At 60.6% G+C, this 115343-nt stretch carries 84 protein-coding genes and 12 pseudogenes (1 of these 96 cut by a window edge); 46 read left to right on the plus strand and 50 right to left on the minus strand.

The genetic code is table 11. The features are described from left to right. Positions 1-71 precede the first annotated feature (71 nt). From HYG81_RS41885 to HYG81_RS41895, 3 genes and pseudogenes are all read left to right on the plus strand, one after another. Positions 72-459 (plus strand): annotated as a pseudogene (locus HYG81_RS41885) (DDE-type integrase/transposase/recombinase); the annotation flags it as partial. Between the two features lie 643 nt (positions 460-1102). Beyond that, complete coding sequence (locus HYG81_RS41890; RefSeq protein WP_226778088.1) at positions 1103-1945, plus strand: ParA family protein; 843 nt, start codon at positions 1103-1105, stop codon at positions 1943-1945. After that, positions 1942-2412, plus strand: a complete 471-nt coding sequence (locus HYG81_RS41895) for an MSCRAMM family adhesin SdrC (protein ID WP_226778090.1) — start codon at positions 1942-1944, stop codon at positions 2410-2412. Before HYG81_RS41890 ends, HYG81_RS41895 begins: the two co-directional genes overlap by 4 nt. Before the next feature lie 205 nt (positions 2413-2617). Here HYG81_RS41895 and HYG81_RS41900 read toward each other — a convergent pair whose 3' ends face one another. After that, complete coding sequence (locus tag HYG81_RS41900) at positions 2618-3262, minus strand: helix-turn-helix domain-containing protein (protein ID WP_226778091.1); 645 nt, start codon at positions 3260-3262, stop codon at positions 2618-2620. Between the two features lie 48 nt (positions 3263-3310). On the opposite strand from HYG81_RS41900, the gene HYG81_RS41905 reads away from it, so the two are divergent. The 5 genes and pseudogenes from HYG81_RS41905 (at position 3311) to HYG81_RS41925 (ending at position 8503) form a co-directional block, all read left to right on the plus strand. Next, positions 3311-4207, plus strand: coding sequence for a DUF8170 family protein (locus HYG81_RS41905; RefSeq protein ID WP_226778093.1), 897 nt, complete (start codon positions 3311-3313; stop codon positions 4205-4207). Positions 4208-4548: 341 nt separating this feature from the next. Then, positions 4549-5664: an MFS transporter gene (locus HYG81_RS41910; protein WP_226778095.1), complete on the plus strand. Its 1116-nt coding sequence runs from the start codon at positions 4549-4551 to the stop codon at positions 5662-5664. 41 nt (positions 5665-5705) lie between these two features. Further along, positions 5706-5798: pseudogene (locus HYG81_RS45925) on the plus strand (DUF7342 family protein); the annotation flags it as partial. A gap of 78 nt (positions 5799-5876) precedes the next feature. Then, complete coding sequence (locus tag HYG81_RS41915) at positions 5877-6221, plus strand: hypothetical protein (RefSeq protein WP_226778404.1); 345 nt, start codon at positions 5877-5879, stop codon at positions 6219-6221. A gap of 992 nt (positions 6222-7213) precedes the next feature. Then, on the plus strand, positions 7214-8503 hold the full coding sequence (locus tag HYG81_RS41925) for an MFS transporter (protein ID WP_226778097.1): 1290 nt from the start codon (positions 7214-7216) through the stop codon (positions 8501-8503). A gap of 179 nt (positions 8504-8682) precedes the next feature. Here HYG81_RS41925 and thrC read toward each other — a convergent pair whose 3' ends face one another. The 5 genes from thrC to HYG81_RS41950 form a co-directional block, all read right to left on the minus strand. Further along, complete coding sequence (thrC, locus tag HYG81_RS41930; protein ID WP_226778099.1) at positions 8683-9867, minus strand: threonine synthase; 1185 nt, start codon at positions 9865-9867, stop codon at positions 8683-8685. Between the two features lie 163 nt (positions 9868-10030). Then, positions 10031-11059 carry a mannonate dehydratase gene (locus tag HYG81_RS41935; RefSeq protein WP_226778100.1) on the minus strand — a complete coding sequence of 343 codons (1029 nt, stop codon included), beginning with the start codon at positions 11057-11059 and terminating at the stop codon, positions 10031-10033. Between the two features lie 251 nt (positions 11060-11310). Continuing rightward, entirely contained in the window at positions 11311-12132 is an 822-nt protein-coding gene (locus HYG81_RS41940) for a fumarylacetoacetate hydrolase family protein (protein ID WP_226778102.1), read from the minus strand. Beyond that, the gene (locus HYG81_RS41945) at positions 12129-12476 is read right to left on the minus strand and encodes a cupin domain-containing protein (protein WP_226778103.1); all 348 of its coding nucleotides are present in this window, start codon (positions 12474-12476) and stop codon (positions 12129-12131) included. The genes HYG81_RS41940 and HYG81_RS41945 overlap by 4 nt, the downstream gene beginning before the upstream one ends. After that, positions 12473-13258, minus strand: a complete 786-nt coding sequence (locus HYG81_RS41950) for an SDR family oxidoreductase (RefSeq protein WP_226778105.1) — start codon at positions 13256-13258, stop codon at positions 12473-12475. The genes HYG81_RS41945 and HYG81_RS41950 overlap by 4 nt, the downstream gene beginning before the upstream one ends. 455 nt (positions 13259-13713) lie before the next feature. Between HYG81_RS41950 and HYG81_RS41955 the strand changes: the two genes are divergently transcribed. The 6 genes from HYG81_RS41955 to HYG81_RS41980 all read left to right on the plus strand — a co-directional run bounded on the left by HYG81_RS41955 (position 13714) and on the right by HYG81_RS41980 (position 20738). Next, a complete protein-coding gene (locus HYG81_RS41955) occupies positions 13714-14511 on the plus strand; it encodes an IclR family transcriptional regulator (RefSeq protein WP_226778106.1) in 798 nt (265 codons plus the stop codon). A gap of 200 nt (positions 14512-14711) precedes the next feature. Beyond that, the gene (locus HYG81_RS41960; RefSeq protein WP_226778107.1) at positions 14712-15824 is read left to right on the plus strand and encodes a mandelate racemase/muconate lactonizing enzyme family protein; all 1113 of its coding nucleotides are present in this window, start codon (positions 14712-14714) and stop codon (positions 15822-15824) included. Between the two features lie 28 nt (positions 15825-15852). Next, on the plus strand, positions 15853-17073 hold the full coding sequence (locus HYG81_RS41965) for a mandelate racemase/muconate lactonizing enzyme family protein (protein ID WP_226778108.1): 1221 nt from the start codon (positions 15853-15855) through the stop codon (positions 17071-17073). Between the two features lie 346 nt (positions 17074-17419). Then, positions 17420-18457, plus strand: a complete 1038-nt coding sequence (locus HYG81_RS41970) for a TAXI family TRAP transporter solute-binding subunit (protein WP_226778109.1) — start codon at positions 17420-17422, stop codon at positions 18455-18457. A gap of 56 nt (positions 18458-18513) precedes the next feature. After that, positions 18514-20508 (plus strand): TRAP transporter permease, encoded by a 1995-nt coding sequence (locus HYG81_RS41975; protein ID WP_226778110.1) that lies wholly within the window; start codon positions 18514-18516, stop codon positions 20506-20508. Then, positions 20505-20738, plus strand: a complete 234-nt coding sequence (locus HYG81_RS41980) for a hypothetical protein (RefSeq protein WP_226778111.1) — start codon at positions 20505-20507, stop codon at positions 20736-20738. The genes HYG81_RS41975 and HYG81_RS41980 overlap by 4 nt, the downstream gene beginning before the upstream one ends. Positions 20739-20795: 57 nt before the next feature. Here the strand turns inward: HYG81_RS41980 and HYG81_RS41985 are convergent, their stop codons facing one another. The 3 genes and pseudogenes from HYG81_RS41985 to HYG81_RS41995 all read right to left on the minus strand — a co-directional run. Then, positions 20796-22274, minus strand: a complete 1479-nt coding sequence (locus HYG81_RS41985) for an acetyl-CoA hydrolase/transferase C-terminal domain-containing protein (protein ID WP_226778112.1) — start codon at positions 22272-22274, stop codon at positions 20796-20798. Between the two features lie 236 nt (positions 22275-22510). Next, positions 22511-22955, minus strand: a pseudogene (locus HYG81_RS41990) (integrase core domain-containing protein); the annotation flags it as partial. A 105-nt stretch (positions 22956-23060) separates the two neighbouring features. Beyond that, positions 23061-23226: pseudogene (locus HYG81_RS41995) on the minus strand (IS6 family transposase); the annotation flags it as partial. A gap of 161 nt (positions 23227-23387) precedes the next feature. On the opposite strand from HYG81_RS41995, the gene HYG81_RS42000 reads away from it, so the two are divergent. After that, the gene (locus HYG81_RS42000; RefSeq protein ID WP_226778396.1) at positions 23388-24635 is read left to right on the plus strand and encodes an endonuclease/exonuclease/phosphatase family protein; all 1248 of its coding nucleotides are present in this window, start codon (positions 23388-23390) and stop codon (positions 24633-24635) included. A 238-nt stretch (positions 24636-24873) separates the two neighbouring features. On the opposite strand, the pseudogene HYG81_RS42005 reads toward HYG81_RS42000, so the two are convergent. The 6 genes and pseudogenes from HYG81_RS42005 to HYG81_RS42030 all read right to left on the minus strand — a co-directional run. Then, positions 24874-25375, minus strand: a pseudogene (locus HYG81_RS42005) (DDE-type integrase/transposase/recombinase); the annotation flags it as partial. A 150-nt stretch (positions 25376-25525) separates the two neighbouring features. After that, the gene (locus HYG81_RS42010) at positions 25526-26311 is read right to left on the minus strand and encodes an inositol monophosphatase family protein (RefSeq protein ID WP_226778113.1); all 786 of its coding nucleotides are present in this window, start codon (positions 26309-26311) and stop codon (positions 25526-25528) included. Positions 26312-26374: 63 nt separating this feature from the next. Next, positions 26375-27556, minus strand: a complete 1182-nt coding sequence (locus tag HYG81_RS42015) for an ABC transporter ATP-binding protein (RefSeq protein ID WP_340674453.1) — start codon at positions 27554-27556, stop codon at positions 26375-26377. 11 nt (positions 27557-27567) lie between these two features. Continuing rightward, on the minus strand, positions 27568-28401 hold the full coding sequence (locus HYG81_RS42020) for a carbohydrate ABC transporter permease (protein ID WP_226778117.1): 834 nt from the start codon (positions 28399-28401) through the stop codon (positions 27568-27570). Continuing rightward, positions 28398-29327: a carbohydrate ABC transporter permease gene (locus HYG81_RS42025; RefSeq protein WP_226778118.1), complete on the minus strand. Its 930-nt coding sequence runs from the start codon at positions 29325-29327 to the stop codon at positions 28398-28400. The genes HYG81_RS42020 and HYG81_RS42025 overlap by 4 nt, the downstream gene beginning before the upstream one ends. Position 29328: 1 nt before the next feature. Further along, entirely contained in the window at positions 29329-30714 is a 1386-nt protein-coding gene (locus HYG81_RS42030) for an extracellular solute-binding protein (RefSeq protein ID WP_226778120.1), read from the minus strand. A gap of 167 nt (positions 30715-30881) precedes the next feature. On the opposite strand from HYG81_RS42030, the gene HYG81_RS42035 reads away from it, so the two are divergent. Beyond that, positions 30882-31847 (plus strand): D-2-hydroxyacid dehydrogenase, encoded by a 966-nt coding sequence (locus tag HYG81_RS42035; protein ID WP_226778121.1) that lies wholly within the window; start codon positions 30882-30884, stop codon positions 31845-31847. 188 nt (positions 31848-32035) lie between these two features. Then, the gene (locus HYG81_RS42040; protein ID WP_226778122.1) at positions 32036-32818 is read left to right on the plus strand and encodes an IclR family transcriptional regulator; all 783 of its coding nucleotides are present in this window, start codon (positions 32036-32038) and stop codon (positions 32816-32818) included. Positions 32819-33330: 512 nt separating this feature from the next. Here the strand turns inward: HYG81_RS42040 and HYG81_RS42045 are convergent. Continuing rightward, positions 33331-33486, minus strand: a pseudogene (locus HYG81_RS42045) (integrase core domain-containing protein); the annotation flags it as partial. Between the two features lie 429 nt (positions 33487-33915). After that, a complete protein-coding gene (locus HYG81_RS42050; protein WP_226778397.1) occupies positions 33916-34677 on the minus strand; it encodes an IclR family transcriptional regulator in 762 nt (253 codons plus the stop codon). Positions 34678-35086: 409 nt separating this feature from the next. Between HYG81_RS42050 and HYG81_RS42055 the strand changes: the two genes are divergently transcribed. The 9 genes from HYG81_RS42055 to HYG81_RS42095 all read left to right on the plus strand — a co-directional run bounded on the left by HYG81_RS42055 (position 35087) and on the right by HYG81_RS42095 (position 49204). Next, positions 35087-36106 carry a zinc-dependent alcohol dehydrogenase gene (locus HYG81_RS42055; protein WP_226778123.1) on the plus strand — a complete coding sequence of 340 codons (1020 nt, stop codon included), beginning with the start codon at positions 35087-35089 and terminating at the stop codon, positions 36104-36106. A 194-nt stretch (positions 36107-36300) separates the two neighbouring features. Beyond that, the gene (locus tag HYG81_RS42060; protein ID WP_226778124.1) at positions 36301-37461 is read left to right on the plus strand and encodes a HEAT repeat domain-containing protein; all 1161 of its coding nucleotides are present in this window, start codon (positions 36301-36303) and stop codon (positions 37459-37461) included. A gap of 172 nt (positions 37462-37633) precedes the next feature. Next, entirely contained in the window at positions 37634-39817 is a 2184-nt protein-coding gene (locus HYG81_RS42065; RefSeq protein ID WP_226778126.1) for an ABC transporter ATP-binding protein, read from the plus strand. A gap of 126 nt (positions 39818-39943) precedes the next feature. After that, complete coding sequence (locus HYG81_RS42070; RefSeq protein WP_226778127.1) at positions 39944-40165, plus strand: hypothetical protein; 222 nt, start codon at positions 39944-39946, stop codon at positions 40163-40165. Between the two features lie 275 nt (positions 40166-40440). Further along, positions 40441-41472 (plus strand): ABC transporter permease, encoded by a 1032-nt coding sequence (locus HYG81_RS42075; RefSeq protein WP_425607575.1) that lies wholly within the window; start codon positions 40441-40443, stop codon positions 41470-41472. Further along, positions 41459-42568 carry an ABC transporter permease gene (locus tag HYG81_RS42080; protein WP_226778128.1) on the plus strand — a complete coding sequence of 370 codons (1110 nt, stop codon included), beginning with the start codon at positions 41459-41461 and terminating at the stop codon, positions 42566-42568. The genes HYG81_RS42075 and HYG81_RS42080 overlap by 14 nt, the downstream gene beginning before the upstream one ends. A 219-nt stretch (positions 42569-42787) precedes the next feature. Beyond that, positions 42788-43048: a hypothetical protein gene (locus tag HYG81_RS42085; protein WP_226778129.1), complete on the plus strand. Its 261-nt coding sequence runs from the start codon at positions 42788-42790 to the stop codon at positions 43046-43048. Between the two features lie 357 nt (positions 43049-43405). Next, positions 43406-45172: an ABC transporter substrate-binding protein gene (locus tag HYG81_RS42090; RefSeq protein WP_226778130.1), complete on the plus strand. Its 1767-nt coding sequence runs from the start codon at positions 43406-43408 to the stop codon at positions 45170-45172. A 261-nt stretch (positions 45173-45433) separates the two neighbouring features. Further along, entirely contained in the window at positions 45434-49204 is a 3771-nt protein-coding gene (locus tag HYG81_RS42095; protein WP_226778131.1) for a heparinase II/III domain-containing protein, read from the plus strand. A gap of 33 nt (positions 49205-49237) precedes the next feature. Here the strand turns inward: HYG81_RS42095 and HYG81_RS42100 are convergent, their stop codons facing one another. Together HYG81_RS42100 and HYG81_RS42105 are read right to left on the minus strand one after the other, a co-directional pair. Further along, the gene (locus HYG81_RS42100; RefSeq protein WP_226778132.1) at positions 49238-50902 is read right to left on the minus strand and encodes a glycoside hydrolase family 3 protein; all 1665 of its coding nucleotides are present in this window, start codon (positions 50900-50902) and stop codon (positions 49238-49240) included. A gap of 260 nt (positions 50903-51162) precedes the next feature. Further along, positions 51163-52059 (minus strand): Gfo/Idh/MocA family protein, encoded by an 897-nt coding sequence (locus tag HYG81_RS42105; RefSeq protein ID WP_226778133.1) that lies wholly within the window; start codon positions 52057-52059, stop codon positions 51163-51165. 124 nt (positions 52060-52183) lie between these two features. Between HYG81_RS42105 and HYG81_RS42110 the strand changes: the two genes are divergently transcribed. After that, positions 52184-53047 carry an SDR family NAD(P)-dependent oxidoreductase gene (locus HYG81_RS42110; RefSeq protein WP_340674448.1) on the plus strand — a complete coding sequence of 288 codons (864 nt, stop codon included), beginning with the start codon at positions 52184-52186 and terminating at the stop codon, positions 53045-53047. Positions 53048-53078: 31 nt separating this feature from the next. Here HYG81_RS42110 and HYG81_RS42115 read toward each other — a convergent pair whose 3' ends face one another. After that, on the minus strand, positions 53079-54224 hold the full coding sequence (locus HYG81_RS42115) for a GNAT family N-acetyltransferase (protein ID WP_226778134.1): 1146 nt from the start codon (positions 54222-54224) through the stop codon (positions 53079-53081). Between the two features lie 246 nt (positions 54225-54470). Between HYG81_RS42115 and HYG81_RS42120 the strand changes: the two genes are divergently transcribed. From HYG81_RS42120 to HYG81_RS42130, 3 genes are all read left to right on the plus strand, one after another. After that, entirely contained in the window at positions 54471-56207 is a 1737-nt protein-coding gene (locus HYG81_RS42120) for a family 20 glycosylhydrolase (protein WP_226778135.1), read from the plus strand. Between the two features lie 641 nt (positions 56208-56848). After that, on the plus strand, positions 56849-58012 hold the full coding sequence (locus HYG81_RS42125; protein ID WP_226778136.1) for a glycoside hydrolase family protein: 1164 nt from the start codon (positions 56849-56851) through the stop codon (positions 58010-58012). Positions 58013-58136: 124 nt separating this feature from the next. Further along, positions 58137-58973 carry a PIG-L deacetylase family protein gene (locus tag HYG81_RS42130; protein ID WP_226778137.1) on the plus strand — a complete coding sequence of 279 codons (837 nt, stop codon included), beginning with the start codon at positions 58137-58139 and terminating at the stop codon, positions 58971-58973. An 82-nt stretch (positions 58974-59055) separates the two neighbouring features. On the opposite strand, the gene HYG81_RS42135 is transcribed toward HYG81_RS42130, so the two are convergent. From HYG81_RS42135 to HYG81_RS42190, 11 genes and pseudogenes are all read right to left on the minus strand, one after another. Further along, complete coding sequence (locus HYG81_RS42135; protein WP_226778138.1) at positions 59056-60534, minus strand: sulfatase family protein; 1479 nt, start codon at positions 60532-60534, stop codon at positions 59056-59058. Between the two features lie 126 nt (positions 60535-60660). Next, on the minus strand, positions 60661-61881 hold the full coding sequence (locus HYG81_RS42140) for an aminotransferase class V-fold PLP-dependent enzyme (RefSeq protein ID WP_226778139.1): 1221 nt from the start codon (positions 61879-61881) through the stop codon (positions 60661-60663). Next, entirely contained in the window at positions 61878-62612 is a 735-nt protein-coding gene (locus HYG81_RS42145; RefSeq protein WP_226778140.1) for a fumarylacetoacetate hydrolase family protein, read from the minus strand. The genes HYG81_RS42140 and HYG81_RS42145 overlap by 4 nt, the downstream gene beginning before the upstream one ends. A gap of 112 nt (positions 62613-62724) precedes the next feature. Beyond that, on the minus strand, positions 62725-64323 hold the full coding sequence (locus HYG81_RS42150) for an N-acyl-D-amino-acid deacylase family protein (RefSeq protein WP_226778141.1): 1599 nt from the start codon (positions 64321-64323) through the stop codon (positions 62725-62727). Positions 64324-64530: 207 nt separating this feature from the next. Continuing rightward, the gene (locus tag HYG81_RS42155) at positions 64531-65295 is read right to left on the minus strand and encodes a sugar phosphate isomerase/epimerase family protein (RefSeq protein ID WP_226778142.1); all 765 of its coding nucleotides are present in this window, start codon (positions 65293-65295) and stop codon (positions 64531-64533) included. A 285-nt stretch (positions 65296-65580) separates the two neighbouring features. Further along, a complete protein-coding gene (locus tag HYG81_RS42160; protein WP_226778400.1) occupies positions 65581-69306 on the minus strand; it encodes a PKD domain-containing protein in 3726 nt (1241 codons plus the stop codon). Between the two features lie 288 nt (positions 69307-69594). Next, a pseudogene (locus HYG81_RS45930) lies at positions 69595-69738 on the minus strand (twin-arginine translocation signal domain-containing protein); the annotation flags it as partial. 519 nt (positions 69739-70257) lie between these two features. Continuing rightward, positions 70258-72255 carry an alpha/beta hydrolase family protein gene (locus HYG81_RS42175; protein WP_226778143.1) on the minus strand — a complete coding sequence of 666 codons (1998 nt, stop codon included), beginning with the start codon at positions 72253-72255 and terminating at the stop codon, positions 70258-70260. 156 nt (positions 72256-72411) lie between these two features. Beyond that, positions 72412-73467 carry a Gfo/Idh/MocA family protein gene (locus tag HYG81_RS42180; protein WP_226778144.1) on the minus strand — a complete coding sequence of 352 codons (1056 nt, stop codon included), beginning with the start codon at positions 73465-73467 and terminating at the stop codon, positions 72412-72414. 106 nt (positions 73468-73573) lie between these two features. Next, positions 73574-74644, minus strand: coding sequence for a Gfo/Idh/MocA family protein (locus tag HYG81_RS42185; RefSeq protein WP_226778145.1), 1071 nt, complete (start codon positions 74642-74644; stop codon positions 73574-73576). Beyond that, entirely contained in the window at positions 74641-75627 is a 987-nt protein-coding gene (locus tag HYG81_RS42190) for an LLM class flavin-dependent oxidoreductase (RefSeq protein ID WP_226778146.1), read from the minus strand. Before HYG81_RS42190 ends, HYG81_RS42185 begins: the two co-directional genes overlap by 4 nt. A 707-nt stretch (positions 75628-76334) precedes the next feature. Here HYG81_RS42190 and HYG81_RS42195 point away from each other — a divergent pair. From HYG81_RS42195 to HYG81_RS42205, 3 genes and pseudogenes are all read left to right on the plus strand, one after another. Continuing rightward, positions 76335-77276 (plus strand): dihydrodipicolinate synthase family protein, encoded by a 942-nt coding sequence (locus HYG81_RS42195; protein WP_226778401.1) that lies wholly within the window; start codon positions 76335-76337, stop codon positions 77274-77276. A gap of 87 nt (positions 77277-77363) precedes the next feature. Further along, positions 77364-78021: pseudogene (locus HYG81_RS42200) on the plus strand (hypothetical protein); the annotation flags it as partial. Between the two features lie 904 nt (positions 78022-78925). Then, on the plus strand, positions 78926-79678 hold the full coding sequence (locus HYG81_RS42205) for an IclR family transcriptional regulator (RefSeq protein ID WP_226778147.1): 753 nt from the start codon (positions 78926-78928) through the stop codon (positions 79676-79678). Between the two features lie 27 nt (positions 79679-79705). On the opposite strand, the gene HYG81_RS42210 is transcribed toward HYG81_RS42205, so the two are convergent. From HYG81_RS42210 to HYG81_RS42220, 3 genes are all read right to left on the minus strand, one after another. Beyond that, positions 79706-80689 (minus strand): LLM class flavin-dependent oxidoreductase, encoded by a 984-nt coding sequence (locus HYG81_RS42210; RefSeq protein ID WP_226778148.1) that lies wholly within the window; start codon positions 80687-80689, stop codon positions 79706-79708. 115 nt (positions 80690-80804) lie between these two features. Further along, positions 80805-81593 (minus strand): enoyl-CoA hydratase/isomerase family protein, encoded by a 789-nt coding sequence (locus tag HYG81_RS42215; RefSeq protein ID WP_226778149.1) that lies wholly within the window; start codon positions 81591-81593, stop codon positions 80805-80807. A gap of 88 nt (positions 81594-81681) precedes the next feature. Beyond that, positions 81682-83238, minus strand: a complete 1557-nt coding sequence (locus tag HYG81_RS42220) for an acyl CoA:acetate/3-ketoacid CoA transferase (protein WP_226778150.1) — start codon at positions 83236-83238, stop codon at positions 81682-81684. 228 nt (positions 83239-83466) lie between these two features. On the opposite strand from HYG81_RS42220, the gene HYG81_RS42225 reads away from it, so the two are divergent. Further along, positions 83467-84591: an acyl-CoA dehydrogenase family protein gene (locus HYG81_RS42225; protein WP_226778151.1), complete on the plus strand. Its 1125-nt coding sequence runs from the start codon at positions 83467-83469 to the stop codon at positions 84589-84591. 1 nt (position 84592) lies between these two features. Here HYG81_RS42225 and HYG81_RS42230 read toward each other — a convergent pair whose 3' ends face one another. Then, complete coding sequence (locus HYG81_RS42230) at positions 84593-85456, minus strand: 3-hydroxyacyl-CoA dehydrogenase family protein (RefSeq protein WP_226778152.1); 864 nt, start codon at positions 85454-85456, stop codon at positions 84593-84595. Positions 85457-85587: 131 nt separating this feature from the next. On the opposite strand from HYG81_RS42230, the gene HYG81_RS42235 reads away from it, so the two are divergent. Genes HYG81_RS42235 through HYG81_RS42245 form a run of 3 tightly spaced genes read left to right on the plus strand, consistent with a single transcriptional unit; the run spans position 85588 to position 87576 of the window. After that, positions 85588-86757 (plus strand): thiolase C-terminal domain-containing protein, encoded by a 1170-nt coding sequence (locus HYG81_RS42235; protein WP_226778153.1) that lies wholly within the window; start codon positions 85588-85590, stop codon positions 86755-86757. After that, on the plus strand, positions 86757-87143 hold the full coding sequence (locus HYG81_RS42240; RefSeq protein WP_226778154.1) for a Zn-ribbon domain-containing OB-fold protein: 387 nt from the start codon (positions 86757-86759) through the stop codon (positions 87141-87143). Before HYG81_RS42235 ends, HYG81_RS42240 begins: the two co-directional genes overlap by 1 nt. Positions 87144-87153: 10 nt before the next feature. Further along, positions 87154-87576 carry an acyl-CoA thioesterase gene (locus tag HYG81_RS42245; protein WP_226778155.1) on the plus strand — a complete coding sequence of 141 codons (423 nt, stop codon included), beginning with the start codon at positions 87154-87156 and terminating at the stop codon, positions 87574-87576. A 103-nt stretch (positions 87577-87679) separates the two neighbouring features. Here HYG81_RS42245 and HYG81_RS42250 read toward each other — a convergent pair whose 3' ends face one another. After that, positions 87680-89317, minus strand: coding sequence for an acetate--CoA ligase (locus HYG81_RS42250; protein ID WP_226778156.1), 1638 nt, complete (start codon positions 89315-89317; stop codon positions 87680-87682). A gap of 342 nt (positions 89318-89659) precedes the next feature. Between HYG81_RS42250 and HYG81_RS42255 the strand changes: the two genes are divergently transcribed. Together HYG81_RS42255 and HYG81_RS42260 are read left to right on the plus strand one after the other, a co-directional pair. Beyond that, on the plus strand, positions 89660-91357 hold the full coding sequence (locus tag HYG81_RS42255; protein ID WP_226778157.1) for an acyl-CoA mutase large subunit family protein: 1698 nt from the start codon (positions 89660-89662) through the stop codon (positions 91355-91357). A gap of 281 nt (positions 91358-91638) precedes the next feature. Next, positions 91639-91860, plus strand: a pseudogene (locus tag HYG81_RS42260) (methylmalonyl-CoA mutase); the annotation flags it as partial. 677 nt (positions 91861-92537) lie between these two features. Here HYG81_RS42260 and HYG81_RS42270 read toward each other — a convergent pair. After that, the gene (locus HYG81_RS42270; protein WP_226778158.1) at positions 92538-93113 is read right to left on the minus strand and encodes a phosphatase PAP2 family protein; all 576 of its coding nucleotides are present in this window, start codon (positions 93111-93113) and stop codon (positions 92538-92540) included. Between the two features lie 499 nt (positions 93114-93612). Between HYG81_RS42270 and HYG81_RS42275 the strand changes: the two genes are divergently transcribed. Beyond that, complete coding sequence (locus HYG81_RS42275; RefSeq protein WP_226778159.1) at positions 93613-93759, plus strand: hypothetical protein; 147 nt, start codon at positions 93613-93615, stop codon at positions 93757-93759. A 2-nt stretch (positions 93760-93761) separates the two neighbouring features. Next, the gene (locus HYG81_RS42280) at positions 93762-95264 is read left to right on the plus strand and encodes a glycosyl hydrolase family 28-related protein (protein ID WP_226778160.1); all 1503 of its coding nucleotides are present in this window, start codon (positions 93762-93764) and stop codon (positions 95262-95264) included. Between the two features lie 419 nt (positions 95265-95683). Here HYG81_RS42280 and HYG81_RS42285 read toward each other — a convergent pair whose 3' ends face one another. The 5 genes and pseudogenes from HYG81_RS42285 to HYG81_RS42310 form a co-directional block, all read right to left on the minus strand. Further along, a complete protein-coding gene (locus tag HYG81_RS42285; protein WP_226778161.1) occupies positions 95684-95947 on the minus strand; it encodes a hypothetical protein in 264 nt (87 codons plus the stop codon). 1140 nt (positions 95948-97087) lie between these two features. Continuing rightward, positions 97088-97354: pseudogene (locus tag HYG81_RS42290) on the minus strand (DDE-type integrase/transposase/recombinase); the annotation flags it as partial. Positions 97355-97687: 333 nt separating this feature from the next. Further along, positions 97688-98290: pseudogene (locus HYG81_RS42300) on the minus strand (IS6 family transposase). 166 nt (positions 98291-98456) lie between these two features. Continuing rightward, positions 98457-99032, minus strand: a complete 576-nt coding sequence (locus tag HYG81_RS42305; protein WP_226778162.1) for a peroxiredoxin — start codon at positions 99030-99032, stop codon at positions 98457-98459. Between the two features lie 76 nt (positions 99033-99108). Next, entirely contained in the window at positions 99109-100461 is a 1353-nt protein-coding gene (locus tag HYG81_RS42310) for a CapA family protein (RefSeq protein ID WP_226778163.1), read from the minus strand. Positions 100462-100633: 172 nt separating this feature from the next. Here HYG81_RS42310 and HYG81_RS42315 point away from each other — a divergent pair. The 3 genes and pseudogenes from HYG81_RS42315 to HYG81_RS42325 all read left to right on the plus strand — a co-directional run bounded on the left by HYG81_RS42315 (position 100634) and on the right by HYG81_RS42325 (position 104701). Next, a pseudogene (locus HYG81_RS42315) lies at positions 100634-101997 on the plus strand (class II fumarate hydratase). Between the two features lie 83 nt (positions 101998-102080). Further along, entirely contained in the window at positions 102081-103433 is a 1353-nt protein-coding gene (locus HYG81_RS42320) for an MmgE/PrpD family protein (RefSeq protein WP_226778164.1), read from the plus strand. 125 nt (positions 103434-103558) lie between these two features. Then, positions 103559-104701 carry a carbon-nitrogen hydrolase family protein gene (locus HYG81_RS42325; protein ID WP_226778165.1) on the plus strand — a complete coding sequence of 381 codons (1143 nt, stop codon included), beginning with the start codon at positions 103559-103561 and terminating at the stop codon, positions 104699-104701. Between the two features lie 30 nt (positions 104702-104731). On the opposite strand, the gene HYG81_RS42330 is transcribed toward HYG81_RS42325, so the two are convergent. Continuing rightward, positions 104732-105379, minus strand: coding sequence for a cyclase family protein (locus HYG81_RS42330; RefSeq protein WP_226778166.1), 648 nt, complete (start codon positions 105377-105379; stop codon positions 104732-104734). 57 nt (positions 105380-105436) lie between these two features. Further along, positions 105437-106315, minus strand: coding sequence for an NAD(P)-dependent oxidoreductase (locus tag HYG81_RS42335; protein WP_226778167.1), 879 nt, complete (start codon positions 106313-106315; stop codon positions 105437-105439). 170 nt (positions 106316-106485) lie between these two features. Between HYG81_RS42335 and HYG81_RS42340 the strand changes: the two genes are divergently transcribed. Both HYG81_RS42340 and HYG81_RS42345 read left to right on the plus strand, forming a co-directional pair. Further along, positions 106486-107358, plus strand: coding sequence for an NAD(P)-dependent oxidoreductase (locus HYG81_RS42340; protein WP_226778168.1), 873 nt, complete (start codon positions 106486-106488; stop codon positions 107356-107358). A gap of 121 nt (positions 107359-107479) precedes the next feature. Next, on the plus strand, positions 107480-108364 hold the full coding sequence (locus HYG81_RS42345) for a dihydrodipicolinate synthase family protein (protein WP_226778169.1): 885 nt from the start codon (positions 107480-107482) through the stop codon (positions 108362-108364). 46 nt (positions 108365-108410) lie between these two features. Here HYG81_RS42345 and HYG81_RS42350 read toward each other — a convergent pair whose 3' ends face one another. The 6 genes from HYG81_RS42350 to HYG81_RS42375 form a co-directional block, all read right to left on the minus strand. Continuing rightward, positions 108411-109298: an alpha/beta fold hydrolase gene (locus HYG81_RS42350; protein ID WP_226778170.1), complete on the minus strand. Its 888-nt coding sequence runs from the start codon at positions 109296-109298 to the stop codon at positions 108411-108413. Continuing rightward, positions 109291-109677: a hypothetical protein gene (locus HYG81_RS42355; protein WP_226778171.1), complete on the minus strand. Its 387-nt coding sequence runs from the start codon at positions 109675-109677 to the stop codon at positions 109291-109293. Before HYG81_RS42355 ends, HYG81_RS42350 begins: the two co-directional genes overlap by 8 nt. A gap of 72 nt (positions 109678-109749) precedes the next feature. Further along, positions 109750-110358: a DJ-1/PfpI family protein gene (locus HYG81_RS42360; RefSeq protein WP_226778172.1), complete on the minus strand. Its 609-nt coding sequence runs from the start codon at positions 110356-110358 to the stop codon at positions 109750-109752. A gap of 70 nt (positions 110359-110428) precedes the next feature. Beyond that, positions 110429-112462, minus strand: a complete 2034-nt coding sequence (locus tag HYG81_RS42365) for a TRAP transporter permease (protein ID WP_226778402.1) — start codon at positions 112460-112462, stop codon at positions 110429-110431. 217 nt (positions 112463-112679) lie between these two features. Then, positions 112680-113735, minus strand: coding sequence for a TAXI family TRAP transporter solute-binding subunit (locus HYG81_RS42370; protein WP_340674449.1), 1056 nt, complete (start codon positions 113733-113735; stop codon positions 112680-112682). A 200-nt stretch (positions 113736-113935) separates the two neighbouring features. Next, on the minus strand, positions 113936-115343 hold the 3' portion of the coding sequence (locus HYG81_RS42375) for an acetyl-CoA hydrolase/transferase C-terminal domain-containing protein (protein WP_226778173.1). 38 nt of this gene lie beyond the right edge of the window; only the last 1408 of its 1446 coding nucleotides appear in the window; its start codon lies off the right edge, out of view; it ends in the stop codon at positions 113936-113938.

The raw sequence follows: 115343 nt of genomic DNA on the forward strand, positions 1-115343 counted from the left end.
ATAGAAGGCACGCATCAGATCAATCCTCCGAGATTGTGCAACCGTTGGAATCGATGATCTTTCTGAGGCCGGCGAAGCCGTCGCAGGTCACTATTGATGAGATTGCTGTCAAGACCAATGGTGACTGGTCTTGGGTGTATGCTGCAATCAACCTATACTCGCGGTTGATTCTTGCTGTCGCAGTCTTCGGACGAGGCACCGATCCAGCCGCTGCATTCCTGCATAAGTTGACCGAGAAACACGAGATCTCCGAGACGGTGTTTCTCGTCGATGGCTACAGCTATCTGACTGTCCTGTCCCGATTAGCGTTGAGTGGTCAGCTCCACTACGTTGATCGAAACCTGATCGAAAAGTAGTTTCATACCTTCAAGATGCGCGTTCTATAATTCGTGAGTGGGCAGTCGAGCGAGCGTCAGAGAATGATTTGAACAGTTTGTACACTACTACAACATACAATGACCGCACCAATCACTTAACGGACAGACGCCAGCGGAGGTGCTAAATTAGACAGTACCACTATCCTAGTTATCCTATTTCGGTATCCTAATCGGTTAGCCTAGTCAGGGAGGCATACCGAATTAACTGTAGCTACTCTATATCGCTTTCTCTTCGTCTCTCGCAGCTGTTTTTGGAACTCTCTATCGGCTATTCTACCGATACAAATTAGACGAGCGGGTTATGCTAGTTAGTTAGGCTATGTAGTTAGGCTAAATGGCTCTCTGAACCACGAGCAAATACACTGACTAGACACGTCGCATAACCTTCTCGAGCCGGATAACTGATATACTCTCTTGTGTAGTTTATCGGGTTAGGTTATCTCACAGGCCTAACTGATCCGTATATCTGGTTAGCATACATGGTTAGATCGTCTTACTACGGGCCCCTTCCCTTTCCATTATCCTTATTGAGAAGGCTGATCAATAAGGCTAGTTGGTTAGGCCATTTGAGTATGCTAATCCTTTCGCCGGAAAATTCGGCCGTGAGGGCCGGTAGGGGGCAGTAGGTGGAAGGATGACTAGTTAGGCCAATCAGTTAGACTAACCGATTAGCTCTTTGAGCATGTGTGGCGAAGTATTATATTCGGGAAGACTAACCAAATACTATGCTCACATATACGACCTACTCGGAGGCTGGCGGCGTCGGGAAGTCGACGATCGCAGCAGCGCTGCTCGAGGCGCATGCCGACCACGGGCTCAACGTGCTCGCGATCGATATGGACCAGCAGAACGGATCACTCACCTACCTCCTCGATGTCGACGCGCCTCGCGACGATAGTCAGGCGGACAACATCGTCCGGCACATGATCGACCGTCCGAAAGGCCCTCTCGAGGATCTCATCCACGAAACGGAGTACGGCTTCGATCTCCTCCCGAGCCACAACATGCTCGAGAACCTCGAAGACCTCCTCAAGCGCGCACAGCAGATGGCAGACGATCTCGGAGAAGGAGACGATTTCGATCCGTACGACCGGCTTCGACAGGTGCTCTTGGATTCCAGTATCCCGACGGAATACGACGTGATCGTCGTCGATCCGCCAGCGACTGCGGGCCCCCACCTCTACAACGCTGTCTCGGCCACACGAAGTCTGGTAATCCCCGTCGAACCGACCGGTAAGGGTATGCAAAGCGTTCTCGGCCTGGAAGAGCTCGTCGACGGCCTAGAGGATCGACTCGAAGCCGAAATCGGCGTCCTCTCGGCAGTCCCGAACGGCGTCGGTCGAACGACTGACCAGGAGCGTTACCTGACGGAGATTCGAGAGCGCGGCTATCCCGCACCCGTCGCGATCCGTGAGCGCTCGTCGCTCTTCGAAGGCTGCTGGGACCAACAGTGTGCACCGCGATACTACGTCGAGGAGCATCGCGACCGCCAGCGCGATCACGAGATGGAGACGCTCGAGAAGATCGATCGACTGGCGGCGGAGATCGAGGAGGTGAGCGAGCAATGAAGAAGGGATCCGGGAGCGACCCGTTCGCGGACGTTCAAGACGAGACAACGGACGCAGAAGCAAGCACCGAGGACGACTCTGATTCTGAACCGGACCGGTCCACGGTCGCGGACGCGGACGCTTCAACTCGAGCGGCGGCAACCAAAGACGGAGATCGAGACGACGGCAGTGAATCCGACTCGAGCGAGGCAGTCGTCAGGGAGCCTCCACAGAATGGTGCCGACGACGGTGGTGTTCCATGGGTCTACGTTCGGGATAACGTCAAACAGGACCGAGAGATGGTCCAGTTTTATCTCCGAGAGTACGTGGTCGAGGCAGAGGACGATTTCGTCGAGGAGGTCAGCGACGAACTCGGCACCGACGTTTCGAAGACCGACGTTCGGGAAGCTGCCTACGAGGCGGCAATGCACAACGTCGACGAAGTCGTTGAGCGACTCCAGGCCTGGGGCTTCGAATCAGTCGACTGATCGACGCACCTCGTTGCTGAGATTCGCGTCTTTGTATTCCATGTCGCCCTTTCGCCGAAATCTGCCGAAAGCATTCCAGTCCTAGGTCGTGGCTCTGTGGTACGTCGACGAGAACAAGTCGGATGATCGACATCTCTCTAAGAGACGTGAGCTGCAATCTCAGTGGTGAGCAGAGCGACGAAATGCGGGAGAGTACGGCGGACGCTCAAAATAGCTCGTCGAGCGTACGGTCGCCCGCTGCATCGTTCAGAGCGTGGGCATTTTCGGGGGCGGCGTCAGCGTAGAACGTTTGGTCGCGGAGTTCACTCAGTGTTGTTTCTCCGTCCGCGACGTCCGTTGGGGTCTCCGGTTCGTCGTAGTCGAGCGCATCACGAACACCGTCTGGGAGCGCTGGCCGAGGGGCGTTCTCGTGTCGTGTTACGGTCTCAGTCTTGTGTGTCGCGTCGTGGACAGCGCGCATAATGGGAAGGCCACGAAGATAATTGTACTCCTGCAGGAGGCTTACACCGAAGTCTGTAACTCCCCAGAAGTCTGCGGGAACGTCACGCGAATCCGCATTCGGCTCGTGGTGGTACTGTGCAATGATTTTGTGGTCCGCGAGATCGACAAGTTGGTCGCTGATCGCTGACCGACTCCGCGGGATGTAGTATGCGAGCTCGGTCGTTGAGGCGAGATGCGAGGGGTGTCCAAGGAGTACCTGGAGGATATTATGCCGGGTCTCTTGGGAGAGGTAGCGTTGCACCGTCCGCTGGGTCTCGTAGGGGGCCGCGTCGTCGACGTCGAAAACGCGCGTGATTGAGGGGTTGTCCCCGTTCGCGTTCGGGTCGGCGGTGGTGCCTGGCTGACTCATCGTACTTGACTGTACAGGAGCGACCGCGGTAAATGTTCTGGTCGAACCATGACGGTCTCACAGATAATAACCAACGTGGTCGGAACACTCATTATCCAACGCAATCAACTCGGAAGCAAATACATGGCTAAATCGGACCACTATAAACGCGTTCACGCCGCGCTCAATCGAGCACTCAACGGGATTACATTTCCTAGTGAAGATTATACGAGACTCCGTACGTGGGTCAACGAAGAATTGCCACAACTCCAGGCGGCAGGCTACACCTCATACATGGTTTTCGGGAGTTACCGCGGTACCTACCACGAGTCACTCCGAATCGTCCAATACGAACTCGCCAAACCTGCGACCGTTACTGCTGTCGTCCTTGGTGATACACCCGAACTCGGTCTCACACTCGGGAACGGACGGACAGATCCCTTCGAATTCACGTTGAAATTTCACTTACTCACTGAATTTGCCGACCAGAACGTCGGAATCTACGAGAAGGATTCCGGTGGCGAAGCGGTTGAACTCGCACTACTCAATCAGGAACCGTGCTTCTCAAAGACGACAGTCCTCCCACGCGACTACTACGGAATTGGCACGACACCTCTCGAGTCGGAAGCAGACGTCAAGGAGACCGCACGACATATCGCATTCGCAGACGATTTAGATGCAGACGCGAAGAAAGCCGAGTTGCGTGGTCTGTTGCAGACCGCTCGGGACAATGGGGTTGCTGTCACAGAGCACCAACTGACGGAGTTTCTCGATGACGAACTCGCAAAACGGGGCAGGGACGACCCGACGTACAGTTGGGTACATCTCGCCCTGTTCCGGCACTTCGAGGAAGTCAACCGGTGTCAGACGTGGCATAGGGAAGACGATCTTAGAACGGTTGTCGGAACGATCAGCGCTGAGAGTTCCCCACGATGGGATGTCGATCTTAACCCGGAAAATCGATAAAACAGGAGTATGGTGGGAAGGCCCTATCGGCATCTCATGAACAGGTCAAGTTGATCAGGTGGCACGCGAGAATCTGTACGAATCCACATCGCTCAGACGTTCCGTCGTTGTTCGTCTTCGTGGGTGCCAAGTGTGAGCAGTTCCGATAGGCTTCCAGCACTGTCCTGCTTCTCGCACAGCATCTCGCCAACCACTGAACGAGACGATCATCGAGACAGAAACTGCCGTGAATCAGAACGCTTTCGATCAGGCATAGTTGAGGGTATGTCGTGTGCGCTGATCATGTAGAACGACCTGATAGCCGCCGTGGCTGGGTAGTCGCAGTTATCGGCGCTGTGGCGATGGTATTCACCTTTGGGACGCCGCTGTCGTACGGTATCTTCCGTGAGCCGTTCAGCAATGCATTCGGCATTTCGTCGGTCGCGCTTTCCGGCGTGTTCGCCATCATGCTCTTTACCTTCTTTATTGGCTCCGGACTCGTTGGCGTGTTCGGCGCCCGATTCAAGGCTCGAGCAGTCCTACTCGTCTGTTCGCTTGCAACAGGAATTATAGCCCCGCTCCTGTATTTCACGGGCTCGATCATTGGGTTAACCGTCGTGTTCGCTGTCCTCGGGCTTGCACTGGGGACGGCTTTTGTTCTCGTTGCATCGGTCGTCCCGCGCTGGTTCGAGACCCGTCGCGGTGCTGCGACAGGACTCATCTTCGTCGGCAACGGACTCGGCCTGTCCGTACTTCCACCGCTTTGGCAGCGTGCCTTCACGGAGGTAGGCGTACGCCGTGGCTTCCTCCTCATCATGTCAGTGACCGCAATCGCGTTTCTTCTTGCCGGCCTCGTCTGTCGACGACCGCCATGGGCAGCACAGTCAACCGCGACCGCAGACGAACTGCTCGAATGGCTCACTCGGTTAGGTGGAACGCGGACGTTTCAGCTACTATTCATCGGGATCGCACTCTCGTTCGCCTGGTACCAACTTCTCGCCGCCTACGCCGTCGATCTGTTCGCTTCTCGCGGACTAACAGCAGCTGGCGCATCGGCTGCGTTCGGCCTGATCGGCGGCGTCAGCATCATCTCACGGATCGGTAGCGGCTATCTCGCCGACAGCATGGGATCACGGCGAGCGTACCTCGCATCACTTGTCTGTGTGACAGGTGGCATCGTCCTGCTATTCGTTCCAGTCCTTCCGGCACTCATCGGCGCAATTTTCCTGATCGGACTCGGACTGGGCGGTTCCTCGACGTTGTATATTCCTCTCCTTATGGGAATCTATTCACCCGAGAAGGACACCGCCATCGTCGGCGTGTTTAACATCGCGATCGGCATCGCTGCATTGGCGATGCCACCGCTTGGGACGGCGAGCGTCGCGTACACTGATGGCTTTACTATCGCTATTCTACTGTCGTTCGTGGTATCCGTCGCCGCGATTTGGGCCATTACTGTCGGAACAGCCGAGGCATAGACAGATTACGGGAAACACTGATTTATCTTCCACTATCGTGACATCTTCAGCGACGCATCCAGATCGTCGGATTCTCTATCCGCGAGTGGGACTTCCTCGCTCCAACGACAGAGCCCGGTGAGGCCAGTAGCTAACGGATGTCGGTCCCGCATCCCGGTGGTAACCCGAACGCGAATCTCTACGCCCAATTGAAGCGGGACGCCCGTGACCGTGTGCCACAAATCACGGCGGTCGAGTACGTTCCCGACGATATCGAGGCCAAACAGCCAATCCGGTCGCGCGCTCGGTACTCTCGGTCGCTGTCCGTGGAGACGTTCGCGAGCGAACGACCACCCGGCGTCTGTCTGGTCGACGTCTCGCCGATCTCGGACGGCTGCGAGGGCGAACTGGCGGTCCTCATGCGGGCGGTTATGGCCCGACTCGAGTGCGATCCCTTGGGACCTCTCCGAGCATCCGCGATTCCGATTCGCGATCGCACAGCGGTCAAGATTCGAGCGAAGTGGCGGTACTGGTTGCGGCCGGACACGATTGACGGTTCACCATCGTCCTCCCCCTGACCGACGAGGATCCTTGCTAGAATGTGGGACGATGTGATTCGGATGGGAAATGGGGCGTGCGGTTCGGGAAGAGTTGCTCGAATAGCGCTCACCGTATCGAGCTGGTGTAGAGTGGTCGTAGGAGCGAGGCGTGACGTTTTCACAGCGATCGGTGTCTGAAAACGCACGTTTCACTCCTGGTATCGGCCGAGTTGACTTGGATTTCGTGGAGCGAGAAACAACAGCACCACCGTTGCTAACGCTCAATATGCAGCTCCACCTTGCTGATATATCTATTTTAAATACTATCTGTACCCTCGAGACATTCAATGGTGACCTGTCGCGATCAACTGAACCTCACTGGTTCACAGAGTTAATCTCCGGCCAGAGACTGGCCACAGTCCGGATCGTATTGCAGTCGATAAAACTGGCGACCAACTCGATGATGAACGGTACTGGCTGCCTGTTTCCGCCGATCCAGAGCCGAACGAATCGTCCGTACACCCGGGAACTTTGAGGAACCACATCATCCTTGACGCCGTGTTTCTCGTCGATGGTAATCACTCGAAATAGTGTTAAATGTGTTTTTAACGGGAGATACCGACGGACCTATTCACTCCCAAATAAATCTAGTAATGCTCATGAAACAACTGCTAAGTAGTGGCTCGAATCAGTCGCGTTCGTCTGGAGCCAACGTATCCGAACGCGACCGCCGATTACGCGTGCTATCTTTTCGGCGTCGCCTCCGTCTGCGCGCTCGTTTGCAACTACGGCGCGGTTTCGCGCATACGAGCGCCCTACTCACGCTAGGATGCGATTGCCGGCCCCGTCGCGTCCGAATAAGTTGGAATTGATTGACGATCGAGTCCGGATTCGACGGCGTCGACTCGAGACCGTCCGTCCGCCTGACTTGAGTCGCGACGCTACGACGCTCACCGATAGTGCCGGGTCGAGCGCAGCCGGAGTGGAAGAGATGCTTTTTAGCCTCAGAAATCGAACCATCGGTCAACGCTATGGATTCGAACGACCGAGCGATCGTTCGGTTCGCGATGCTCTCTCATGCGATGGTGCACACGTACGAGCTTTCGATTCCAATTCTCATGCTCCTGTGGGTCGACGACTTCTCGATCTCCATCGGTTCGCTCGCGGTCGTCGTCTCGATCGGTTACGCGATGTTCGGGCTGGGCGCCCTCCCGGCGGGCATCCTCGCCGATATCTACGGCTCGCGTCTGCTCATCGTCTGCTGTCTCGTCGGCATGGGCGGCTCGTTTCTCCTCCTGAGCGCCGCGCCGACCCTGCCCGTCCTCCTCTTCGCCCTCGTCTGCTGGGGGATCACCGCGAGTATCTACCACCCGGCCGGCCTCTCGCTGATCAGCACCGGTGTCGTCGACCGCGGCACCGCGTTCGCCTACCACGGGATGGCGGGCAACGCCGGAATCGCGCTTGGCCCGCTGGCGACCGCGCTGCTATTGCTCGTTGTCGACTGGCGGCTCGTCGCGGCGCTGCTGTCGATTCCCGCCCTGCTCGTCGCGGCGTACGCGCTGCGGGCCCGGTTTGACGAGACCGCGGGAACCGAGTCGCGACAGGATATCGCCGACTTGAACGACGCGACGTCGGCGTCGTCGCTCTTGGAGCTGTGGACCGGATCGAAGGCGCTGTTCGCCACCGGGTTCAGTATCGTCTTCGTCATCGTGATGCTCAACGGCCTGTTCTACCGCGGGTCGCTGACGCTGCTGCCAGAAATCCTCACGACGATGCTCGAGCCGTTCGTCGGCGACTTCCAACTGTTCGATCCCGACTCGCCGATGGCCGAGGAGTTCGAACCGTCGCGGTACTTCTACACGGGACTTTTGATGGTCGGAATCGGCGGACAGTACGTCGGCGGAACTCTCACGGAGCGAGTACCGACCGAGCGCGGGCTAGTGGTCGCGTTCGGATCGCTCGCGCTCACCGCGCTCGCATTCGTCCCCGCGGCGCGGCTCGGTCTCGCCTCGCTCGCGCTGGTCAGTGCGGTGCTCGGGTTCCTCCTGTTCATGATCCAGCCCCTCTATCAGGTGACGATCGCCCAGTACTCGCCGGCGAACGCCCGCGGACTCTCCTACGGGTTCACGTACGTCGGCACGTTCGGTATTGGTGCGTTCGGCGCCGCGATCACCGGGATCGTCTACGAGCGGTTCGGGACCTTCGCGATGTTCGCGACACTCGCGGGATTCGCGTCCCTCGCGGCGCTGCTCAGTTATTCCCTGCTTGCCAGCGGCTATCGTGGTGAGCCCTCGAGTGCGGCAGGCGCGGACGACGACTGACTCGGTGTCCCGGGCAGCGGGAGCGCCGACGATCGGTTCGACGCTCGAGCGCTGACTGAACTCACCGCGAGGATCAGCTACAACGGCATGCTGGCGTGCGTGCTCAACGCGTTCGAGGTCCGGCCGGCGGACGCACCGCTGTTCGAGTCCTGAGCGGCGCTCGAGACGGTCGGTTCGAGTCAGGCGTCGACGACCGATGCCAGTTCCCGCTCGAGGTCGGCGAGATCGATCGTTCGACTCCGGATGTCGGCGCCGGAGAGCTCCTTGTATCCCGACCCTGTCAGAATGGCGACGACGCGGTCGCTGGGCTCGATGACGTCCGTCTGCGACAGCTTCCGGAGTCCGGCGACGGCGACGGCGCTCGAGGGTTCGACGGAGACACCGGCCCGCGTCGCGATCCGATCCATCGCGTCCCGGATCGCCTCGTCGGGTACGGAGACGACTGCCCCTTCGGTATCGCGGACGGCCGTCAGCGCGCGCGTGCCGCTCGGCGGGTCGGCGTTGGCGATGGACACGGCGATCGTCTCGCCGGCGGTCACCGGCGTCACTTCGGGCTCGTCGTTCCGGTAGGCAGTCGCGATCGGATCGCAGGCGGCCGCCTGACAGAGGTAGAGCCGCGGGACCTCGTCGTCGTCGATCGCGCCCGCTCGCCGCAACTCGTTGATCGCCTTCCAGACCGCGCTCGCCTGCCCACCGCTGCTGACCGGGAGGGCGATCGCGTCCGGCGCCGTCGGCGCCAGTTGCTCGAGGATCTCGTAGACGATCGTCTTCTGTCCGGCAACCCGGAGCGGCGTGTCAGAGTTGACGAAGTTCGCCTCGGTCTCGAGCGAGAGCGTATCTGCGTAGAGCCGGCCGTAGTCGCCCTTGACCCCGAAGATGTGAGGGTCGTGACGGGCGATCAACTCGAGCCGCGCCGGCGGGGTGTCCGCTGGCACGAACACCGCGCATTCAAGGCCGGCGCTCGCGGCGTATGCGCTCGTGCTCAGCGCCATGTTTCCGTGGGAGACGGTGCCTATCCACTTCCGACCGGTCTCGACGGTCGCGGCGGTCCCGACTGCGCTCCCGCGGTCCTTGAAGCTCCCCGTCGGGTTCTGCCCCTCGTGTTTCAGGAAGAGAGTACAGCCGGCGTATTCGTCGAGGCGCTCCGCTCGAGACAGCGGCGTGCCGCCGGGCGGCACGCCGACCGGCTCCGTGACCGGCAGGACCTCGGTGTAGCGCCACATGTCGTCGACCGATCCCGTTTCGGCCCACTCGAACCCCGACGCGTCGATGTCGACCCAGAGCGGTTCGCCACAGGGACAGCGTTTTCGCGCGCCGAGCGGGGCCGTCGCCCCACAGTCGTAGCAGGATACTGTGTGCTCCATTCGGGCTAACGGTCTCGCTCGTCCGATAAAACGCTTTGTCAACCGGATCTCGACTCCGAACGCTAGCCGATACGGTCGCCGACCGACTCGTTCCCGACTCTTCGAGACGCGTCTCAGATCGCGGTCCACCGCCGCGACACGGCCCGTCGCTTCGGTCTTGGTCTCATCGGAACGACTTGCACATTCCCTTGAGGTAGCCGACGGTGTACGACCGTCCGAGCGTGCTCCCGAACTCCCAGTCGGTCTCTCCCTCCATCAGCGGGACGTGGTCGGGCGTCATCACGCCCGTGAATCCGACTTCGTCGAGCGCCCGCATGACTTCGTACTCGTCGAAGTTCCCGTCCGCGTCGTCGACAAAGGTCTCGTGGAACCGGGGAACGGTCCCGACGACATCTCGGAAGTGGACGTAGACGATCTCGTCCCCGAAGCGTCGAATCACCTCGGGAATATCCTCGCCCATCTCCGACCAGCAGCCGAGACAGAGCTTCAATCCGTGGTTGTCGCTCGGCCGAATCTCGAGCGCCCGCTCGAAGCTTTCCGCATTTCGGAAGAGCAAGGGGATTCCAAACAGCTCCTCGACTGGCGGATCACTCGGATGGACACCGAGTTTCACGCCAGCTTCCTCCGCGACGGGGATCACTTTCTCAAGGAACTCCTCGTATCGGTCCCACATCTCGGCCTCCGTGATGTCGCGCTGGATCTCGCTCCGGGAGACGGTCTCGATATCGTCGATGTCGAACGCGGACGCCTTCGCATCACCCCGAACGGGGTACTCTCGAATAGTTCTAACTGCGCCGTCGGGCGGGTGACCGCTGTAGCCGAGCACGCGGATCCCCGCGGCACCCATGTTCCTGATCGTCTCCGTGATGACGTCGAGCTGGGCCTGCCGATCGCCATCGTTGAGAAGGATCTCGTATAGGGGGATCGGGAGCTTCTCGACGCCGTACAGTCGGAGGCCCGCGTCGTTCGCTCGGCGCCGAAGGCCGTCGAGTTCGTCCGCCGACCACGCCGTCCCGAGTGGGAGCGCTGATTCGAATCCCTCGTGGCGATGCGGCGTTACGAGTACGTCCAACACCCCGAGCTGCGAGGCGAACCGGAGGAAGTCCTCCGTCACCGGTTTGTAGGTGCCGATGGCGACACGCATCTCTTCGGAGCTCTCTATTCGGTCGTCGAGACCGTTCGCTACCGTCATTACTCTCTCAAACCGATACCAGCCGGTAAAATCTTTCGCCAGTGGCCGAAGCCGGGATCGAATCGGTTCCCTCGGCGACGCGCCGCGTCACACGAGTACGGTTCGTGGACGGCGATCCGACCCTCGAGCGCGGCGACCCGACCGTCTGAATACGCCGACGCCGTCCGCTCGAACGGCGGTTTCATTCGCTTTGTACCAGCCGAGGGGTTCTCAAGCAGTGAGCGGATCCGGCACGAGTGGCCGGTCGGCGGTCAGCGAACGACCGGCGCGTCGACGGCACCGATGGTCTCGACGGTCGCGCGAACGCGATCGCCGGGTTCGATCGGCTCCGCGCCTGGCGTCCCCGTGCTGAAAAGATCGCCCGGCCGTAACGTCATCACGTCGGCGTGGAACGAAACGATCTCCCGGGGCGGGAACAGCATGTTCCGGACCTCGTTCTCCGCCGCGACCGTCTCGTTGACGATCGTTCGGACCGTTACCTCCTCGAGTGCCGGAGGGTCGTCGGGAACGGCGATCGTCGGGCCGACGACGAGGAACGAGTCGAAGCTCTTGGCCCGCGTCAGAAATCGCGGGTTCCGCTGCAAGATATCCTCGGCGGTCATGTCAATGACCGGGAAGTAGCCGGCGATCACGTCGTCGACCGACGCCTCGTCGACGGTTCGGCACTCCCGGCCAATCACCACGGCGAGTTCGGCCTCCGCCGTGACGTGGTCGCTCTGGTCGGTCGGTGGGAGCCGGATCGGCCCGCCCGGACCCGTGACGGCGGTGTTCGGTTTCAGGAAGCTCGCGGGTTCGTCGGGTCGCTGTTCGTCCAGATCGCCGGCGTGTTCGGCGTAGTTTAGTCCTATTCCCCACAGCTTTCCGAACCGCGAGAGCGGCGGTCCGAACCGGACGTGGGCACGATCGACCCTGTCGGCGGGCGCGTCGTCAACGTCGGGCAGCGTCCCGCTCGCGGCGCGGGGAAGCGCGTCGCGGACGGTTTCCGCGTCCGGAACGGCCGCCGAGAGCGGGACGAATCCCTCGTCGTCGCCGAGGAGCGGCCGACCGTCGGCGGTTCGTGCGAGGTACTTCATTCGTCCCTGTCGGTCCAGAAGTCGAACGAGCGGCCGGGTGCGAACACGTCCAGACCGACAGCCAGTTCGTCGCCCGTGTTCTCGACGCGGTGGGGTTCGTCGGCCTCGAGCAAGACGGAGTCGAACCGCTCCAAGGTCACTTCGTCGTCCTCGGTCGCGACCGTAAGCTCGCCCTCGAGGCAGAGGCAGACCTGTTCGTTCTCGTGGTCGTGCATCGGCGAACTGTGTCCGGGCGGTTTCTCGAACCACTCGAAGGAGAACCGGTCGCTGCCAGCCATCGAGACGCGCCGCCAGCCGTTTTCGGGCTCATACGTCTCGGCGTCGTCGAAATCGACCGGCTTCATAGGTTCGCCCCCGTTGATCCGCCGTCGATCAGTACGCTTTCCCCGTTGATGTATCCCGAGACCGGCGAGGAGAGGAACGCGACGGTGTTTCCGAGTTCCATCGGATCGCCGATCCGGTCGAGCGGGTTGGTCGCCCAGTCGTCGAGCCCCTCCTCGTAGCTGTCGTAGTCGCCGCGTTCGACCGCCTGCTCGACGAGGTTCTCGATCCGTTCGGTCTCGTGAGGACCGGGCAGAACGGCGTTCGTCCGGATGTCCGGAGCGAATTCCTGGGAGAGCGTCTTCTCGAGACCGATGACGCTCATACGAACCGAGTTCGATAGGACGAGGCTGTCGATGGCCTCCTTGACGCTCCGGGACGTGATGTTCACGATGGTCCCCTCGCCGTCCCGGAGATGGGGTTCGGCCTCGCGAGCGAGGCGGACGACACTCATCACGAGCAGATCGTACGCCTCGTACCACTCCTCGTCGTCGGTGTCTAGGAACGGACCGGACGGGGGACCGCCCGCGCTCGTGACGAGGTGATCGATTCCGCCGAACTCGTCGACGGTCGTCTCGACAAGCGCCTTAACGCCGTCTTCGTCCGTTAGATCGCCCGGCTGGGCGACGACCTGTCCCGACGCGACCTCCTTGATCTCGGCTTTCGCGGCCTCGAGACGGTCAGCGTCGCGTCCGTTGATGACTACGTTGGCTCCTTCGCGAGCGAGCGCCGTCGCAGAGGCCTTCCCGAGACCGCTCGAGGAGGCCGTGACGAGCGCTGCGTTGTCGGTGAGCTGTAAATCCATTCGTCCATACTCCTCTACGAGAGGAGAAAAAAGGTTTGTGTTGCGGTAACGCGTGTCTTCCGTCACAGACCGCTCGTCGTAGTCGCGTCTCCCCGATGCAACCCTCGTCGATCCATGGATCGGCGCTCCCCTCAATTCCGAATCGCGGAATTTGAACGGGAAACGGGCGAGAGCGCTTGCTCTCGGCGTCGTTGAGGCAGTCGCGAAACGGGATGCTATATGCTATCACATGCGTGCCTGTGATTTTACATCCATATAGATGTAACACAGCCGGAACACGGCTCCGATCTCGCCGACGGACGGTTCCACGATGCGGAACTCACATCCAGCTCAATTATGCTTCGGTCCGTCTGCGCCGGGGCCCAACCCGTCATCCGACGGATGTACAGCGGTCGTCTGCGGGTACCGGTTCCACATTGCGGAATTTTTTAGTCATCAGCAGAGTATGGGTTGGTATGACACACCGAGACGGCGGCAACCGGGTCGGCAGCACGAAGACGAGCTTCGAGATCGTCCACGCGCTTCAGGAGAACGGTCCCTCCCGGCTCTCCGAAATCGCCGCGGAGCTCGATCTCCCCGAGAGCACGACCCATCGCCACCTCAACACGCTCTGGGATCTCCGATACGTCTCGCGGCAGGGGGAGCGGTACCAGCTCGGACTCCGATTCGCGCGACTGGGGCGGGCGGCACGGACGAGGGATCCGGCTTACGCGATGGCGAAACGGCACGTCGAGACCCTCGCAGCGGAGACGCAGGAGCGATCACAGTTCGTCGTCGAAGACCACGGACTCGGCATCTATCTCCACGTGGCGACCGGCAGTAAGGCCGTCCGCGCCGGGTTCGACATCGGTCGGCAGATCCACCTCCACTGTTCGTCGGCCGGCAAGTCGATCCTCGCGCACTCATCCCGGGAGTACGTCGACGAGATTTTCGACCGGTGGGAACTACCGGCGCTGACCGAGAACACGATCACCAACCGCGAGGAACTCTACGCCGAACTCGAGCGGGTTCGCGAGCGCGGCGTTGCCTTCAACCGGGAGGAACACGTCGACGGGATCAACGGGATCGCAGTTCCCGTCAAACGCGACGAATCGGTCCTTGGTGCACTCGCGGTCGCCGGCCCCTCTCACCGGCTCGAGGGCGAGCGACTAGAAGAGAAGGTCCCGGACATGTTGTTGGCGGCCGCGAACGAACTCGAACTAAACGTTACCTATTCGGCCTCCGAGAACTCGACTGATCACGTCGTCGAGTGACCGTGGCCCTGAATACGACCGTTCCATCATCGATTGCGGGTCGATCACGCCCAGGATCGTCCGTCGGTGACCGGCGAGGACCGCGTCGGACGGCTCGCACTGCCGCGAACGGGGTGCCTCTCGTCTCGACGGGCTGGTCTTCGCCCGCAATATTTTTCTGTATGTGAATCGGTTTCACTGCACATTCCCGTTCAACCAGTATGGAGATCGACCGCATCGAATCTTTCCCGGTAGCGATACCGCTGGAAGAGCCAGTATCGTTTTCGAATCGGACCCTCACGTATCGGGACCACGCGATCACGTACGTCCGGACCGCGAGCGGACTCGAGGGTGTCGGCTACTCGCTCGGCTACGAGGGGGCCGGCCTCATCGCGGAGGCGGCTGAGTCGCTCCTCGAGCCGATCGTCGCCGGCGCAGACCCGCGAGATACCGAGCGGCTGTGGCGCGAGATGTTCGACGGGACAGTCCAGATCGGCCGGTCGGGGATCCTGCTCCGAGCGATTTCAACGGTCGATATTGCGCTCTGGGACATCAAGGCGAAGGCAGCCGATCAGCCGCTGTACAAGCTCCTCGGCGGCCACGCCGATTCGGTCCCCGCCTACGCGAGCGGGGGCTACTACCGCGACGAGAAGGGCCACGAGGGGCTCCGCGACGAGATGCGGCGCTATATCGACGAGGGCCACGACATTGTGAAGATGAAAGTCGGCCGGCTGTCGATCTCCGAGGAAGCCGATCGGGTCGCGGCCGTCCGCGAGGAGATCGGCCCCGAGCAGACCCTGTTACTCGACGCGAACGGCGCGTGGTCGGGCGGGACGGAAGCGATCCGCGCGTGCCGCGCGTTCGAACCGTACGATCCGTACTTCATCGAAGAACCGGTCATGGCCGACAGCATCGGCGCGATGACGGCGGTCAACGACGCCATCCCGTACCCCGTCGCGACCGGCGAACTCGAGGGGCCGCGCTACTCCTTCGAGCGACTCGTCGCCGACGGCGCTGCGGATATCCTCCAGCCCGACGCAACCGTCTGCGGCGGGATCACGGAGTGGCTCAAGATCGCCCACTACGCGGCGGCTAACGACATTCGGATCGCGCCACACTACAACTGGAACCTGCACGCGTCACTGCTTGGCGCCATCGAGAACGGGCTCTGGGTCGAGTACTTCTACCGCGACATGGACGTGAAGGTGTTCGACGATATCGTCGACCGTCCGCTTCGACCCGACGAGACGGGAACGATTCCGCTCCCGGACGACTCCGGCCACGGCGTGCGACTGGACGAGGACGCGCTCGAGCAGTTCGAGCAGACGAACTGACGAACAGCCACAGACCACACCGACACCAATGAAAGACTTCTCCAACCAGATATCGAACCGACACGCGGATCGCGACGTCGAAATAACCGACATCCAGACCTGCGTCGTCGACGGCAACTTCGAGTGGAACCTGATCAGGATCGAGACCGACGCCGGCGTGACGGGGATCGGTGAGGCCTATCGGGGCGGCGGCGTTCCCGAACTCGTCGAGTACACGAAGCGGTTCCTGATCGGTGAGAATCCGCTCGATGTGCAACGGCTCTACAGGCGGATCATACAGGAGATGTCCGGCCACGGCGGGACGACCGGCAAGGTCATCACAGCTGCTTCGGGCATCGAGATCGCGCTGTGGGACATCGCTGGGAAGCTCCTCGAGCTGCCGATCTACCAGCTCCTTGGCGGGAAGTTCCGCGACGAGGTGCGGATCTACTGCGACTGTCACGCGGGTGAGGCCTACGCCGTCGAGGACGGCTACACCGAGTACGCCGACGCCGACGCGTACTCCCCCGAGGCGTACGCGAACGAAGCCGAGCGCGTCGTGGACATGGGATTCACCGCGCTCAAGTTCGACCTCGATCTCGAGGAGGACAACGATCCGGACCCGTTCAACGGTCGGCTCAGTAACGGCGCGATCGAACGCAAGCGGGAGATCGTCGAGGCCGTCCGCGAGCGGATCGGCTACGAGGTCGATCTGGCGTTCGACTGCCACTGGGATTACTCCGTCGAGAGCGCCAAACGCCTCGCTCACAAGCTCGAGCCGTACGAGCTCATGTGGCTCGAGGACCTGATCCCGCCGGAGAACACGGCGGCCCAGATCGAGGTCACGAAGGCAACAAAAACGCCGGTCGCGACCGGCGAGAACCGCTTCCGGGTCTACGAACTCTCCGAGCTGATCTACGGCCACGGCGTGGATATCGCGACACCGGACCCAACGACCGTCGGCGGGCTCGGCGAGACGATACGGATCGCGGATCGAGCCGAGGAGAACTACATCCCGCTCTCCCCGCACAACGTTTGCAGTCCGATTGGGACGATGGCCTGCGTCCACCTCGGTGCGGCGATCCCGAACTTCGACCTCCTCGAGTACCACGCCCTCGAAGTCGACTGGTGGGACGAGCTACACACCCGCAACGACCCGCTCATCCGAGATGGCTACATCGAAGTGCCGGAGGCGCCCGGCCTCGGCATCGAACTGGACGACACCGTCGCCGAGGAGCACCGACTCGAGGGGACGGACGGTTTCGCGTAGCGAGCGGAAGATCCGTTCGCGGGGAGTCGGATCGGACGGTCGATCGCTGTCTCCCGCTGCGTGAGACATCTAACGACTACCGATCGGAAACGACCGAATACTCGAGCGTGCGGCTCGATCGTGCGGAACTGCCGAAATCGTTCTCATCGGTTGTTAGTCTCTCGTTGAGACGGGTCCGCCACTGACGACAGTGATGGGGGCTCTCCGTCCTCTCGCGGACCACTCGATAAGTCTCCCTCATCGATGTTTAATAACCTTATATCATCCCCCTGTGATTATTTCCCTTCCGGTCGGCGGAAACCAAGAGATAGATTGTTAACCGTGCCATGTGATACCACTAATGGACATGCCAGAAGATGGTGCAACTAGACGGCGGTTCCTTCGAGGGGCAGCGGCGGCGAGCGTTCTCGGCATCGCCGGTTGTCTGGGTGGCGGCGGTAGTGACGAAATGGAGCTTCGCGTCGGGACGTCTGCGGGTGGCACGCAGGACGTCGGACTCGCCGTCGAACGGGCGGTGAGCGAGAGCAGCGATGAACTCTCGTACTCGACGGTCGAGAGCCCGGGCTATATCGGGACGCTCTACCGGCTCGATCAGGACCAGTTCAACGCCGGCATCGTCGACAACAACTCGATGTCGAAGGCGGCGGAGGACCGCGGCGACTTCGCGGAGGAGGGCGTCGATTCGATCCCCTACCAGGGGTTCTCCGCGTTCCCCTACAGCATCTACGTGGTCGCCCGCGACGGAACGGGCATCGAAACGTTCGACGACCTCGCCGGCGCGAACGTCTACCCGGCCGAACCGGGGTACTCGACGCGCGCCACGACGCTCGACGTCTGGAGCCAGGACCCGACGGCGGACGTCTTCGACGAGATGAACATCATGGACATGGGCGTCGACGACGCGCCGGGAGCGATGGAAGAGGAGCGCATCGACGCCGCGATCGCCTACGGCACCCCGCCGGTCAGGTACACCGGCTTCGTGACCGAGTACGACGCCCGCGTCAACGTCCACTACGTCGAGGAGACCGACGCGCTGGTCGAGTCGGCCGAGTCGTACGCCGGCGCCGGGACCTCGCGGATCGCCTACGACGACTGGGGCCTCGAGCAGGACATCGGCACCGACGAGGTGTTTACCTGGAATCTCGAGGTCAACTACGTCTTCCACGACGACGCCGGCGACGACGCCGTCTACGAACTCTGTCGCGTCGTCGACGAGCACAACGACGTCGTCAACGAGGGAGAAGAACAGTTCAACGACTACGAATCGACAGAAGACATGCTCAACCAAGCCCTCGAGGGAGAGGAGTTTCCCTTCCATCCCGGTGCCGTGGAGTACTACCAGGACAACGACGTCTGGGACGACAGCCTCCCCAGCCCGGAGTGATCGACCGGTGGAATCGACGAGGGGACACCAGATAGGATACGAGGCCACACTACACGATGAATTCAGAAACGGAATCCGGACGGTCGGTGGTATCGAGAGTCCCCCGTGTGCTCGACGTCGGCGTCACGGTTAGTGCGATCGTGTTCTGGGCGATCGTCCTCTACTGGGCGCGCACGCAGGGGTGGGGCCGCGTACAGTACGGTGTCATCTTCATCGGGGCGATCCTCACCGTGTATGCGCTCGACCAGTCGCGGCAAGCGTTCGAGGAGGGCGACCGAATCGACGCTGCCGTCCTGTTGCCGGCCTCGATCGTGCTCATCACGGCGTCGGTGTACTTCGCCCTGAACTTCGACCGCGTCTACGTCCAGCAACAGGGCTACGCGCTCGAGCACGAGTACATGCTGGCGCGGCTCATCATCCTCTCGATACTGTACCTCACGTGGCGCGAGTTCGGAAACCTGTTCCTCGGGCTCGTCGGCGGGGTCATCCTCTACGGGATGTACGGCGACGCGATTTCGGGGATCCTGGGCCACGGCGGGATGACCGAGCTGACGCTCCTGCAGTCGCTGGTTACCGACCTGTACGGCTTCTACGGGAGCCTCACGCAGCTGACCGCCGCGTGGATCGCGCCGTTCCTCCTGTACGCAGGCCTGCTGTTCGCCTACGGCGCGTTCGATCTGATCCTTCGCGTCGCGATCGAGTCGGCGAACTACATCAGGTCCGGCGTGGCCCAGACGGCGGTGCTCGCCTCGACTGTCATCGGGTCGATCAACGGCTCCTATACCGCGAACGCTGCCATGACGGGCTCATTCACGATTCCGACGATGAAGGACAGCGGGATGGCCCCCCATCGGGCGGCCGCCATCGAGGCGGTCGCGTCGACGTCCGGCCAGGTGCTGCCGCCCGTCATGGGCGCGTCGGCGTTCGTCATGGCGTCGTATCTGGGCGTCGCCTATCTCAACGTCGTCATCGCCGGGCTCGTTCCAGCAGCCATTCTTGTCGCGTCGATCGGGATCGCTGTCCACTACACCGCGATCAGCGACGCCAGCAGCCAGGAGATGAATTTCACGGAGTTCTTCGACGAGCAGCTCACCCAGCGGGAGAAGTTCGTCGAAGCGGTCCGGTTCGGCGTTCCCTTCCTCGTGCTGGTGTACTACCTCGGAATCGCCCAGTACACGGTGATGACGGCCGCGTTCTGGACTATCGTTTCGATGATCCTCACTGGCGTCTTCTTCCCCGTGGTTCAGCGCCTGCTAGACGACTCAGCCTCCGGGGCTGTCTCGGAGTTCATCGCCCAGTTCTGGAACACGGTCCGCGGGTTCCGCCGCGGGGCGATCATCCTTGCGCCGATCGCGATTATTCTTGCGGCGGTCAACGGCGTCGTCGACATCTTCAGCGTGACCGGCGTACCGAACAAGATCGCGCTGCTGTTGATCGATCTCTCGGGCGGCGTCCTCCTGCTCGCCGTGCTCCTCGCAATGCTGGTGTGCATCCTGATGGGGATCGGAATGCCGACGGTCGCGGCGTACGTCATCGTCGCGATCCTCATCGCACCGACGCTCATCTCAGACTTCAGCATTCCTGAGATCACGGCCCACTACACCGTGTTCTACGCCGCGATTCTCGCCGGGATCACCCCGCCAGTCGCGACGGCCGCGGTCGTCACGGCCGGGATCGCCGAGGCGAACTTCTGGCGGGTCTGTGGCGCGGCGATCAAAATCGCCGCGCCGCTGTTCGTCCTGCCGATTGCGTTCGTCTACAACCCCGCGATGATTTCTATGTCGTTCGGACTCTCGACCGTGATCGCCGGAGCGCTGGTTCTCCTCGGCGCCATCGCGATAATCTACGGCCTCAACTATCCGTTCAGAATGCGCTTCGGCCGTCGAGTTGTGCTGCGCGTCGCACTGACCGTCGTCGGGACCGTCGTGATGGTCTATCCCGGTCGCTTCGTCAAGTTAGCTGGGATCGCCCTGTTCGTCGGTATCTTCGTCATGGAGAAGGTGATGGTCCGCGGTATGGATCTGCCGTTCTTCCAGGGGGTGGGACAATGAGCACGAATCCGTCGGACGACCCTCCCGAAAAGGCGGTCGACACTGAGAACGTCGGAGGACTCGAGGAGATCCTCCCGCCCCAGTTGCTGCCGATCTGGAGCCGCGTGCAGCTGATTCAGGAGTTCCGAGACGCCCACGGGCGAACGTACATCTCGGTCGCAGAAGCGATCATCGCGATCGGGCTTACCGCCGGTTACCTCTACTGGCTCACCCTCTACTTCGGCGGATAAGACCGGCACGTCTTTCCGCCGTCCGGATTCGGTTCGATTGCTCAAGCACCGCCGCGATCAGTCCCGCCACTCCGCTGCTCGTCGGATATCGTGCGGGATGTGAGCGCTCTGATCCCGAACGTCGTCGAGGTAGTCGCGAAGTCGCGTTTCAAACGAGGGGTGAGCGCAGCGATCGACGATCCGTTCGGCGCGTTCGATCGGCGAGCAGCCTCGAACGTCCGCAACCCCCTGCTCGGTGACAAAGACGTCGATATCATGTTCGGTGTGATCGACGTGGAACGCCATCGGGATGACGCGCGAGATCTCGCCGTCGTCGTGTGTCGACGGCAGTGCACAGATCGTGAGCAGCGCGTTTCGGTTGAAATCTCCGGAGCCACCGACCCCGTTTATCATCCGCGTTCCGCCAACATGCGTCGAGTTGACGTTGCCGTAGATGTCGAACTCGATTGCGCTGTTGACTCCGATGACGCCGAACCGATCGATCAATCCAGGGTGGTTCGAGACGTCCGTCGGCCGGAGAACGACGTCTCGTGCGTAGCGTTCGACGTCCGCGAAGAGTCGGTCCTGTCCCTCGTCGGTCAGCGCCAGCGCCGTCGCGCTCGCACACTCCAGTTCGCCGGCGTCGAGCATGTCGAACAGTCCGTCCTGAATCAGTTCGCCGAAGTACGCGACGTCCCGATCGCCGAACTCAAGGGATCGCAACTCACCCATCAACGCGTTGCCGAGCGATCCGACGCCGAACTGGAAGTGGACCTCGTCCTCGAACGCCGGGGACCGCTCCAGTTCCGCAGCGAGGAAGTCTCCGAGGTTGTCCGCGATCGCGAGGTCGTCGTCAGTCGGCTCCCGGAACGAGTAGGTGTCGTCGGCGCGATCGGCCTCCACGACTCCGACGAGCTTCTCGGGATCGAAGCCGATGGCCGATGTCCCGATTCGGTCGCCCGGCTCCGTCAGCGGGATCGGGCCCCGGCTCGGCGGCGCGTCGGGGCGGTAAACGTCGTGGAGCGACTGGACCTCGAGCGGCTGGCGGTGGTTCACTTCGACGAGGAGTTCGTCCGTGGCCTCCACGAACGCTGGCACTTGGCCGATCGACGTCGACGGGACGAACCAGTCCTCGCCGACGGCGATCGCCTCGACGATGGCGACGTCGGGATCGACGAGGCCGCCGTACTGGATGTCGTCGCCGATCGACGACGCGTTCCGGTCGCTGAACGCGATCTCGCGTCGGTTCGTCGCCGCTCGGGCGGCTGCGGAGGACTGGTACGTGAAGCGGCGATCGATCGCGCCCGACTCAACGAGTGACACGTCGATCTCGTCACCGACGTTGCCGCTGCTGACGACCGTCAGTGATAACTCGCGATCCGACTCGGCCAATGCGAGCGGGATTCGCTTGGGATAGCCGACGCTGCCGAACCCGCTTGTGAGCACGGTCGCGTCGCTGTCGATTTGTGCGGCGGCGGATGCGGCGTCCGTGAGTGGAAGGTCGCCCTTCAGACGTTGATTAATCGGTCTCGTCTGAGGTTGTCGGTCTCCGTTCATAATCGTCCGAGCGATCTCAGTGCGATCTCGCGGACCGAACTGGTTATATCGTAAACTGTTCGATGAGCGACCGCGGGTATCACCTTCCGATCGATGGTAGCGTGGATCATCGGTTGTCTCCGACGCTTCGGACGGCCGTCCGTCGGTCAAGCTCGCTCGCCACCGTGTCGACCGTCTTGTGACGTCCTCGACTCATACTTCCTGGGATGTGGACAAAAAACTTTGCAGAGCACTGTCTAGTTTAGCACCTTCGCTGGTGTCTGTCCATTAAGTGATTGGTGCGGTCGTTGTATGTTGTAGTAGTGTACAAATTGTTCAAGTAATTCTCTGACGCTCGCCCGACTGACCATTCACGAATTATAGAAGCGGTCAACGCGCATCTTGAAGGTATGAAACCACTTTTCGATCAGGTTTCGGTCAACGTATTTAAGCTAACCGCTCAACTCTAATCAGGAGAGGGAAAGTCAGGTATACGTATCCATCGACGAAAAACACCGTCTCGGAGGGATCGTGTTTCTCGGTCAACTTATGCAGGAACGTAGCGGCCGGATCGGTTCCTCGTCATCCGAAGACTGCGACCTCAAGAATCAACCGAGAGTCTAGGCTAATTGCAGTATATTCCCAAGACCAGCTACTGTTAATATTGAAAGCAGGCTTATCAATGGCGACCCACGACGGCTTCACCGTCCTCAGAACGCGAAGCTTTCTGATGTTGAGTCGAATCAACGATTCGCCGACCATTGGAGAGCAAGCTCTCCAAGAGGCCGCACGAGAGCTTTGCTCTCGTGAACGTCGGCGGGTCTGGAACGCTGTCAGCCAGCCGATGTACCCACCGCCAGATTGCTTGATGAGACCGTTCAACGCCGAGCAAGCGAAGAATCGCTTGTGACTCTCGAATCGAACAACCGGTCGCGTGGAGCGGGACGGCGAACACCCTGACTGTTCGAGCAGTAAAGATGGAGAAACGCCCCCTAAGCGACTGCCGACGGCGAAGGCAACCAGACGAAGAACATCCTGACCAACAGCTCCGCTTACAACGCACAGAACCAATTTTCAATAACTACCATTAAATTCTTATGATATTACTGCGAGTGTGTCACATTGATGCGCTCGATGCTTCGACCTCAGACCAGACGAAAAGTACTCAAGACGATCGGTGGTACAGCGGCTGCAGCCGGTTTCGTCGGTACCGTGAGCGGTCGACAGCGAACCGGTGACAGAAAACAGGGTCGTGGGACACGCTACGCTGCGTTCAACATAATCGAACTGGAGACAGAGCAGGTTCAAAATCCGGGTGATCCACAAGCAGAAGCGGCCGCCAGAGTCATCCAAGAAGTCCGGCCAGACATCCTCGTCGTCAACGAACTCACCAACAACCTCCAGCAGGGAAAATACACAGGCAGAGCGAACATCGACGCGTTCGTCGAGAACTACCTCAGCGTCCCGCAACGAGACAACCTCAGCGGTATTAACTACGAATACACGCTCCAGCCGGAGAGCAATACAGGTGTCCTCCCCGAACAGGACTACGATTTCAACAAGGACGGAACGGCTGGTGAGCGGCCGGGTGACGCGTTCGGGTTCGGGGAGTATCCGGGTCACTATGCGTTCGCGATTGCGAGCAAGTATCCGATCGACGAATCGAGCGTTCGTTCGTTTCAGACGTTTAAATGGGCAGACATGCCGGGGAACCTCATTCCGGTCGCGGGCGAAGAAGGCGTCGTCACGGATCCCGAGGATGGCGAAATTTCGCTCTACCTCACGGAGGAGGAACTCGATGTCTATCGGCTCTCTTCGAAGACTCACATCGATGTTCCGTTTGAGGTCGAGGGTGAGACGGTTCACGGCCTGTTCGCGCACCCGACGCCGCCCGGCTTCGACGGTGTGAACAACTTCAACGGGAGGTGGAATCACGACGAAGTCCGATTCTTCGCAGATTACGTCGCTGGCGAAGAGTATATCTACGACGATAGTGGCGTCCGCGGCGGTCTCCACGACAACGCCTCCTACGTCCTGATGGGCGACATGAATGCGGGGCCGGGCCTGGGTCGGGATGAGCGTCCGCTCACTCCTGCCCAGACGTTCTTTGTCGACAACGACGACTTCTATACCGACCGTCTCCCGAAGAGTCCGGGCGGGGCGCAACGCGGTCTCCCGACCGCGACACGGACCGGCGGTGATTTTGAGGGCGTTGTCGAACAGATAGACTACGTTCTCCCCTCACCGAACCTCTCGCTTCGCGCTTCGTCGGTCGTCTGGCCGAGCAAGAACGCAACGAAGCGGAACCTCGGTGAGGACGTCAGTACGGCCTCGGATCACCGACTCGTCTGGGCCGACATCGAGACGCATCCCCGCCACTGACGGGAATTCGGCTCTTTCACTCTTGACATCCACCCACGACACGAGCTCTGGCGTCGGAACTGGCGGCGGAACTCTCCTTTTGTGGCGGGGAGTGTTTGATGATGTTGTTTGTCTGGTCTCGCAGTAAGAGTAAGTATACTGATGCCAGTGACTCAGCTGTCAGTACATATCCCCTCCAAGGCACTGTCTAGTTTAGCACCTCCGATGGCATCTGTCCGTTAAGTGATTGGTGCGGTCATTATGTGTTGCGATAATGCACAAACTACCCAAGATACTCTCTGTCACTCGCCCGATTGTCCACCTACGAATCATGGAAGTGGTCAACGCGCGTCTTGAAGGTATGAATCCACTTTTCGATTCGGTTTCGATCAACGTAGTTGAGCTGACCGCTCGACCCTAATCGGGATAGGGAAGTCAGATAGGCGTAGCCATCGACGAGAACGCGATCTCTCCGAGACGGTATTTCTCGGCCAACTTATGCAGAAACGCAGCGGCTGGATCGGTGCCTCGTCATCCGAAGACTGCGGCATCAAGAATCAACCGCGAGTCTAGGTCGATTGCATCATATACCCAAGACCAGACGCCGTTGATATTGACAGCGGTCTCATCAATGGCGACCCGCGACGGCTTCGCCGTCCTCAGAACGCTTCGCGTTCTGATGGGCCGCACGAGAGCTTCGCTCTTGTGGACGTCGGCGGGTCTAGAACGCTGTCAGCCAGCCGATGTACCCACTTGAGTATCTCATTGCGCATCAAAGATACTCTGATAGCCACTGGAGCACCGATATACGTAGTAGCACTTTCGTCGCGTCGATACCGCTTCAACGAACGGGAACCGGCTACACTCTATTATCGGTGTGGCGGGACCCGAGATATCGAACGAGGGTTCGATTACGTCACGGCTCTCCCTACGCGTTCGACGACCTCGTCGTGGGCGTTCCCGTTCGACGCGACGAGCCCTTCACAACCCGGTTTCCAGGGGTTCCCCTCAAGGTCGGTTACCGACCCGCCGGCTCGTTTGACCAGCGCGATGCCGGCGATGGTATCCCACGGGTTCGGGTCCGGTTGCAGGGACACGGCCGCATCGAGCGCGCCGGAAGCGACCATGCCGAGTGTCACTTGCGCGCAGCCGAACCGACGCAGGTCGCCGAACTGGCGTATCAACTCCCGGAGGAGGTCGCCGAACTGTTGGTCGCGTTCGGGACCGTACCGAAGGATCGGTGCGACGGTAAACCGCTCGAGATCCGTTCGAGGACTGACGGCGATCGGTTCGTCGTTCAAGGTTGCGCCGTCGGCATCCGCCACGAACGTATCGCCGAGCGCCGGGGCAACGGTCACTGCTGCGACGGTCTCGTGGTCGCGGACAGCGGCGACGGTCGTCGTCCACAGCCGTGTCCCGCGAACGAAGTTCGTCGTCCCGTCGATCGGATCGATCACCCACGCGTTGCCGTCCTCGGGAACGGACTTCAACTCGTCTTCTTCCTCGCCGACGATAGTCGCGTTCGGATACGCGTCGCGAATGATCTCGATAACGCGGTGTTGCGTCTCGGTGTCCGCTCTGGTGACGAAGTCCATCTTCGAGTCTTTGGTTTCTACGTCCAAGTCGGTGCGGAAGTAGCCGTGCGCAATCTCGGCCCCTTCGGCCGCCGCTTCATACGCTGTGTCAGGTAGTGTCATTGTTATCTGTAGTGTTCGTGACTGGAGTACTAAACTGTGGTGAATTTGCGAGAAAGAGGCCGATCAGACGATTCGTGTCCCGTCCTCCTCGAACAGCCACGACTCCTCGGTCTGAATGTCGACGTGAACCCGCTCAGTCTCCCTCGAGATCTCGCCCTGCGGCGTGACCGCCGACAGATCGGTGCCGTCCGCAGACAGGTGGACGGCGTCCCGGTCACCGAGGGGTTCGACGACGTCGAGGTCGGCGACGAACGCCCCTCGGTCGAGTTCGAGATCCAGATACTCCGGTCGAATTCCGTAGACGACCGTCTCTCCCGCGTACTGTTCGAGGTGGTCTGCCTGCGTCTCCGTGGCCGGGATCGCGGCGAAGTCGGAGACGAGTTCGAATCCGTCGGCCGTCCGCTCGACGGTACACTCGATGAGGTTCGGGGACGGCGAGCCGATAAAGCCCGCGACGAACTTGTTGTTCGGTTCGTTGTAGATCTCGTAGGGCGTGCCGATCTGCTGGACGTACCCCTCGTCCATCACGACGATCTTGTCTCCGAGCGTCATCGCCTCCTCCTGATCGTGCGTCACGAAGATCATCGCCGTATTCAGTTCCCGTTGGATCTTCTTGACCTCGACGCGCATGTGGTCGCGGAGGTTCGCGTCGAGCGCCGAGAACGGCTCGTCGAGCAGGAATCCCGCGGGCTCCATCACCATCGCGCGGCCGAGCGAGACGCGTTGCTGTTGGCCGCCCGAGAGCGCCGACGGTTTCCGATCGAGGGTCTCGGAGAGGCCGAGCGTTTCGGCGACCTCCTCGACGCGGCGGGTCTTCTCTTCGCTCGAGAGGTCGGTGTTCATGTCCAGTCCGAACCGGATGTTCTTCCGGACGCTCATGTGCGGGAACAACGCGATGCTCTGGAAGACGAACGCGAGGTTTCTGTCTTTGGATTTTAAGCCGGTGATGTCTTCGCCGCCGACGGTGATGTCGCCCCGATCCGGCTCCTCCAATCCAGCGATACACCGGAGCGTCGTCGTTTTCCCGCAGCCGGACGGACCGACGAGCACGACGAACTCGCCCTCGTCGATCTCGATGTTCACGTCGTCACAAGCGACGACCGAGCCGTCGTTGAACGTCTTCCGGACGCCGTCGAGTTGAATCCGGTTGCCCGATGCGCTCGCGTCGACTGCGTTCTGGTCACTGTGCGATTCGTCCGATCGTTCCGTTCGGGTTTCCGAACCGGTATCTTCCGTCTGTTTCATGGGTTTTCGACTCATACGTTAAACGCACTCTCCAAGTAGTTGCGCGCGACGAGGTAGATGATCGTCGGAGGGGTGCCGATGATGATCGTCTCGGCCATCAGCTTCCCCCAGTAGACTCGCTCACCCGATCCGCCGCCGATGGTGCCGTACAGGACCGGCACGGCCGGAACCGGCCCCGTACCGGTGGTCAAGAGGTTGGCGAAGAGGAAGTCGTTCCATCCCGTGAGAAACGCGAGGAATCCGACGGCGACGATACCGGGGGCCGCAAGCGGGAGGATGACTCGAACGAACGCCGTGAACTGCGTACAGCCGTACACCTGCGCGGCCTCCTCGATGTCCGTCGGGAGGTTCTCGAAGAAGTCCCGAAGGATCCAGATGGAAAACGGGGTGACGAACACTTGGTACGCCAGAATCATCCCGAAGATGGTGTTGTAGATTCCGAGCGCGGACCACAGGTCCATGATCGGGATGACCAGAAGGATGTACGGGAACATCATCGCCGAGATGATCGCGTAGAAGCCGGTCGTTTTCCCGTAGAACTCCTTCCGGGCGAACGCGTAGGCACCCGGGATCGTGATGGCGAGCGCCAGCAACGCGGTGCCCGCACCGATCAGGAAGCTGTTGACGAGATTCCCTCGCAGATCCTCGAACCCGCTCGTCCACGCCTCCAGCGTCGGCTCGTACGGGACGAGGTGCGGATCGGTAAAGAACTCGCTCGGCGGCATGAACGACACCGAGAGGATGAACAGGAGCGGAACAAGGTTCGCGAGCACGAGAAACGCGACGACGCCGTACGCGGTCGCTTTCAGCGTCACGCCGGTCGCGTCGTAGCCGGTCGCACTCATGCTCCCGCCCCCTCGCTTGCGCGCTCGAACTCGCGGATGAACACGAAGACGAAGCCGAGGGTCATCACGAGTAGGACGATTCCGATGGCGTACGCGACGCCCATCTGGCCCCGCCCGTAGGCGAACTGATACAATAACACAGCGAGGATGGACGTGTCGTATCCCGGTCCGCCGTTCGTGATCTGGAGCACCTGCGAGATCTTGGTCATGTTCCAGATGATTCGGATGCTCAGCGCGACCAGAATGGCGCTTTTCAGCTGCGGAAGCGTCACGCGAAGGAACGTCTGGAGCGGTCCCGCGCCGTACATGCGAGCGCTCTCGTACAGTTCCTCCGGGATGCTCTCGAGGCTGGCCGAAATGATGAGGAACATGAACGGCCAGAACGTCCACGTCGTCACGAACATCACGACTGCGAGCGACATGGGCCCGCTGCTACCCCAGTAGATCGTCGACTCGAGGACGTTCCACTCGGTAAGGAAGCCAAAGACGGGACCGAAGTCGGGCTCGAGCAGGTACGCCCAGATGGTCCCGATCACCAGCGGCGGCATCGTATACGAGAGCAGAAACGCCGCGCTGACGAGACTCTTCCCGCGGCGGAGTTCCCGGACGGCGAGTGCCGCCGCGAGCGCGACGACCAGCTGAAACACCGTCGTCAGCGAGAAGATGACGGTCGCCTTCAGGGACGTGTAAAACGGCTCCCACTGGAACAGGAACTCGTAATTCGCCAGCCCGACCCACGTCGGCTCGCCGCCGAAGGGCCACTCGTTGAAGCTCATGTAAATCCCCTGCATGAAGGGGAGCCACATGAGCGCGACTAGGAACAGCAACACCGGCAGGATCAGCAGATACGCGAACCAGTTCTCTGAGAGTACCGTTCGGTAGCGCTCGGCTCTGCCACCGACGTCGAATAAGTTCCGTGTTGACATGTTAGATATCCACCTGATTGCGTATTTCTTCGGCGGTCAGATCACAGGCCTCCTCGGGGCTGATCTTGCCGCGGACCGCTTCTTGGAATCTCGGTCCGGCGATGTTGTACTGAATCGCGTTCATCTCGGGGTGGCTCGACCACCCGTGTTCCATCCCCTCGACGGTCGTCTCGAGCGTCGAGATGTAATTACTCCGGGAGAGGGCCTCGTCGTCCTCGAGCTCCGGCCACACGTCCCGCCGAACGGGGAGCGTCGCAAGCGACTTCGGCACCTCCCGCTGGAAGTCTGCCGAGAGCAGTTTGTTGATCCACTGGATCGCCATCTCCTCGCGTTCCTGCCAGACGTCTTCCGGGACGCCGTCGGGCTTTCGCATGAGCGCGACACACTGCGTGAAGAAGTCGCCGCGGTTGCCCGCGTCGCCCTCCCAAGGCGGCCCGAATACGATAGTCCCGTCCCCAATCATGTCTTCCGCGCGGCTCATGAACTGGCCGAAGCCCTTCGTGCTCCCCTGATACATACTCACCTCCCCCTGAATGAGCATCTGGGCGGCGCCTTCGTTCGACGCCGTCGCTGCCTTGGCGGAGGAGAGCCCGTGCTCACGGTAAAGGTCGACGTACTGTCTGGTCGCTTCCTTCCAGATGTCGTTGTCGTAGTTGACGTCCGACCAGTCCTCGTTGAGATACATCCCGTCGTATCCGCCCTTCGAGGCGGTCCACGTGACGAGCGCCTCGTCGGTGACGTCACCGTGCTCGCCGTAGATCTGAAATCCGTACTCGCCCGGACCGTCCTCCTGAAGCTGGGTCGCCAACTGGACGAGATGCTCATAATCCTCGGGCGGAAAGTCGTCTTCGATCGAGAGGCCGGCCGCTTCGAAGTGATCCGCCCGCGCGATGAACGGCGCGCCGACCTCGAGACCGACGGGAATCTCGTACAGTTCCTCGTCGAAGCCGCGATAACAGCTCCGGGCCATCTCGAGTGCCCACTCGACGTTCTCGAGCGCCTCGTCGTCGAGTCTATCCTTGTACTCGCTGACGGGTTTGACCCAGCCGGGTTCGATGAACTGCCCGGTGAGCGAGTTCGTCGAATCGTAGAGTAGCGGTCGGTTCCCGTTCTGGATGTTGTTCTTCCACTTGCCGCCGTTGATGTCGTCCCAGTTCGACCAGTTCATCTCGAGTTGTGCGTCCTGCTCGCGCTGGAACGTCTCGACGGTGGTCTCCATCAATTCCGCCGCGACCTCCGATTGCGAGTGGAAGTACTCCCAGTACTCGTTGGAGCTACTCGCGCCGTTCGACCGGTCGACGATATCGCTGAGGCAGCCTGCTGACCCTACAACCCCGGCGACACCGGCAGCTGCGATAAACTGGCGTCTCTGCATCTGGCCTGCCATACAACCACATGCAGTATCGACTCTAATAAACATTCGGGTGAGATGACGAATAATAATCATGGAGACACCGTCGACAGCGCTGCCGGTTGGACAGGATTAATAACCTCACCGCAAGTGCGTTAGCGCACTGTCGCGGGAGAGACCGTTTTCCCGTCGGCGGACTACCCATGAGCAACGATACACTGGACGTTCTCGTCCTCCGCTCCGATACGCACGGACTGCCAGCGCGCGAGTACGCCGATTTACTCGACGCACAACTACCGGACCACGACGTGAGGCTCGCCCGAACGCCGGCCGAAGAGCGCGACCTCATCGAGCACGCCACGGTCGTCACCGGCGTCGACATCGATGTGAGTCTGCTGGAGCACGCAGAAAACCTCCGTCTGTTCGCGGGCGTCGCCGCGGGCTACAATCACCTGCCGCTCGACACCCTGCGGGAGATGGACGTCGCCGTCACCAACGCCTCCGGGATCCACGCACCGAACATCGCAGAGCAAGTCGTCGGCTACGTGCTGGCCTTCTCGCGGCGGCTCCAGACGGGACTGAGACAGCAGCACCGCCACGAGTGGCGCCACTACCAGGGCGACGAACTGATGGGGAGTACGGTCACCGTCGTCGGTCTCGGCGCGATCGGAACGGCCGTCGTTGAACGGCTCTCCGGGTTCGATGTCGAGACGATCGGGATCAGATACACGCCCGAGAAAGGAGGACCGACGGACGAAGTCGTGGGCTTCGACCGCGAAGACGTCCACGACGCGCTGGCCCGGACCGAGTACCTGATCATCGCCGCGCCGCTGACGGAGACGACGCGCGAACTGCTTTCGAGCGACGAGTTCGAGACGCTGCCACCGAACGCGACGGTAATCAACGTCGGTCGCGGAAAGATCATCGACACCGACGCACTCGTGACCGCGATCCAGACGAATCAGATCGACGGGGCCGCACTCGACGTGACCGATCCCGAGCCGCTCCCCGCAGATCACCCGCTGTGGCGCTTCGAGAACGTCATTATCACTCCGCACAACGCGGGCCACAGTCCGAAACACTGGGATCGGTTGGCAGATATCGTCGCCGACAACGTGACGAAGCTATCCGAGACGGGCGATACCGGGAGCCTCGTGAACCTCGTCTGATCGGCGGCTAATAACAGACGATTGGTAGGCGTATCACGATACTCCCGTTTCGAGCGCTCCTGAGAGAACGCAAAGACGAACGGACTCTCCGTTTACGAACCCCAGCTCGGATCACTGTCTAGCAACAGCAGTTCGGCCGCTCGCCGACGAGAGGTATCGTTAAAAGAGTGCGAACCGATGTCGGAAATATGATCGACAGCTCACCGGAATCGACGCCGAACAACACGCTCGGATCGGTCGAGAAGGCCTTTACCGTTCTCGAGCAGCTGAGACAAACGGGGAAAGCGGGACTCTCAGAACTGACGACGCAACTCGAGTTCCCCAAAAGTACCGTTCACGTCTATCTGCAGACGTTACAGGATCAGGGCTTCGTCGTGCAAGACGACGGCGAGTACACGTTGAGTTACCGGTTTCTGGAATACGGTGGAGATCACAGAAATCGATCGCGACTGTACGAAGTCGCGAGACCGGAAGTGGACAAGCTCGGATCCGAAACCGGTGAGGTTGCGAATCTCGGGATCGAAGAGAACGGACTGCGAGTCCTCCTCTACAAATCGGAGGGACCGGACGCTATCCACGACAACGCGCCGATCGGAGAGTACGCGCACATGCACTGGACGGCCCTCGGCAAGGCGATGTTGGCCCACTACCCGACGAGTCGCGTCGAATCGATCGTCGACACCCACGGGTTGCCGCGGGCGAACGAACACACCATCACGGACGTCGACGAACTCTTCACCGAACTCGAGGACATTCGCGAACGCGGCTACTCAGTCGAGGACCAGGATCGGAGGCAGGGCGTTCTCACGATCGGTGCTCCGATCGTGGATCGACGATCGGACGAAGTCATTAGCGCCGTATCGGTTTCCGGGCCGAAGAACCACTTGGACGAGCACGACCGGTTCGAGGAACTCGTCGCAGCGGTCGAGAAGGCGGCGAACGTGATCGAACTTCGCTATTCGCACTATTGACCTCGAGTTCCCGCTCTCCGAAATGCGTAAAGCGGTTCGGACTGTCCAACAACGTTGGATGGAAACGGAACCGGACACACATACAACAGTTCCAGAACACTGTAATTTACAAGCGTACGGATGTAACTCAATGATCTCGAGGTCGATCTATTTCCGCTGGGAAGTATAATATTATCTCATCACCAACCGGCTGCGTTGTTATTATTAATATATCGGTAGAATTATTACTACCAAACATCCACCATTCAGGATGGTTGGACGATAGGATTCTCGTCTCGACAGCCGCATTCCTCGTCGTCCACGGTGGATGTCTGCCATCGGTGATTGTCGTCGCGCTCTCGAGGCGAGTCTCACCTACTGTGAGACGACGCTGGGACGTCGTCGAAGGAGAATTCAGAGCACACCGATCACCGCCAGTACTTACGTCGACCCGTAGAGAGGATTATAAAGAGCATGAGGCAACGCCGCATGGATGATGCGATCGAGTATCCAGCTCTATTTGTCGGCACTGTCTAGTTCAGCACCTCCTCAGCTGGCGTCTTTTCGTCGAGAGCTTGATGCGGTTTCTGGTGGTTATAGTAGTGTACGAATCGTTCAAGCCACTCGCGGACGCTCGCCCGACTGCCCACCTACGAGTGATGGAAGCGGTCAATGCGCATTTTGAGGGTTGAAACCTCATTGAAAAGTGGTTTCATACACTCAAGATAGGTGTCGATCGCATCCATAACTTGCGATTACAAACATATGAATGTAATTTATTTGCTGTACAATGTGATCTCACGACTGCGGTTGAGCGATACTTACACGTCGCGCAGTTTCAGTTACTAAATCGAATGTGTTCAATCGCATCAAGGTCTGAATCATCGGTCTGATCGGATGGTCTGCTCATCAGCTATCGTTTTGTCATACTAAACAACACTCATTCATGATACCGCCGCGGAATGGTTCTTCATATCGTTCAAATGTCTTACTACTTATACCGCCGTACAACCAAGGCGAGTATATTCTAGGTGGAAGCTAGTGTTGAGGTCGGCTGACTGATAACGGTGACTCGCACAATCAGTTATAGCTAATAACATTTGAATGACATGAGCCGATCAGAGCGATGTGGAATTAATTTCGATAATATTGACCGCTTGGCGGATCATTTCTGGAAGTTCACCAGTAAGGCGTTCTTCGTCCATTCGTCTAGCGGGACCAATAATGCTGATCGCTCCGTAAAGTCCACCATCTTGGTCGTGGATCGGAGTACCGACGCCGACCAATCCCTGAATGGTTTCACCGTGATTGTATGCAATACCCTCTTCGCGGATCTGCTCGAGCTCTTTCCGTAACTCCGTTTCGTCAGTGATCGTTTTCGGCGAGATGGCCTCGAATTCAGTCTCTTCGATGATCCGATCACGTTTTGCGGGAGGCATGAATGCGAGCATCGCCTTTCCGACGGCGGTATGATAGAGTCCGTTTCGATAGCCGACGTACACCTCCGTCTGGACAGCGTTTTCTCCTTCGGCAGTGTGAAGGCAGATGCCTTCGCCGCGTTCTTCGACAGTGAACAGCGCCATTTCTCCAGACTCTTCGGCGAGTGCCTCTACTTCCTTTGTCGCAATATGGTGAATGTCGATCCGGTTTTTCGCGTGGTGTGCGATATCGATGAACCGTAATCCGAGTTTGTACCCGTTGCCTTCGTTGATGACGTAGCCGTTCTCCTCGAGGGTCGCTAAGTGACAGTGAACTGTACCCTTCGAAATGCCAATCTCATTCGCAATTTCAGTGACACGCGCACCCTCTCTCTCTTTGAGGACGTTAACGATATCGAGCGTTCGCTGGACCGCCTGTACCGGGTTTTTCGCGTTCGCCATTTCTTGCACTGGTATACAATCACACACCTCATAAATGTTTGGTCCTGTTAAACAGTCCTCGTCCGACTACATTCATCCGAGAGACGTATATTTGTCAGATTTGCACCAACATATATACTAAATACCATATCCGTTGAACAGCAACGTCCAAGATATACTACCCCCACCCGTTTTGGGGCTGTCGTTCGCTCGGAGACACGTCCACCCATTTCGTCATACCAAACGATGCAGAGTATCATGGCAAGTGCAGGAGACTGTACCGACGAGTCGCCCTTGCGGCCACAGAGACCGAGTTCCAGCCTCGATTATAACCGACTGCGTTTTGAAGCCGACGATTGGTGATATATCTCCCCGGTGATTTAATACCAGTTGGATAGTATCTATGTCTGAAGGTTGGAGTGATCTATGAATGCGAACGATAGCCACTGACGGAGAGAGAAACGTATGGGAGGAGACGCGCGAACGACCTGAACCGAATCCGGGCGAAGCGGTCGTGAAGATTCGTGCAGTCGGAATCTGTGGGAGTGACATCGGATTAATCGATGGTGAAGGGCCGCCCTGGACCCAGTATCCGCTCGTTCCGGGTCACGAGATCTGTGCAGAGGTCGTCGAGCTCGGTGAGGACATCGATTCGCTTTCGGTAGGTGATCGAGTCGCCCTCCATGGGTTCATCTACTGTGGCACTTGTACTCCCTGTAGGGAAGGTCGGTACTACCAGTGTGACGACCTTCGCGAAATCGGATTCACAGTCGACGGCGGCTATCGAGAGTATGCCGCCTTCCCTGTCGAGACATTGAACCCGGTTCCCGACAGCATCTCGGATCTCGAAGCCTGTCAGATCGATTCTGCGGCGTGTACACTCCACGCGATGAAACGCATCGAGACGTCAGTTTCGGATACTGCTGCGGTCCTCGGGCCGGGGTCGCTGGGGTTATTTGGCGTTCAGTTACTCCGTGCCAGGGGAGTCGAGGATGTGATTCTCACCGGCACGCGTGAGGAACGACTCGATATCGGCCGCAACCTTGGCGCGACGAAGACCGTCAACGTTCACGAGGTGGATCCGGTGGCAGTGGTCGACGAGTACACCAGCGGACACGGGGTCGAGGTCTGTGTCGAGACGGCAGGTGCTGGGGACGTGGTGAACACCTGTTTGAAAATCGCCGCTAAACGGGGCCAGATCGCACTGACGGGCGTCTTCAACGGTCCCCGAGAGATCAATCCGAACGATATCGTCGCCAAAGAGCTGTCGGTCGTCGGTGGTGTTACCGCCTCACATGCACTCGACGACGTAATCGAACTGTTCGAGCGGGGAGAACTCACCATCGACGGTATCGTCACCCACGAGTTCGACCTCGCAGCGTACGACGATGCACTCGAGTGCGTCCGCGAACGTCGCGATGGTGTTATCAAGGCCGTTCTCCGGCCCTGACATACCACCGAGGGAAGAAGCGTCACGTTCTCCGGAGTTCACAGACGGTATGCGGTCGATCGATACTGGCGGTAAGCTGCTCGTGGTCGAACTCCCCGCTGGATATGACTGTTATCTGCGAGCAGCGATAGAGGTGCGTATCTGTTCACCCCCGTTGGACAGCAAATATATACCTGGATAGTATCGTCTCCGTCATGTCCGTCCCCTCAGAGGACAAGACCGAGCACGCGTCAGCGCTGCGGGAAGCCGCCAAAACGGAGCCGTCATCAGTCGATGTCGACGACGTCGTCGATCTTCTCGTTTACGGCGATCAGAAGACACGATCGATTGCGTTCGAGACATTCACGGAACTCGCGACGGTTCGATCTGCGGCCGTCGACTCCGCCGTGGCTCGTCTCGAGGATCATCTCACTACCGACGTCGCTGACATCCGTCGACGGGCCGTACTGACGACCGAGGTGCTCGTCGAGCGGCATCCCGAACCGTTCGAACGTGTCGTTCCCGAACTCCGGTCGATCGCCGACGATCGATCGACCCCCGGCCGTGAACCGGCCATCCTCGCCTTGGCGAAACTCGCTCTCGAACGACCGACCGCTGTGATTCCCGCCGTCGATACGTTGCTCACGATCTGTCACGAACCGGTCGTACCAGTCGACGATTCGACGCCCGGCGGTATCCCGGGCGCCGGACCTCATAGGGGTGGCGCGCTGAAACAGGAACGAAAAAGCCGAGACAAGGTACGCGTCCACGCGATCGCGGGGCTCACACGAATCGCGGCTGTGGATCCGGCCGCGATTCGGGGATCCGTCTCCGACGTGGCTGACTTGCTCGAGGACGACAATCATCTCGTTCGGGCAGCCGCCTGTGAGGTGCTCGAGGCTATCGCACTGGAGTCCCCTCGCGAGGTAGAACCGTTCGTGTCAGCTCTCGCGACGCGGATCGCGTCGGACGGAAAACATCCGGTTCCGTGGCGAGCGGCGGACACGCTCGTGGCCGTCGCGGATGCGTGTCCGGAGCGGGTCGGTCGCGCCGTTGCGCCGATCGTCGACGAGCTGACGAAGTTCGTCGAGTCACGCGACGCTGAGCGGCGAGTGAACGGTGTTACCCTTCTTGCAGACGCTGCGAACGTGCAACCGGAAGCCGTCGAATCGATGGTTCCGCGGCTTCGAGCGCGACTCGAGGACGACGATCCGTCTGTTCGAGCGAATGCAGCGCTTGCACTCGGTTTCGCCGGCGACGTCACCGCTTATGCAACCATCGCTGAATTCGCCGAAAGTGATCCCGATGCGGATGTAAGAGACGCTGCTGCTCGTTCGCTCAACAGACTTAGACGGACGGAGGCGACTGACGGATAGAGGCGTACAGCCTGCGACCGTCGCGACTGTTCGGTCGATTAGCCTCGACGTATCCGTCCCGCTCTCCCGCTGAAAAGGTTTATATAAGCGTGTGTCAACACGTACCTTACGAAGCGAACGACCGGATGGCGCGTGAATTACTGCCAAGCAAACGAAGATCTATGATGGTAAAATGACACAGAGTAAACACGAATACGAATCCTATAACGAGAACGATCAGCAGACGATCCTCGAGGTCCGCGACGTGAGCGTGACCTTTGATATGGACCGCGGAACGTCACGCGTCCTCGACAGCGTGAATTCCGACGTTCATCGCAATGAGATGCTCGGAATCGTTGGCGAGAGCGGCAGCGGGAAGTCCATGTTTGCGGCGTCGATGCTCAACGCGGTCGTCGATCCCGGCGAAGCGTCGGGTGAAATTTGGTATCACCCCACAGATGGTGACCCCGTTGACGTTCTCTCTCTGACCGACGACCAACTCGAGCAGTTCCGCTGGGAAGAGATTTCGATGGTGTTCCAGGGGGCGATGAGTTCGTTCAATCCGACGATGAAGGTCAGGGAACACTTCGAGGAGACGATCCGGGCCCACGGTAAAGATATGGACGAGCGGATGGCTCACACTCGGCAGCTCCTCGCCGACCTCTACCTCGATCCAGACCGGGTACTCTCCTCGTACCCGCACGAGCTCTCCGGCGGTATGAAACAGCGAGCGTTGATCGCGCTGAGCCTCGTTCTCGACCCCGAGGTGCTGGTTATGGATGAACCGACCGCCGCACTCGACTTGCTCATGCAGCGGTCGATCATGAACCTTCTCGAGACCCTCCAGAACGAGTACGATCTCACGATCGTCTTCATCACGCACGATCTACCGCTGGTTGCGGGATTGGCCGACCGTCTCGCGGTGATGTACGCGTTCGAGTTCGTCGAGTTTGGTCCCAGCGATCACGTCGTCCGGAACGCGGCCCATCCGTATACGAGGGCGTTGTTGAAGTCGGTACCGAGCGTCGACGCTCCGCTGGAGAATATGAATCCGATCGATGGCGAAAGTCCGGACCCAGTCAACACGCCGTCCGGTTGTTCGTATCATCCCCGATGTCCGATATCGACCGACAAGTGCGTCCAGGAAGACCCTGGGTATCACAGCGTTGGAGACGGACAAGAAGCCACGTGTTTCCACTGGGGCGAATCGGCCGATGCCGTCCAGTACGACCTCGGTGTCGAAGAACTCGAATCGGAGCCGATGTCGCCAGCCGACCGCTCCGATACCGAGACTCTCATGTCGTTGAATGATGTCAACGTTCACTTCGATCAGGCCAGTTTCATCGACAAGGTATTCAACAAGGACATGACGGTTCGCGCGGTCGACGACGTTTCGCTCGACATCAAAGAGAACGAGGTCATCGCGCTCGTCGGCGAATCCGGCTGCGGAAAAACGACCCTCGGCAAAACCGCGATCGGTATTCAGGAGCCGACATCGGGGACGGTGACCTACCGGGGAATGGATATCTGGGAGTCGAAGCGGGGAAACACCGACATCGATCCTGACGAGATTCGCCGAGCCTTGCAGATCGTTCATCAGGATCCGGGCAGTTCCCTGAACCCGAGTCGAACCGTGCGGGCGAGTCTTGCCGCCCCGCTCAAGCGATGGCGCCCCGATCTGAACTCCAGCGACCGCGAAACGGTGATCTCTAATCTCCTCGAGCGGGTCGGGATGAAACCCGCTGAGGACTACGCGGTTCGGTTTCCGCACCAGCTGTCGGGCGGCGAAAAACAACGCGTCGTCCTCCTGCGATCGCTGCTGATGAGTCCGGACCTCATCCTCGCGGACGAGGCGGTCAGCGCGCTCGACGTCTCGTTGCGTGTCGAGATGATGGATCTCATGCTCAACTTGCAGGAGATGTTCGATACATCGTACCTGTTTATCTCTCATGACTTCGCGAACGCACGGTACCTCGCCGAGAAGTCCGGGGGGCGTATCGGAATCATGTACCTGGGCAACCTCGTCGAGATCGGGCCAGCGAAGGAGATTATCCACGATCCGAAACATCCCTACACGAAGGTGTTGCGGTGGGCGACGCCGCCGCTCGATCCGGACGCGGCGAGGGAAGCCCAGAAGACGAAACCGCCGGTTCGGGAGATCGACATCCCGGACCCGACGGATCCGCCGAGCGGCTGTCCGTTCCATACTCGGTGTCCGGAGGCCCGCGACGTCTGTCGACGCGAGATGCCGACTATGGTCGATACGGACGATGGCTCGGTCGTCGCCTGCTTCCGGGAAGACGAGTCCCACGAATACTGGGAGAGCGAGCCGATTTACGACGACGAAGAAACCGCTTCTATCGACGAGCTGGCCTGATCGCAGGGCACCGATCCTCGGTTTGGGACGTTCGGTAGTCTACTCTTCAACTGTGACGGGCTCGCCGTTTGTTACCTCGAGAATCGGTACCAAAGGACTTTTGCGACCGAGGGAATGGAGAGACACATGGCTGGCAAATACGATAAAAGTTACCTCGATCACCTTTGCGACTACGAGCAGGGATGGCGGTTGCTGTTTACGTTTTCCGTGGGGTTCCTGGGCCTCTCGTCACTGTGGTTCGTCTCTCTCGATGCCGGGTCCGCAGCGTACGCCGTCACGATACTGAACCTGTTCGGTCTCGCCGTTCTCGCCCTCTTAAGCGGGTTCGTCCTCTCTCGGTGCAGATGAGCGAACGGCCCGGCCGCCATCGCGGAGGTTCGAGCGGGTTCGAGACCGCGATTCTCCGATCTCTCGGTACCGTTCAGAGACGGTCGGAACAGTGACGATGTTCTCTAATGCGGGTGATCTATCAGGATCATGCACGCAACTGGAAACGGCTACTCCGAATGCTGCCAGTTCACCAACGGGATAAACTATATGTGTAATGGCAAAGCATTCAATATCATCTAATGCGACAATACTTAGCACGATCTTGGAACGCAATAGTCACCCTGATCGGGGTTTTGGCCGGATTCGGGTACTACTGGAAACGGATCGGACACGCGTTCGTCACACTCATTAGCGTGACAACGATTACGTTCGTCCTGTTCCGGATGATGCCGGGAAACCCGGCGCAGGCGATGCGCGCGCAGTTCGAGGAACAGCTGGGAGGGAGTGGACAGGCCGCCGACCCCGAAGTCATCGATCAGATGGTACAGGTGCACACCGGCTTCGATCCAAGTAAACCGATGTACATACAGTACTTTGAATATATGAGGGACGTCATCCTGTACCAGGACTTCGGTCAGTCGATCCAGTACGGCGAACCGGTGTTCGACATCTTGTTCGCGGCGATGCCGTGGTCAGTGTTCATCAGCGTCTACGGTTTGGCACTGGGATATACGGCAAACATTCTCCTCGGTGCCGCGATGGCGTACACAGAGGGTTCTCGGTTCGACAACTCCATGACCGTCGTCACAACGTTCCTGAACTCGATCCCGTACTACGTCGGTGCCATCCTCTTTCTCGCCTTCTTCGCGTACGAGCTCAGATGGTTCCCGGGCGGCGGTCGATACGATACGAGCCTCGAGCCGGGGCTCACTATCGAGTTCATGTCGAGCATCGTTCACCACGGCACGCTACCGATCATGTCGAGTTTCATCGTCGGGTTCGGCGGCGGTGCGCTCGCGATGCGCGGAAATTCCGTTCGGATTCTGGGAGAGGATTACCTCCGTGTCGCCCGGCTCCGAGGGATCAGTTCGACCCGAATTGCTACGAGATATGTCGCTCGGAACGCCATCCTGCCGCTGTACACGCAGATGATGATCGGCATCGCCGCGGTGTTTTCGAGCAGCGTCGTCCTCGAATACATCTTCACGTATCCGGGCGTCGGCTGGTACACGTTCGACGCGATCAACATGCGCGATTATCCCTTACTAATGGGATCGTTCCTGTTCTTCACCATTATCACGCTCATTGGCGTTCTCCTCGCCGAGTTCACGTACGGAATCGTCGACCCGCGAGCAGGATCAGGTGGTCAAAGTGAGTCATACTGACGAAACATCCACGGACGGTGGCGCACAACTCAGCGACGACCAGTTGTTCGGACAGCTTGCAGAGGCCGACAGCGTCCACCTCTCGAAGTGGGAGCGTTTCGATCGCACGCTGGATGCCTATGTGCTCGCTCCTGGACGCGTTGCGTGGAACGACTGGCGAACGCGGTTCGGAATCGTGGTCATCGCGCTGTTCGCCTTTGCCGGGACCGTGGCACCGTGGCTAGTGGAGAGCCCGGCCACGAATCAGGCACCGGTGAATCATCCGCCGTTTTCCGGCGGTCTCTCCGCCATCACCGAGCAGGGCGGATGGATCGACGTCACGCAAGCGTCGTTCGGATCCATTTCGATCCCGTGGCTCTCGTTCCAGTATCCGCTGGGGGCCGACAACTACGGCTCGCCGATCGGACGCCAACTCATCCATGCGACGCCGGATATGCTCGAGTTGGTCATCGCCGGTGCGATCGTCTCCGTCGGATTCGCGGTTCTAATCGGGGTCACGGCCGGGTACAAGGGCGGTAAAGTAGATTCGGTCCTCATGTCCGTCACGGACATCGTCATGACGATGCCTGGACTCCCACTGGTCATCGTTATCGCGGCGATTTATCCGCCGCGCCAAGCGTGGCTGGTCGGGGTCATCCTCGCAATCGACGCGTGGCCGGGCCTCGCACGCGCACTCCGGTCACAAGTCCTGACGCTTCGCGAGGAGTCGTACGTCGAGGCCTCGCGAACGATGGGACTCCCCTCGAGGACGATCCTCTCACGAGATATCACGCCACAACTGATGCCGTACATCCTCATTAACGCGGCGCAGGCCGGGCGAAAGGTGATTTTCGAATCCGTCGCGCTGTACTTCCTTGGGGTACTCCCGTTCACTACTGCCAACTGGGGGATCATGATGGACACCGCCTATACCGAAGGATACGCCCTCGTCAATCTCAGTAACTTCTACCAGCTGTTGTGGCCGATGACGGCGATCATCGTCATTTCGTTCGGGTTCATCCTGTTTTCCCAGGGGATGGATCGAGTCTTCAATCCCCGTATCAGGGCACGGCACGCGAAGAAAGCCGGTGCTGACGAGGAGGAGATACCGAACTGACTCCGCATTTGTCGTTCCATCTGTTGACCCACTTCTTCCAATTCGGTGTAATTCCATGGATGGCGCATTCGTCGCGAGTCACCGCTGAACGGTCAACAGTCCCGATCGATGCGTGGGTTGTTGATCGGCATTCGTCCGATTCGATTGTGGCTGGAATCCGATTCAGCAGGGGGCTGAGGCCAACATTTATGGTATTAGCCAGTGATCTACGGGTAACGCGTGCTATCAACACAAACCGATTCAGATCCGAATACATCCAACGAACGCCTCTATCGAGCCCTCACGATACTCCGGGGATCGTTCCTGCTATCGATCGTGGCGATAGGCGTCGTGATGTTGCTTCTGGGAGCGATCTTCGATAGCATCTCGCTCACACAACAGGACGGGGTCATCGCTGGGATGCTCGGCGTATTCGGTCTCTCCGCGATCGCTTTTGGGGGTACGTTCTATGTCCTCCTGGCACTGATCAGTCGCTGGTGAACTACCCTACTCACGGCTGACGTTGTTCGCTGAGTGAATGGCTTCTTACTTTCAAGACGGACAGGAACCGAACGGGCTCCCGTATGGAGCATAGTCTCCATCTATGAAAATTTTGCCAACTACACAAACCCCGTTGAGATCGGAATCCTTTCGCATCACAGTCTTCGATTGCGACGAGATCGTACTCTCGGTAGTGAGCAATCTAGAGCAGCGATAACATATATGAAAGAATGTATTATCATATATAATATGAAATAGTATTTATTCTCTGGATGTGAATACAGTTAGCGTATGCCAGATTATAACAGACATGATTCCATCGATTCAGCCAGTGAGTTTATCACACGACGAAAAATGATGGCCGCGGGCGCGGCGATGGTGACAGGTGGAGTCGCCGGCTGTCTCGGTGGTAGCTCCGGTGACGACGGCACAATCACGACGTTCCACTCGTCGATCCCGACCGAGATGAATTTCAACACGTGGGCTCCCAGCTACCCGTGGAACCCGACGTGGTTGCTACTCGAGCCAGTGCTTCGGTACTACTCCGATGGATCGATCTCGCACGAAATGATCGAAGATTGGGAGTACGACGAGAACTCACAGGAACTAACGGTCCACCACAACGACGAGTTCTACTGGTGGAACGGTGACGTGGTCAACGCGGCGGACAAGTATTGGTACGGTGAAGTCGCCCGTCTTCTCAACCCCGACTCCAGCGACTACGAACAGCTCTCTCTCGAAAACAACGGTCAAACGATCATTCGGGAATACAAGGAGCCGCAGAACCCACAGCTCGTCGAGTACAATCTCGGCGGGTATCTCGGCGCGATGATGCGTGGTCACCGCGACAAGTTCCGCCCATGGGCAGAGGAACTCCAGGACGCCTCGACGGAAGAGGAACGAGTCGATATAGAGAAACGGATGGTCGAGGAAATGCCGCTACACATTTCGACGGTCGCCGACGAGGGCCTGGGCATGGGCCCGTTCGAAATCGTCGACTTCGACGAACAGGGGATCCACTGCGAACTGTACGACGAGCACCCGTACGCCGACCAGATAAATATCGACAAGCTCGAGTACGTTCTCGCGGCGGACGAGGCGGTTGCCCAGCAGATCATGGGCGGTGATCTCGACTTCGGGTTCGGTCGGTTATCAAACTGGATTGGCGATCAGAATCCGGACAACGTGGAAATGCTCGCCCCGTACCAAGATACGTTCATGCGCAAGCTCGAGTTCATGATGCAAGGGCCTGCCGCCGAGCACATGCGCACGTTGGAAGTCCGTCGCGCGATCGCTCACGTAATTAATTTCGAGCACGTCTCCACGAACTTCACTCCGGAGAGTACGGTTCGATCCCGACAGACCGGACTTCCGGAGCTCGTGACAGAAGACAAGCTCGGCGACTCCGTCGACGACTTCATCGATTACCCCACGGAAACGGACGAAGACGGGGCGGCCGAACTGATGGAATCGGCGGGATACGAACGCGACGGTGGGAGCTGGCTGGATGACGGCGGAGACACGGTCGCGCTCGAGATAGCCGTCCCACAGTGGGCCGACAATCCTGCTCGGACCGTTACGGACCAACTCACACAGTTTGGGTTCGAAGTCGATCTATCCGTTCTAGAGGGTGCGACATACAACGATCGGACGGAGAATAGCGTCGATTTCGACATGACGATGGGCAACCACGGAGCGCTGATCGCACATCCGTCCTACTACTTCCGGCCCACTCACAAACACGGCAACGATCTCGGCGATGCGAACGTGATCGAGGGTGCGCTCGAAGACGGTCGGGATCGGTCGCCGTACAACGGCAAAGAATTGATCGTCGAGATCCCGACGGAAATCGGTCGAGAGGACCTCTCCGGGTCGACGGAAGAGGTCAATCCCTACGAACTCTATCAGGAGTGGATGACCACGCAGTCCGAAGAACGGAATCAGGAACTCGTAGAGACGTTCGCCCGGTACTGGAACTTCCACCTGCCGGGGATCGATCTGTTCGAGATGATGGGCGGTTCGTGGGGGAACACCAATAACTGGGAGTTCGATGTCAACGACGAGTGGAAAGCGTACCGCGGCGCGTTCCGCGCCGCGAAGCGAGGGTATATCTCACCGAAGTAACGCCGGCCACGAGAGCGCATTCGCCCCACGATTGAATGCGACGCCCGTCCGATCGATCCCGGAAATCGATGGGATCGACTGTGCTGTGCGCGTCGTCACGGTCGAACGCTCGCGTCGATTGCTGTCACGCCCCGCTGCGCTTCGTCTCTGACGCGGTACCTCCCCATACGTCTGCTTCTCTATACGGTTTTAGTTCGGATAGTAACCGAACAGTGATACTCATCCAAGCATATATGTTCGCGGATACTAATGTGCATGGTGATGACGAGCGGCAATCCAGAGACTAGCATACCCGAGTGGCAATACGACGGTCTGTGTACCGTAACTGACAGATCGCCGGATATCGCCGTTCCCCGTCGGTCGTTTCTCGCCGCAACGGGAGCGGGAATCGTCGGCGGACTGCTCGCCGGATCCGAAACGACGTGGGCCGCCGAAGACGACGCGTCTCACCGGAAGACTCGACCAACGGTCTGGACGGCGGAGATGCGCCAGAACGCCCGCCAGAACGTCACCGAGTACGACTGGGCTGCAAGCCAACGAGACTCCGCTGTCGAGACGGCCGACAGGCTCCTGGATCGGTGGGGGCCGGATCTCGACAGCCTCTGGAGTCTGATCACGTCTCAGGACATCCCTCGAGGGGGTGGCGTCTCGGCCGAACGCAATATCCTGGGTGGCTATTCCGATCCCGGCACTGATCGGCACTGGAAGATCGAAACGACGGTCGAGAACCCGAACGGAGACGGGAACTTGGTCGTCCCGACGAACGACTTCGGGGCCTATCGCCGGAGCGGTCTGGACGAACGGGGCATGTTCGATCCCGAACTGGCCGACGACTCGCTGCTGGTCAACGAGGAACATCCCGAAATGGGCGACGGATGGGGCGTCGACGACGGCTGGGGGTGGGTCGACGAAGACGACGATCTCGGCGCCGGCGAGGGCAACCGCTGGAACTTCGTCGCCTACTACAACCACTGGTTCGTCTGGCGACCCGGTGGAGTCCGTCGGCTCGTCGTCGCGCTTCAGGACGCGTACCTGTTGACCGGCGATTCGACGTACGCCGTCGCCGGCCTGGTCGTACTCGATCGCATCGCGGACGTCTACCCGGAGATGTCGATCTGGGAGTACAAACAGAGCGATGGCTTCATGAACAACCACGGCGGCCGCCAGACCGGACGCGTCCTCGGGGGGTCGTGGGAGACGAACCTCGTCCGCGATCTCATGCCTGCCTACGACGCGTTCTTCCCCGCTCTCGAGGACGACGAGGTCAGCAACGAGGTGATCGGTTTCCTCGAACGGAAGACCGTGGAGTTTCCGGGATTGGATGGTAAGGGATCGGTCCGACAGATCCGCGAGAACATCGAGGAGAACTTCATCCAAGAGATTCTTCCGGCCGCGAAAGAGTCCGATCTCATCCCCTCCAGAGGACAGCGCCCGGCGGTCGCCCTCTCGGCACGTGTTCAAGACGATGTTCGAGAAAACGGATACACTCGAGAGGCGCTCAAGTGGCTCTTCCAGCCCGGTGGCGAGCAGTTCGTTGGCGACGTCTGGAACGAAGAGCCGGAGAACTGGATCACGACCGGTGGCGAGGTCCTGACCCCGCTGGTCAATCAGTGTGACCGAGACGGATACTGGCACGAGGCTGCGCCGCTATACAACCGGATCCAGATGGCGTCGATCCGGCAGGTGGCCGAGGTTCTCAAGGGCTACGACGGCTTCGACGGGGCGGACCTCTACCAACACCCGAAGATGCAACAGGCACTCGGGATCAATTCCGACCTCATCCTGCTCGATACTCTGGTCCCCGAGATCGGCGACACCCACGCCTACAGCGGTGACCGCTGGGTGAGCCAGTCGGGGATCGAAGATGGCTACGAAGTGACCGGAGATTCCCGATTCGCACAGTTATGGCACTTCGTGAACGGCTACTCGACGGCGGGGATCCGCGGCTCCATTTATGACGTAAATCCCGAACGGCTCGGTGACGAAATCCAGTCGATCGTCGACGCCGAAGGGCCGCTGGATCCGTCGAGCCAGAACCTCGCGGGCTACGGATTCGCGGCGCTTCGCGACGGAGAGAACTACATGAATCAGCAGTTCGGGATGACCCTCGACACGTCCATGCTATTCCACGATGCCTCGACAGCGATCAACGATAGCTTCGAGGAGGCGATCCAACTCGAGGCCGAGCAGGAAGGTGATCAGTGGTCCTTCACGTTCGATGTCGACGAGGCCGGTGAGTACGAACTCGAACTCGAGGCGCTGTTCACCTCCAGTTACGGCATCTACGAGCTGTACCTCAACGACGAGCACGTCGATACTGTCGATTTCATGGCCGGTGGGAGCGGTCGCGATGTCCTGTCGTACGTCGAAGCACTGCCGGAAGGCACGAACACCATGCGGTGGGTGAACGTCGGCAAGAACGCGGACTCGAACGGTTACAAAATGGCCCTGTATTCCCTCACGTTGCTCGACGAGGAAGACCGGGCCCGGAGAGACGACGCCGCCGAACTGGGCAACGCCAAACGAGCGGTCTGGCTGTACTACGGACGGAACGGGATCGGCGGCGGCGGTACCCCACACGGCCACCGCGACACGCTGAACATCGGGATCGCGGCCAACGAGATGGAGCTCGCGCGGGACCTCGGATACCCCGAACGGACCGGAACCTACGCGCCCCGGCAGTTCTTCACGGACAACACGCTCAGTCACAACACGGTCGTGGTCGACGATGGGGGACAGGAACACCACTGGGTCGGCGAGCCGCGACACTTCGAGGGGGATGACGAGCGCGTGAACCTGATCGACGTCGAGGCACCGAGCGTCTACGACCAAACCGACGAATACCGCCGGACGACCGCCATGATCACCGTCGACGACGAGCACTCCTACGCGGTCGATTTCTTCACGGTCGAGGGCGGTGACGATCACCGCTTTAGTTTCCACGGAACGAAGGCGGACGTGTCGACCGAGGGGCTCGATCTCGTCGCCCAGGAGGGCGGTACTCTGGCCGGCGAGGACGTCCCCTTCGGGGACGGCGCGTACGACGAAGCGATGTACGATGCGGACGGCGCGCGCACGGCGGGTGCTGGCTTCAACTACTTCGACAACGTCGAACGCGACCGCGATCCCGGCGAAAAAATCGCGGTGGAATGGGACGTGGAGGATCACTTCGATGTCCGCGACGACGACGCCGAGGACGTCCGCATGCGGCTGACCTCCTTCGGTGACTTCGACGAGGTCGTGCTCGCGGACGGCTATCCGCCACAGAGTTCCAGCAGTGCTGACCCCGAGCCCAGTATCCGGTACGCGTTCCTCAATCGCAGCGGGTCGGACCTCGAGAGCACGTTCGTCTCGACGATCGAGTACTACGAGGGTGAACGCGTCGTCGACTCCGTCGAGAAAGTCAACGTCACCGGCGGCGAGGCCCACGCGGTCAGGGTAGAACTCACGAGCGGGCGGACCGACTACATCGTCTGTGCGTTCGACGAAAACGCCACCGTCGTCGTCGACGAGACGTTCGAGTTCAAGGGGTTCTTTGGCGTCTACTCGGTCGAAGACGACGACCCCGAATACGCCTACGTCCACGACGGCAGACGGCTGGCCCCTCTCGGTAGCGGGCCGTTAGTCCAAGAGGCGCACAGCGAAATCAAGGGGCTCGTCGAGGACTTCACGGAGGGGATGTCGCTCGAGAACGAACTCGCGATTCGGATCGGCAGCGGCCACCCACCGGAACTCGAGCGTCACGCCGGCTTCGTCTACGTCGACAACGACAATTCAGATCCCTGGCGCGGCGAACCCGACCCGACGAATCCGGTCGAAGGGCGCGACCAGCGCGGCCGAGGCAACGGCGCGTATCCGATCGAAGCGATCGGCGACGGCGAGGGGAACGTCGTAAGGATCGATGTCGGCGATAAAACCTTCACCCGCGACTTCGTCGATTCCGAGCAACTCGAAGAGGGCGGCTATCATTACATTATCGACGAGGACGACGACGTCAGGATCCCGTTGACGGCGACCTGGTCCCGCGAGTAAATACGTCGATCCCGTCCGTTTCTTGCGATCGATTCACCTGCTCTGGCGTTCGAGAGGGAGCGACTCGCGCGGTTTCGTCTCCCGACCGAGTACCGTTACGAGAGCCCGGCCGGCCGTTTCGGGAATCGGTTCTGGCATGCCGAGTCGGTCCTGGGCGTATGTCGCGACGTACGCGATGTCGTCGGGCAACCGTTCGTACTCGTTCGGCAGCCCGAGCGAGACGACGACGACCGGAAGCGCGTCGGACAGCGCGTCGACCACTCGCCGCTGTCCGTCCGGGAATTCCTCCCGGGTGTACGTCGTGACGACCGCGATGTCGACGGCATCGGCGATCGATCGAAGCGTTTCGAGGCGGGTGTCGAGCGATTCGGGTTCGATCGGCGGTTTCGGATCGTCGAGCGCCCGTCCGTCGCTCGGAGCGAGCGAACGGCCGATGACGTCGCCGAACGCAGCGTCGAGCCGCGGTTCGAGGGAGCGAACGCCCCTGATACCGGTCAGGAGGACGTCCGCGTCGTCGGGCAGCGGCAGGACGTCCGCGTCGTCGAGAACAGTGTAGGATCGTTCGTACGCGGCCGCAGCGATCGATTCGTGCGCTTTGCTTCCGGTCGTTTCGAGCGCCTCGAGCGGGTCGACGTGCCGCCGCTCGGAGAGATCATACGCGTCCTTCAGCGCCAGGATCCGCTCGACCGACTCGTCGATGCGCGACTCACGGATGTCGCCGGACGTGACTGCGTCGACGATCGCGTCGCGCATCTCGCGGAGGTCGGTGGCGGGGACGTACCCGGTGAGGAGGAGATCGACACCGGCGTCGAGAGCTCGGACCGCGGCCTCGCCGACGCCGTAGTTGTCGGCGATCGCGTCCATCATCATCGCGTCGGTGACGACGACGCCGTCGAAGCCGAGGTCGTCCCGGAGCAGGTCCGAGAGAACCGTCCGGGAGAGAGTCGCCGGCAGATCTGGATCAAGACAGTCGACGACGATGTGCGAGGTCATGAGACAGTCGACGCCTTCCTCGATCATCGTCTCGAACGGCGGGAGGTGGACCCGTTCGAGCGTTTCCCGGTCGTAGGTGACGTGGGGCAACTCGTGGTGGGAGTCCTCGGCGGTGTCGCCGTGGCCGGGGAAGTGTTTCGCCACCGCGATCTGGTTCGTGGCGTGAATTCCGTCGAGCGCCGCGGTTGCGTACTCGGAGACCGTCTCGGGATCACTCCCGGGCGATCGGACGCCGATCACCGGATTGTCGGGGTTCGTGTTCACGTCGACGACCGGTTGGTGGCTCGTGTTCAGTCCCATCGCCAGCATATCGCGCGCGACGGCGGCGGAAACGTCCCTCGCGAGGTCGAGATCGCCCGCCGCGGTTCGACCCATGAGTGCCGGGTACGCCCGAGTACCGTGTTCGACGATGTCCACGGCCCCGTACTCGCAGTCACAGGAGAGTAACAGGGGGATTCCGTGGGATGTCCGCGTCGCCCACTGCTGGAGGCGGTTCGCGTACTGCGCCATGAAGTGCGGGGTCACCGCGTGCGAACCGTACACCCGGACCGCTCCGGGCTGGATCTCCTCGATGACGGTTTTCATCCCCTCGTCGGGCCACTCAGTTCCCGTTTCGAGGTGACTGAGGCCGATTCCCACATGGAGCAGTTGTCCCACTTTTGCCTCCAGCGATAACGCTTCGATTGTCGCTGTCGAATCGTCCATATTCTTCCTGTGCGGTGTGATGTCAATATTCTACCGGTCGCGTGAGCCGACCGAACCGGAGAGAGCGCTGTGAGAGACGATGTGCAGTCGAGCGTGACCTCCCTCGCTTGGACAGGGTTTCGTTCGTCGTTCCAATAACCTCCGCGGCGGTGATCCGATGACGCCGTCCGGATTATCGGCGTCCTCGACTGTGGAGGTCCACGAGCAGCGACGAGTTGCGCGTCTCTCGAGCGAATCGTACTCGCGCTCGCCGGTCCGGCTCAGTAGTACGGTTCGTAGTCGGCCAGAAACGGTGTACTGTCGACCGGCGTCGCCGCGGGTATCACGTCCTCATCGGACGGGACCGGCTTCCCCTCCTCGATGGCAGTCTGCACACCGAGATGCAGCCGTGCACCGTCGATCAGCCGATGCCGATCGTTGCGCTCACCGCGCGCCGCCGCGACGAACCCGTCGAGAAACGGGTCATACATCCGCTCGAGCTCCGAGACTGTACTCTCGATCGCCACGGCGTCCGTCCTGTCACCGACGGAAAGGAAGGCGAACGTGGCGTCCTGTTCCGACCCGTCGAAATCGAACGTGACGGTCGATCCGTCTTCGAAGTGGACCGCCGTCACGTGACCGGCGCTGTCGATCGGTTCGATCCGGGTCCAGTCGACGCCGAGCACCGATCGGGCAGCGTCGATCAGGTGGACGCCGTAGTAAAACGGATCGCCGTAGCCCGAACAGAACAGCGTCTCCGGATTCGTCTCGGACAACGCCGAAACGGCCGGATGAAACGGAACCGCCGAACCGCCGTACAACGGGGCGTCTCCCCGCTTGGCCGCGGCGGCGATCGCGTCGACGTCGGAAACGGAACCAGCGAGCGGTTTGTCGATCATCGTCGGTACGCCCGCCTCGAGGAAGGGAACGGCGAGCGGCCGATGCGTACACCAGTCGACAGTCAGGACCATCACGGCGTCGACCGCGTCGATCATCGCGCGGGCGTCGTCGTACCGGGTCGCATCGTGCTCGGTACAAAACTCGTCTATGTACGTATCGTTTCGTCTGTCCCCGCTGTCCCAGACTGCTCCGACGGTGGTATCGTCGCGGTCATTGAGAACTGACGCGAACTTTTCGGGATGACTAGTGTCTAACCCGAGCATTCCAGTCTCGATCATCTATGGTAAGTTATTTGGTATACCATATAATTCTGCCCCCGTCCGACGACCGGACTCGATTCTCGTCGCATCGCGATCGGTGACCCGATCAATTAAGGCGAATGCCACGTATATTCCAGGTATAATGTCCGCATTGCTCACGGAGAAAACGGTGATCGTCACCGGTGCCACTCGCGGAATCGGTAGAGCGATCGCCGAGCGGTTCGCGGCGGAGAGCGCGAACCTCGTCGTCTGCTCGCGAAGCGAAGACGACGTAACGACGGTCGCGGAACAGTTGCGTGCCGACCACGACGTCGACGCCATCGGCCTTCCGTGCGACGTCACATCCACCGACGAGATCGAAGCGATGGTCGACGCAACTCTCGAGCGCTTCGACGGCATCGACGCCCTCGTCAGTAACGCCGGTGGCTCGATCGACGACGACAACCTTCACCGGATCGACGAGGAAGCGTGGGACCGAACCGTCGAACTCAATCTCAAATCGCTGTTTCTGGTGTCCCGCGAGGTAGTCCCGGCGATGGTCGAAAGCGGCGGCGGTTCGATCGTCCACGTGTCCTCGGTCAACGGCATCGACGGTATCGGACAGATCGCCTATTCGTCAGCCCGGAGCGGCGTCCTCGGCCTCTCTCGGCTCATCGCGACGCAGTACGGTCGTCACGGCATCCGTTCGAACGTCGTCTGTCCGGGAACCATCGAGACCGATCGCCGCGACAGAGCCATGAACGAGGTCGGTGAGAGCCGTGATTCCGCCGAACACGACGGCGAGTGGACCCAGCGCGATCAGTGGATCGACCAGTATCCCGCCGGGCGGTTCGGGACCCCGGACGAAGTGGCTGATGCGGCACTCTTTCTCGCCTCCGATATGTCATCGTTCGTCAACGGAACCAGCCTCGTCGTCGACGGCGGACTGACAGCCGGACTGGACTGGAGCTTCCAACGCCAGATCTTCCAGAGCGAGGAACGGCCGACTCGGCCCAGCAAGCGGTGAGCGCGTCTCCGTCAGAGAGAGTATTCCCTCATCAGACGTGTTCCGTCGCCCACACGAAGAACCTGAGTGGGAGGACCGCCTCGAGGAACGGATCGGTCGCTCGCAGGGTTTCACACCGGTTCGGCAGGCCGAACAACAGCGACGTCAGCGCCGTCCGTTCGAGTTCGAGATCCGGTGCTCCCGTCTCCGGCTCGATTGACACTGACGCAGGTCCATAGGCGATGCGGACCGACTCGCCGTCAATGATCCCGAGCCCGATCGACCCCTGTTCCGTTCGACCGCTCTGGAGCCACCGGTCTTCGAGCTGACCCCGGAACGCTGTGAGGAGCCCGTGGAGATCACAGATGCGGAGTTTCCGATGCGGATGGGCCGACCAGATCCTACTGTGGCGAGCGAACACGGGCTCGAGGGGGTGCCACGGTGGCACGCGAGCGGTCAGTTCGGTCAGGTCGTACATCGCCAGCACGTGCGAGAGCAGCGTCTCGAGGCCGGCTTCCGAACCACCGAACTCCTCGATCGTTCGATTCGGACTCTCGCGAGTGAGGCTCACGTACGCCGGGTCATTACCGCCGTCGTCCTCGTAGACGAGCGTCTCCAGACCGCGCTGACCGAAGACAGTCCGAGCGTCCGTCCGGTCACGGACGACGCGATATGGTTCAGCCTCGTGGATCGCGTGGAGCGTCTCGAGATGGTCATCAGTGCCGTAGCCGACAACCGTTTCGGAGGCGGTCAGTTCGCCGTCGAACGACCGGCCATCGAGAACGTACCGGTGCTCGTTCCCCGACAGCTCGTAGCCGAAGTGACCGTAGCGCTGTCGGTTCCCACTGAGATCCGAGAGCGGAACGCCGCGTTCATCCATTCTGTCGAACCAGAACTCGAGGAGTTGACTCATGTAGCCGTTACCCCGATACCGTCGGTCAGTCGCGACGCCGCCGATACCCCAGCACTCGATCGTTCCCGTCCCGATCGAGAGCGTCTGGGGGATTGCCGCGATGTGACTTACGATCCGTCCGTCTTCGACGATAATCGCATGCCGGTCGCTGTGATCTCGATCGTAGGCGAACGGGAGTCGTGCCGCCATGCCACCGCGCTCGTTGGAGAAGTACCGATCCAGTAGCGCCATCAGTTCCGGGAACTCGTCCGGCGTTGCGAGCCGCGGTCCGTCGGGGTCGGTCATGCTTTGATCCCCGTATTCCGTTCGCGGTCGCCACGCGAGTCGGCCGGTGGCATCGCTGAGTCGATCGAGTCCTCACCGAATAACACTGACTGGATCACCATTTGTCGTATTCTCTCCACGGAACATCATAAATACTGGTGGGCGTTACCCCACGACGCGAGTACGTGACGGCGACTCGAGCGTGGCGTCGATCCCGAAGCGGTGAAAACGATTAAGACGACCGCCCGTATTGGTGCCTGATAACGCATGACAGCGACAGAGAGACGCGCCGTTCCGCGACCGCGCCAAGTCGACACGACGGAGGGTGTCGTCCAGTTCGACGCTCCCATCGTGGTCGGGACGCCTGAAGAGAAAGCGACACCGGTGGTCAATCTGTTCGAGACGCTCCTCGGGCGAGAGATCGACGACCGGGTCGTCCGGGCTGATGAGGACACGGAGCCGGACGTTCGGCTAACGATCGACGACTGTCCCTCTTCAGAGTTCGACGACCCCGAGGGGTACGTTCTCGAAACCACCGACGATACCGTCACGATTCGCGCGTCGACTGTCGACGGGCTCCGATACGGCTGCCAGACGTTCGTCACAGCGCTCACGGTTCGAGACGACGATCGACCAGTGTTCCCGGCCGGCGAGATCCACGACTGGCCGGCGACGAGCTGGCGGGGGTTCATGCTCGACCCGGCACGCGGCTTTCTGCCGGTCGCTCGGGTGAAACGCCGGATCGATCAGGCCGCGCGGTCGAAACTGAACCGGCTTCATCTCCACCTGCTCGACGACGAGTCCTACGCGCTCGAGTCCGAGGCATATCCCGAATTGAACCGGGATTCGAACGGAACCAAACGTCCGGCGTACTCGTCGGCGGACGTCGCCGAACTGGTCGACTACGCGGGGCGTCGCGGAATCGAAATCGTCCCCGAAATCGACATGCCGGCCCACGCGCGCCATATCCTCGAGACGTATCCTGAGCTCCAGTGTACCGTCGAGGGCGGCGACCCCAGCGAACGGACGATATGTCTCGGTAACCGCGAGACGATCGAGTTCGTCGAAACGTTACTCGAGGAGGTAACCGAACGGTTCCCGTTCGACGTGGTCCACATCGGCGGCGACGAGTGGGAGATGCTGGGCCACTCGTGGGACGAGTGCGTCGACTGTCGAGCGAAGATGGCAGCGGATGGATCCGAGACGGTCACCGAACACTTCTACGCGTTCATTCGCCATATTCACGAGTTCCTCGAGGAGCGCGACCGGCGGACGACGCTCTGGAACGACCAGATCGATATCTCCGAATCACCGGACCTGCCGCGAGACGTTACGATCCAGTTTTGGCGCGTCGCGGGACCGAGTCGCGGTCCGGTCGAGGGGTGTAGCATGGCGCGGTTTCTGGAGGAAGGATTCGACGTCGTTAACTCGTACGTTCACGCGGCCTACGTCAACGGGTGGATCACCGAGGAATACGTCCTCGGCTGGGAACCGAAACGGCGACCGTCGGTTCCCGAGAACCACGAGGAACAGGTTCTGGGTGGCGAACTCCTCGCCTGGGAACCGTCCGACGAACCGGCTCGCGAGTACTTCGAGCGCGCGCTTCCGTCGGCGATTCCTGTCTTTGCCGATCGGCTCTGGAACGGGGCTCCGATCGCGGACCGTTCGTCGTTCTCGCGGGCGTTGACGAGACACGCACTCGGACCATACGTACCCGACGGATTCGACATCTACCGCGAACTCGGCGGAACGATTCTGCCGACGGACTGGAAGCGCTCCGACCCGAGTCCGCCCGCCCACGCGAACCGCTCGCTTGGTGATCGAACGCCACGAGAGGCGATGGCCGAGTACGAGGCGGCGATCGAGACGCTCTCCGCACTCCGAGAGGCCGAAGAGACGGTGTATCCGGAAACCGCCGACGCGTACGTCGACTGTCTCGAGTGGCTCGTCGACGTGGCCGAACGCGACGGACGGGGCGTGATCGATCGTCCCTGGGAACCGTAACGACGTCCACGTTTTCGGGACGAGGAAGTAGCAGCGAGCCTGCTGCACAATCGTTTTGTTCTGTAAAACGATAATGGCTGCGAGAGCGCATCGGTACTGCTGTCCTCCCCCTTACAACCAAACCCGCCCTCTTGAATGACACCCATAGGTATGTAATGAGGACTCGTCGATTGACCGCGTTTTCGTCCCGAAACCGCTCACTCGCTTCACGGTACTAGCCGATATCTGACTCGAAAGCCGATCGACCCAGTTTTCGCGTCTCGAACACGATCACTAACCGGGATGAACGACTGCTGTAACCGTCACGACACTGATTTGAAATGGCAAAACGAACCACTGTTCGATCGGCGGTAATTCGAACCGATCACCGCTCGAGTCACTATCGGCAAAAACGGTCTCAGGCGATAGTAGCCGCTGAAAGTCGTTGTACACCTGGCCGCATGGCAGCTGTGTGATCAGTGGGTGAATCGTTTCAGTGGCTCCTATCGAAGAACCACGAACCCTGCTCACTTTCGCGAATCGGGATCCGATCTAGCCCCCTTGGTGTTTTATATTGCTAAACGAGTAACTGTCGTCTCCGTCTCCGTTTCCGATTGGTTCGGGACCGAATACTTTTACCGCTCATCAGCGACTACACTCGTATGCCTGCAGTGTGGACGTACCCGTGGACGCTCTCCCGCGAAGGAATCGCTGCTGCGTGCGAGCGTCTCACGGAATGCGGTATCGACGCGGTGAACGTCGCCAGTCACTACCACTCGGTTCGATCGATGCAGCCCCGGTTTCCCGACGACCTGTTTCGGACCTACGCCGGCGGTTGTTACTTCGAACCGGACGAGGCGTTCGATCGCCTCCCGATCGATCCCACCGTTAATCGCATCGGATCGTGGGACGATCCGCTAGCCGAAATCGTCGACGGTGTCCACGATCGCGGCATGGCCGTCAATGCGTGGACGGTCTGTTTGCACAACTCTCGGCTCGGAGCGACGAATCCCGAATACCGGATCGAAAGCGCGTTCGGCGATGCGCACGATCACTCGCTCTGTCCGTCCCACCCCGAGGTCCGGGCGTACTTCGCCGCGGTCGTCGACTCGATTCGCGAGCGCGGCGTCGACGAAATCCAGCTCGAGTCGATCGGGTTTCCGAGCGCCTTTCACGATCACGGTTCGCAGTTCGGTCACGACAAACGCCAGACGGTGACGACCGACGTCGAAGCGGCGCTCCTCTCGCAGTGCTTCTGTGACGGCTGTCGAGCGGCGGCGGCGTCACATCCGGTTGACCTCGAGCGAGCCCAGACGAGCGTGCGGGCGCTCGTTCGCAGATCGCTCGCCGATCCGACCGCGTCGCCGTCCTCTTTCGATGCCATCGTCGAACGCGAGCCGGTGCTCGGCAACCTCTTCGACTTTCGAGCGACCGTCGTCGAACGACTGCTCGAGCGCCTCGCCGACGCCGCGGGCTCAACGCCGCTCAACTATTACGCGATGGAATCGTACGGCTCGGAGCCGTCCGATCTGGCTCTCTCCGGTGTGCGACTTGAGGACCTCGAGGAGCATCTCGACCGGGTGACGGCGATCTGTTACGTATCCGATCCCGAACTCGCTCGCGAGCGGATCCGGACCCTCGACCAGATCGGTGGCCTCCCAGTCGATACCGGCATCACGCTCGATCCGAACGTCGTCGATCGACGCGAACAGGTGTGCGACCTCGTCGACGGAGTTCGATCGGTTACCGACGGCTCCCTCTCGATCTACCACCATTCGCTGGCGACCGAAACGCACCTCGAGTGGATTGCAGACGCTCTGGCGTGATCGTCGCTCTGTGATCGGTCGAACGGAGCGACGCGGACCGACGACCGAAAGGCGTCGAATCTCGCTTTGTACGGAACTGCAAGCGGGCGGAACGTTTTTGCGCGACCGAAATCAATGCGCACTCGTGTCACACAGACTGTTAGTAATCGGTGCACACCCCGACGATCCCGACATTCGAGCCGGCGGACTCGCGTGCTCGTGTGCGGCGGCCGGCCACGACGTCCGATTCGTCTCGATAACCGACGGGCGCGGGGGGCATCACGAACAGCACGGACCGGAACTCGTCGACCGGCGTCGCGAAGAGGCCGCTGCAGCGGCGGCGGCTGGCGGGATCGAGTACCGGATCCTCGAGAATCCGGACGGCCGACTCAGACCGACGCTGGAGAACCGAGTGGAGGTGATTCAACTGATCCGTGAGTACGACCCCGACGTCGTGCTAACCCACCGGCCGAACGATTACCATCCCGACCACCGGTACACTTCGCAACTCGTTCGCGACGCGGCGTACATGGTCACCGTCCCAAACGTCTGTCCCGACGCTCCGCCCCTCGACTCCAACCCCGTCTTCGCCTATCTGCTGGATACCTTCGAGCGACCGTATCCGTTCACGCCGGACGTAGTCGTCCCGATCGACGAGGAGATGCTCGAACGGAAGTACGATATGCTTGACTGCCACGAGTCTCAGATGTACGAGTGGCTACCGTACACCGAGGACAAACTTACGGCGGTTCCTGACGATCCTGACAAGCACCGGGAGTGGTTAACGACGGATCCGATTTCGGGGCTCGAAGAGATGGGGAACACGGCCGATCGGTTCCGTGAGCAGTTGATCGAACGGTACGGAGTGGAACGCGGCAGAGAAATCGAGTACGCCGAAGCGTTCGAAGTCTCCGAGTACGGTGGCGATCTCACGTCCGAGCTCGCTGGGGGTCTCTTTTCGCCCCGATCAGCGGTTCTGTGACGACCCGATCGATTTCGTATCGTTCTTTTCGACCCGGTCTATCTGGGCCTCGAGACCCGGCCGAACACGACTACTAGCGCTGTCACCCGTGTCGCTCGAGCAGATCCGCCGCGTGCTCGCTCCGGTCCGTTTGCCGGAGGTGCTCGACGTACTCCTCGAGTGCGTCCCACGTGTAGTAGGGCCCTTTCTCGCGGAGGACCTCCCACATCGGGTCGGTAACGCCGTTCTCGGCATCGGGGTTTCCGCCCCGCTCACCGCGGGCGGCCTCGAGCAGTCGCTCGTCGACCCACCGCTGGAGCGTGCTCAGTCCTTCGCGCACGATTTCGGGCCGTTCGTCGGCGAGGTCCGTCGTCTCGTGCGGATCGGCAGCGAGATCGAACAGCATGACCTCCTCGAGATTACTCTTGAACGCGTCGTGGTAGGTCTTGAGCAGCAGCCAGTCGTTCCAGCGAACCGCCCGCTGGCACGTCCAGGCGGCCTGACTGAGCACCAGGTGATCACGGCCACTCTCGGTTCCGTCGGTGACCGTCTCGGCGAACGACCGTCCGTCCCAGCCCTCAGGGACGTCGCCGCCGGCGAGATCGACGAGGGTCGGCGGCAGATCGAGCTGGTACCGGAGGGCCTCGTCGACGCCCGGTTCGACGGTGGGACCGCGGACGATCAGCGGGACGTTGCAGGTCTTGTCGTCGGCCGTCTGGTGGTCACCGTAGACGTTGAACTCGCCGAGGTTCTCGCCGTGGTCGGCGCTCACGATGACCAATGTCTCCTCGAAGACCCCCGCCTCGCGCAGGCGATCGAACAGCTTCCCGATGTGAGCGTCCATATAGTGGATACCCGTGTCGTAGCCGTCGATCATCGTCACGTAGTCGTCACGAGAGGAGATGTCGGGCGGCATCCGGGGCGCATCCCGCTTGCCGCCCCATCCGCACAGGTCCTGTGCGCTCTGTGCTCCGGTTTCCTGGTAGTGCCGATCGATCAGGTCGTCGGTTACCCACTCCGGAGCGGAATCGTCTTCGAACGGGTCGCCGTACTCGAGCGGTGTCGTGTACTCCGTGTGCGGGTCCCAGAAGTTGACGTGGAGGTACCAATCGTCCTCGGCGGCGTGCTCGACGAGCCAATCGCGGGCGTGGGAATACACCTCGTCGGCGGTTTCGGTACCACCGCCGCCGGTGTCGTACAGTTCGTCGAATCCCTCGACGACCTGCCAGGCGTCGTGGCGGGCAGGAAACGGACTGATCATTGCAGTGTCGAACCCCCGTTCGTCGAGAATCGTCGCGAGGGTCCTGAAGCGACGCGGGTATCGCTCGCCGCGGGTGGCGCCGTATCGACGCGGATCCGCGTTGCGGCCGCCATGGTTAACGACGCCGGTGTGGATCCCGAACCGGCCCGTGTAAAATGCCGTTCTCGACGGGAGACACGGTGCATCCGACGTATAGACGTTCGTGAACCGACGTCCGTCCGCAGCGATCTCGTCGATGCTGGGCGACGTGTCCCGATGATACCCGTAGCAGCCGAGATGGTCCGGTCGCAATGAGTCGCAGTCGATGTACAGTATCCGCATATTCTAACAGGTCTCGCTCACCGATCATAATGGTTCTGCCGAGGACGAGTTACTCGCCGAGCGGGAACGAATCGCTCGAACACGTGCGTCGAAACTCGGCTCGGACCGAGAAACCCGAAACGGTGCCTATTCGGTGCCGACCTGCGCCGCGATCCGCTCGATGACGTAGTCGACCTCATCGTCGGGAAGACAGCGGGGATTAATCGTGAACCGCGAGCGGTGAACGTCATCGGCACCGACGAACACCCGCGGGTTCTCTCGGCGCAGCGCCAGAACGAGTTCGCCGGCGTCGACCGGTGACCGTGTCTCGTCTACCGTGACGACGACCGTCGTGACGGCGTCGGTCTTCCCGGCGTTTTCGAGTTCCGCGTCGAGGCCGTCGACCCCCTCGAGGTCGGCGGCGATCCGTTTGGCACGGTCGTGCCACTCGGCGAGAACGGTCTCGTCGTCCTGCTCGACGAACGCGTCGAGCGCCGCGATGAGGCCGGCGAGCTCCTCCTTGCCGACTTTCATCGACCGGCCGATCCCCTGAAGGGGGACGCCAGGGAGATTCGCAATGTCGACGAGGTCCTCGGGCGGCTCGTACACTGGTTCAGCGGCGTGCATGTCGAGGTGCTGACGCGCGACGGACGTGATCAGATCTTCGCGGCCCGCGAGAATGCCCGATGACTGCGGCCCTCGGATCGCCTTGCCGCCACTGAACGCGACGAGATCCACTCCTTGATCGATGTATTTCGAGAGGTTCTCCGTCGGCGGTAGCTCGGCCGCAGCGTCGACGATCACTGGCACATCGCGTTCGTGAGCGATTTCGACGACTTTCGGTAACGGCGGTTGCGTGAAAGGTTTCTCCATGTATGCAACCGCGATCGTCTCTTCGGTGATCGCGTCCGCGATCTCCCACGGTTGCGTGTTCTCCGAACCGGTTCCGAGGTGGTAGTCGTTGCCGCCGACGTCGACGATGTCGGCGCCCGCAGCCCGGAGCGCATGATCGTACCCGTTCCGATGGGTGCGCGGCATGACGATTTCGCTCGGAATCCCGTCGGTATCGGGTAGTTGTGCCATAACGCCGAGGTCGCCACCAGCGATGCACGCCGCCGCAGCAAGCGTGAGCGCCGAGCTCGCACCGTTGGTGACGTATCCCGACTCGGCGCCGGTTACCGCTGCGATCCGTTCCGAGGCGGCCGCCTGCAGATCCGAGATGCGGACGAACGCCTCGGCGGCGCGGTTCATCGCCACGAGGGCTTCCTCGCGGACGAGAGTCCCGCCGATCCGGGTCTTGGTCCCGGTCGCGTTGATCACCGACGGTATCCCGAGGTCGTCGTAGATCGTGTCTCGATCCGCCGTCATTGGGCGATCACGTGATTTTCGAGGGTGCCGACGCCGTCGAACTCGACCTCGACGGTGTCGCCGTCGCTGAGCCGATCGGGACCGAACGGCGTGCCGGTCGCGAGGACGTCACCCGGTTCGAGCGTGATCAGCTCCGTGACATCCGCGACGAGTTCGGGGACGGAGAAAATCATGTGTTCGCGGGTGGTCTCCTGTTTCGTCTCGCCGTTCAGGCGGAGCGTGAGCGTCGCGTCGGCCGGGACTTCGTCAGGGGAGGCGACGACCGGTCCCATCGGAAGCGAGGCGTCGAAGGCTTTGCCGCGCACCCAGTTGCGCTCTCGCTCCTGATCGTCGCGGTTCGAGATATCGTTGACGCACGTGAACCCGGCGACGACGTCCATGGCGTCCGCCTCCGGAACGCTGCGACACTGTTCGCCGATGACGATTCCGAACTCCGCTTCGAACTCGACGACATCCCGCCCCGGCGGCAGTTCGATGGTGTTGCCGTGGCCGACGACGCAGTTCGGCGTCTTCAGGAACAGTTCGGGGCGCTCGGGTTGCTCCTCGAACCCGGACTCTTCCCGGTGGTCCATGTACCCGCCCGCCTGACAGACGATTTTCGTCGGATCGGTCGGCGGGAGAACGTCCACTTCGTCGGGATTATACGTCCGCTCGTTCGCAACGATTCCGTCATCGGTCCACTCGCCGCGTCGAGTGTATCCGGTGGAGTCGCTGAATCGTACCATTCGCATTACGCCCCAACTGTTTTCGCGAGACGATAACGTTCTTTCGGTCGTCTCGTTACACTCGCCTCTCTACACCGGTTCGGTGACAGCCGCTCATCCGCGACTGGCGGAACCCCTCTCAGGCCCGGATCGCAGTTCCCGGACGCGCACCGGTATCCTCCCCGTCGCGGACGATGGCCGTTCCGTCGACGAACACGTGTTCGATACCGATCGGGTGGCGCTGCGGCTCGTCGAACGTCGCACGGTCGGTGACGACAGCGGGATCGAAGACGACCAGATCGGCGTCGAGTCCGGGCCGGAGCACGCCCTTCGAGTCGAACCCCATCGCTCGAGCGGGCAGCGACGTCATCTTTTGAACGGCTTCCTCGAGCGAGAGCAGGTTCTCCTCGCGGACATACCGAGCGAGTACGCGGGGGAACGACCCGTAGACGCGGGGGTGTGGCCGTGACCCGAACAGGCCGTCCGTGCCGACCGCGACGCGGTCGCTCCCCATGATCGTCCGGACGTCGGACTCGATCAACCCGTGGGCGATCATCGACGCGTCGAGATCCTCCGCCAGCAGCACGTCACAGAGGACGTCGATGGGCGTGCTGTCTCGCTCGCTCGCGATCGTCGCGATGTCCCGACCCTCCTGGTCGTGGAATTCGTCGGACGTGAGATTCGTCACGTCGATCCGGTCCCAACCAGTCTTCCCGCCGACGTTCTCCCAGCCGTCGATTCGCCACTCTTCGATGTCCTTGCGGACCGTCTCGCGCTGTTCGGGATCGGCGAGTATCTCCCGAACCGCGTCAGCGTCGTCCGACTGCACCCACGGAGGCAACAACGACGTCAGCATGCTGCTTCCCGCAGTATAGGGGTACTGGTCAGCGGTCACGTCGACACCGCGTTCGCGGGCGATCTCGACCTGTGCGAGCAGACGATCGGCCTTCCCCCGCTGTTCGCCGCCGGTGAGCTTGAAGTGGGAGATGTGTAGCGGGATCCCGCGTTCGGCACCGATATCGATGAATTCGTCGAGCGCCTCCCAGATCCACCGCCCTTCGCTCCGGATGTGCGCGACGAAGGGACGGCCGTAGGGCTCGAGTTCGGCCGCGAGTCGAGACACTTCTTCGGTACTCGAGTACACCTGTGGCGTATAGACGAGACCCGTCGAGAAGCCGATCGCACCGTCCTCGAGTCCCTCCGCGACGAGCGCCGCCATCTCTTCGAGTTCGCTATCGGTCGGTTCGACATCTTCCATCCCGAGCACCTCGTATCGGACAGTGCCGTGGCCGACGAGCGTCGCGACGTTCGGCGCGATCCCCGCGGCGTCGATCTCGTCTAGGTACTCATCAACGGAGGACCACGTCCACTCGCGCTCGAGTCGACCCGCCAGGCCGCTGAGGTACTCCTGCCACGACTCGATGCGGTCATCGCAGTAGAGCGGTGCCATCGAAAACCCGTCCTGACCGAGGATTTCCGTGGTGATCCCCTGCCGTGTTTTCGGCGCGAGCGCGGGATCGGCGAACAACTCGAGGTCCGAGTGCGAGTGCGCGTCGATAAACCCCGGACAGACGACACTGCCGTCGGCGTCTATCGTCGTCGCCGCGTCGAGTCCGTGATCGGGGGCCCGACAGACGCGGCGTATCGTGCCGTCGGTGACACCGACCGCGCCGCGAAACCAGGGCGCTCCCGTCCCGTCGACGATGCGCGCATTCTCGACGAGCAAGTCGAGGCTCATGACTCATCAGTTCCCGGCCGACACCCTAAATCCACCGACGGATCGCAACGGGTTCGCAGTCCGCTTGGACGTTCGCACCTCGCAGATGCAGTCGCCTGGCAGGTCTCGTCCGCGGATGATCCGTTCCGCGGTCACCCGGTCGCACCCGTCGAGAAAGTCGCTCTCGTTCGCGGCAAATTAATGCACGTCAGGGGTATCGTGAGGTCGCTACTCGAGGATCGATCGGACGTACGCTAAGTCGGCCTCGATGGCCTCGCGGTATGGCCGCTCGTCGGACACGAATTCGACGTTCGCGTAGCCGTCGAACCCGTGCTCGAGGAACGGGTTGAGGATCGCCTCGAGGTCGTAGTACGACTCAGCGAGCGCCGCCCGATCGCGTCCGGTCCGCTCGCGCGTCGTCTGCAGGTGTAACTGGTTCGAGAGCGGAGCGAGGGCCTTCGCCTCGCGCTCGAGTTCCGCCGCAGGAATCGCGAACCCTGGCTGGTAGTTGAGTCCACAATGCTCGTCCCCTATCGCCTCGATCAGGGCTCTCGCACCCTCGAGGCAGTTTGTCACCGTGTTATCGTGCTTCTCGACGGTGACCTCGATTTCGTGGTCGGCCGCCCTGCCGGTCACCCGTCGGAGGTCGGTGACGACCCGCTTCCAGTGTTCATCGTCGCGGTCGTCGTACTCCTGGTTCCCTGCCCAGACACGAATCGTCTCGGTTCCGAGCCGATCCGCGATCGCGAGTTCGTGCTCGAGATCGTCGTCGAAGGCCTCGGTTCCGCACCGCAGGTAGGAGCCGTAGGCGGCGATGTCGATCCCGTGTTCGGCCGCCGCCTCGACGATTCGGGTGCAGACTGGCTCGGAGCCGTCGCCGACGTGGTCTCGTCCCCAGATCTCGACGCCGTCGTACCCGACCTCGCTCGCTAGTTCGACGACCTCCTCGACGGGACGCTCCGTGGCGGAAATGGTACACAGTCCGACGTTCATTCGTCGTCCTCCACGTCGATATTTGTCAGACGAGGCTCACTGTTCCCGCCGCCGTTGACGTTCACCGTTTTGATGAAGTGACTGCTATCATCCCGCCTCGCGTGTCGCAGTTCAGGTGTGTTCTCTCGACCGATCTTGAGCAGTCTGCCGAGTTCCGTGCCGAACCGCCAGCCGCTGAGATAGAGAGATGTGCTTTCTGATCCTGAGTGTGATTTGATACCCTCATGACCGCGAGAGCAACGATCCTCACCAGTGTTCGGGCACGACAGATCTCGGAAGAGCATGTCAGGATACCGTGATGACCACTTCGTGGACTGTTGAGTGACCAGTGTTGTCGGTAGCGGTTAGTGTGACAGTATATTCCCCGGGTTCGTCGTAGCGGTGGTCCGTCCACCATCCCGTCGCAGTCGCGCCATCGCCCAAACCCCACTCTAGGGAGTCGATCCAGCGGTCGCCACCCGAAGTGTCCTGAACGTTGAACCCGACCCGCTCACCCGTTGAGACATCGGTCGCACTCGGTTTTGCACGCGCGATCGGTTCCGCGAGGTCACCGACTGTGACGGTTACCTCATGGGTCGTTGTCTTTCCGTCGTTGGCGGTGGCAATCAGCGAGACCGTATATTCACCTGCTTCGTCGTAGCGGTGGTCCGTCCACCATCCCGTCGCGGTCGTGCCGTCACCTAGATCCCATTCTAAGGAGTCGATCCAGCGATCGGTGTCCGTTACGTCCTTCGCGTCAAACTCCAGGCGTTCGCCGATGGTCGCCTCGGTCGTACTCGCGTCGACTTCCGCGAAAAGGAGCTTCCAGGTACGACGTAGCGGGACGTAGACTTCGTCACCTTCCTCGATATTGTAGTGGTAGCCGCCGTCTGCAAGTTGATCAGGATCGATGAATCGACGAATGAACGTCTGGTCGCCAACGTCAACCGTGACTTGCTCTCGGGCGTTGGAGTTGTCGACGGCGTTGATCAGATATGCACCGCTCTGTGCATAGGTCTCGGTAGAATTGATCCCGGGGAGTTTGCTGTCCTTATTATCAATGTAGAGGTAGTTCGAAGCGCTACCGTCGAAGCGCTTTCGCTCGCTTTCGCTGTTGTTGAGCGCAAGCGTGAGTTCGTTGTCCATGCTCATCTCTTTGGTGAAGCCCTCAACGGTACCGGTGAACCGACCCACCGATTCGTCAATGAGCGTTTCGCCGTTCGCGACGAGATACGTCCCGTCTTGGAGATACGTACGCACAGTCTCACCATCGCGCTCCGAGTAGACCGCGAAGGCACCGGTAAAGGAAAAAGTGTCACCGACGTCGTGTGTGACGTCGTGTCCGGCACCCCGAGCGACGAAGTCCGTCCTTCCGTTCGTCAGAACGACCTTCACCGCGCGTGCGTCTGAGACGTCCGAGTCGTCGCTCGTCACGGGAACAGACTCGATTGACTCGACGAAGCGGCCTTCAACATAGGGTTCGAGAACCGACGTGAACGTCGACTGGATATCTGAACCCGTCCGACGAGCCAGCAGGTACGTCAACTCGTCGGGGTTCTCCGGTCGGTCCGGTGGTTCGCCCGTAGCGAGGGCCGCTTCGTCCAACCCGTTGTTGAGCATGGTCAAGCGAAGGTGGATATCTGCGTCATCGTTGCGCCGGTCGCGGTAGTCCTCGATATCCCAGTCCACGCTGTAGGGAGCCGACGGCTCTTCGTCACGGGAGACATCCCGAAGGTAGTTGAAGCCACTTCCCACGGACTCATTGTAGGATTGAGAAGCGAAGGGGACGTCAGGACCGGCATAGGTTCCGCTCCCCTGGTCGACCAAGTCAAGGCCGGTGGTGGTGACGCCGGTGGACATCGCTCCATGGAAGCTAAAGAGGTGGTCGTCGCCGCCATCGACGTCGAAGAAGTCGACACCGTAGGAGTTTGACTCGTCGACGCGGATCATCGCTGTTGTCCGGCGATACTCGTCGACATCCTCATAGGCATCTGTCGAGTTCGCGTCGAACAGTTTGACCTGCTCGTCGTCGTCGAAATGTTTGGTCCTGGCGACAAGTTGGGGTTCTTGGAACTGGCGATTGACCATCACGGTGTTATGGCTGATAGTCTCAGCTGACCAGTTCTGGGCCTTTGACGTCCCGAGATCTTCCGGATAGCCCAGATCCGGAGCCAAATCGAGTTCGTGGGCCATGATGCCGAGATTTAGAGTGTCGGTATGGGCGTGAGAGGTTCCCGGCCCGTGGGCGTTCTTCCCGAAGTAATGCCAGATGGCTCGTTTCCGGTTCCCGCGTTCCTGTGCGCGGTCTCTGGTCTCCCTATCCGTCTCATCTAAGACATCTAGGTAATAGAGTGCCATCAGATAATCGTCGGAGTCCTCGTTCTTGCCGTCATTGGCGAAGGTGATCATGTGGACACCCTCCGACAGATCGATTTCGACCGAGGTGGTGAAGCGGGACCCACCGTAGAAATCGATGGTCCTGATAGATTCGCCGTCGATCAGGAGTTCGTAGATGCCATATGTTGAGGCTCTGAGCGCCTCCATCTCAAGGAGGTAAGACCCATCCTCATCGACCTCGAACTCGAAGGCCCACTCCTCGCCTGGCGAGTTCGCCTGAAACTGGATTGCCTCCGGGAAGTCCTTGGTCGCCACGGAGCTACTGGCCAAGAGGTCCTTGAACGCGTAGGTTTCTCCGAAGGGAACATTCGTGTAGTTCTCGCCGTCGCGCAACGCAGAGAACCCATAGGCTGGTAACAACGTACTGTCTAAGTCGATGACCCCCTCACTCTCGATGACACTCTCGACCGACGCTGGGAGAGCCTCTGGGTCCGCCGAGAAAACGTCACCCCGCATGCCAGCTGTCGAGTACCCATTCAAAAAGAAGTACGTTTGGGCGAACAGTGAGTCTCCGTAGGCATCGAAGGCACCCCTGATCGATGAGGGATTCAGATTATACCCCGTATAGTTGGTCTCGTCATCGCCGATGTCTGGCGTCAACCCGTCGAGCATGACGAGTTCAATGTTCTGCTTCGAAAATGTGTACAACTTAGGGTAGTTCCAGAGATCGGCACCTTCGTAGGCATCGTACCCGTCTAAGATGTTTGCGAGACTGGTAAACGTGCTCTGGCCGAGCGAGTTGTAGTTGGGCCCTGCCTCTTCCCGGTAACCGTCTCGGTCGACGAGTCTAACCAAATAAGGAATGACGTCCCCGCCGGTCGTCGTCCAGTCGCTCCAGGGATTGCCGTCGTCACCAGTGTACTCGATATCGCCTGGCTGAAAGAGGAATTCGAGGGTCTGTGCCGTGTACCCGTTCGGTTCGTCGAGGATCCGTGCTGAGAGCGCTAACACATCACGTGCACCGCTTCCGACAACGAGGTGGGTGTCTTTCGTCGCTGGCAGTATGTTTCGAAATAGGCCATCTTCGATGTTCTTTCTGACGTACCCTGTCGTGTCCTTGCGTCCCAACTCCGGATACTCCTCGGTCTTGGCATTGAGGAAGTCGATCAACTGCTGATCCTCCTGGCCCGGATAGTAGGCGTCGTAGGCCATGAGGAAGTCCGGTATGATCTGGTCTTCCCAGAGAGAGCCGATGATTTTGCCTGTCCCCCGTCCGCCGTGAATGTTGTGATATTCGGGTGTGGGATAGGCGGCGATATACATCTCGGGGTAGACATCTGCAATTCGATCCAGCAACACCGTACCGGCGCGTGCGTACTTGACATCTCCGGTAAAGAGGTAGGCGTCTGAGAACGACTGGATCATCGTGTGGATGTCTCCCCGCCAGCGGAACCAGTGGTTGTAGAAGGCGACGAAGTGGAGGGTTTCGCCCGCTTCGCCTATTTCACCGTCCTCGTCGACCCAACCTGTACCATCATCGACTCCCCAGTCATCAGGCTTGTCGGGATACTCTTCGTTGACCAAGTACTGGTCGTCGGCCAACTCGGGGTCGAATTCGCCGCTCTCGTCGCGACCGCTCTCGCGGTAAGCCGCGAAGTCGTTGGTCGGAACGATGTACTCATTGTTCGTTTCCATCTTCCAAGGACGGTCGGTGCCGGACGACGATGTTCCGCCCATAAGGTTCCGAACACGCTGGGTACCCGCCTCACGTGGGATGTTCTGGCCACCGACCATGCGCCAGAGGTCGTCTATGGTGTACTGATCTAAGTACTGATCCGCTGCTTGAACAGCTTGGTCGCGTCGCTGTTTTGCCCAGTCGTAGCTATCGATGTTTTGCTGGGCGTTTTTGCGGTCTTCTTCAGTCCACCAAGTCAGTCTCGTCTTCGCGTTTGGACCGTCCGAACTTGCAGCGGCACTATTTCCAGTTCCGAAAGCGAGCGCCGCTCCGACGCCTGTCGCTTTCAAGAAGTCCCGGCGCTCCACGACAGGAAGTGAGAGTGGAACGGTCCGTTCGTCATTTATGGCCCATTCTCCTAGCTGAGAACTGTTGTCTTCTCTATTGACCATTACATGGTGTTGTTAACAATCACCATAATAAACCTTGCCCTGGTACCAGGAACCATCGTCGGTGATGGAGACAGAAGCGGTGATCCCGCTGTACTGGCCAGTGAGCAAGTAGAGTGGCTAGTTTACCGAAATAAGAACAGCTCCCGAGTCTTCAAAAGGTAGAAATGAGAATGTAGAGTAAGCAGACATCATGGGTTGCCCGAGCCAGAAACCGACGAACGAGTGAGATACCGATAGCTATGACGAGGGACACTCCTTCGTCTTTGAGTACGGTGAAGGCGTCGTGAATCTTCTGGAGCCAGTGCAGGGAGAGCGGATACTTGACTAGGCCTGACTGGCCACCTCACAGATCGAATTGCCGAGTCAGGAGCGGATACTGTCGGTCTTAACACCTCCAAAGAGATGGGACTCACAGGCTCAGGGCTATCGCGCCGAGTCGTCGGTACTCCATGTATTCGTCCTATCGTTTCATCGGTAAAGGGAAAGGGGATACAGCAGAACCCTCGCACGTGACGATTACTACCGGAACCGGTTCGGATCGATCCCGTCCCACACGACGTCACGATCGGCAAGTGCAGGGAGCAACTGCGGAACGTCACAGACACCGACGAGACCGTGAACCCGTAACCTGAAATCGATCTCGAACTCGCGGTTCGTGGCGACCTCGTGGAACGAATACGGAAGTTCCTCGAGGCGGATCGAGCGAAACTGCGGTTCCGCTGCGGCAGCGTACAGTGCGTGGAGCGCGCCGGCGCCGATTCCCTCGAGCGCGAACGCGTCGGCGTCCTCGACGCGGTGTGAGAGATACTCGCGTGCGCGGAGAACGTCGTATACCCGCATCCCGAACAGCGAGGTGCCGAGCATGAGCGCGTCGCTGCCGAGTTTGTACTCCGTGCCGTGGTAGTCGAAGTACGTTCCGCCGTTGGCCAGCGGTGTGTTCACGTCCCGTGCCTGAACGGCGCCGACGCCGCGGGGATCGAATGCCATCGCCGCACCGCGCTCACGGGCGAGCGCTGCGATCCGATCTTTGCACTCGTCGAAGTCGTCGGTCCCGTGATCCGGCAACACGACCGTTGGAAGAGACCGCTTCGGTCGCTCGAGCGATCGAGCGAGGATCCCGGCGACGACGATATCGGGTTCGCTATAGAAGAACACCTTCTCCCAGCGAACACCCGCCGCCTCGTCGATGTCCGTCTCGATTCGACGTGGGTGGAGTTCCTGACGGGGTTTCGAAAGAGAAAGTTCATCGATCACCGTCTCGCGAATCGAGTTCGCGTACGCTTCCGTGTCCTCGACCGAAGGTACACGTCCCGCGGCGTCGTATCGATCCTGAACATACGCTCGGTTGCGGTCGACGACGTGCGTTTCGTCGGGGTACTCGCCGTGGACCTGTCCAGCGTCGGTACACAGGAGGTCGGCCTCGTCTTCGACGGGCGGGTCGCCGGTCTCGAACGTCGGATCGACGCCGCGGAGGTGCTCCCGGAACCAGTTGACCATTGCTTCTCGGAGCGGCGGCGTCAGCCCGTGTGTCCGCTCGGCTACCTCGAGATCGACGTTCTCGGACCGGTCGTACAGTTCGTAGACGGATCGCGCCCGTTCGACGCTCTTTCGACTCCCCTCGATACAGAGGAAGTCCGACTGAGCTGAGCCGACGAGTACGGGTTTCGGCGCGAACGACGAGACGAAGTCGTCGTAGTTGAGTCCGCGCTCGATCGCGCGGTAGACAATCTGTTCGCCGTCCTGGGCCTGTCCGGTCTTCATGTACTCCTCACGGGAGGTGACGAAGCAGCACGGCACCGCCGCGTCGAGTCGATCGTCGACCAGCATCAAGAACCCGGTCTGCATGCCGCCCCCTGAGTTCCCAGTGGCGCCGAGACGCGAGTCGTCGACGTCGGATCGTCCCTCCAAGTAGTCGAGCGCGCGGATCATGTCCCAGACGAAATACCGTGCCAGATTCGTCCCCGCGACCGCGCACTGCTGACCGAGGTAGGTGTGCTCGATGACGCTCAAGCGATCGACGTCGCCCGTTTCGGGGTCGTAACTCTGGATCCGCTCACCTTGGCCGATCGGATCGATCGAGAGCGCGACGAACCCGTTTCGAGCGAGTTCGATGCAGGCCCGCTGGTATCCCGCCGCAGCCTTCCCGTTAGCAGTATGTCCACACAGGAAGAGGACGGCCGGAAACGGACCCTCACCCGCCGGTTGGTAGAGGTTTCCCGTCACGTGGAACTCCGGCAGACTCTCGAAGACGACCTTCTCTATCGAGTACCCGTCGCGCTCGAGCGTTCCGGTCGTCCGCGCGTTCAGCGGCGTCCGGTCGTCCGGCAGCCCGCCGAGCCCGTCGAGGAACGCCTCGCGCACGTTCTCGACGTGGCGTTCGTGACCGCCGACCGTCCGGATCGTCTCTTTGTGTGCTCGCTCCGCATCGAAGTGGTCGGTCGCCCGTTTCCGGAGGTAGCGCGGCAACTGGTTCTCGACATCGTAGAACCCATCGAGGTTCTCATCGAACGCGTCCATAATTCCTATGTCAGCACCAACACTATCAACGTTTTGCCGTTCGCCACCATCGTCGGTCGTCCTGCGTGGGTTCTCGAGGCTCGCGATCCGACGCTCGTGGCGGCCACCGATCGATCGCTCGAGGCGTCAGGCCCCGACGGGGCGAGTCTTCTGATGTTATCGAGACTCCGGCGGCAGTTCCCCGGACTCGATCAGCGCTTCCAGTGGGTTATCCTCGAGTTCTAACGGCAGTTCCACGCGGCCGCGGCGGCGAGCTGACTCCCAGATACCGAAAACGATTTCGGTGGCTGCGAGCGCCGTCTCGCCGCTGCTGATTGGCTCTTCGCCGTTCGATAGCGCTCTCACGACGTCCGCCATCGCACTGTCCTGTGCGGGAGCGCCGCCGACACCGACCGTCCGCCACTCGCCCGTCTCGTCGGTTCGAATCCGGTACTCGTCGGCGAGTCGGTACTCGATCTCGCCGTCGGTTCCAACGAATCGATTCGTCTGCGCTCCGACCATGTCCATCGCCGCCCCGGTCGAACAGAGCGCATGAACCCCCGATTCGTACGCCCACGTGCCGAGGCTCTGTGCTTCCACGTGCATGTTCGTGTACCAGACGTGTTCTTCCGGATAGTCGATCTGGCCCAGTACCCACTCGACCGGTTCGTCGTCCAGTACATAGTTCGCGAGGTCGATATGGTGAAGGCCCGTCTGAAGCAGGTCTCGACGCCCGAATTCGATTCGTTCGAGGTCGCCGATAGCCCCATCGTCGATGACCGATTTTATCTCGGCGGCGGTATCGCGACAGCGGTTCTGTAGGTTGATCGTCAACTGGACGCCACAGTCATCGCACACATCGACGAGACGCCGACTCGCCGCGAGCGTCGGTGCCATCGGCTTTTCGCAGTGAATCGCGTGCACGACATCGTGGCCGGCGCAGGTCTCGACCAGGTCGACGTGTGCGGACGGCGGCGTACAGATGCTGACGATGTCGGGCGCGGCAACGTCGAGCATCGTCTCGAGGTCCGTAAAGACATGATCGTTCGGAAGATCGAACGCGTCACCGAAGTCGGCGGCGCGTTCGGGATCGACGTCCGAACACGCGGTCAGCCGACACCCGTCGACGGCTTCATAACTCCGCGCATGGCGGTATCCCATGGAGTACCCCTCGTGACCCGATTTGTCAGGGTGTGGTCCCGTGCCGACGATTCCGACTGTACGATCACTCATAGTGAGTTGCTGTGAAGTTGTCGTGAATCAACCATAATACTGCCGGTGAACGGGGCAAACCCGAGCGTGGGGATCGTGCTCGATACGGCGGCGCGAGCGAGCAGAACTAGCAGCGATTAGTACCGTTGACGGTGACCCACTCGTCGGTTTCCGCCGATTCGTAGGCAGCATCGAGGACGTGAAGCACGTCGAGTGCATCCCCGAGCGTAACCGGCGCCTCGCCATCACTACTGCAGGCGTCGAAGAACGCCTCGACGAACGCCTTCCCCCACGAGCCGCCGTATCCCGTTTCCGGCTCGTACTCGTGCGTGATCGTCCGATGGGGTGTACTGGCCCAGTCACCGCTCGCGTCGTCGAGTTCGAGTGTCGTCTCGCCGTCGAACCCGAACTCCCGCCCCATCGGGTCCCAGCTACTCCGGCCATCGCTTCCGTAAATCTCGAGGTGTGTATCGTAGAGACCCTCGCCCAGGTAGTACCCGCACTGAAGCGTCCCGAGGGTACCGGCTGCAGTCTCCAGCTGGAGTGTCGCCGCGTCTTCGACCTCGACGCCGTCGGTCCCCGCGGTCGTACTGGCGTTAACGCGAGTAATGCGTTCGTCGAGGAGCCAGGCGAACAACTGGAGCCAGTGGATGCCAAGCCACTGCAGAATGCCGCCGCGGCTCGCGTCCTCGTCGAAGAGGAAGTGGGACGTGTCCCGGAAGCGAAGCTGGGACGCGACGTACCGCGCGTCGAACGATCGAACGTCACCGAAGAATCCGTCGTCGATGAGCGTTCGAAGTTCGTCCGTAATCGGATGAAACTGCCACGGATAGGACACGCAGACGGTCGAATCGGACCGATCGGCGCGCGATACTAGGGGTTCGAGTTCGGCGGCGGTACGAGCGGCCGGCTTCTCGGTATACACGTCGACCCCGGCATCGAGTGCTCGTTCGATGGCCGCGGGTGTTTCTCGGTTCGAGAGCGTCACGAACGCGGCGTCGAGCGGCTCCGACGACAACAATTCCTCGAGAGTTCCGTACACCGGCACGTCTCCGAGGGCGGATACCGACGCTGCGTCGAATTCCGGATTCGGCTCGCACGCGCTCGTCACCGTCGCCGATGCCGTCTCGAGCGTGCGCAAGTACGGCTCCGCGTGGTGGTGATCGAGCCCGACGTAGCCGATATTTCGATCCGTCATTGGTTCGAAAACGCTGGCATGACTTCCTCGCCGAACCGTTCGAAGGTCTCGAGCGTCACGTCCTGCGGTTGACCGGGGAACTGACACCGGAGATAGATCTGATCGACGCCGAGATCCTCGTACTCGCGGAGCTGCTCGATGCACTCGTCGGGCGACCCGAGCACGAACTTCTCCTCGAGTGCGTCGTAGTCGACTTCCACCTCGTGTTCGTCCAGGTATGTCTGGCCCCAGCGAGCGTACCACTCGTACAGCTGCAAGAGGTACGGTTCAATGGTCTCGCGTGCCTCCTCGACGGAGTCGGCGACGAAACAGTCGCGCATCAGGACGATGTCGTGCTCGGAACGATCCTCGCCGAACTCCTCGAGAGCATCCTCGTAGACGGTGATCTGCTGTTCGAGATCGTCCGTCGTCGAGGACGCGCTGGCGATCCAGGCGCTCCCGCGGTAGGCGGCTCGCTTGATAGCGATATCGGCGTGGCCACCGATCCAGATCGGGAGGTCGTTTTCTGGCCGCGGACTGACGAACACGTCATCGAACGACCAGCGTTCGCCGTCGTGAGTGACGCTGTCTTCGTTCCAGAGACGTTCGAGAACGGTGATCGATTCGATAAACGCCTTCGCCCGTTCGTCCATCGCGACATCGAACGGTTCGAGTTCTCGCTCCCGATAGCCGATCGCTGCACCGAAGCGCATTCGTCCGCCGGAGAGGCGATCAATCATCGCAACCTGCTCCGCGAGAGAGAGTGGATTACGAAGCATCGGCAACACGGCCATGGTCGCCAAATCAAGTGTCTCCGTTCGTGTGGCGATCGCGGAGAGCGCAGTGATCGGTTCGATGAACCCTTCTTCGTGGACGTGTCGCTCGCCGAGAGCCACACCGTCGAATCCGAGCCGCTCCAGCAGGTCGACCTGTTCGTATAGGTCTGTCACTTCGAACTCACTATCAGGCGTGTAGTATTGATTCAAGAACACTCCGAACTTCACGCCGAATTCACCCCTCTACGGTTCGAACTACGAATCACCATGTTACTGGGTATCCCTAACGAGTCCTTTCGTTATGTAGTTTGTGATGAGGTATCTCCCCTCATGTCGACTGGCTCAGTGGGAACTACGTCGTGACCGACTGCGACTGTACGTTTGAACGCATCAAACGCATTATCGATAGTATCCGATCCGGGAGAAGAGTGCTTCTCGTTACCCTCGAACGACGGTTATACGGTAGAACTGTGTTTCACACTGCAAAACGAAACAGCGTTCGCTCGAGAGTCGTCCGCTCCCACTGTCTATTGCGAGAACCGTTGCAAGCAACCGACACCGTCCGGGGTTTCATTACAACGCTACGAATGTAAGACTATCGCTCACGGAGCACCGGTACCGTCGCGAGCGTTCGAGCTCGAGGATCAGTGGTTTGGGAGGGGGAAACGAAGGTCAACAGGATCTGGTATCTACTTCGATCGCCGTTCAGTGGTCCGTAGGTGAGGCGAATTCGGCGTATTGAGTGGCTCTCTGTCCATTGAGCCAGTGTGACAAGAACAGAAGTTCCCGTCCGTCGTGGGTGTGAAACTGAGTGCGGTGTCTCATAACGAACATCCACGGCTACCGTCGTCGGGTTTTACCGCGTTATCTCTCTAACGAGATCAGCTACCCAAAACTATAATGCTTGGCATCTGTGAACACTGTTTGTAGTGACTATGGGACACAACAAGTTATCCGAAAGTCTGCGAAGCGTCGCCTTCACGACGACTACGCCGTTCAACGACGACTGTGACCGGATCCGACACGAGAAACTCGAAGCCAATATCAAAGCGATATATGATGAAGGCGCACGCGTTTTCATCCCGTGTGGAAATACGGGCGAATACTATTCGCTGTCACAGAAGGAACGGATCGACGTCGTCCGCTCGACGGTCAACGCTGTCCCCGACGATGCCACGGTTGTCGGCGGGGCCGGTGGGAGCACTGAGAACGCGATCGAGCTGCTCGAAGCGTACGAGGATATCGGCGCGGACGCGGCAATGATAATGTACCCTCGGCACACGTACGTCCACGAACAGGGGCTGATCGACTATTATCAAACACTCGCAGACGCAACTGATCTCGGCATCGTCATCTACAAACGCGGTCCACTTCTCAGCGAGGCTGTCCTCGATACCGTTACAGCATTCGAAAACGTCGTGGCCGTTAAGTACGCCGTCAACGACGTAAAGGAGTTCTCGCGATTGACCGAAACCATCTCGGCGGATATCGTATGGCTCAACGGCGTCGCCGAACGGTACGCCCTCTCCTATGCTCTCGAAGGCGCAGACGGATTCACGACGGGCATCGGCAACTTCATTCCACGGCCGGTTCTGGCGCTATCGCGCGCCTTGTCGGCCGATGACTGGTCTCGGGCAAAAGAGATTCGAGACGCGCTCCGACCGTACGAAGCGTTCCGCGAGGAAGCCGGGGGCGGGGCGGCATTTGCATCGGCGAAAAACGTCCCGGTCGTAAAACGGGGGATGGATCTTCAGGGACTGTACGGCGGCCCCGTCCGCGTCCCCCTCGTCGAACTCTCGAACGACGACCGGAACCGCGTCGAACGGTACCTCGAGCGAATCAAAGATATCGACTATCGGACTGCGTCCAGCACGTGACACCCGGCAGTATCAACTGTCTCTCGAGAAGTGGAACTTGGCAAGATACGTGAGCAGTACAGTACTGACCACTGAACTCTCGTTTGACGGAACGCGGCGCGCGAACTCGAGCGGTTCGACGAGTGGGCGACCGGCGACTGCGGTCGCGACGATTAGATTGGGATTATCCCGATAACGTCGATCGAGAGCCCACCTTCGGGGAGCTCGACGAACGAGTATTCCGGGAGTACGCCGTCACCTCACAGGCGACAGCGGGCCAAGCAGAATACCGTATAAACCTATAACCGCTATATCTCTGCGTGGTGCGGCTGGTTGTCATTGAGAGTTACCTTGAGGTTCACTGTGGCCGACGGGCGAGTACAATGACGCCGCTTCCTGAGGACGACGGCCGCAAGCCTGGTGACCAGCAGGCCTGAACACGTTTGACCAGCGGACGCTTGCGACGCTCGTACGGGGCGAGTCCGCCGACCGACAAATCGAGGCTATAGACGACCGACGTGACGGGTACGCTCGCGACCGCTTATCGGCTCTCGATGAGGACGTTCGGCCGCCGTCGATTATGACCGATGGGGCGCGTTCGATTCTTCAACGGCTCTCGGATGACGCAGATATCGATATCGACCGTCCGAAACACGATTATCTCGCACCCCACGGCGATCGGCGTAGGATGGGCGAGGTCCTCGTCCGAGCATTCGGGTACACGGTCGCAGCCCGATATCTCGATAACTCTAAAGAGATGGCGAGATGGAGTCGAATACTGAATGCTATCAGCTGACCCGGTGTCTCTTTCGCTCCGCAAACTCAAATCGATCCAGTCGCTACATCCGCTGAAGCGGTCAACCGTTGGCACAGAGCACCGCAAAATCGTACTACCTCACTTTTCACGCTCGACGAAGCAGCACCGTTGAAGCCGGAAAGGCTCTCACTACCCAATCTACAGATCACATATTCACACTATGGTGTTGCGACGATACCGGTTGGATTAAGGTAAGCCGATTCGGATAACACCCGATTACAACTGTATGGGTGTAAAAACCGCGCTCATCAGTTGTCCCACAGGGCGGGAAACTCTCCGACTTCCCGAATACTCTTTCTCGGAATATCTGAATCTGAGCCGATGGAGGCATGGATTTGGGGAGAGGGTACCAATACTACTATCCAGTTCACTGCTTCCTTTCCACCCACATGTTCGTATAGTCTGACGAGTCAATTGCAAATTTGAGCCACAGCGACGGATCTCCCAGTTCCCTCGAAAAGAGGGCCAGATACAAAAACGGAACCAGCGGGCCTGCTAGAACAATGGCCTCGTTTTTGTGGTAGTGTCTTTCAGCACCGCTGAATGCGTCGTCAGCACCGAATAGACCTCTGCTAACTCACATTTCTTTCGTGAGATCGCTGAAATAGCGTCAAATACATTTCGGCTGGTTCGAAAACTGAGGCAGCTATCGTTCGAAAAGAGTCCAGTACGCCGCTCGCATCGAATCTGTTGTGTGTTCCTTGTTCGGTGGTACGGCGGAGTTGACCGTGTCCGTATCCAGTTGTTCGAATGGGTTGGTCGCGATCGTTCATTTGCAGCCGTCCCATATCACTCGAATTTGTATTCGGCAGAGCCGAAAGACTTCTATACTTACTACGAAATGCGTTCCATAATGACGGGCACATCAAATCGGTCGGTCGAACGGGCGTTCAAGATCGTCGACGAACTCGCGGAAAACGGAGCCGGAGGTGTTTCGGACCTCGCGGGACGGCTCGATATGCCCGTCAGTACCGTCCATAACTATCTACAGACGCTCGTCTCGACGGGATACGTAGCAGTCGAAGAGAAAGAATACTCGACCACGACCCGGTTTCTCGAGGTAGGCCACCAACAACGCCACCGACTGGAAATATTCAAGGTCGTCAGCGACGAACTCCAGGATATCGCGGCGGAGACCGGCGAGCACGTCACGTTGATGATCGAAGAAAACGATCAGTGCGTGATCGTCGCGGTACAGGAAGGGCCCGACGCCGTCAATCTGTTCGCGTATCCCGGTGCACGAATGCCGCTTCACGCAGCAGCTCCCGGGAAAGCGATCCTCGCACACATGCCAGACGACCGCGTGCAGGAGATTATCGACCGACAGGGACTCATCGAGATGACAAATCGGACTATCACGGATTCCGACGTTCTCTTCGAACAACTCGAGCAGATCAGGGAACAGGGGTACGCCATCGACGAGGGCGAACGTATCGCGGGAATGGTCTGTATCTCCGCTCCGGTGCTCGACAAGAACGACCACATCCGCGGCGCGATCTGTGTCTGTGGCCCACAGAGTCGAATCGACGAGGGACGACGCGAGGAAATCGCGGACATCGTCAAACGGTCGGCGAACGTGACGCAGGTCAACCTCGATTACGTCTGACCGCCGTTCTACGTGTTTAGGCGCCCATCAGGCGTCGGACACGGCTGCCAGGGCCTCGATGGTCTCTTCAGCGACTCCGTCGGCGGCCTGCTCCGGAATCGTCACGAGCGGCCGATCGATGGCCGTTTCGCTCACGATTTCGCGAAGCCGATCGCGAGCTGCTGACGGCGTCCCGGCCACGCCAAGGTCGTGGACCATTTCGTCCGTGACCAGGGTTGCCGCGTCTGCCCGGTCGCCTGCCTGCCAGGCCTCGGCAACACGATCGACCTGATCCGGGAACTCGGTGGCGATCGCGTTCCGATATCCGTCGGCACTGCCCGCGTAATACGCGACGTGACCGCGAACGGCATCGTAGGCCTCGTCGCGATCGTCGCTCACGGCTGCCGGCACGTACGGAGCGATCGTGATTTCGTCGGGGTCGCGACCGCGTTCTCGAGCACTCGTTGCGACGACCTCGAACGCGTCGTCCAAACCGGAAAATGGGATGTTGTGCGGCATCCAGCCGTCACAGAGCCGGCCGACGACGCGCCGGTTCGCCGGTCCGAGCGCTGCGTGGTAGATCGGAACGTCCCTGTCCAGTGGCGGAACGCCTGAGACGCTGACTCGTTCCCCCTCGTAAGTGACTGGTTCGTCGTCGCCCAGGATGCGTTGAATCACTTCGATAGTTTCGTGGGACCGACGGACCGGCCGGTCGAACGTCATTCCGTGGACGTTCTCGACGGCGGTCGGTGTACTCGTCCCGACCCCGAGGGACGCACGACCGTTGGAAACTCGATCGAGGGTCACTGCGGTCATCGCGAGGACAGCGGGCGTTCGCGAAAAGACGTTGACGATGGCGGTTCCGAGCTCGACTTCATCGGTCATTGCGGCGATTTCGCTGAGTTTCACGACCGAACTCGAGCCCCATAGCTCCCCCATCCAGACGGAGTCGTATCCCTGTTTTTCCGCACTGATCGCGAGGTCGGTCGGATCGTGCGTTCCGGTCCGCGGAATGACTACTCCGAGATGCATGCCGCTCGATTAGACACATACTGTGATAAATTACCGTGGTTACCGTCCACGGGCGGCGCATCCGCCGCGATTCGGACGGCGGCGTTGATTGGTGCTCACCGGGAGCTGAGTAACGCTACCGGCCGACGAAGTCGGGATCGTCGTCGCCGAAGAACGCGTCGAGTCCGCGCTCGTAGTCTTCCGTTCGCGTTGCAGCTGCGATGCCGTCCGTCTCCGCCGCGAGCTGTCGCTCGAGCGAGCGGTCGTAGCTGTCGGTCAGCAGTCGGGTCGTCGTCCCGAACGCGCGAGTCGGCCCGACCGCCAGCTCGGCGGCGACTGTGGCCAGCCGGTCGTCGAATTCGTCGGTGGGGACGACCTCGTTGGCCAGTCCCAACTCGCGGGCTTCGTCGGGGCCGATCGGCTCGTCCCGGAGGGCGATCTCCTTGGCGGTCCGGAGGCCGACCAGTCGCGGCAGGAAGAACGTTGCACCGCCGTCACCGGTCAGCCCGATCCCCGGATACGCAAATTTGAGCGTCGCGTCCTCGCCGAGGACGAGCAGGTCCGGAAACAGCGTGAGGCTGAATCCGATTCCGGCTGCGATACCGTTGACGCCGCCGACGACCGGCGTTTCCGTCCGATGGAACTGGACGATCGCTTCGTGGGCCCGTCCGGCCAACTCCCGGATGTGGGCCGCGTCGGAGCCGTCACCGGACAGGGCACTGAGATCGGCACCGGACCCGAAGAAATCGCCCGCGTGCGTGAGCACGATACAGCGAGTATCCGGATTTTCGCCGAGGGTCGTCGCCACCGACACCAGTTCGTTCGCCATCTCGAGAGTGAGCGCGTTTCGACCGGCCGCGCTATCGAGTGTGACCGTTGCAACGCCGTCCTCGTGGTCAACTGAGAGGTTATCGTACGCAACCATCGGAGACGAGTTTGCAGCGGTCCCGCTTAACGGTTCGTGCTTCGTCGCTCCGGACTCCGACGAATCCCCGTTCAGCCGCGGTCCCCAACTAGACCACGTCGGTCAGATCAAACGGTTCGTCGACGAACAATCGTGAGTTCATCTCGTCGAGGTCGCCGGCCACGAGCGGCTCGAAGCCCATCTCGTCGATGACGTCGGTTTCCACGTCGATACCCGGTGCGACCTCCGTAAGTTCGAGTCCGGTCTCGGTGAGTTCGAAGACGGCACGCTCTGTTACGTAGACGATCGGCTGCTCGATGTCGGTGGCGTACTCGCCGCTGAAGGTGATCTGTTCGACCGAGTCGATGAACTTCGGACTCGTTCCCTCGCGTTCGATCGAGAGCGCTCCGCTTCCGGTCTCGATCTCGAGTCCATTGGTCGTCAGCGTGCCACAGAATACGACCTTCTCGGCATTCTGGGAGATGTTGATGAACCCGCCACACCCGGGGAGCTGTGACCCGAACCGGCTGACGTTGATGTTGCCCGCGGCGTCCACCTGTGCCATTCCAAGAAAGCCCATGTCGAGACCGCCGCCGTCGTAGAAGTCGAACTGCTGTGGCGAGGATACGAGCGCGTGATGGTTGCTCGCGGTCCCGAAACTGATCCCACCGGAGGCGGCGCCGCCGACCGGCCCCGACTCGACGGTTTGCGTGATCTCGTCGTCGATTCCGCCTTCAGCCGCGACGACTGGCACGAGTTCCGGGACACCCACGCCGAGATTGATGACCGAATTCGGCTCGAGTTCCATCGCAGCGCGACGAGCGATAATCGTCCGGGCGTCGAGCGGAATACCGTCACTCCCGTCGTCGGTCGGCCGTTTGATTTCACCGCTGTAGGCGGGGTTATAGTCCTCCGCGTACGTCTGCTGGTGGTGGCTCGGCGGTGCCTCAACGACGGCGTCGACCAGGACGCCGGGGACTGCGACGTCGCGAGCGGTGAGCGTCCCCGACTCCGTGAGACGCTCGACCTGTGCGATCACCGTGCCGCCGGAGTTGTGTGCGGCCTGGGCCATCGCCAACATATTCGAATCGAGCGCTTCTCGCTCCGTGGTTATGTTGCCGTCTTCGTCGGCCGTCGTCCCCCGGATAATAGCGACGTCGATCGGGACCGAGCGATAGTAGAGGTACTCCTCGCCGTCGAAGGTCACGAGTTCGACGAGGTCGTCTTCGGTGACGTCGTTCGCCTTCGCGCCGTCCTGACGCGGATCCACGAACGTCCCTAGGCCGACGTGGGTGATCGTACCGGGCTTCCCCGCGGCGGTATCGCGAAGCATGTGATCCATCACGCCGAACGGCAGGTTGTACGCCTCGATCTCGTTTGCGACGATCTTCTCCATCAGATCAGGCGTAAAGCCCCAGTGGCTCGCGATCGTGCGCTCGAGCATGCCGTCCTGAACGAGGTGCGATAGTCCACGACCCTGCCGGTCGCCCTCCGCAGCGGGATGATAGAGGGTGAGATCGCGGGGTGTGCCGGTTTCAGCGTATCGCTCACCGAGCGCCTCGAGGACGTACTCGGGAATGCCGACGGCGACGAAGCCGCCGACTCCGATCGTATCACCGTCGTCGATGCACTCGATAGCAGCCTCTCTGGACCAATGGATTGTCATACGTATGCCTCGAGAGACGCGCTATTTTTAGTTACCTATCCTCGAGTGGCCGTTCGCCGCGTCGACCAACCGTACGAGAGATACCACGGTTCTCGCCGCCGATCACTGTGTTGGCTGGCGGACGGAATGGTGAACGGACTCGCTCGACCGAGCGGTTGAGTTTGGACTGCCTGTTGTACCGAACGATGGAATCGTACGCTTTACTATCCCACTCCCGAATCACCGCGTATGGAGCTGACAAACGAGCAGCAGCTGATACGGGAGACGGTCCGAGAATTCGTCGAGGAGGAAGTCGTCGATTCGGTCGACGAGTACGACGAGGAGCAGACGTTTCCGGAAGACGTCTGGGACGGGCTCGCAGCGCTCGATCTAACCGGGCTGACGGTCCCGGAAGAGTACGGCGGGTTCGACGCCGACGAAGTGACCTACAGCATCGTCAACGAGGAAGTAGCGCGCGGACATCTGGCGGTCGCAACGGCGCTGTCGGTTCACTGTCTGGCGACGTCGTGTATCCGCCAGTTCGGCTCCGACGAACACAGAGAGCAGTGGCTGCCGGAGATGGTCGATGGCCGGCCGGTCGGCGCGTTCGCGCTCTCGGAGCCGGACGCCGGGTCGAATCCGGCGGAGATGAGCACCGAGGCTCGTCTCGAGGACGGTGAGTACGTAATCAACGGGAAGAAACAGTGGATCACGAACGGAAAGCGAGCGGGCGTCGTCGTTCTGTTCGCGAAAACCGATCGCGACGACCCGGACAGCGCGACGCAGTTCTTGGTTCCCAAAGACACGCCGGGACTGGAAGTCGGCAAGAAAGAGGACAAACTCGGACTGCGCGCGAGTGACACGACGACGCTGCTCTTCGATGACGCGCGAATTCCCGCGGAGAACCGCCTGACCGAGGTTGGCGAAGGGTTGAAAGCCGCGTTCTCGATCCTAACCGGCGGTCGGATCGCAATCGCCAGCCAGGCTGTCGGAGTCGCTCAGGCAGCCCTCGACGCTGCCGTGAGTTACGCCAACGAACGCGAACAGTTCGGGGAGCCGATCATCAACCACCAGGCGATCGCACACAAGCTCGCGGACATGCAGACGGACGTCCAGGCCGCACGCCTGCTGACGCGCGACGCCGCCCGAAAGAACGACGACAGTCTCGACGCGCAAGCGGCGAGCATGGCGAAGTACTTCGCGAGCGAAACGGCCGTCGACGTCGCGAACGAAGCGGTCCAGGTTCACGGCGGCTACGGGTACACCAAGGACTTCGACGTCGAACGCTACTACCGAGACGCCAAGATCACCACGATCTACGAAGGCACCTCGGAAATACAGAAAGAGGTTATCTCACGGCACCTGACGGAGTGACTTACTCGTACTCGTAGAACCCGCTGCCCGTCTTCTTCCCGAGGTCACCAGCCTCGACCTTTCGCTTGAGGAGGTAGGCGGGTTTGTACCGATCGCCCAACTCCTCGTGGAGCGTTTCGGAGGCGTGCAGGCAGATGTCCAGCCCGATGTGGTCGGCCAGCGTCAGCGGCCCCATCGGGACGTTCGTCCCGAGTTCCATCCCCGTATCGATGTCCTCCTTCGTGGCGACGTCTTCGTCGTAGGCCCGGATCCCCTCGTTGATCCAGGGCATCAGGATCCGATTCGTGACGAACCCCGGCTTGTCGTCGGATTCCCACGTTGTCTTCTCGAGGTCTTCGGCGAAGGCACGGGCCAGTTCGGTGACGTCATCGGCCGTCTTCTCGCCGACGACGATCTCGACGCCCTCCATGATCGGAACCGGGTTCATGAAATGCAACCCGACCACGCGCTCGGGGTGTTCGAGGTCGGCCGCGATCGAGGTGATCGAGATCGTACTCGTGTTCGTCGCCAGCAGGACGTCCTCGTCACAGACCCGCTCGAGGTCGGCGAAAATCTCCCGCTTGACGTCTAGCTCCTCGAGGGCCGCCTCGATGACGATATCACAGTCCGCGAGGTCCTCGAGGTCGGTCGTGCCGGTGATTCGGTCACGGGTGTCGTCGGCCTCATCCTCGGTCAAGTGGTCTCTAGAGACGAGCCGACCGAGACTGTCGTCGATCGTCTCGAAGCCGCTTTCGACGTACTCCGATTCGATGTCGCGCATCACGACATCGTAGTCCGCAGTTGCGGCGACCTGTGCGATGCCACTGCCCATCGTGCCCGCGCCGACGACGCCGACACGGTTGATCGTCTCTCCGTGCAAATCCATCACTCGTTGGTGGTCGGACGGTCGTAGTAAATGTCCCGACTCACGTCGGTGTCGGCGACGCCGGTCGCCTGTTGCTGGTCACCGTTCGACACAGCTATACCGGACGAGTCAGTACGGACGTGTGGTAGCTAATGTCGCAGGTACACCTCGCAGGAACAGGCATGACTTCGTTTGGATCGCATCCCGGTCGGACGGGCAGGGACATGTTCGCGAGCGCCGGGCTCGAGGCCCTCGAAGACGCCGGCGTTCCGGCTGCGGACGTCGACGAACTCTTCTACGGCAACTTCGTCGGCACCCTCTCGGAACGACAGGGACACCAGGGCCCGCTCATGGCGGAGGCGCTCGGAACGACCGTTCCGTCACGACGGATCGAAAGCGCGTGTGCCTCGAGTGGGCTCGCGGTCCACGACGCCGTTCGTGCGATTGGGAGCGGCGACGCCGACGTCGTCGTCGCCGGCGGAATGGAGCGGATGACGAACATGGGAACCGCCGGTGCCACCGATGGGCTGGCCAGGGCGGCTGACGACCTCTACGAGGTCCGGTCCGGCGTCACCTTCCCGGGTGCGTACGCGCTGATGGCGCGAGCGTACTTCGACGAGTACGGCGGCACTCACGAGGACCTCGCCCACATCGCGGTCAAAAATCACGACAACGCGCTCGTCAACGATCACGCTCACCTCCAACAGGAGATCACGGTCGCGGAGGCGCTCGAAGCGCCCGAGATCGCGGCTCCGTTCGGCCTGTACGATGCCTGTCCGATCAGCGACGGTGCAGCCGCACTCGTGTTGATGTCCCCGGCGTACGCTGCGGAGCACGACCTCGAGGCCGGCGTTGCGATCACCGGTGCTGGACACGGCGGAGATACGATGGCGCTTCACGATCGGCCGACGCTCTCGCGGACACCCGCTACTCGGGAGGCCGCCGAGGCGGCTTACGACGACGCCAGTATCGATCCGGACGACGTCGCCATCGCCGAAGTCCACGACTGCTTTACGATCGCGGAGGTCTTCGCCCTCGAGGCGCTCGGGATGTATAGGGGCGGCAAGGCGATCGGGGCGGCTCGCCGCGGCGAGACGCGCCGTGACGGGGAGTTGCCGGTCAATCTCTCCGGCGGACTGAAAGCGAAGGGCCATCCCGTTGGCGCGACCGGGGCCGCACAGGTGGCGGCCGTGGCCACGCTGCTCGACGGAAGCCATCCGCGCGCCGGGGCCGTCGCCGACGACGCGACGATCGGCGTCGCCCAGAACGCCGGCGGCACGGTCGCCAGTGCGACCGTTCACGTCCTGGAGGTGATGGAATAATGACTGCTGCCACCGACGGTGGGTACGACGAGTTCCTCGACGCGCTCGCGGATGGAGACGGATACTTCTACGCCTGCTCGAACGGGCACGGCCTGCTTCCGCCGCGGCAGGCCTGTCCGCACTGCGGCGACCGTGAGTTAGCACGCCGGGAACTGCCACGGACGGGAACGATCGTTACCCACACGACGGTCTCCGTTCCGACGCCGCAGTTCGACGACGATGCACCCTACGTCACTGCTATCGTCGAATTCGGACAGGTACGGCTCACGGGGATCGTCCGAAGGGTCGACCGTGACGACGTCGCGATCGAACAGCGCGTCACTGCGACTGTCGAACCGAGCGAGACGACGGGCGATCGGACGATCACGTTCCGTCCAGCGCAGTAACACGAATCGAATGGCCCACACTACCGACATCACCGTCGATTGGGGAGATACCGACGCCGGCGGGCTCATCTACTACCCGCGATTCTTCCACTTCGTGGTCGTCGGGCTGAACGACTACTTCACTCCGGCCGTCGACGGCGGCCATCCGATGGAGGCCTACCGATCGGACGGGTATCTCCTCCCCGCAGTCGAGGCGTCGGCATCGTTTCACTCGCCGCTTCGAGCCGGCGACGACGCGACCATCGAGACGACCGTCGTCCGAATCGGCGACACCTCGCTTACGGTGGCGTTTTCGGTCACGCACCGGTCGAGTGGCGAAGCGGCCGCCGACGGCGAGGTGTCGTTCGTTTTCGTCGATTCCGATTTCGAGCCGGCGTCGTTGCCCGAGTCGTTCTACGACTGCGTCCGCAAACGCGGCGACGCGAACGAGTGAGAGCTGGCCTCGAAAAGTGACGAAACACTAGCTATCCACGGAACGGGCGTCAAATACTGCGACAGAGAATAGTGACTCACTCGAGTGAGTCCTCGCGATCCGACTACAGGTCGTGTTTTGCCTGTTCTTTCTCCCGGAGTTCGACGCGGCGGATCTTCCCGCTCGAGGTTTTCGGGAGTTCGTCCGTGAACTCGATCCGACGGGGATACTTGTAGGGAGCCGTTTCTTCTTTCATGAACGCCTGGATCTCGTCTTTCAGTTCGTCGCTGCTCTCGTAGTCCTCGGCGAGGATCACGTAGGCCTTGACGACGTTGCCGCGTTCTTCGTGTGGGCTGTCGACCACGGCGGCTTCGGCGACGGCATCGTGGCTAACGAGCGCGTCCTCGACCTCGAACGGACCGATCCGGTAGCCAGAGGAGATGATGATATCGTCGGCCCGTCCCTCGAAGAAGAAGTAGCCGTCCTCGTCCCGGGAGGCGAGGTCACCGGTCCGGTAGTACTCGCCCGAGAGCTTCTGCTCGTCGAGTTCCGGCTTCTCGTAGTAGCCGTCGAAGATCGCCGGCGAGTCGACCGGAACGGCGATCTCACCGATCTCGCCGATTTCGACCTCTTCCTCGTCGTCGACGTCGATGATCGTCGCGCCGACGCCGGGGGTTGGCTTGCCCATACTTCCGGACTTGATCTCGATACCAGGGTAGTTCGTCACGAGCGCGACGGTTTCGGTCTGGCCGTAGCCGTCGCGCGGAGTGACGCCCCACGCGTCCCGGATACGTTCGATCGGCTCGCGGTTGAGCGGTTCACCCGCCGAGAGCGTGTCGGTTAGCTGGACGTCGTACGCCTCGAGGTCGGCGTTCGCGAACATCCGGTACTGGGTCGGGACGGAACAAAGCTTGGTAATGCCCTCTTCCTCGAGGATTTCGAGGAACGTTTCGGGCTCGAACTCTCCGTCGTAGATGAGCTGGGTCGCACCGGTCGTCAGACCCACACCGACCGGGCTCCAGAACCACTTCGCCCAGCCGGTCCCGGTCGTCGCCCACAGCAGTTCGTCCTCGAGGTCGGTCTCCTCGTCGATACCCCACCAGTACGGCGCGTTGATGCGATTGAAGCAGTACTGCCAGCGGTGTTTGTGCAAGACCGGCTTCGGTTGCCCGGTCGTCCCGCTGGTATAGTTGATCGTCATCGGATCGTCAGCCGTCAGCTCCGGGCCGTCGTAGTCGGTCGATTCGTCAGCCATAACGTCCGTGGCTGTCATCCAGTTCTCGCCGTGTAGATCCGCCTCGGTACCATCGAGAACGATTACGCGCTCGAGGGGCGTCTCGTCGAGGACCGGCTCGACCATGTCTGTCAGTGACTCGTGGACGACGATGCTCGTTGCGTTGCAGTCGTTTGCCCGGAATTCGATATCTTTCGAGCGAAGCATCGACGAGCAGGGGACTAACAGCGAACCGGTCGCCAGCGCACCGAGCTGAACGGCAAAGGCGTCGGGATGGCGAGGAAAGAGGTGCATGATTCGGTCGCCTTTGCCGACGCCGCTCGCCTCGAGCCCGTTCGCGAACCGATTCGTGTCGTCCTGGATGTCAGCGTACGTCCGTTCCTCGCGATCGGCGTCGTCGCTCAGAAACCGAACGGCGACTCGATCACCGAAGTCCTCGGCGTGGTTGGCGACGACCGACGTGATCGTGTACGAATCCGGGATGGCCCACTCGAAGCTCTCCACTTCTGCATCATAGTTTATACCCATACTCCGCTAATCATAGCTCGCCGGCTTGAATCTTTTGTTATTCGTGTCATTACATATCATGGGACATGGAACTGTCCCTGGAACTATCCCGTGCTGAGAGCGTCCCCCAGACCGACAGTCGGACTGAGGCGAAATGCGACGATGTTCCCCGGCCGTCCTTAGCAGGCCGTCTGGGACAGGCAATCGCTCACGGGCATCTCTGAAGACGCATCGTCAGGTCCAGCAGCGATCCGGTGGACCTGGTTGTGACCGGCCACAGCGAAGTCCGGTGGACCCGGTTGTGACCGGCCAGATACTGGACTAGGGCAAGACTTTAGAATAGTTGTCTGTATACAGTAGACAATGTTCGACGAGCAAGAACTGGCGGATATTTCCCAGCAACGGGAGTCGTGGGAGGAAGACACGCTCGAGCCGTTTCTGGAGCGTGGCGAGCGGAAAGAGCGGTTCGCGACGGTTTCGAACCACGAAGTCGATCGTCTCTACACGGCGAACGACATCGCCGACCTCGATTTTGACGAGGACCTCGGCTTCCCCGGCGAGCCGCCGTACACTCGGGGGCCGTATCCGACGATGTATCGCGGACGCACGTGGACGATGCGACAGTTCGCGGGTTTCGGGACCGCCGAGGAGACCAACGAGCGGTTTCACTACCTCATCGACGAAGGGCAAACGGGGCTCTCGACTGCCTTCGACATGCCGTCGCTCATGGGTCTCGACTCGGACCATCCGATGAGCGAGGGCGAGGTCGGCAAGGAAGGCGTCGCCGTCGATACCCTTCGTGACATGGAAATCCTCTTCGACGAGATTGACATTAGCGACGTGTCGACCTCGTTCACGATCAACCCTTCGGCGGCTGTCATCTATGCGATGTATATTGCACTGGCCGACCAGCAGGGTATCCCCCGTGACGAAGTCAAGGGGACCCTTCAGAACGACATGCTCAAGGAGTTCATTGCCCAAAAGGAGTGGGTGATCCCCCCCGATCCCTCCCTCAAAATCGTCACGGACACGATCGAGTTCGCCGTCGACGAGACGCCGAACTTTCACCCGGTTTCCATCTCCGGCTATCACATCCGCGAAGCCGGATCGACCGCCGCTCAGGAGGCCGCGTTCACGCTCGCAGACGGGTTCGCATACGTGGAGGACTGCCTCGAGCGTGGACTCGAGGTCGACGAGTTCGCGCCGCTACTCTCGTTTTTCTTCAACTCCCACAATTCTATCTTCGAAGAAATCGCAAAATTCCGGGCCTCACGTCGCATCTATGCCCGCATGATGGACGAACGGTACGACGCAGAACGACCCGAATCGAAGCGGCTGAAATTCCACACACAGACGGCAGGCCAGTCGCTGACTGCCCAGCAGCCCCTGAACAATATCGTCCGCGTTACCATTCAGGCGCTGGCCGGCGTCCTCGGCGGGACCCAGTCACTGCACACCAACAGCTTCGATGAGGCCCTGGCGCTTCCAAGCGAGAAGGCGGTCCGCGTCGCCCTGCGCACGCAGCAGATCATCGCCGACGAATCCGGTGCAGCCGACATCGTCGATCCGATGGGTGGCAGTTTCGCGATCGAGAAACTCACGAACGAGATGGAAGCCGAAATCCTGTCGTACATTGAGGAGATCGAGGAGATCGGTAACGGCTCGATCCGTGACGGAGTCCTCGACGGCATCGACCAGGGGTACTTCCAGCGCGAGATCGGTGAGGCGAGCTACGAGTACCAACAGCGCGTCGAACACGGTGAGGAGGTCGTCGTCGGCGTCAACAAGTTCACCATCGAGGAGGATACCTCGCCGGACACCCTCCAGATCGACGAGACGACCCGTGAGCGTCAACTCGCCCGACTCGAGCGTGTCAAAGACGAACGCAACGACGAGGAAGTCGACGCGACACTGTCTGCGCTGTCGGACGCCATCGAGAACGAGGAAAACGTCATGCCGTACATCGTCGACGCCGTGAAAGCGTACGTCTCGATGGGCGAAATCATGCAGGTCTTCGAGGACCACCACGGCGCGTATCAGGAGGAACTCTCACCCGTCTGAGTGAGGCAACGACGCTAATTCGTCGATCCCTTCCGTGTACGCTCCCGTTCGAGACGGGACACTTCTGATAGGAGCCTCCACCGATCGGTAATCGCTGACTCCTGTGCTACGTTTTGAATCGCATCGATATTGTCGACGGCCGCTTCGCGGACTGTCATGTACTACCACTGAGAGTAGCGGAAGTAACCATCTTCACCAGCTCTGAAGCCGGTACCGTCGAGACGATACAACTCCTCTTTCACTTTCGAAAATCTACTGCGTTTCATCCGGCATTCCGATAGCTTGATATTCTCTCGGGCGCTCACGACACGCTCGTTCCAAAGATCATGGACGGCCTCGAGGAGTACGGGGCACTGGAGGACACGCTCGTTCTCGTCGGCGGCGTGATCCCCGAAGAGGATCGCGCCGAACTCGAGGCAGCGGGCATTTCGGCAATCTTCGGCCCTGGGACATCGGTCGACGAAACGATCGAGTTCGTTCGCGAGAACACAGCCGAGCGATGAGTACCGACGAGGCTCTGCTCACAGGCGAACATCGCGCCGGCTCGAGTCGTTTCGACTAGCAAGAACCGCTCGCTGGGCTACCGGGGAGTTCATCTTAGAGCTATTTCCCCACACGGGCGGAGCCGCCGCAGGGCGATACTAATAATATTACTGTCACGATCACCGGAAACTGGTCTTGGGAATCTGGTACAATTAATATAGACTCGAAGCAATTCCTACTGTCACAGTCTTTGGACGGCGTGGTACCAATCTAACTGCTGCGTTTGTGCATGAACTAGCCGAGAAATACGATCTCTTCGAAGTCAAATTGCTCGTCGATGGCTATGGATATCTAATTCCCTCTCTCGATTAGGACTGAGCGGTCAGTTCGACTACGTCGATCAAAACCTAATCGAAAAGTAGTTTCACACCTTCAAGATACGCGTTGACTGCTTTCATAACTCGTGGGTGGGGAAGTCGGGTGTGCGTCAGGAACTGACTTGAGCAATTTGTACACTACTATAACGCACAACGGCCGTACCAATCACTCACTGGACAGATACTATTGGAGGTGCTCAACTAGACTCTGCCACCTGCTCACTTCTCAAACTGGCCTCACTAGACACTGCCATTTTATCGTCGTGATCGCCGGACTATACGACGCGCATGTTTCCTTCTGGAAGCAGCACTCAAAGTGGTCAGTCGTCGGTAACGGTAACCGGTTCCGGCTGCGACCCAACGTGCTTGAGGTGGGCACGGATTGTCGGCGTGGCGAGGTAGCAGCCATACGCTAAGGCGAGACCGACGGCAAGGTCCGTGAGCCAGTGGATGCCGAGATATAGCGTGGAGGCGAGGATGGTCCCGGTGACCGCCCAACTGCGCCGTTTGTATCCACTGGGTGCGTGGAGGGACGCAGTCGCGGCGAGGCCAGCGTGTAGGCTCGGAAATGCCTTCTGAAGGGTATCGACATTCTTCATGAATGTCTGAACCGGGCCGGTGGATTCATAGAGTACCGGCTCGACGCCTTGCAGGTAGTATCCGGTGACGCCGGCGGGCACGAAATAGAAGAATGGCATGGACACAAGGAGGAGAGTCGTGTACGTGGCGACGTAATCAAGTGCTTGAGTGCGGCCGTGGCGATACTTCAAACTAATGTACGTAGCGAGGAGCAGCGCGGGGTACACAAGAAGGTAGACGATGACAAACAGCGTGGTTAGGATAAGGTTTGGGTCGGGCTGGAGTACTGCGACGGCGTTTCCCTCAAAAGCGTACATGAGGTCTGTGCGGAGCGGATACGGTGACTATCTGGATGCCATGCCGGCGATACCCGAAACGACGAGTACCACCGCAATGTAACAGGCATCGCGAAGGTCAAGTGGAGGACGCATCAATCCGGGTATTGAAAATTGTTCTCTAAATACCTATTGGTTATGAAAAAGTAGTGTATCCCACATGAATTGCTCCCGCATTGTCGGAACAGTGGGCATATGTCGCGAATTAGTGTTGTCGACATTGCTAATAGATAGTGTCCCACATGATCATATTTCATCCTGAATTTATTATATGTAGGGGTGGTGTTACCATTGGTAAAGAAATACGGTTACAGGCGCTGATTAGAGACTGGCATTGTCTCAGCCTCGTCCGGCGGTAGCTGTTTCCTTCGGTTCTCTGAACGTTCTGAGGTTTCTTGCGGAAACTATATTTCGAGTTCTGAACAGTCTCCATCCGCTCTCGAGACAATATACTTATACTATGGGAGGACCGTCTGTCTCTATGACCAATTCAGAACCTCGCCGACGGGACGTTCTCGTCGCGGTCTCGGGAACCTCCCTCCTGCTGGCAGGCTGTACGGAAAGTGACTCGTCGGTCACCGACTACGGGACCGCATACGGACGCGAATACGGATCCGGGAACGAGTAACTATGGGTGAGCGAACACCACGACTCGACCTGGGGACGTTTGAGGAAGGCGAGGAGTGGGACCACACCGACACGGTCGAGGCTGTCGACGAACATGCGATCGTTCGGGGACCAATCGCCGACCGCCCCGCCGAGGGCGAGTACGACGACGAACTCTACCACGCGACCGATCAGCGGATCACGTGGCGCTGGGACGCCTCGAGCGAGGACTGGGTGTACTTCAGCGGACAGGGGTGTTCTGAGCAGCCGGTGCCGGGAACGAGCCACTTCGAGGCGGCGGAGTTCGTCGACGCTCGCACCGCGGAAACACCCGTCTGGAACGTCGAAGCCCACGGAATCGAGGGCGACAGCGAGACCGAGGTCGGTCGGGACGTCCACGACCTCCTGGCGGAAGTCGAGTCTGCTGGCGGCGGAATCGTCTACTTCCCACCCGGTCGGTACGTCTTCGAGCGGACGCCGTTGATCGGCGACGATACGATCCTGCTGGGTGCGGGTCGCGCGACGGTCTTCGAGGGATCGCGCCCCAATGGCGAGGAGGGACGGGCCCTCCTCTCCAACAGGGGCTACGACGGGGTTGAGTACAGTGGCGCGTCGAACTGGGGGATCTGTAACATCCGAATCGATTCGCCGGAAACGAACGGCATCATGCCCGCACACGCGGAAAACGTCCGGCTAGAAAACATCTACGGCGACCGCATCTACTACCATCATATCGATGTTGTGTCGTCCAAGAACGTCGATATCGACGGCTACTGGGCGACTCGAGGTGGCGATGCTGGATCGAACGCACCGATCCAGTTCGACAACCAAACATCGGAAATCGCGTCGAACAGCGTCTGGACCGGCACCGGCGAGTCGCTGGCCGGGAGCGATGGGACGCCGACGCGGAACTGCACTCTCGAGAACTTCGAAATCGATCCGGAGAACGGCCCGGACTACGGCGTCCATATGCACCGGAACGGTAACGAGTCGATCACGATCAGAGACGGGTATATCACCGGCTGTCTGTCTGCGGCGATCAGAGGTGACACCGGGGACGAGATCACGGATCTGACGATCGATTGCGTCTCGTGTATCGAGAACGCGAGGGGGATCTCGCTTGGACAGCTTAAGAGCGGTCGACGGGAGCTGACGATCACCACCGTCACGATCAGAACTGACAACCGGGGACTGGCCGCCGGATCGGGAATCTACGCGGCCGGGTTCGACGGTGCCGACATATCGAATACTATCGTCGACGGAGAGTTCACGAACTCGGTTCTCTTCGACGATATGGACGACCTGAAACTGAGTACCGTGACGGCCAGGGGAGCGTCGAGTCAGGCGTTCCGCTTCCGGGACAACGTCGATGCGACGCTGACGACCGCTCGAGCGGCGGACTGTGGCGACGCGGGCATCTACGCAGGGTCCGGTAGCAGTGTCGCCTACGGTGGCGTCACGTTCGAGGACGTCGGTCGCGAGGTCGTCGTCGATGGCGAGTTGCGGGAGTGGAACGCGTCCTCGTAGGTGGTTTCCACTTGATGTGAATGGAACCTGGCCAAAATTGCGGTCGAGCACAAAGCCTCACTACTGGCAGTGAAATAGAACGACATACCCAATCTCTCCGTGAATACTCGAGCGAGCGCTGTCCGGTCGCGATTGCCCTCGACTCATGGCGTCGACGGCCGACCAGAATACACACCACCAGTTCAAGTCGTTACTGTCGCCATACGAGAGTTCCTCCGGTTATAGTGCTCGAAGCCACACGCGTCGGCGAGTGACCTCTTCCACTCTCGACCGGCGTTTCGAAGCCGACCGATTGGATCACGGTAGACGGTCACTCCATCTCACCTCGATCACCTGCGACCGAAGGAAGCGAGAATCCGCAGCAAAAAGGGACGTCTGCAGCTGTCGTGAGCAGTTGCGTCTCGAACCGTACCCACGAATCAGTCTTCCGGCATCGTTACACGAAGTTCGCCGTCAACCTCGTAGAAGTACCCTCGCTCGAGCAACCGAGTAAGTGCATGGTTCGCGTCCTCGGATTCGAGAGCCAGCTCATCGGCACTGTGGAGAACCTCGAGTGCTTGCTTCCGAGGGATCGACTGCACGTCTTCCTGACTGTTCGAATTGTGACTGTGAGCACAAACGACATCGTAGGCGTTCAAAACCCACTCCGGAAGCGGCGGCCGTGGATCGGAGAGATCGTTCATCTCGGCTTCAGTAGTACAATCTACGATATCCATTTTCTTAATAATACCCCTTGTGGGGTGCAAAACTGCCTCCGTGAGATAGCAAACGGGCACGGATTATACTTCGAGTAAATAGGAACTAAGAATTCCATTAGGAACATCTTTCCTCTACAAATACCGCCTGAAAGTCGATTTTTCGCGCCTGACTAGTGAGGCACAACAACGTGTGCCTCGAAAGCATCTCTGGTTGGAACACAAGCACAGCACCCGCGAACGAGCGAAGCGAGTGAGCGGCCTCCGACTACTCCTCGAGTCGATCCTCGTCACCCCGCCAGAGGCGCTCTTGATACGGTAACTCGCCGTCACAAAACCCCGTATACGCTGAGAATATCCTCGTACCCGTCGGTCCGCTCGAAGAAGCTTGGCACCTCGTGGCCGTGACCGCGGATGGCAATAGCTGACTAGTTGAAGCGATCCTTTCTGACGAGTGCCCGCACTATCTCCTTGACGTCGCCGCTGCGGAGCTCTAGGAGTCCTCGGCTCCACTCGTATCGAAGGACCCGCTGTTCTACACGTGGGTGTGCATGCCCAGCGAACAATCACAGTCTTCCTTAACCCTGACCAGGACGGTTCTGATCCTTCCGATATGGTAGTGAAGGTGAGAGTGGGAAAGGGGGTGGGGGAGAGGGTGGCGGAATGGCAGATCTGAGGCAGCTTATTGTTTGCGGTAATCACCATTAACCGTTTCGCTCAGTGACAACGGGCTGATAAGTTGACACCACGATAGTCGCAAGGGGTAGATGGCGAGGGGAGCGAACTCGGTTGTTACCCACAACCAACCACTCCAAGATATTCCAAACCTCGCTTTCAGCGATCGTTCCGACATCACGTCAAGAGCCAAATTGTCGAGCACGCCAATCTCGGACCACCACTGTGGCACATCACAAAGGATGGGGCTCTACCGCCGGCCAAAGGCCAGCATTTCTGTGAGACGTGAATTATATACGAAGCCGCGGCCAACGCTGACGATGTCACTCACCGATAAGTAGGCAGCCCTTCTGGTCGCCGTCGCACTAACTGAGTTTTCCGTCCACTGCGAGGACACAAATTTCGACGCTCGAAACAAGCGTGGCAGTTCGCCGCCGATTGTCTCGTCGGTTCGTCAGTATAGTCTACCCGACCGTTCGACCCCAATCGAGTGAGTTCAGTTCGATAGCCGAATTGATCAACGAGAATCATAGCATCCGAGAGATTGTGTTTCTCTCAGAGTCTATCCAGAAACGCAGCCGCTGGATCGGTGCCGTACCGATCAAATAACGCGACATTAAGGATCAACTTTGATTCTATGTCTATTGCAGCATACAACCAAGACTACTTGCCGTTGACCTTGATAGCGGTTTCGTCGATAGCGACTCGCGACGGCGAAGCCGTCCTCAGAAACCAACGGTTTCTGAGGTCGAGGCGAATCAACGATTCGCCGACCATTGGCGAGCTTTGCTCTCCAAGAGGCTGCACGAGAGCTCTGATCTCGTGAACATCGGCAGGTCGTGTTCGATGTTAGACAGCCGATGTACCCAGTTCCAGACCACGTCGTAAGAGCCTTCAACGGCTAATTCAGCAAGAACCGTTGTTGTCTATCGAAGCGAATATTCGATCTGATGAAGGCGAATCGCCGTCAGCTCACGCTCTCGAGTGTCATCAAGTTCTGCCGTGGTGAACTGGTCGTGTTTAGTTTGTAGCATTGTGCCAGACGGCGAAGGCTTAGAGCCATGATTCTGCTGTTGACGGTTTTGCATGACTGAAATGGTTTGAGAACGAGGAGATACGTCGTTTTATCTCATGGAAGATACATTCAGCGGCGTTCCGATTTCCATGTTTTTCGTCTCGAAATTGGAGCCCAGATCGACGGAGTGCAGTCTGAAGGTGCTTTGTTCCATCGACGAGAAACACAACATCGTCGAGGTTATGTTTCTCAGTGAGTCCTTCTAGGAACCGTTCTGTCAACGCAGTCGTAGTCGTCAAATACAGCCGTATATGGAGGGTATTGTTTGTTTCTGGATTGACAGCAGTGTACAGCCAATAGCGATATCCGTCAAGTTAAATTACTGTTTTGTCGAGTGCAACGTGATTCGGCTTCTTATCATCTGCTGGCTGTAGATCACACTTGTGAACCCAATCATGGACTGCCGTGCGACTGCGTTCGACACCAGACTTCTCTAATTCTCGAACAGTATTTGAAAGCGATAGATCAGCAAGATGGAGGCGAATACCGAGCTCCATCAGCTGACGTGGTGTCCACTCTCGCTCCACAAAACTCAAATCGATCCAGTCGCTACACCTACTGAGCCGGTCGATTTTTGGCATAGAGCACCACAAAATCGCACTGCCTCACTCTTCACGCGTAACGAAACAGCGCCGGTGAACTCGCTGAGCGGACTGCGAACACGAAACCGAACGGGCGCTACGGCCGATTCACTGCTCGAATCGATCTCGCTGAGCGCTGCCATCCGTTGAGGAGATTCGAATAGAATCAGTCCGAGAGACGTGTCTCTGCCCATTCGACGACCTCCGAAGCGTGTTCGTCAGGGGGGAAGATCGGATAGAAGACGTGTCTGATACGACCATCCGAAATGACGAGAGTCAATCGCTTCAGTAGCGTTACGCCTTCGACTTCGAATCTCGGTAATTCGAGGCTATCGGCGAACTCCAACGAGGAGTCGCTTAGTAGTTCGAACGAGAGGTCGAGCCGATCCCGCGCCTCGCGCTGATACTCCGTCGCCTGGACCGAAATACCGAATACGTCGCTGAAGCCCAGCTCTAAGAGCTCTTTGTGGTGATCCCGGAATCCACACGACTCCGGCGTACAGCCTCGTGCACCCGGTATCTCTTCCCAGTAGTCGGGCGACACGTCTCGGTCGGGACGGCCCGTTCTCGGATAGCAATACACGACAACCGGCTCAGCGAACGTTGAAAGGTCGACGTTCGTCCCGTCAGTAGCCGGTAGCGACAGCGCTGGAACCGGTGCGTTCGGGAGGTGATCCGCGCCGCCATCATCTCTCGGTTCCGGAAGGTCGTCCGGAAGCGAAAACTCGTTCTCATCACCCATACGTTCGCTCCATCGGGCGGAGTTGCTAAAAGGCTTCGTGAGAAACTGGATAGTTCCGACTGAAGGGGAACACAACCTACAGCGAGATGACGCCGACCCCCTCGTCGACGTCAATGGACGTATCGAACGCCGCCGACAGCTCGACGAGTTGGTCGAGTATCGTCGCCGCTTCCTCGCCTTCGGCCAAGACGGGTATTCCGCGTTGTGGTCGCGGCTGCTTCTGCTGAAGTGTTATCGGGTGGAACTCGATCCGCTCGAGCCCTGATTCAACAGAGAACTCACAGACGGGGACGACTGACTGCCAGAACGCGGCGTTCGCAAGGTCTCCTTTCGGTTCACCGTCGTCATTGTACAGGCGCGAGTCGAACACCTGTGAGGCCCTCGTGTAGTTGTCGTACCCATACCGTTGGAAACTCTCCGGCGGGAGTCGTTCGACCGTTTCGTTCTGGACGATCAGATGGCCGAGCGAGTAAAACAGCGGGCTGCCATCGTACATTTCGATGCCGCGAAAGACGTGCGGGCCGGTCACGACGAACGCGTCCGCACCGGCGTCGACACACGTCCGACCGAATTCGCGGACGAAATCCGGCGTCTCTCTCGTCCGAGCGTGCCCACCGGGTCCGTGGTGAGCGTGGAGGGTAGCGACTACCCAGTCGGCGTTGCGCCGTGCTTCTTCGATCGACTCTACGATCGCCTCGCGGTCGTCCCCGTCGACGGCGTACTCGATTCCCCCCTCGTCGCCGGCCTCGAATTTCATGTCCCAGAAGTGGAAGTACTCCTCATCGTCCCAATCGTGGCCAACGTGCATCCCCCGATCACGCCAGGCATCTTTGACGTCCTCAATATCGAGTTCGTGGCTGAGTTTCCGGAGTTCGTCCAGCCGTGACTCCGGGAGGGTGTACACCTGTTCGATGTGGAGCGGATTGAGTCCCGGCCGACCCCGAAGTGCGGGCGACTGCTCTCCCGCCTCGCTCCCGGGAGTGATCGTCGAACAGGCACTCACCATTGCTACCCGTCCGGCAGGCGTCTCTAGGGACGCCGGCTTCCGGGCCTCGTACAGGTTCTCACCGAGCCCAGCGAATGCTGCGTTCCGTTCACGAAGCGCCGCTATCGTTCGCTCGATACTGCCGTGCGAGTAATCGATCGTGTGATTCGTCGCAGCGGAAAACAGGTTGCAGCCCATCCCGATCAGCTCGTCCGCGACGTTCGGCGGCGACCGCATGTACGTTCCGCCGCTGGCCGCCGACGGGTACCCCTCGTAGTCGTGAAGCAACACCTCGAGGTTGGTCATCGTCGCATCTGTCCCGCGCAACAGCGCCAGGAGATCGTCGAACGCGTCCGCGTTGCCCTCGTACGGCAGAATCTCTCTCGTGATCATCGAATCGCCCGTCGCGGCGAACGTAAACGTCTCTGCCTGGTGAACGGCCATGGTATCAGTGGGTAGTGAAACCATATAAATCACGTCCAGGACGACCGCAGTGTCGTCTCCGTCCTCCTGTGATCTGCGTCTCCCCGACGGGAAGAGAGGAATCTACTTCCGCGGGGATGGAGAACGGTAACACGTGTCTACTGAGAGTGACTACCGCACGGAGTCGGACTCGATGGGAGAAGTTCGCGTTCCCGCGAACGCGCTGTACGGCGCACAGACCCAGCGAGCGATCGACAACTTTCCGATCTCGGACCGCCGGTTCGGTCGGCGATTCATCGGAGCTATCGGCCAGGTAAAACGGTTCAGTGCAGAGGTCAACGTCGATCTGGGATTGCTCGACGAGGAGAAAGGCGAGGCCATCGCCGCCGCGAGCGAAGAAGTGGCGGAGGGACGTCACGACGACCAGTTTCCCGTCGACATCTTTCAGACGGGATCGGGGACGAGCACCCATATGAACGCAAACGAGGTGATCGCAAACCGAGCGATAGAGCTCATGGGCGGCAAGAAGGGATCCAAGGAGATCCACCCAACGACGACGTCAATATCTGTCAAGGGTCGAACGACGTGATCCCGACGGCGATCCACCTCGCGACGGTGGCGGCGATCGATGACGACCTCCTGCCAGCGTTACGCGACCTCCGGGATGCCCTCGCTTCGAACGCCAACGAGTTCGACGACGTAGTGAAGACCGGCCGCACCCACCTTCAGGATGCCGTTCCAATGCGCCTCGGCCAGGAGTTCTCGGGATACGCCAGTCAGATCGATCACGGCCTCGAGCGCGTCGCGGCCACGCGCGACGATCTGCTGGAACTCCCGCTTGGCGGGACGGCCGTCGGAACGGGGATGAACGTTCACACCGAGTTCCCGAAGTCCGTCATCGACCTGCTGGCTCGGGAGACCGGGCGGAAGTTCCGTCTCCCGGACGATCGGTTCGAAGCGATCGCAAACCGCGACGCACTCGTCTGGACCAGCGGGGCGCTGAAGACGGTCGCCGCGTCGATGATGAAGATCGCTAACGACCTGCGGTGGCTCTCCAGTGGCCCTCGAACTGGGTTACGGGAGATCACGCTTCCCGCCGTTCAGCCGGGATCGTCGTTCATGCCGGGGAAGATCAACCCCGTGATCCCCGAGTCCGCGTGCCAGGTCGCTGGGCAGGTCATCGGAAACGACGTCGCCGTAACGGTGGGCGGCCAAGCTGGCAACCTCGACCTCAACGTCATGCAGCCGATGATGGCCGACAACGTTTGGCAGTCGATCGACCTGCTCGCGAACGTCTCCGAGACCCTGGTGGAGCGGTGTCTCGCCGATATCGAGGCGAACGCCGATGTCTGCGGCGAGTACGCCGAGAAGACGCCTGCGGTCGCGACGGCGCTCGCGCCTCACGTCGGCTACGACGAGGCCTCCGCAATCGCAAAGCAGGCCGTCGACGAGAATCGGACGATACAAGCGGTCGCCGCTGAGCGGACGGACCTTCGAGACGAGGAACTCGATGCGATACTCGACTTGCGGAAGATGACGGAACCCAGTGTCTACTGATCGCCGCCGATAGAGCGGCGGAGATGCACAGCCCTCGTGTACGGCATGGAAACATCTTTGCTAACCGGTATGTAACGAAGCGTATGAGCGAGACAGAGGCGCTTGTAGAGCTGATCGCGAGCACGTCGTACGACGATCTCCCCGACGGGGCGGTCCGGAAGTCCAAGGAGGCGATCCTCGACTATGCCGGCGTCGCCCTGTACGGATCGGGCCACGAAGTGGGCGAGATCGTCACGGAGTACGTCGACGAGTGTGTCGGCGAGGGCGACACGCCGCTGTTAGGTCGCGACAGGACCGGGACGCCGGCAGCGGCGCTGGCGAACGGTGCGTACGGCCACGCGATCGATTACGACGACACGTTCGAATCGATCGTCTTACACCCGACGTCGCCGACGTTCGCTGCCGCGTACGCGGCGAGTGCGCGAACCGAGGTAACGGGGCAAGACCTGCTCGCCGCCTACGCGGTGGGGATCGAAACGGCGTACAGAATCGGACACGGCGTGTATCCCGCCCACTACGACCACGGCTGGCACATCACCGGGACCGTCGGAACGTTCGGCTCGGCGGCCGCTGCGGCGTCGGTGCTCGACCTCACTGCAACGGAAGTCAGACACGCCTTGGGGATCGCCGCATCGAGTTCATCGTCGCTGAAAAAGAACTTCGGATCGATGACGAAGCCGCTCCACGCGGGCCACGCGGCACAGTCTGGCGTTCGTGCCGCCCTCCTCGCAGCGAAGGGATTCACCGCGGATCCGGACATCTTCGAGGGCGATCTCGGGTACGGCTCGGTCATGACGCCCGACGGCACCTACGACTCGGAAATTCTTCGCTCCGGTATCGACGACCGGTGGGGCGTCATGGACATCGGCTACAAACCGTACCCTTCGGGCGTTATCACGCACGCCGCCATGGATGCGATGCGCGAGCTCGTCGAAGACCACGGCCTGACCCCGGACGAGGTCGATACCGTCGTCGCGACGTTGGACGATGCCGCGTCGGAGATGCTCCACCACACGAATCCCGAGAACGAGCTGCAAGCGAAGTTCTCGATCGAGTTCTGTCTCGCGGCCGTCCTCAGGGAACGCGACGTGGGTATCCACGAGTTCACCGACGAATACGTCGCCGACCCGGCGACACGGCGCGCGATGGCGGTCGTCGAACGCGACTTCGAACCGAACCTCTTCGAGGCGGACTTCGCCAACTACGGGGCGCGCGTGACCGTCCTGACGAATGATGGGCGGGAACTGACTGCGAGCGAAAAGTACGCCCCGGGGAGTCCGAACAACCCGCTGTCCCGCGAGCGTCTCGAGGCGAAGTTCCGAGAGTGTGCGTCGACGGTATTAGACGAATCGGCCGTCGATGAGGCGGCGGCCGCCATCGGGTCCCTCGAAGAGCCAGGCGCGCTCGAGCGGTTCACCGAAGCGACGACCGAATAACCGCCGTGTGGATGGAGAAGAGCGTAGTAATAGTCACGTCCACCTTCGCACGGACGTTTCTGGATAAGAGGGGTTCTCGACTAACCGAAGTGTTTTCTCGACCAACCGACGAGTAACCGGTGTCTATGACAGACACTCACAGGACCGTTCGGATCGGTGCGGCGCAGGTCGCCGAGGTGTACCTCGACCGAGAAGCCACGATCGAGAAGGACTGTCGGTACATCCGCGAGGCGGGCGAGTCGGACATCGACCTCCTCGTGTTCCCCGAGTTCCACGTCGCTGCGTCCCCCTACTGGTTCCAGTACGACGACGACTTCGACGGCTATCAAGAGTACTACCGCGCGATGTTCGACAACGCGGTGGAAGTACCCGGGCCAGGGACGAACGAACTCAGTGCGGCCGCCACCGACGCTGGCGTCGCTGTCGTCGTCGGCGTCAACGAGAAGAAGCCCGGCACTGCGGGGACGATGTACAACTCACAGGTATTCATCGACGCCGACGGGTCGCTGCTCGGCGTCCGTCGCAAACTCGTCCCCACTCGCGAGGAGCGTCTCTTTCACACGGGGGGTACCGGTGCGGACATCGCGGGATTCGACTCGTCGATCGGGACGCTCGGCGGTCTCATCTGCGGCGAGCACACCAATCCACTGGCCGTCTACGCCACGCTTGCACGCGGCGAAGAACTGCACGCCGCGTCTTGGCCCGCGATGCCCCAGCCGGATCGCGGTCCCGAGTTTCGCGAGCGCCACATCTACGCCCGGACGCGATACCACGCCTTCGCCGGCAAGGTACCGGTCGCGTCCGCCACGGGCGTCGTGACCGACGAACTGGCCGATGCCATCGGTGGCGTCCCCGAGACGTACGCCGACTCGGGGACGTCAACCGTCATCGCTTCGGACGGCGAGTTCCTCGCCGGCCCGAAGTGGGAGGGGGAAGGCATCGTCTCCGCCGAAATCGACATGGCCGACCGCGTCGAGGGAAAAGCGTACCACGACGTGCTCGGTCACTACAATCGGTTCGATATCTTTCGGTTATCGGTCAACGAGCGGCCACACGACCCCATCGTGGTGACGGGCGGCGAGCCCACCGAATCCGCAGCCGACCAGCTCGGCGCACTGGGGGCGGACGTCTCCGATGTCGACGGGCAACGGGCCGACGAGATTGCGACGGCCCTCGAGACGTTGCGAAACGTGGCCGATCGTCGTCCCGATCCGGCGCTGGCCGACCGAGTCGCCGAGCTCGAGGCGGAACTCGACGAGGAGACGTAACGGCGAGAACAGGGACGCGTCAGTGCCCGCTCATTCCCGGGCAACGAAGCGAACCGGCGCGCCGTCGCCGCCCTCGATTTTCACCGGGAACGCCTGTACGTCCAGACGCTCACCGGTTCGTTCAGCGAGGTTCGTCAGGTTCTCCGCGACCAGTACGCCCGCGCCAAGCAGGGTCCGGTGAACGGGAAATTCGGTCCACCCGTCGGTTCGCCGGGATGACGGGATATCCGGTGTGAGGACGTCCATACCGACCATCTTTACGTTTCGCTCGACGAGCCACTCCGCTAGTTCGATCGAGAGCCAGGGGTGGGATGCGTACGCGTCCGTCCCGTACTTCGCTTGCCACCCGGTGTACAGCAGTACGATGTCGTCCTCCCGTACCGTACCCTCGGCACCAGTCACGTCTTCGACGGTGATTGCTGCCGGTTCATCCCTTGAGACATCGAGGATGATCGCGTCGCCGGCGAACCGGTCGAGCGGGAGTTCGTCGATCGCCGCGCCGTTCTCGACGAAGTGTCGCGGCGCATCGACGTGCGTCCCGACGTGGGTCGGGACGCTGTAGCGTTGGACGTTGATGTCGTCGTCTGTCACGCGTTTCACCGTCTCGAACTCGGGCGCCGGCACCGTCGGCGGGTGCGGCATATCACTGGAGAACGGCTGTGAGAGGTCGATCCACATACGAAGCCTCGCGTGCCACGACGGGTTAAAGTCGACGGTCCCCTATCGAGGGTGCCGTCAGTTGTCGTTCTGGAGCGTCTCGTACAGTTTGACGACCGCAGCGGCATCGAGGTCGCCGTACCCCATCGCCTCCGCAATCCGGTACAGGCCGCTCGCACCGGTCAGCAGGCGGGGGACGTCGTTCTCCGTGGCGAATCCCTCGGCGAGCGCGACGTCCTTTCGCATCAGCGACAGCGTGAACTCGGAGTCGTACTCGTCGGGGATAATGAACCGCTCCATGTTCCGATCGAGCGCGTAGGACGCCCCGGAGGAGTCGGAAACCGTCTCGGCGAATGTTTCGTCCGGAATTCCGGCCGACCGCGCCATCGTCAACGCCTCGGAGAGAACCAACTGATTCATACCGAGCATGTAGTTGTTGATCACCTTGAGGGTCACGCCCGTTCCCGTCGGCCCGACGTGGTGGATCGTCTCGCTGATCGTCTCCAGAACGGGGCGCACGCGCTCCAACGTCTCCTCGAGGCCGCCGACGAGAATCGTCAGTGTCCCCTTCTCGGCGTTTCGAGCGCCGCCGCTGACCGGCGCGTCGAGGTATCCGGCCCCGACTTCCTCGCAGGCGTCGGCGACCTGGGTGGAAACCGCCGGCGAGACGGTGCTCGTATCGATCAGGATATCGCCGGACGACAGTCCCTCAATCGCACCGTCGTCCCCGAGCGCCGCGGCCTCGAGTGCACCGTTGCTGGGGAGCGAGAGGAGGACGACGTCCGTCTGTTCAGCCACTTCCTTTGCGGAGCCGGTTACTGTCGCTCCCTTTCCTTCGAGTGCCTCCATCGGGACCGGATCGATGTCGAAGACGACGACATCGTACGCCTCGAGCAGGACCGTCGCCACGTGGCCGCCGATGTTTCCCAGGCCGATGACCCCAACTGAGCCGGTCATCGATCGGTCACTCGATCGGGTCCGGTAGCCGTCGATACACCGATCGGTGTGCTGTATTGTGCTGTCATAACTTCCCGTGCCAATCGATGGTCCCCTTTCGGATATTAATCTTGCCGTTGTGGGGACCGAAGTACGGGAACTTAAGAGGGTAGACCGGGATCTGTTGACATATGGCAGACGTTGGATTCATCGGACTCGGCGAGATGGGCACACCGATGGCCGAACACCTTACTGACGGGAACGACGTCCGGGCGTTCGACATCGACCCGACTGCCGTCGACCGACTCGAGGACGCGGGGGCCATGCCCGCGTCGTCCGCGGCGGCGGCCGTCGACGGAGCGGACGTCGTTTTCCTCTCGCTTCCGACGCCAGGAACCGTCGAGCAGGTGGTCGACGAGACGGCCGACTCGTTTCGACCGGGAGCGATCCTCGTCGACCTCTCGACGTCGACGCCGTCGACGACCGAGCGCGTCGCGGCGAGAGTGGCCGATCGCGACGTCGACGTCCTCGGCGCACCGGTCAGCGGCGGTCCCTCCGGGGCGAAGGCGGGCACGCTCTCGGTGATGGTCGGCGGCGACGGGTCCGTCTACGAGGCGTGCCGGCCGCTGTTCGACGCGTTCGCGGCCGACGTACTCCACGTCGGCGAGGAGCCGGGTCACGGTCACGCCGTGAAGTTGCTCAACAACTACCTCTCCTTTACCGGGTTTCTGGCGGCGTCCGAGGCGGTGGCGCTCGGTCGCGTTGCCGGCCTCGACGCCGAGTCGCTCCTCGAGGCCGTCAACGCGAGCAGCGGCCGGAACAGCGCGACGGCAGACAAGTTCCCGGAGTACGTCCTCTCCGAATCGTACGACATGGGATTCTCGCTCGAGTTGATGGAGAAGGACGTCCGCCTGTTTCAGGAGTTCGCCGACGCCCACGACGCGCCGGTCCTGCTGGGAAGCGTGATCCGCAACCTCGTCGGGTACGCCCGCTCTCAGCAGGGTGGCGAAGCGGACATGACCCGCGTATACGAGTTCATCGACGACCAACTGGTGCGCGACTGACTGTCCACGACCACTGAAGTCGGGGCGACGGCTCCCTCGTCGGCCACCGATCGCCGGCCATCTCGGGATCTGACACAGATAGCTTTTTAAGGGCGATTGATAATTGTTCACTCGACGCATTATGCCAACGCCAATCACGGGTGTCGTCGCGCCAGTCGTAACGCCGATCGACGACGACGAACTCACCGTCGAACGAGTCGCCGACAGCGTGGAGTTTACGCTGGAGTGTGGCTGTCACGCCGTCGTCGCCTCGGGGACAGGCGTCCAGGAGACCGTCGCCCTCGCGCCGGCGGAGCGAAAGACACTGATCAGTGAGACGGCCGATGCGGTCGACGACCGCGTCCCCATTCTCGCGGGCGTTTCCTACCCCGCACAGTCCGTCGTCTCCGATCTCGTCGCCCACGCGGAGAGCGAGGGTGTCGACGGACTGCTCGCGATGCCGCCGTGGGGTCTCGAGCCGAGCGCTGACGCGATCGTCCGGTACTACGAGGCGATCGCCGCAGAGACGGATCTCCCCGTTCTCGTCTACAACAATCCCTCAATCACGGTCGACATGACAAAGGAAACGATGCGATCGGTTGCCGAGATAGATGGCATCGAGTACGTCAAGGAGAGCTCCCGCAACTGGCAGAAAGTGGGCTGGCTGCTGGAAAAGATCCACCACGCCGGCCACGCAGAGATATTTACGACGATGGACGTACTGCTCCCGACGCTGCAGTCCGGCGGGTCGGGAGCGGTCATTCCCGCACCGGCGACCGTTCCGGCGATGCGAGTGTACGAGGCCCACGAGGTCGGCGATCTGGAGCGGGCGGTCGCTGCCCAGCGGACGTTCGGTTCGTTTCCCCCGGACGAGGTGTCGACCGGCCTCACCGCAGTGTGTAAGGCCGCGACGCAGCTCGCTGGCGTCGACGTCGGCCCGCCGCGGCCGCCGTACGACGCTGTCAACGACGAGGGGCGGGCGGCCCTCGAGGCGTGGCTCGACGAGCAGAACGTTCCGAGAGCGTAAGCGGCGAGCGCTGCGATATCGCGTCGAAAACCGAGTCCGAACTGATTCACTGCATCGCTATTTCGTCTAATATCGGATGGAGATACTCCTTCAGCCGATTCGGATTCTCGACCATCGGGAAGTGGCCGATTCCCGCCATCTCCTCGAAGTGCGCGCCGTCTATCTCCGCCGCGACCTTCCGCGTGTCGTCCGGGCTCGCCGAGTAGTCGTACTCGCCGGTGAGGAGGTAGACGCCACTCCGGTCGGTGTCTATCTCCGCGAGATCGCCTCGAGCGTCCCAGTCGTTCGCATAGAAGTGGAGGTCGCCGGTGTAGACGCCGTGCCCGGCCTGGCTGTAGAGCCACCACGACTCCCGCTTGCGGCGCTCCGGGCTCTGGGGTGCCTGCAAGCTGTACACCCACTCCGGACGGACGACCTCTTGGTTGACGTGCGGGTGATCGAGGTAGCCGATATCCCTCGTCGGCGCGTTCGCGGTCGTCTCCAGACCGATAACGGTGCGAACGTCGTCCGCGTACGCTCGCGCGAGTTCGAGGACGATCGCCCCGCCCATCGAGCAGCCGAGGACGACCGGCCGCTCGAGATCCAGTACCCGAACGAACGCGGCGACGAAACCGGCATAGAACTCCGTCGTCAGCCGGTAGTCCTCAGTCCACCAGTCGTCGGTGGTCGGCGGCAGCGTCTGGCCGTGCCAGGGCATGTCGAACGCGTAGACGGTGTAGTCGTCACGCACGTCCGCGTCGTTCAACAGGTGACGATACTGGCGCGAATCCGCGCCCGCAGTATGCAGGCAGACCATTGGGATCTCGCCGTCACCGGCGGTTTCGTAGTAGGTTCGGTACTTCTTACCCTCGAACTCGATCCAGACGTAGCCGGCGTCGACAGGTTCGAACTCGCCGTGCTCGAAGTCGGCCGGCTCCGCACTGTCGTCACTCATCGGCGACCTCCCGGAAGACGCCGATCATCCGCTCGAGCGGCCGGAGATGCTGAATAGCCGTCTCGAGGTCGCCCTCCACCGTCGCGTCGCCGCCGAGCCACGCAGCGAGGAGGTCATGGTGTCGCGGCGGCGGCGTCTCCGAAAGCAGCTTCTGCCACGTCGACTCGGGAGCGCGTACCGCGAAGTCCCACGACACGAAGTCGGGATCGTTGGCGACCGCCACAACGTCGCTGTTGTCGACCGTTAGCGCGTACGCGGCGTCGCCGAAGTCGAACAGGATCGTCGCTTCGAAGGCTCGACTCGTGCGAGCGAACTGGTGATCTCCCGAGAGCGCTGTCGCGGCGGCGTCGATCCAGTCGCCACTGGGAAACGATAGCATACCGAAGGATTCCTCTATCGCATACTTAACGTTTCGGCCGACGAAACCGCGGCTGTCGATCAGTACTGGCGTTCACTCCGCTCGAGACTTATGGACCGGTCCTCGAGGCTCGTACTCCATGCGCTCGGCAACGGCGTCGGCAACCTCGTCGCCGAACTCGCGGCGCACGAGGTGGAATGCGAGATCGAGCCCCGAAGTGACACCACCGGCGGTCACGACGTCTCCGTCGTCGACGACTCGAGCGTCGATAATCTCCGCACCCGATTCCCGGAGGTCGTCGATAGCGCTCGCGTGCGTCGTTGCGGGACGCCCGTCCGTGATACCCGCTTGCGCGAGGAGCATTCCGCCGGTGCAAACCCCCGCGACCGAAACGCCCCCGCCAGAGAGTCGGCCGATGGCGTCAGGGATAGCCCCGCGTTCCGCTTCGGCCCAGGCACCCGTCTCGCCGCGTGCCCCCCACTGGCCACCCGGGACGAGGACGAGATCGGGCGAGAGATCGGCGAGCCGATGATCGATACCGATCCGGAGGCCGTGACTGGCCGTCACTTCGGCAGTATCGTCTACCGTACAGAGCGTTACCGTCACGTCTGCACCCATCTCGCGTGCGTTTTCGAACACCTCGAAGGGCGCGATCGCGTCCAGTTCGTCGACACCGCCGAAGAGAATAATCGCAATGTCCATGAGTAGTCTTCACGAGGTGCCGTTAAAATTGTTCGGACGAGAGAACGGCGTCAACGAGGAACGCGACGGTTTATTCGCTGTCCGCGTCGCCGGCCTTCGGTCGCGTCCGTCCGGTGGAACCGAACCCGAACAGACTTCGTAGGAGAGCGATCGGTTTCGGCTTTCCAACTGCCGATTGAACGACGAACAGCGCGATGGCAATGGCGAGCGCGATCAGCTGGACAGTTCGCGACGGATGGACCATCGCGAGGACGCCGGTCACGGTGAACGTGATACGAACGGGAATCGCGATGGCCCGTTCGAATCCGAACGTGTAGTTGATCCCGTGAATCATCGCGATCGCACCGAGCAGCGCGAACGCGCCGGACGTGAACACTTGCGTGTTGAACGCCGTGGAGACGATTTCGGGGTGGTAGACGAACGCGAACGGAAGGATGAACAACGGTGCAGAGATCTTGATCGCCTCGACGCACGTCTTCCAGAAGTTCCCGCCCGAGATCCCGCAAGCGACGGCGACGCAGGTCGCAATCGGCGGCGTGAGGCCCGCGAGGATGGCCGCATAGAACACGAAGAAGTGTCCTGCTAGCTCGGGAAGGAGGAACTGGTTGATGAGCGTCGGAGCGATGAGCAGCGCGACGACGGTGTACGACGCCGTCGTCGGCATCCCCAGTCCCAGGATGATGCAGATAATCATCGCGAGGATAGCCGCGATCAACAGGACGCCACCTGAGAGTTGCATCAGCGTGAGAGAGAGGGACGTCGGCACGCCGGTCGCGCCGAGAATGTCCACGACGCCGTTTATCGCACCGAGGATGATCGCCACCGGTGCGAGGACGACGACGCCTTCACGCGCGCCATCGAGCGTTTCCCAGACGCTCCGCCTCGCCGATTCCTCCATCGATTCGCCATCTGTCCCAATCGCAGCCTGAATTAGGGGAATCAGCGTGCCGGTGAGCAACATCGCCACTGCGGTCCACAGCGCGGCGGTCATCACAGTTACCTGCTGAATTCCCAGTTTGTAGATCAGGATCGCCAGCGGCACACCGTACTTCACGACCTCGGTGGCGAACTCCATCTGCGGCATCGGATCCTGAATGAGTGTCTCGGGATCGGTGTCGTCGAGTTGGGGCACGGAGACGTAGTGAACCGCCATGAAGATCGTCACCACCAACACTGCCGCCGGGATCAAGCCGGCGACGATGACGTCCGCGTAGGTGATACCGGTGATCAGGTTCGCCATGATGAACGCGCCGGCTCCCATGACGGGCGGGAGCACCTGTCCGGACGTGGAGGCGACGGCCTCGATCGCTCCCGCAGTCTCGGCTTTGATGCCGTTGCGCTTCATCAGCGGGATCGTGAACGATCCGGTCATGCCGGCGTTAGCGGTCTGGCTTCCGTTGACCGACCCGATGATCGCCGAGGACAGCACCGCGGTCTGGGCGATTCCGGAGTCGATGTACCGGGCCGAGCGGAAGGCCAGGCGCATGATTAGATCGAACGCACCGTAGGCCTTCAGGAAGCCCGCGTACAACAGGAACAACGCAATCCACGCCGCGACCAGCTGGGTCAGGAACCCGAAGAATCCGTCGATACTGATGACGAGGATACGCATGAGGCGCTCCCAACCGATGCCGGAGTGCGCGAGCGGACCGGGTGCGAGCATTCCCCAACGGCCGTAGCCGATCCCCAGGAGAATGACGGCGAGAAACGTCCCACCGAACGACCGCCACGTCAGGTAGATGATGACGAGCGTGAATACTGCCGCCATGTAGAGTTCGTGCTGAAACGCGCGGCCCTGTCTGGTGACGTACAGCGCGTGGAAGTTCGTGAAGAGGTACACGCAGGTGATCGCAACGTCGATCGCCGAGAGCGTCAGTAGCCCCGCTTCGATCCGGTTCCCCGGGCCGTAGGCCCGCTTGAGATCGGTGAGCAACTCGTCTCGCCCGCCGCCCGCCAAGTCCATCAGTTCGGTGAGGATGAACAGCTCGAGGATACCGCCGAAGAAGACGATGCCGTACTTGGCGCGAGGCATCGCCTGATCCCAGGCGTACCAGATAACGACCGCCCACAGCAGGACGGAGAGCCCGATGAGGACGTTGCGCATCGACACCAACTTCGCATCCCACGGATCCTCTGTTTCGATCCCCTGATTGGTCTCCGGACCCGACTCGCCGTTTTCTGCCATCTCACTCACGATAGACCACAACCGGAGTACGGATGGTCAAATCGTTTGTCTTCTGCGACGTCTGTCGTTGCATAGTTTTGCATTCAAAGCCAGATCGGTGTACTAAGTCGAGTCTCTACGCCCTGTCGCCGACGTGTCATTCGTTCGTCGAGCCTTCGGTCCACTCGTCGTTCCAGACGTCGTTATCCTGCCAGTATTCGGCGACGCCGGGATGGATTTCTAGGTCAGGGATGACGGCAGCGGTCATGGATTCGACGCCCGAATGATCAATCGCAGTCGGGTCCGCATCTCGGATGGACTCGTGTTCTTCGGCGGAGAGGCGTGCGACTTCCTTCACAGCGTCGGCAGGGACGTCGGGGCCGAACGCCCACTGGCCGGAAAGGACCCAGGAAGTAGTGGTATCTGTGACGGTGGTAACGTCCTGCTCCCACTCATATGGGTACTCATCGAACTCCTTCAGAATCGCACCGGGGACGTTCTCGATGGCCTGGCGGAAGTTGTCGTCGACCTCCATCAGGTACAGACCGCCGTTACTACGGACGTCGACTTCCTGTACCCAGCTGGAGAGGTTGACGCCGTTCGCGCCGTAGACACAGAGCGCGTCGGCACGCCCTTCCTCGACGGCACCCGGAATGTCGCTGGAGTCGACGTTCAGGATCTCGTTTTGGTCCCAGAGACCGGCTTCCCTGATCACTTCTTCGGTGAGAAGACGGGTCCCGAAGCCGGGCTGGATCGGGTAGATTGTGTAGCCACCGTCTTGTAGGTCGGCCGTCGACTCTAGGTCCGACCCCTCCATCGCGACCCAGTGAATCTCCAAGCTGGTGAAGACGAACCCCTGCATCGGGAGGGAGTCGACGGGATCCTCTGCGAACGGGCCCTCCTCGTTCATCGCCTTCGAAAGAGAATTGTTGTCGACGCCGACCGTACCGAAGTTGTCGTTGTCGAACTCGTAGAGGTTCGCCGTCCAGCCGTCCGTGTTCTGAACGGTAATCGAGATACTGTCGCTGTTCTGGCTGGCAGCCCGCGCGAGCGCCTGCGCGGCCTGTTCCGTCGACGTCCCGGACCCAGCACCGGCGATGGTCATCTGGTACTGGTCGCCGCCGCCCCCACCGAGGCAACCGGCCATACTGATCGCTCCGAGCGTTGTTGCACCTTTCACCACGTCCCGACGGGACACGTCCTTGTTAGACATCTTCACACGGACGATTACCCCACTCATTATTAAAGATGTGGGTATCTGTATAGATACCTTATACGTTATTGCTAGTTAGAAGATCGAACCCGTAGAGAATTACTATTTCATTTCGCCCATAACCGTCCAGTTATTCATGTAGCCGGATGAACGTGATCGAGGAGGCAGAAGACGACTGACGGAAGTCACCTCCGCCCCCGCTATCGGAACTCGGAATCAGTGCTCATCGGGACGTGGCCGCCACCCTCGAGAGCGCGATCGCTGTACGTCCGAAGATCGGCACGGAAGTCGGGGTGAGCGACGTCGATGATCGCGTCCATCCGCTCGGTCGGACACAGTCCGCGGAGGTCGGCGACGCCGTGTTCCGTAACGATGACGGAGTGGTCGTGTTCGGTATGATCAACGTGGGGAACGGTCGGAACGATCCGCGAAATGTCTCCACCGCTGGCCGTCGACGGAACCGAGATGATCCCGAGGCGGCAGTTCCGATTAAAGTCGCCGCCGCCGCCGATGCCGTTTACCATCCGTGTGCCGCCGATGTGCGTTGCGTTCGCGTTCCCGTAGAGATCGACGTCGACGGCGCTGTTTACTCCGACCACACCGAACTGATCGATGAGAGCGGGATTGTTCGACACGTCTGCCGGCCGGAGAACGATGTCCTCGGCGTATCGTTCTATATCCTCGAACAGTCGTTCTTGCCCCTCGACCGAGAGGGCGAGCGAGGCCGCGCTCGCTCCCGAGAGCAACCCGTCGTCGATGGCGTCCAGTAACCCGTCCTGGAACACTTCGCCGAAGTACACCACTTCCCTGTCGCCGAAGTTGATCTCGGACAGTTCGCCCATGAGCGCGTTTCCGAGACTCCCGACGCCAAACTGGAGGTTGACAGCGTCCTGCAACGTGGGGTTGCGACCGATCTCCGCCTCGAGAAACCGACGCAGGTTGTCGGCGATGGCGGTGTCGACCACATTCGGCTCCCGGAAGTCGTACGGGTCATCGGGGTGTTCGGTTTCGACGACGGCAGCGAGTTTCTCGCCGTCGAACGTAACCGCTGCCGATCCGATTCGGTCGACAGGTCCCTCAATTGGGATCGGCTCGCGATTCGGGGGCAGATCGCGTTGGTAAACGTCGTGGATGTGCTCCAGTACGCGGGGTTGCTGACGGTTCACCTCGATGATGAGGCGGTCGGCGGCGGCGACAAACGACGGCGTATGTCCGATGGAGGTCGACGGGATCAGCCAGTCTTTACCGGCGGCGACGGCCTCGATTATAGCGACATCCGGATCGCCGAAATCGCCCAGCCGCACCTCGTCACCGAACCGCGAGATGTGCCGGTCGTGGAACGCGACGTCACCCGCATTGATCGCCGCGCGGGAGACTGCTCGAGTCTGGAACGGAAAGCGCCGAGCCATCTGGTCGGCCTCGACTAGCGCGTCGTCGATCTCCCCGCCGACGCCACCGCCGGATATCACCGTCAACGACAGGTCGCGGTCGTCCTGAGCCAACTCTTCAGGAACGCGTTTCGGGTAGCCGACGCCGCCAAATCCGCTGACCAAAACGACGTCACCTGGATCGACGATGTCGGTCGCCGTTGCTGCGTCGGTGACGGGG

Origin of the sequence: Natrinema zhouii (assembly GCF_013456555.2) — an archaeon.
Lineage (GTDB): Archaea > Halobacteriota > Halobacteria > Halobacteriales > Natrialbaceae > Natrinema > Natrinema zhouii.

Bases quoted from the DNA above. Each gene is read 5' to 3' on its own strand.
- HYG81_RS42220 (WP_226778150.1), bottom strand. From the start codon at position 83,238: ATGACAATCCATTGGTCCAGAGAGGCTGCTATCGAGTGCATCGACGAC.
- HYG81_RS42185 (WP_226778145.1), bottom strand. From the start codon at position 74,644: ATGACGGATCGAAATATCGGCTACGTCGGGCTCGATCACCACCACGCG.
- HYG81_RS42270 (WP_226778158.1), bottom strand. From the start codon at position 93,113: ATGTACGCTTTTGAGGGAAACGCCGTCGCAGTACTCCAGCCCGACCCA.
- HYG81_RS41895 (WP_226778090.1), top strand. From the start codon at position 1,942: ATGAAGAAGGGATCCGGGAGCGACCCGTTCGCGGACGTTCAAGACGAG.
- HYG81_RS42355 (WP_226778171.1), bottom strand. From the start codon at position 109,677: ATGCTATCGTTTCCCAGTGGCGACTGGATCGACGCCGCCGCGACAGCG.
- HYG81_RS42010 (WP_226778113.1), bottom strand. From the start codon at position 26,311: ATGACACTACCTGACACAGCGTATGAAGCGGCGGCCGAAGGGGCCGAG.
- HYG81_RS42360 (WP_226778172.1), bottom strand. From the start codon at position 110,358: ATGGACATTGCGATTATTCTCTTCGGCGGTGTCGACGAACTGGACGCG.
- HYG81_RS41980 (WP_226778111.1), top strand. From the start codon at position 20,505: ATGAGCACGAATCCGTCGGACGACCCTCCCGAAAAGGCGGTCGACACT.
- HYG81_RS41890 (WP_226778088.1), top strand. From the start codon at position 1,103: ATGCTCACATATACGACCTACTCGGAGGCTGGCGGCGTCGGGAAGTCG.
- HYG81_RS42310 (WP_226778163.1), bottom strand. From the start codon at position 100,461: ATGGCCGTTCACCAGGCAGAGACGTTTACGTTCGCCGCGACGGGCGAT.
- HYG81_RS42365 (WP_226778402.1), bottom strand. From the start codon at position 112,462: ATGCGCAACGTCCTCATCGGGCTCTCCGTCCTGCTGTGGGCGGTCGTT.
- HYG81_RS42210 (WP_226778148.1), bottom strand. From the start codon at position 80,689: ATGCATCTCGGAGTAGTCATTCCGCGGACCGGAACGCACGATCCGACC.
- HYG81_RS42110 (WP_340674448.1), top strand. From the start codon at position 52,184: ATGTCCGCATTGCTCACGGAGAAAACGGTGATCGTCACCGGTGCCACT.
- HYG81_RS42280 (WP_226778160.1), top strand. From the start codon at position 93,762: ATGGGTGAGCGAACACCACGACTCGACCTGGGGACGTTTGAGGAAGGC.
- HYG81_RS42155 (WP_226778142.1), bottom strand. From the start codon at position 65,295: ATGAACGTCGGACTGTGTACCATTTCCGCCACGGAGCGTCCCGTCGAG.
- thrC (WP_226778099.1), bottom strand. From the start codon at position 9,867: ATGGAGCACACAGTATCCTGCTACGACTGTGGGGCGACGGCCCCGCTC.
- HYG81_RS41965 (WP_226778108.1), top strand. From the start codon at position 15,853: ATGAAAGACTTCTCCAACCAGATATCGAACCGACACGCGGATCGCGAC.
- HYG81_RS42335 (WP_226778167.1), bottom strand. From the start codon at position 106,315: ATGACCGGCTCAGTTGGGGTCATCGGCCTGGGAAACATCGGCGGCCAC.
- HYG81_RS42225 (WP_226778151.1), top strand. From the start codon at position 83,467: ATGGAGCTGACAAACGAGCAGCAGCTGATACGGGAGACGGTCCGAGAA.
- HYG81_RS42235 (WP_226778153.1), top strand. From the start codon at position 85,588: ATGTCGCAGGTACACCTCGCAGGAACAGGCATGACTTCGTTTGGATCG.
- HYG81_RS42370 (WP_340674449.1), bottom strand. From the start codon at position 113,735: ATGTCTAACAAGGACGTGTCCCGTCGGGACGTGGTGAAAGGTGCAACA.
- HYG81_RS42120 (WP_226778135.1), top strand. From the start codon at position 54,471: ATGACAGCGACAGAGAGACGCGCCGTTCCGCGACCGCGCCAAGTCGAC.
- HYG81_RS42215 (WP_226778149.1), bottom strand. From the start codon at position 81,593: ATGGTTGCGTACGATAACCTCTCAGTTGACCACGAGGACGGCGTTGCA.
- HYG81_RS41910 (WP_226778095.1), top strand. From the start codon at position 4,549: ATGGTATTCACCTTTGGGACGCCGCTGTCGTACGGTATCTTCCGTGAG.
- HYG81_RS42090 (WP_226778130.1), top strand. From the start codon at position 43,406: ATGGCCGCGGGCGCGGCGATGGTGACAGGTGGAGTCGCCGGCTGTCTC.
- HYG81_RS42150 (WP_226778141.1), bottom strand. From the start codon at position 64,323: ATGAGCCTCGACTTGCTCGTCGAGAATGCGCGCATCGTCGACGGGACG.
- HYG81_RS42325 (WP_226778165.1), top strand. From the start codon at position 103,559: ATGACAGACACTCACAGGACCGTTCGGATCGGTGCGGCGCAGGTCGCC.
- HYG81_RS42250 (WP_226778156.1), bottom strand. From the start codon at position 89,317: ATGGGTATAAACTATGATGCAGAAGTGGAGAGCTTCGAGTGGGCCATC.
- HYG81_RS42140 (WP_226778139.1), bottom strand. From the start codon at position 61,881: ATGACGGCGGATCGAGACACGATCTACGACGACCTCGGGATACCGTCG.
- HYG81_RS42285 (WP_226778161.1), bottom strand. From the start codon at position 95,947: ATGAACGATCTCTCCGATCCACGGCCGCCGCTTCCGGAGTGGGTTTTG.
- HYG81_RS41970 (WP_226778109.1), top strand. From the start codon at position 17,420: ATGCCAGAAGATGGTGCAACTAGACGGCGGTTCCTTCGAGGGGCAGCG.
- HYG81_RS42060 (WP_226778124.1), top strand. From the start codon at position 36,301: ATGTCCGTCCCCTCAGAGGACAAGACCGAGCACGCGTCAGCGCTGCGG.
- HYG81_RS42340 (WP_226778168.1), top strand. From the start codon at position 106,486: ATGGCAGACGTTGGATTCATCGGACTCGGCGAGATGGGCACACCGATG.
- HYG81_RS42105 (WP_226778133.1), bottom strand. From the start codon at position 52,059: ATGATCGAGACTGGAATGCTCGGGTTAGACACTAGTCATCCCGAAAAG.
- HYG81_RS42020 (WP_226778117.1), bottom strand. From the start codon at position 28,401: ATGAGTGCGACCGGCTACGACGCGACCGGCGTGACGCTGAAAGCGACC.
- HYG81_RS42245 (WP_226778155.1), top strand. From the start codon at position 87,154: ATGGCCCACACTACCGACATCACCGTCGATTGGGGAGATACCGACGCC.
- HYG81_RS41940 (WP_226778102.1), bottom strand. From the start codon at position 12,132: ATGAAGTACCTCGCACGAACCGCCGACGGTCGGCCGCTCCTCGGCGAC.
- HYG81_RS42065 (WP_226778126.1), top strand. From the start codon at position 37,634: ATGACACAGAGTAAACACGAATACGAATCCTATAACGAGAACGATCAG.
- HYG81_RS41975 (WP_226778110.1), top strand. From the start codon at position 18,514: ATGAATTCAGAAACGGAATCCGGACGGTCGGTGGTATCGAGAGTCCCC.
- HYG81_RS42025 (WP_226778118.1), bottom strand. From the start codon at position 29,327: ATGTCAACACGGAACTTATTCGACGTCGGTGGCAGAGCCGAGCGCTAC.
- HYG81_RS42015 (WP_340674453.1), bottom strand. From the start codon at position 27,556: ATGAAACAGACGGAAGATACCGGTTCGGAAACCCGAACGGAACGATCG.
- HYG81_RS42055 (WP_226778123.1), top strand. From the start codon at position 35,087: ATGCGAACGATAGCCACTGACGGAGAGAGAAACGTATGGGAGGAGACG.
- HYG81_RS41935 (WP_226778100.1), bottom strand. From the start codon at position 11,059: ATGACGGTAGCGAACGGTCTCGACGACCGAATAGAGAGCTCCGAAGAG.
- HYG81_RS42040 (WP_226778122.1), top strand. From the start codon at position 32,036: ATGATCGACAGCTCACCGGAATCGACGCCGAACAACACGCTCGGATCG.
- HYG81_RS42205 (WP_226778147.1), top strand. From the start codon at position 78,926: ATGACGGGCACATCAAATCGGTCGGTCGAACGGGCGTTCAAGATCGTC.
- HYG81_RS42180 (WP_226778144.1), bottom strand. From the start codon at position 73,467: ATGAGTGATCGTACAGTCGGAATCGTCGGCACGGGACCACACCCTGAC.
- HYG81_RS42240 (WP_226778154.1), top strand. From the start codon at position 86,757: ATGACTGCTGCCACCGACGGTGGGTACGACGAGTTCCTCGACGCGCTC.
- HYG81_RS42115 (WP_226778134.1), bottom strand. From the start codon at position 54,224: ATGACCGACCCCGACGGACCGCGGCTCGCAACGCCGGACGAGTTCCCG.
- HYG81_RS42030 (WP_226778120.1), bottom strand. From the start codon at position 30,714: ATGGCAGGCCAGATGCAGAGACGCCAGTTTATCGCAGCTGCCGGTGTC.
- HYG81_RS42000 (WP_226778396.1), top strand. From the start codon at position 23,388: ATGCTTCGACCTCAGACCAGACGAAAAGTACTCAAGACGATCGGTGGT.
- HYG81_RS41985 (WP_226778112.1), bottom strand. From the start codon at position 22,274: ATGAACGGAGACCGACAACCTCAGACGAGACCGATTAATCAACGTCTG.
- HYG81_RS41960 (WP_226778107.1), top strand. From the start codon at position 14,712: ATGGAGATCGACCGCATCGAATCTTTCCCGGTAGCGATACCGCTGGAA.
- HYG81_RS42275 (WP_226778159.1), top strand. From the start codon at position 93,613: ATGACCAATTCAGAACCTCGCCGACGGGACGTTCTCGTCGCGGTCTCG.
- HYG81_RS42350 (WP_226778170.1), bottom strand. From the start codon at position 109,298: ATGAGTGACGACAGTGCGGAGCCGGCCGACTTCGAGCACGGCGAGTTC.
- HYG81_RS42125 (WP_226778136.1), top strand. From the start codon at position 56,849: ATGCCTGCAGTGTGGACGTACCCGTGGACGCTCTCCCGCGAAGGAATC.
- HYG81_RS42195 (WP_226778401.1), top strand. From the start codon at position 76,335: ATGGGACACAACAAGTTATCCGAAAGTCTGCGAAGCGTCGCCTTCACG.
- HYG81_RS42100 (WP_226778132.1), bottom strand. From the start codon at position 50,902: ATGGACGATTCGACAGCGACAATCGAAGCGTTATCGCTGGAGGCAAAA.
- HYG81_RS41905 (WP_226778093.1), top strand. From the start codon at position 3,311: ATGACGGTCTCACAGATAATAACCAACGTGGTCGGAACACTCATTATC.
- HYG81_RS42305 (WP_226778162.1), bottom strand. From the start codon at position 99,032: ATGGGTGATGAGAACGAGTTTTCGCTTCCGGACGACCTTCCGGAACCG.
- HYG81_RS41955 (WP_226778106.1), top strand. From the start codon at position 13,714: ATGACACACCGAGACGGCGGCAACCGGGTCGGCAGCACGAAGACGAGC.
- HYG81_RS42175 (WP_226778143.1), bottom strand. From the start codon at position 72,255: ATGGACGCGTTCGATGAGAACCTCGATGGGTTCTACGATGTCGAGAAC.
- HYG81_RS42135 (WP_226778138.1), bottom strand. From the start codon at position 60,534: ATGCGGATACTGTACATCGACTGCGACTCATTGCGACCGGACCATCTC.
- HYG81_RS42050 (WP_226778397.1), bottom strand. From the start codon at position 34,677: ATGGCGAACGCGAAAAACCCGGTACAGGCGGTCCAGCGAACGCTCGAT.
- HYG81_RS42145 (WP_226778140.1), bottom strand. From the start codon at position 62,612: ATGCGAATGGTACGATTCAGCGACTCCACCGGATACACTCGACGCGGC.
- HYG81_RS41925 (WP_226778097.1), top strand. From the start codon at position 7,214: ATGGATTCGAACGACCGAGCGATCGTTCGGTTCGCGATGCTCTCTCAT.
- HYG81_RS41950 (WP_226778105.1), bottom strand. From the start codon at position 13,258: ATGGATTTACAGCTCACCGACAACGCAGCGCTCGTCACGGCCTCCTCG.
- HYG81_RS42255 (WP_226778157.1), top strand. From the start codon at position 89,660: ATGTTCGACGAGCAAGAACTGGCGGATATTTCCCAGCAACGGGAGTCG.
- HYG81_RS42070 (WP_226778127.1), top strand. From the start codon at position 39,944: ATGGCTGGCAAATACGATAAAAGTTACCTCGATCACCTTTGCGACTAC.
- HYG81_RS42230 (WP_226778152.1), bottom strand. From the start codon at position 85,456: ATGGATTTGCACGGAGAGACGATCAACCGTGTCGGCGTCGTCGGCGCG.
- HYG81_RS41945 (WP_226778103.1), bottom strand. From the start codon at position 12,476: ATGAAGCCGGTCGATTTCGACGACGCCGAGACGTATGAGCCCGAAAAC.
- HYG81_RS42345 (WP_226778169.1), top strand. From the start codon at position 107,480: ATGCCAACGCCAATCACGGGTGTCGTCGCGCCAGTCGTAACGCCGATC.
- HYG81_RS42160 (WP_226778400.1), bottom strand. From the start codon at position 69,306: ATGGAAACGAACAATGAGTACATCGTTCCGACCAACGACTTCGCGGCT.
- HYG81_RS42330 (WP_226778166.1), bottom strand. From the start codon at position 105,379: ATGTGGATCGACCTCTCACAGCCGTTCTCCAGTGATATGCCGCACCCG.
- HYG81_RS42035 (WP_226778121.1), top strand. From the start codon at position 30,882: ATGAGCAACGATACACTGGACGTTCTCGTCCTCCGCTCCGATACGCAC.
- HYG81_RS42095 (WP_226778131.1), top strand. From the start codon at position 45,434: ATGACGAGCGGCAATCCAGAGACTAGCATACCCGAGTGGCAATACGAC.
- HYG81_RS41900 (WP_226778091.1), bottom strand. From the start codon at position 3,262: ATGAGTCAGCCAGGCACCACCGCCGACCCGAACGCGAACGGGGACAAC.
- HYG81_RS42320 (WP_226778164.1), top strand. From the start codon at position 102,081: ATGAGCGAGACAGAGGCGCTTGTAGAGCTGATCGCGAGCACGTCGTAC.